Source organism: Paenibacillus sp. SSG-1 (assembly GCF_002224835.1).
In the GTDB taxonomy this organism is placed as follows: Bacteria; Bacillota; Bacilli; order Paenibacillales; family Paenibacillaceae; genus Paenibacillus_AQ; species Paenibacillus_AQ favisporus.
This window is the reverse complement of sequence record NZ_MBRK01000001.1, coordinates 1288825-1404167: the sequence shown is the minus strand read 5'-3', so window position 1 is coordinate 1404167 and position 115343 is coordinate 1288825. Positions and strand designations below refer to the sequence as shown.

The window sequence follows — 115343 nt, the reverse complement described above, 5'->3', positions numbered from 1 at the left end:
TGATCCACACATAAAACCAGGCGACCCGCTGGAGAATGCTCCAGCGCGACAATCGGGCCAGCGCGGTAAGGAACGCCAGCACGAAACCGAGAATGAAGGAAATGATCGTCAGGGGAATCGTGAACTTGATCCCCGCCATAAGCAGCGGCACAAAGGAGTCGATAAAAATATCGGTGAGATGGGCGGTTCTGTCATTCATCGGTTAACCCCCTTTTGCCGCTTATTTCGATACATCCGTACCAAAGTATTTTTTGGAGATGGCGAGGTACGTTCCATCCTTCTTCATGTCGGCCAGCGCCTGGTTAATCGCATCCCGCAGCTCGTTGCTGTTTTTGTTCATCAGTACGGCGCTGGTGCTGCCCGTATCGGTTTCGTCCACCACCTTGATCGGCGCGTCGGGACGTCTTGTTTTGAAGTCGAGATAGGACAGTTTGTCGTTCACCGTAGCATCGATGCGCCCGGACAGCAGCAAGTCGATCGCTTGGTTGAATCCGTCGACCTGCACGATCGTGGCACCGTTGTCTTTAGCAATTTGATTCAGATTGCTCGTCAGCGACTGACCTGCTTTTTTGCCTTTGAGGTCGGCCAGCTTTTTAATGTCCTGATTATTGTCCTTCACAATCAATACCGCCTTGGAGGCGATGTAGGGGTCCGAAAAGTCGTATTTAGCCTTCCTCTCCGCGTTAATGGAAACTTCGTTCATCACCACGTCGAAACGCTTGGCGTCCAAGCCGGCGATCATGCCGTCCCATTTCGTTTCGATAAACTCCGGCTTCACGCCGAGCCTTTTGGCAATCTCCCGGCCCAGATCAACGTCAAAACCGGTCAGCGTTCCTTTATCATCATGATAGGTAAAAGGTGCATACGTTCCTTCCGTGCCGATGCGCAGCTTGCCGCTTTGCTTGATCGTCTCAAGCAGGTTTTTCCCCGTCTGGGCGCCCCCGGTTTGCCCTTCCTGCGGCTTCGTTCCCGTATTTCCGCCGCACGCCGTCGTCACGGCCAGCATCAACGTCATCACGATTGCCCAATAAATCCGCCAGCTTCTCACATTTTTCCTCCTCTAACCGTTTTCACCTATTTTGCCACGATGCTGTATTTTCATGCGCGGCCGCCCTACTTACGCTTGATCCCGACAAAAAAAGCCCATGACCCCAGGTCACGAGCTTTCCTCTTCTCTATTATAAGTCTATTTTCTGCTGCGACACTATTTCGATATGTCGATAAATCCTTCCCCAAACACGTCCCGAACGTCATGGATCGTAATAAACGCCTGCTTGTCCGCCACCTTGACGATCTTTTTCAGGACAGGCACCTCCTGCTTGCTGATGACGATATACAGCACTTCCTTGGCCGACTTGCTGTAATAGCCGTACCCTTTAAACACGGTGACTCCCCGGTCCATAACCCGGTTAACCTTCTCGGCGATCTCCGCATGCTGCTCCGATACGATCATCACCGCCTTCTTCGGGTTCAGGCCCTCGATGATGAATTCCATCACCTTCGTACCGACGAACAGCATAATGATCGTCAGCATCAGGCTTTCCGCGCCAATGATAAAGTAGGAAGAGAACGCGACGATCAGATCAAAGAACAGCAGGGCGTAACTGATGTTCCAGTCCCAGTATTTATGGGCAATCCGCGCCAAAATGACCGTACCGGCGGTGGTGCCTCCGGCCCTCACGATCAGCCCGATGCCGACACCGGCCAATACACCGCCAAAAATCGCATTGACGATCGGTTCGTTCGATGTTAGTGTCCAATTTTCGGTCAAATGGAGGAACAAAGAGTTAAACACGACGGCAACGATGGTGTACACCGTCGTCATTTTGTCCAAAAACTTATAACCCACGATCAGCAGGATGGCGTTCAAAATCAGGTTAACCAATCCCGGCGACCATGCAAACAGGTAGTACAGGATGATCGTAATCCCGGTCACACCGCCTTCACCCAGGTCGTGGGGAATGACAAACAGATTGATATCGAGCGCAAAAATAAACGCCCCCGCGATGATCGTCATGATTTCCATCATTCTTTTTTTCATATGACGGCCTTCCTCTCCCATAAATCAACACGCAAAAAAAGCCCAGTACCTATAACGGAACTGGGCTTGTTCGTTCACTATGATACTGTACATCTCGCTTTGATACACGCTGGACACATGGATCGTATCCGGCGTTCTTTTCCGATTAATAAGGGGCTTCCATCGAGAACCGGCCCATTTTGCCGGCGCGCAGCTCCCGCAGCAGCGTCTTCGACGCTTTCTCAAGATCCACCCGTCCGCCGCTCATCAAGCAGCCGCGCTTACGCCCCACCGCTTCCATGATAGCGACGATTTCGTCACTCTCGTCCGGGTTATGCGGCATGTCCGCATCGATCTCGAAGCGCTCCCGGAAGGCGTCCCAGTAATACTGGACCAGGTATTTGACCGCAAAAAAGGCGACATCCTCCACGTTCAGGATCTCTTCCTTGATCGCGCCGGTTACCGCGAGGCGGTAGCCAACGTTCTCGTCCTCAAATTTGGGCCACAAAATCCCCGGAGTATCCAGAAGCTCGATTTCTCCGCCTACCTTAATCCACTGCTGGCCTTTCGTCACGCCCGGCCGGTCCCCCGTTGCAGCAATGCTGCGCCCGGCGAGCCGATTGATCAGCGTCGATTTGCCTACGTTCGGGATGCCGACGATCAGCGCACGGATCGCCCGCGGGTTCATCCCCTTGGCGATTTGGCGATCGATCTTCTCCTTCAGGAGCAGCTTCAGCTGTCCAGGAATTTCTTTCACGCCCGTGCCTGTAGCCGCATCGACCGGAAATGCCGTATGGCCTTCCTCTTTAAAGTAATCCTGCCACTGCTTCGTTACCGAAGGGTCTGCCAAATCCGCCTTGTTCATAATGATCAGCCGGGGCTTCCCCTGCAAAATCTCGTCAATCATCGGATTTCGGCTGGACAGCGGAAGACGCGAATCGATCAGCTCGATCACGACGTCAATCAGCTTTAACTTATCCTGTATTTGGCGGCGCGCTTTGGTCATATGACCAGGAAACCATTGAATCGTCACCGTCATCACCTCATTCTCTTGTCCGCAAACAGCCTCATTCCACGTTCATTAATGGTTGATCAAATGGATGTCCTTCACCGGCCAGAAGATGAGGTCAGCCCGTCCGACGATATCCCCGAGCGGCACATAACCGATCATCCGGCTGTCCGTACTGTCGGACCGGTTATCCCCCATCACGAACACATGACCTTCGGGAACCTTGCCATCCGGAAACGCGCTGTTTGGAAAATCTTTGTCATTATACATCTGGCCCGCTTTATGGCTTGCATCGATGGCACCCTGTATGTAGGTTTCATTGACTTTTTTGCCGTTCACGGTCACCGTGTCGCCTTCCACCTTGACGGTATCGCCTGCGACGGCAATCACGCGTTTGATAAAATCCTTGCCTTCGGACGGAACATGGAACACGATAACCTCTCCACGATGCGGAGCCCGGATGTCGTACAATATTTCATTGACGATCAACCGCTCGCCTGTATGAAAGTTTGGCTGCATGGAGGGTCCGTCCACAATAAACGGTTTGAAGAGAAGCCAGCGGATCAGTGCCACCAAAATCAGGGCAATGATGATCGCTTTCAGCCATTCTACGACTTCATTTTTCCCTTTTTTAGGTGGTTTATGATCTTCTTCCTTCAGTTCCACCGCATCGCTCTGAATGTCCTGCTGCATATATCCACCGCCCTCTCCTAGTTTTGCCGAAAAGAAAAGCTCCCATTACGGAGCCGTGTATGCTTTCTTTGGACCAGCGAAGCGAAAAGGCATTCGTGATCGCCAGAAAAATCTCCGCTTCTCGCGGTCTGTCAATTTGGTTCGTTCATCTATTGACGCCTTTTTTATCCTAAAACGAAAAGGGCTTGAAATCAAGCCCTTTAGCGTTGTTCGCTGATTAACGGCGAATCTCTTTAATTCTTGCTGCTTTACCGCGCAGTTCACGAAGATAGTACAGTTTGGCGCGACGTACTTTACCGTAACGAGCCACTTCGATCTTCTCGATTTTTGGCGAGTTGATTGGGAAAGTTCTTTCTACCCCAACACCGTAAGAGATTTTACGCACTGTAAAAGTCTCAGCGATGCCGCCTCCGCGACGCTTAATCACAACACCTTCGAACAACTGGATACGCTCGCGGGATCCCTCGATAACCTTAACGTGCACTTTCAAAGTGTCGCCAGGACGAAAGCTAGGGATGTCGGTGCGAAGCTGTTCTTTGGTAATCTCTTGTAGGATGTTCATTTAGGACTCCTCCTTCCGTACAGGTGTTCTTGCCTCTTCCGGAAAACCCTCTGTTTTCCTTCATCATCCGCAGCGGACCACCGTATTCCACACAACAGCATTTATTGTAGCATATTTGTTTCATCCTTTGCAACTATAAATCTTTCAGTTGTTGCGCCGCCCCTCGGTTGAAAAAATAGCAAAGTCTCGCTCTCCCAAAGACAGATACTGCACACCGAAAAATAGGCTGACCCAATTGTAAGAAAAACGTCTATCGACGTACCTTCAAAGAAGACAGACCGCATTTAAAAGGAAGTTTTTCTTGCGATTATAGAATGGTTCAGCTTCGCTGAAATTTATTAATTCTATAATCTTAAAAAACTTCTTGCCAAAATCGGAATTGACGTTAAAATAAATTTATCATTAAAATAATTTTAACGTTAATAAAAATTGAATGGGGATGTCCTTTCATGAGCGAAACCGTATTGCTTCAGCAGAATCAAGGTGTGCGCAGGCTGGCGAAACACAAGTTGTATCTAATAATGATCACCGCCAAAATCATTTCACGATTCGGGGATTCCGTGGATTCCATCGCCTACAGCTGGATGGTCTACCTGCTTACCGGCTCCGAGCTGCTAATGGGAACACTGTACGCCATCAACTTCGTTCCAGGCATTGCTTTCAGTATGTTTACCGGCGTCCTGGTCGACCGCTGGTCCAAGAAAAAGGTCGTGATCGTGACGAATGCCGGCCGGGGTATCACGGTAACCGTGACGGCGCTACTCTATTTCATAGGAGACTTGCAGCCGTGGCACCTGTTTATTTTTACGTTCATCAACTCTACGCTCGAATGCTTCTCCACGCCGGCGGAGATGTCCCTCGTTCCCCGCATTTTGCCCAAGGAGCTGCTGCTCAGCGGCAATTCGCTGACGTCGTCTGCCTCCCGCACCGCAGAGCTTGCCGGTCTGGCCGCAGCTGGCGGCCTGATCGCCATGCTCGGCATTTCCGGAGCGATGCTGATCGACGCCTTGTCTTTTCTGCTGGCCGCCCTGTTGTACGTCTGGATCCGTATCGACCGGGATCGTGGGCAGGAAAACGATGACGACGCAGATCTGATACAGGAAGAGGAAAGCCCGTCCTACTGGAGCCAGTTTAAAACCGGCCTGAAGTTCGTTAAAGGCCACAAGCTGATGATGATGACCATGCTTTCGGCCGCATTCGTGAATCTTTGCCTCACGCCCAAAAACGTGCTTGAGCCCGTTTATGTCAAACAAATACTCCACTCGGGCCCATACGGCCTCAGTTTGATCGGCATCGCCCTGATTACCGGCATGATTATCAGCGGCCTTTGGATCAGCCAGAAGGGTTCCGCTTACCGCAAAAGCAGTCTGATCGTGTTCGGATTTTTGCTGCTCGGGGTTACGTACAGCCTACTCTACGTCCCCGCCCTTCTAAGGGAATATCCTCTCTATGCCGCGGCCGCCTTTTGCTTTGGCATGGGATTCGCCATTTCGTTTATCAACACGCCGGTATCCACCTATATGATGGAAGTCACCCCCAAAGCGATGCTTGGCCGGGTTGGGGCACTGTCGAGCACGATCTGCACCTGCGCCATTCCCGTCGGAAGCCTGTTGGCCGGTTGGGCCGGAGCATTCGTCGGGGTCCACGTGCTGTACCTCGTTTTTGGGCTGCTGATGCTGATACCGGGGGTCTATCTGTGGAGCCAGAAAGGATTTATGAAAATCTAAAGCGTTGGAAACATTTTGTGCTCGGAAGCCATCTCGGCTTATAATGGGGATAAACGATCCGGAAAACAAGATACGGGAAATGTAGAGGTGCACAACATTGGAGACCAAAGAACTGAGCACGATCGAGGAGATCCGGATTTATTCCGATCCATACCGTTTGAAAATATTAAGCTGCTTTCAGAAGGCCGACCAGCCAATGACGATCAAAGATATCGCTGACAAACTCGGGGAAGTTCCGGCCAAGGTCTACTATCACGCCAAAAAGCTGGAGAGCATCGGGTTAATTGTCCTCGTGCACACCAAGCAAATAAACGGAATCACGGCCAAATATTATCAAGCCTTCAAAGGATCCGTACGGATTAAGCGCAGCAAGGACATTGATGAGGCGGCCCAGAAAATTTTCCGGTCCGAAACGCAAAAGCTGCTGGAGGATTTGTATGAGGAGAGCAAGCGTAAGTTTCTGAAGGCTCAGAACCAGGAGGAGCCTGCCGGGAACCTGTCCCATTCCGAGGTCTATTTGACGGAAGATGAAGCCAAAGCGTTTTTTGAGAAATTGACAGAGTTTGTAGAAAAGCACACCGAGCGTCAGCACCCGGATCAGAAGCTGTACGACGTATTTACCACGATTGCCAAGTTGGACGAATAGCCGCCCATACGCCGCAGCCACAACCAGCCCCCGGCCATTTGCCGGGGGCTGGTTGTCTCCGAGCTGCGAAAATGGCAGTTACCGATTTTTCGCAGCTCGGATCATCCGCTTTGTGACTACAGGAGCTGCCTTGCGGCATGCTCATCCTCCTGGGCCACGTACAAGTCGTACTGCGTCATTCCGCGGCCCGTAAAGGTGTCCCGGCCGGTCGGCTGGCTCACGATGCGCGAGCGGTGGCGGATCCCTCCGCTCAGCAGTCTGGACTTGGCCCTTGCATAGCTGTCTGCGTCGAAAGATGTGAAGATCAGGATCCGCTCCTTGGGAAAAAAGAACCTCCAAATTGCTTTTGCCGGATTCATGCATCATCCTCCTTCTGAGAGCTACATCAGTGCTTTTTTGCCGATATTATATCCTTTCCACGTCCGAAAACCAAGTTTGGCATAAAAATCCACATATTCCGTCCAATCGATCACCAGGTGCTTCACGCCTCTGGCCGTCAGCTCCGCGACCCCGTCCTGAACGATCGCCAGCCCGTAGCCTTTCCCGCGGAACCGGTCGTCCACGCCGAGCGGCCCGATGCCGCCAAGCGGTTCACTGAACAGAGGCGCCCAATACGTATTCTGGGCAATCAGCGGGGACTCGCCGTCGTTCACGCGGCAAAAGCCGATCATTTCGTCCCCAAGGAACAGGCCGACGAATTCCCTTCCCTGCCCTCCCCGTTCCCAATAGCACTGCGCCTCGTAATACCAGCGTCCCGGAAAGCACCGCTTGAAGAATCGGAGCATCTCTTCCCGGTCTCCCGGGACAAGCAGGCGGGCCAAGGCTCCATCCCGATACTCGGGCCGCTCTAGGCCATCGTCCGAGGTTTCGTTCACCAGGTCGAACACCTCGTACAAGTATTCGTACCCGCGGCGCGCGAACCACGACTTAACCTCCGGCAGTGCGAGCGGCACCCCGGGAAAATAGTGCCACGGGTCACGCCCGATGCTGGCCGATACCGCTCCGGCTTCGCGCAAGGCGTTCTCGGCATGACGGAGCAGCCCTGACCCTATGCCCTGACCCTGAGCATCGCGGCGGACGACGATGGCCTGAATCCATCCCCCGCCGTCACCCAGCTGCATTTCGCGCGCCGGCTCCTGCCACTTCTTGGCGATCACGAACCCAAGCAGACGGCCCTCCCCGTCAACAGCCAGCCCGGAAGCGGGGCCATACACGTTCACATCTTCAAAAGTATTTTGCTTCATCAGTTCCCTGCGCATCGGAAAATGGCCGCCCAGTTCCCCGTTCCAAAGGTCAAACATCGCGTCAAGCCATTCGGCATCCATCGGAATGATCTTCAATATAACTCCTCCTTCTACAGTGGATCGTACGTGCAAACGAATTCTGCAAAAAATCTTTTCCATCGGGTTATTTCATGTCAGCTCGACCCGTCTTTAGCTGCTGCTCTTCAAGCGGATAAGAATTGTAGCAAAAAGACTCCTACGTCTCGCTATAAAATAATATTACAAAACAATTATATTGATTGTGTTATAAAATTTCAACGGAGAATAATTAGGTTTCACAGTCCGTAGTGATGTGGAATTACCATGGAATTCATCAGCATACGGTTCGAATCCAGGTCATTCCTTATTTAAGGCTAATATAAAAATCGCCAGATCCGAGCTGACAGCTCTCGATCCGGCGATTTCATTCATTTATGATCCTTTTCAGGACTCCTTATCCAGGAGATCGTTACACTCTTTTCAGGAAATCGACGATGGTCAGCAGGCCGAGATCGAAGTTTTCCAGGTTAAAGTGCTCGTTAGGTGCATGCAGGTTTTCGTCGGGAAGGCCAAAGCCCATGCATACGACCGGAGCGGCCAGTACACGGGAGAACGTCTCCACGATCGGGATGGAGCCTCCATCTCTCGTAAATACGGGACGCGTGCCGTATACTTCCTCGTAGGCTTCCGCCGCCTTTTGCAGAATCGGCGTGGACGGATCGATCGTAAATGCATTGCCCTTCTCGAACTGGATGACGGTTGCTTTGGCGCCCGTCGGTACGTGGCTGTAGATATGCTTTTCGATTTTGTTCAAGATGTCCTGCGGATCCTGATGTCCCACCAGACGGCATGTAATCTTCGCATGGGCTTCCTTCGGGATGACCGTTTTGCTGCCTTCGCCCTGGAATCCGCCGTAGACGCCGTTCAGCTCTAGGGTTGGGCGGGCGCCCGTTCTTTCAGCAAACGTGTACCCCTCTTCCCCGTACAGCTCGTCAAGGCCAAGGTCGCGCTTCAGCTTGTTCTCGTCTCCGGACTGCTTCGCAAACTCGGCATGATCCGCCTCCGTAAGCTCCGGAACGCCTTCGTAGAAGCCTTCCACCGTCACGCGGCCCTTGGCATCATGCAGGGAATCGAGCAGGCTGACCATCGCATGCAGCGCATTCGGCACGCCGCCGCCGTAGCTGCCGGAGTGCAGATCTGTATTGGCTGTATGGACATGAACTTCCAGTGAGCACAGACCGCGAAGACCGGTGCAGATCGCCGGTTTTCCTTTTTCCAGCAGGGACGTATCCGAGATCAGAACCGCATCGGCTTTCAGCAGCTCCTGCTGTGCCTCCAGGAACTTCGGAAGGTTCGGGCTTCCGACTTCCTCCTCGCCCTCCACGCAAAACTTGATGTTGACCGGAAGCTGCTTCTCCTGCTGAAGAATCGCTTCCACCGCCTTAATATGTAAAAAGATCTGCCCCTTATCGTCCGTTGCCCCTCTGGCGTACAGCTTGCCGTCGCGTTCGGCCGGCTCGAAGGGTGGTGTATCCCACAGGTTCAGCGGGTCTACCGGCTGCACGTCATAGTGCCCATAGACGAGAACCGTCGGCTGTCCCGGTGCATGCAGATGGTCCGCGTAGACGATCGGGTGGCCGTTTGTTTCGTGGATCTTCACGTTTTCAAGGCCGGCCTTTTTGAGTGTCTCCGCCAGCCATTCCGCCGCCCGCTTAACGTCCGGCTTATGCTCGGACAATGCGGAAATACTCGGAATGGACAACCATTCCTTCAGTTCGTTCAGATGCTGATCGCGATGGGTTTGAAAATATGCTTTATAATCCATAATATCCTCCTGTCATGACCAATTTTACTTTGGTGCTCGTGTTCTTGATGCTCAACAAATTCAGACAACCTTATATCCAGACTAACGCATCTGACGCTAAAAAACCACTCCCTGGCAGAACCCAGGGGCCGTGGTTTACAGCTTGGTTATTCAAGTCCGCCATCGGTATCTTTCAGCCTGCGGAGCTTTTCCAGTGTCTTGCGGTCCCGGTCGGTCAGCTCCACCTCATCCAGCAGGTCCGGGCGCCGCTCCAGCGTCCGCTTCAGCGCCTGCTCCCGGCGCCAAGCCTCGATGTTCGCGTGGTGGCCGCTCAGCAGCATGTCCGGCACTTTCCAGCCCCGGAACTCCACCGGGCGGGTATAGTGCGGGTACTCCAGCAGCCCGGTGCTGAAGGAATCCGTCACGGCCGACGTTTCGTTGCCCAGCACGCCGGGCAGCAGCCGGGAGACCGCATCGATTACGACCGCCGCCGGAAGCTCGCCTCCGGTCAAGACGTAGTCGCCGATCGACAGCTCATCGGTGATGAGGTGCTCGCGAATCCGCTCATCGTATCCCTCGTAGTGGCCGCAGATGAAGATCAAATGCTCTTCCTTCGCGAATTCCTCCGCTTTTTTCTGGGAAAAGGTTTCCCCCTGCGGACACATCAGGATGACTCTTGGCTTGGCCTGATGTCCCGCATTCTCCAGCAGGTCCTCGACAGCCGCAAAGATCGGCTCCGGCTTCAGAACCATCCCCCCGCCTCCGCCATAAGGCGTATCGTCGACCGTACCGTGCTTATTCCCGGAGTAATCCCGGAAATTGACGGTATGAAGCGAGATGATTCCTTTCTCCTGGGCCTTGCCGAGAATGCTTGTCCGGAAAACCCCATCCAGCATTTCCGGGAACAGGGTCAGCACATCCACTCTCATTAGTCCAGCAGTCCTTCCATAATATGAACGAGTATTTTTTGGTTCGGAATATCTACATCAAGGACGACATCATCAATGACGGGGATGAGGATGCTCTTGCCGCCCTTTGGCTGGACTACCCATACGTCGTTCGCGCCGGGCGTCAAAATTTCCGTTACAACTCCAAGCTCCTTGTCTTCATCGGTCACGACGCTGCAGCCGATAATTTCATGGAAGTAATACTCGTCTTCCGGCAGCTCCAAGAGATGCTCTTTGCCGACTTTCAGCATGCTGCCCTTAAATTTCTCTACATCATTAATATTGTCGTAGCCGTCCAATTTGATGATGTACATATTTTTATGAAGGCGGGAAGATTGGACGGTCACGTCGACCGGCTTGCCCCCGTCCTCCGGAACGATCATGAGCTCGCTCCCCTTGGCGAAACGGACCTCGGGAAAATCCGTGTACGACAACACTTTGATTTCTCCCTTGATGCCATGGGTGTTGACGATTTTGCCAACCTTATAAAGTGTTTCCGGCATGTTCTCCTCCTAGCTTCGTGGCGCCGGCGCTTCGGCGCGCCTTGTATTGCACGGATCTATTATATAATCTTCAGCATGTACGAAAAAGGGCTAGGACATGCATCCTAACCCCCTTTCGTATATCTTTAAGATATGATATCCACGGTCACGCGTTTATCCATTTTGACTGCTGCAGAAGTCACGACTGTTCGAAGCGCCTTGGCGATCCGGCCCTGCTTGCCGATGACCTTCCCCACATCCTCGGGATGCACGGTCAGTTCATAGACAATCAGGTGATCCTTCTCCACCGTCTTCACAGCCACCTCTTCAGGATGATCCACCAAAGCCTTAGCAATAACACCAACTAATTCTTCCATAGATAACCCTCACGATCAGTCATTATTTCTGCTGCTTGAGCTCATGGAACTTTTTAAGCACGCCTGCTTTGCTCAGCAGGTTGCGGACTGTGTCGGATGCTTGCGCACCGTTTTGCAGCCACGCCAGTGCTTTATCTTCATCGATTCTTACGTCAGCCGGTTGGTTGACCGGATTGTAGTAACCGATTTCTTCGATAAAACGGCCGTCACGTGGGGAACGGGAATCCGATACCACGATACGGTAGAAAGGAGCTTTATGAGCACCCATGCGTTTCAGACGAATACGTACTGCCACGAAATTCACCTCCTTCAACAAAATAAGAGTGGGGACAGCCTCCCGCCTTAGCGGAGGGAAAGCTGTCTATATAGAAATGCAGTGATTAACGGAAAGGAAACTTCATGCCGCCTTTGCCGGCCAATCCTTTCAGCTGCTTTAAAGCCTTGCCCTTCGGACCCTTCGGACCCATCATATCCGAGAACTGCTTCATCATCCGGCGCATCTCGTCAAACTGCTTGATCAGCCGGTTGACCTCGGCGAGCGATGTGCCGCTGCCGGTCGCAATCCGCTTGCGGCGGTTGTGGTTGATGATATCCGGATTCTGTTTCTCGGCCTTCGTCATCGAAAAGACGATCGCCTCAATGCGGCCCATCTGCTTCTCGTCGACCTTCAGATCCTTGGTCTGCTTCAGCTTGCCCATCCCCGGGATCATGTCCATGATCTGGTCGATCGGGCCAAGCTTCTTCACCTGCTCCATCTGCTCCAGGAAATCGTCGAACGTAAACTCGGCGTTGCGCATTTTACGTTCCATTTCCTTGGCTTTCTCCGTGTCGATATTCGACTGGGCTTTCTCGATCAGCGAGAGCATGTCGCCCATGCCGAGGATCCGGGAAGCCATCCGCTCCGGATGGAACGGCTCCAGCGCATCGATCTTCTCGCCGAGCGCCGCAAACTTGATCGGACAGCCGGTTACGGCCTTAACGGACAGCGCGGCACCGCCGCGGGTATCGCCGTCGAGCTTGGTCAGCACGACGCCCGTCAGATCCAGCTGCTTGTTGAAGTGATCCGCGACGTTGACGGCATCCTGGCCTGTCATCGCGTCCACAACCAGCAGCACCTCGTCCGGCTTCACCTCGCTGTGGATTTGGCGCAGCTCTTCCATCAGCTCTTCATCGATGTGCAGGCGTCCCGCCGTATCGATGATCAGATAATCGTTCCCGTTATCCTTGGCATGCTGATAAGCCTGCTTCGCGATTTCCACCGGGCTTGTCTTGTCGCCGAGTGTAAATACCGGTACGCCGATCTGGTCACCCAGCACCTGAAGCTGCTTGATCGCCGCAGGGCGGTAAATATCGCCCGCCGCCATCAGCGGACGGTGGTTCTGCTTCTGCAGCATCTTCGCCAGCTTGCCTGATGTCGTCGTCTTACCGGCCCCTTGCAAACCTACCATCATAATGACGGTCGGAGGCTTGTTCGCCTTCGCCAGCTTCGCCTGGCTTCCGCCCATCAGCTCGGTCAGTTCTTTATTAACGATGTCGATGATGACCATGCCCGGCGTGAAGCTCTCCATCACTTCGGTGCCGATGGCCTTCTCTTTCACCTTGGCGACGAAATCCTTGACGACCTTAAAGTTAACGTCAGCTTCCAGGAGCGCAAGACGCACCTCGCGCATCGCTTCGTTAACGTCATCCTCGGACACCTTGCCTTTGCCGCGCAGCTTGCTGAATACGTTCTGCAGCCGGCTCGTCAATCCTTCAAATGCCATGAACCGCCACCTCCTTCTAACGCTTTATTCCAATTGCTGCAATTGATTTATGATTTGATATATTCTCGTTTTATCGGATTCAGACATGCTGCTGGACTCCGTAATGCTCTGCAGCCGCTCAAGTTCTTGGCTGCGCTGCTCATGCTTCTGCAGCAGTCCCAGCTTCTCTTCATACATGTCCAGCACCTGCTCAGCCCGCTTGATATGCTCATAGACGGCCTGACGGCTGATGTCGAACTCGGCTGCAATCTCCCCGAGGGAGAAATCGTCATGAAAGTAATATTTAAGGAACGTCTGCTGCTTCTCTGTCAGCAGCTGTTCATAGAAATCAAACAAAAGGTTGATTCGATTCGTCTTCTCGAGCCGATTCTCCTGACTCACTGAGGGACACTCCCTTCGTCAAGGAAAAACACTTTACAGTTCTTTAACGTTCCTTATCATACAGAAAACAAAGAAAGATGTCAAGCAAATATCCTTGTCATCTTGAAAAGTTTCTTGTTTCTATCTTTACGACCAAGGAAGCAGATAGATCAGCACCGCAAAAAAATGCATCACGCTCCCGCCAAGCACAAACAAATGCCAAATCGCATGGTGATACGGAAAGCCCCTCCACACGTAAAAAACGGTACCAAGCGTGTACAGGATCCCGCCGGCAGCCAGCAGCCAGATGCCTCCCGAAGCCACGGCAGCCGTCAGAGGCCCCCAGGCAACCACGACCATCCACCCCATAATAATGTAGAAAATCGTGGACATAAACAGAAATCGCTTCGTAAAAAATGCCTTGAACACGCAGCCGAGCAGTGCAATCCCCCATACGGTAGCGAACAGCGACCACCCCAGCGGTCCCCGGATCGCAACCAGCATAAACGGCGTATACGAGCCCGCAATGAACAAGTAAATCGAGGAATGGTCAAAAATTTCGAACAGATCCTTGACCCTGCCCTCCTTAAAGCTGTGTACCAAGGTGGAGTTGATGTACAAAATCAGCATCGTCGTCCCGTAGATCGAAAAGCTGGCGATATGCCATGCCGTCCCCTTCATGGTGGAAAATACGATCAGCACCACCAATGCGGCAACGCTGAGCAGTGCCCCGATGCCGTGGGTAATGGCGTTCGCCACTTCTTCCTTCCGGGTATAAGTGTGTGTATTAGCCATAAACAACCCCTTCATCAATCCTTTTATTTTCACCATTATAACCTCCAAGCCGCCCGCATTTCCACTTTCCCTGGGCTTATCCCATGGCGGGGCTCATGATGGACTGACATGCTATCCGTGTCGGCCGGGCTCTTTCCCCATTTCGGCTGTAATTGGTCCTTTCATCCAATTCTATAAAGCTATCAAAGCATATATTGTAAGCGGCTGGTTGAAAGGAGGTATGTAAACTATGGCAATCATTATTTATCCGAAAACGATGAACTGGAAGTACATGAAGCAGCGGCCGCAGCAGCTCATGACTCAGCTAGGGGCCAGGGGCCACCTCGTATTCTTTGAAAACCTGGCGCCGCTGGACCGTGAATTCATAGAAGTGGAGCCGAACGTGTTTTTGTTCACCGACCATCACGCATTTATGAAGAAGCTGAAGAAGCTTCGCGAAGACCATGCGGTCGTGGGCTGGACCACCTGGGCCAAACAGCGCACACGTCTGACTTCCCTCTACCGTCCGGATGCCATCATCTATGATTGCTGTGATGAGTTTCCGCACTGGGCCAAGTATGAAGTCAAGATGGTGGATGCTTCCGACCATTTGGTTTGCACAGCCGAATCCATCCGGATGCGCCTGGAGCTGGCCTATCCTGATAAACCGGTAACGCTGATCCCGAACGGAGCTGATGCTTCCTTCTTCGATCCCGCCCCGTCCCAGCGCCCTCAAGACCTGCCGCAGGGGAAAGTCGCCGCCTATATCGGCGCCTGGGCCTACTGGCTCGATCACGATCTTTTCGCGAAGATGGCGTCGCACTATCCGGACGTGCATTTCGTGTCCATCGGTGCCGCCTACGGCGATATCCCCGACTATGCCAGGCTTCCGAATGTTCATGTGCTGGGCGAGAAGCCTCACACCGAGCTCAAAAAATATCTTCAGCATATCGACGTCGCGTTAATCCCTTTTCAGTATCACCCCATTACCCTGGCAACCAATCCTGTAAAAGCTTATGAATATATGGCATCAGGTGTGCCTGTACTGTCGACGGCGCTTCCGGAATGCATCCGTATGGAACCCCATGTCACGACGGCGACAACACACGACGATTTTATCGCCAAGCTGGGCCGGATGCTTGAAGAGCCCGACTCCCGTGAACAGCGGCTGGCTCGGATCGAATATGCGCGAAGCAACCGCTGGGAAGACCGGGGCGAAGCCGCGCACCAGGTCATTATGGACACGCTGCGGCGCAAGAGCGAGCTGAGGTCTGAATGAAAGGAGGCGTTTATCGTTGAACATTGGAGTATGCGGTTATTACGGCATGGGCAACTTCGGTGACGATCTTTTTCTGAGAACGCTGCAGCAGGTATTCGATGGCCATGTGGTATATCCGTGGACCAGCCGTCTCGATCCGGCGCAAACCGACCACGTCATTATCGGGGGCGGAGACTTGATCACGCCGTATTCGTTTAACCCTTATTATTTTCCGGATGCGCTCAAGAACCACCCCAAATGGCTGTACGGCGTCGGCATCGTGGACAACTACCCGGAGTCCAGCTGGCCAGCGGACCAGGTTGCGAAATACAGGAATTATATCCGCACGGCGCAAATGGCCGTATTCCGGGACAGCCGTTCGGCCGATATCGCACAAAGAGCCGGATTCCATCAGCATGTTCAGCAGGCCCACGATATCGTATTTGCGTACAGGCAGCCTGACTACCCAGTCAAACGATTCTCCAGCCGGCCGACCATCGGCCTGTGCCTGTTTGCTTACCCTTCGTTCCCTTTTGAAAATATGCTGCAGCTGTCGCTCCACCTGATCCGGCAGGGTTACCACCTTGTTTTTATCCCCGTGATCAACCACCCCACTAATATTTACTCGGACCTTACGGTCTGCCAGCAAATGCTCTCCCGGATCAAGGAGGCCCTCCCGGGGGCATCCGCCGAAACGCTGCCTATGCTGATGGAATTAGACCTGACGTACAGCTATATCCAGTCGGTCGATTATTTGATCACCTACAAGCTCCACCCCGCCCTGGTCGCCCTGCGCGCCGGGAAACCGGTATTCGCCCTGAGCCAGATGCGCAAGGTTGAGAGCCTGCTGGATGCGTTCGGGATGAAAAAATACTACTGCGATTACAAGCTGCCTTACGAAGATCTGCAAAACAGGGTCGACGCGTTTCTGGAGGAAAGTCCCAAAGAAATAAAGCTGCAGGAAAAGGCGATCCGCCGCGCGGAGCGTGAAAGCCTGCATCAGCTGCGTCGGCTTAAGGAAGAAATCGAGTCTTACCGATCATAGTCCCTTTCGGGAAAGCAACTGCCAATGAATTAAAGGAGGAGAATAAGAGCCATGACGTTTTTCTGGAATCATAAGCATTGGAAAATCCGGATCCGACAGCTGCATGATCAGATCCTGCATCTGAGCCATGAGCTTCATCATGTGAAGGATGACGTGCGTCAGATTGAAACAAAGCTGAATGAGCACTTGTGGGAATGGAAGGAGCTTAAGGAGGAAATCAGACGGCTGGCCCGACGGATCGAGGAGTTGGAGTCGCTGGCGGATCGCGTTGCAAGACTGGAAGAAGAAGTTATGACGGGCATTACGGACAATCCCGAGCTGCACGCCTACTTTGCAGGCAAGATCGGCAGCGAGGTCCGGGTGGATACGGCCAGTGCTACCCTGCAGGGCGTCGTGCTGACGGTAGCCGAAGACGCGGTCGAACTCCGCGAGAGCGGCGGTGACCTGCTGATCATTCCGTTCAGCCGGATTACTTCGGTTCAGTAACCAATGACAATCAATCCCACTCGAAAGGAGAACAACCATGGATTTCAAAGAATTGGTTCGCGGCTTCATAAACTCGGAAGTCGAAGTCATGACGCCAGGCGATATGATCACCGGCACGCTCATCTCGGTTAACGACGCTTCATTGATGCTGAAGGTTCCGCCGGTTATGTACGGCCCACCGGGGGATGTGGCCATCGTGCCGCTCCGGTCGGTCGAGTTTGTCAGAGTGCTGACGGATTAACGGATATGACAGGTTTGACGGGTTTGACGGGTTTGACGGGTTTGACGGGTTCGACGGGTTCGAAACACGACCCGCAGCTCGTCGATTCACTTCACGGTCAGACCTCAAGGATGTCTGATTGCTTCTGTTTGAAGCCAAAAATGCGGCGAGGCTGGAGGCATTTTGCTCGGCCCAACGCAAAAAAGAAGGGTGGCTGCATGCCATCCTTCTTTTTTTATGTCCTATTGTTATGCGTACATCCGCGCAATACGGATCAGTGCTGCGTTTCATCCTGCGCTGCGCCTTCCGCCTCCTGCTCCTGGATCAGTCCGGCGAACAGGGCATGAACAAACTGCTGGGAATCAAACGGCTGCAAATCCTCCATTTTCTCACCAAGGCCTACGAGCTTCACCGGAAGGTTGAGCTCCTGGCGGATCGCCACGACGATACCGCCCTTCGCCGTGCCGTCAAGCTTCGTCAGGACAAGACCGGTGACCCCGCTCTTCTCCCCGAACAGCTTGGCCTGGCTGAGGGCGTTCTGTCCCGTCGTTGCGTCAAGCACCATCAGCACCTCATGCGGAGCACCCGGAATTTCCCGCTGAATGACGCGGAAAATTTTGTTCAGCTCCTCCATAAGGTTCGTTTTGTTCTGCAGGCGTCCCGCCGTGTCGCAGATCAGCACATCCGCCTGGCGCTGCTTGGCAGCCTGAACCGCGTCAAACATGACCGCGGCCGGATCGGAGCCGGCATGCTGCTTGATGACCTCTACGCCTGCGCGTTCGCCCCACACTTCGAGCTGCTCGATCGCCCCGGCACGGAACGTATCGCCGGCGGCAAGAAGCACCTTTTTGCCTTCCTGCTTGAAGCGGTGGGCGAGCTTGCCGATCGTCGTCGTCTTGCCGACGCCGTTGACTCCAACAAATAGAATGACGGTAATGCCGTCTTCATTCATGCGGAGCGCGTTGTCGTCATCGCCGCGCAGCAGCTCCATCAATTTCTGCGAAAGGATCGGCTGCAGCTCCACCGCATCCTCAATCCGCTGCTTCTTCACTTCGGTACGCAGATCGTCGATCAGCTCCATGACCGTGTTCACGCCCACGTCCGCGCCGATCAGAATTTCCTCGAGCTCCTCATAGAACTCCTCGTCGATCTTTTTGCGGCGCGTCATCAGGTCGGTGACCCGTTCCACGAATCCTTTGCGCGTTTTTTCCAATCCGTCCCGGAACTGCTTCGTTACGGATTCAGTCTTGCTTGAAATGCTCTCTTTCAGCTTTCTGAAAAAGCTCATAGGTCTCCTCCATCTCTAAGGTTGAATATGCTTAAGCAATTTCCGCTTCGTCGTCTTCCAGCCGCACAGACACCAGCTTCGATACGCCGCCCTCTTCCATCGTAACCCCGTACAGGACGTCGGCTTCTTCCATCGTTCCCTTGCGGTGGGTCACAACGATAAACTGGGTCTGCTCGGAAAACTCACGGAGATACTGCGCGAACCGTGTCACGTTCGCTTCGTCGAGCGCGGCTTCGACCTCGTCCAGCACGCAGAACGGCACCGGCTTGACCTGCAAAATCGCAAACAGCAGCGCCATCGCCGTCAACGCCCTTTCCCCGCCGGAGAGCAGCTGCAGGTTCTGCAGCTTTTTGCCCGGGGGCTGGGCCACGATGTCGATGCCGGTCTCGAGCAGATGCTCCGGATCCAGCAGCACCAGATCCGCCCGGCCGCCGCCAAACAGCTTCACGAAGACCGTACCGAACTCGCGGCGGATGGCGTCAAAGGTATGCTTGAACCGCTTCGACATTTCGTCGTCCATCTCGCGGATGACCTCATAGAGCGTCGTCTTCGCTTCCACCAGGTCCTGCTTCTGCTCATTCAGGAATTCGTACCGCTCGTTGACCCGCTGGTATTCCTCGATCGCACCGAGGTTGACGTCGCCCAGCGCGGTGATGCCCCGCTTGAGCTCGCGCACCTCGGTCTGAACTGCAGGCACGTCATCCGGAATCGGATAGCGCTGCTTGGCCAGCTCGTAGCTCAGCTCATAATCGTCGCTGAGCTTCTTCAGAATGTTCTCCAGCTCCACGTCAAGCCGGTTCACGCCGATTTCGGTCTGGCGCAGCTGATCCTCCACCGCCTTGAGGCGCGTCCGCTGCTCTTTCGTTTCGCTCTCTTCCAGCTCCAGCTTCTTCGACAGCTGCGTCCGGGCCGCCCGCTTGAAGTCCAGCTGCTCGGATGCCTGCTCCTTCTTGAGCCGATACCGGTTCAAATCTTCGATCTGCTGAATGGATTCCTTCGCGTTGGTCTCCAGATCCGCCTCGATCGAAGCGAGCAGCGTCTTCGTCTGGCGCAGCTCTTTATCATGCGAATTGAATTCGCTCTGCATTCGTTTTAACTGCTCCTCCAAGGAGAAGCATTCCTGATCCAGCTTGCCTTCCCTGACTTTAAGCTGGGTAAGCTGGCTCTGCAGCTCCTCCTTCGCCGATTCGCTCGCTTTGCGGGCAAATTCGGCAGCTTGGATGGCTTGATGCGTCGCCTTTTCTTCTTCCTCCAGCTCGGCCAGCTTCTTGACAGCATTCGCCCGGGCTTCCTCAAGCTCCTTGTTCTCCTCGTTAAAGCCGGTCTTCTCCTGATCGGCCACTTCCACCTGCTCCAGCACATGCCGCAGCTCATGCTCCAGCTGCTTCAGGTCGCTGGACAAGCGCTGTTCCTCGATGCGCTTCTCGTCGCCGGACTGGCGCAGCTCGTCCAGCTTGGCCTGCGTTTCGGTCAGCTGAACCTTGACCTCCTGAATGCTCTGGCGGAGCTTGCGCAGCTGAACCTCCGTATCGTTGATCTCCTGATCGAGCTGGTCCAGCTGGCGCTTGCGGCCGAGCAGGCTGCTGTTTTTCTTATGCTGGCTGCCGCCTGTCATCGAACCGCCGGCATTGACGACGTCGCCTTCCAGCGTGACGACCCGGTAGCGGTATTGGCATCTGGCGGCAATCCGGTTCGCCACTTCCAGGCTTTCCGCGATGATAACGTTGCCGAGCAGGCTGCCGACGACCGGCGCATACCGGCCGTCGAACTGCACCAGGTCGGCCCCGATGCCGACGAAGCCTTCCACGCCTTCCACCATCGAGCGGTCACCCGCCGAAATGTTGCGGGGCCGGATGACATCGAGCGGCAGGAAGGTCGCGCGGCCGAGCTGCCGCTGCTTCAGGAAGGAGATCGCCTGGCGCGAGACCGCTTCATTATCCATGACGATATGCTGAAGGGATGCGCCGAGCGCAGTTTCCATCGCCAGCTCCAGCTTCTCAGGCACGCGGATCAGCTCGGCCACAGCCCCGTGCACGCCGGACAGGATGGAGCGCCGGGACGCTTTCAGCACTTCCTTGACGCCCAGCATAAAGCCGTCAAAATCATCGGCCATCTCTTTCATCGTATCCCGGCGGGATACCTGAGCTTCGCGCTTCTGCTCCCATTTGCGGAGCGTGCCCTGGCTCTCGTCCAGAAGCCGCTGCAGCGATTGATACCGCTCGCTCTCGCTTATGTACCCGCCGCGCAGCTCGCGGATTTCCCCGCCCAGCTTCTCGATGGCCGAATCCAGCTGCTGCTTGCGCTTCAGCAGCTCCTCCTTCTGGGTTTCCCACTTGCCGGTTTCCTCCGCGGCGCGGTTCATCCGGCGGGAGAGCGCCTCCTGCTGCTGATCCGCATAGCGGATCTCGTTGCGGGTCTGCGCCATCTGGTTCATCAGCTCCAGCAGCGTACCCTTTAACGTTTCTTCCTGCTGCTGGCTGATGCCTCCAGTCACGCCGGCCAGCTTCGATTCTTCGGCCGACAGCTGATCCCTAAGCGCCTTCAGCTCGTCCCGCGAAGCATCCAGCTTGGACTTCAGCAGGTCGATTTCCGCTTTGCGGTCTTCGAATCTCTCGTCCCCTGCCGTCAGCGACCCGGCCAGCTGCTCCCGGTTCGCTTCCAGGTTCCGCTTGCGTTCGCGGAGCACCTCTGCATAGCCTTCGCTTTTCTCATAAGCTTCGCTGTACTGAAGCAGCTCACCCTGCAGCGTCTCCACTTCTTCCTCCAGCTTGCGGAGCTGGGCGCGGTCGCTCTCGAGCTTGGCATCATGCGCCGACACGACGGTGGACAGCTGAAGCTGTTCTTCCTGCAGCACGGCGAGCTTGGCATTCGCTTCGCTCCAGGCGGCGTGAATCTGCTCGATCTGGTACACGTAGAGCGAAATTTCTTTATGCTTCAGCTGCTCCCGCAGCTGTTTATAGTGGATCGCCTTCTCGGACTGCTCCTTCAGCGGACCGATCTGATCCTCCAGCTCAACGACCAGGTCGTGGATCCGAACCAGATTCTGCTCGGTCTCATCCAACTTGCGGACGGCGTCCTTTTTACGGGATTTATATTTAACGATGCCCGATGCCTCTTCAAAAATACCTCTGCGGTCTTCGGACCGGGTGCTCAAAATCTCCTCGATCCGGCCCTGACCGATAATGGAATATGCCTCTTTGCCGATGCCTGTGTCCATGAACAGCTCCGTGATGTCCTTCAGGCGGCAGGACTGCTTGTTGATAAAATATTCGCTGTCTCCGCTGCGGTGCACACGGCGCGTCACAGTCACCTCGTTGAAATCGAGGGACAGGGCATGATCCTCATTATCCAGGGTCAGCGACACCTCGCCGAAATTGACGGCTTTGCGCGCATCGCTTCCCGCAAAGATAATATCCTCCATCTTGCCCCCGCGCAGCGACTTGGCACTCTGTTCCCCGAGCACCCAGCGGATGCCGTCGGAAATGTTGCTCTTGCCGCTGCCGTTGGGACCGACGACAGCCGTAATTCCGCGGACAAATTCCATTTCCGTTTTGTCGGCAAACGATTTGAAACCGGCTAATTCGATCCGTTTTAAAAACATATTCCCTCAATCACCTCTAAACCTAATAATACCACAACATTGCAGCTTGCGAGGACAAGCATATTCCCAATGAATAAAGAGCAAAAAGCAGTCTGAAGGCTCTTCCTGCCATCCATCCGAAAGGCGACTGCTCTTTGCTCTTTGTTTGTCCATGCTTTACAGGGAGCCGTTACCGGCCAGCTTCAGCTGCTTCAGCGCTTCGGCCGCAGCCTGCTGCTCCGCCTCTTTCTTCGAGCGGCCCGATCCTCTTCCCACACGCTCATTCCCCATATACACCTCGGAGACAAACTCGCGTTCATGCGCCGGACCGCGTTCCTCCACAATCCGGTACTCCAGAACGCCCATGTTATGGTGCTGCGTCAGCTCCTGCAGCTCTGTCTTGAAATCGCTCATGTGCACTTTGCCGCCCTCTTCCAGCAGCGGGAACACGTAGCGGTCCAGAAACGCCCGCGCCGCTTCCAGGCCTTGGTCAAGATACAGCGCTCCTACAAACGATTCAAACACATCCGCAAGCAGGGCCGGGCGGGTTCTCCCGCCGGTCAGCTCTTCACCTTTTCCCAGCAGAACGTACTGCCCGAACTCCAGCTGCTCGGCAAATTTCACCAGCGAGGGTTCGCAGACGATCGCCGCACGCAGCTTGGTCAGCTCTCCTTCGGGCCGGTTCGGAAACAGGTTGTACAAATACTCGGAAACCGTCAGCTCCAGCACGGCGTCGCCCAGAAATTCCAGGCGCTCGTTATCCTGCTGCTGGCTGAAACGGTGCTCATTGACGTAGGAAGCGTGGGTAAAAGCCTGCTTCAACAGCAGCCGATTGTGAAATTGGATTTGAAGTTTCTGTTGTAACTGCTTCAGATCTCCACTCAACAAATCGTCCCCTTACTGCTCGAATTTCTTCAGGATTACAGTGGCGTTGTGGCCGCCGAATCCAAAAGAGTTAGACATGACAACGTCCAAATCAGCCTTTCGTGCAACGTTCGGAACATAATCCAGATCGCATTCCGGATCCGGGTTGTCCAAGTTAATGGTTGGCGCCAGCATCTGGTTCTGCAGCGACAGGCCGCAAATGACCGCTTCAACGCCGCCAGCGGCTCCCAGCAGGTGGCCCGTCATCGATTTCGTCGAGCTGACCGCAACCTTGTACGCATGGTCTCCCAGCGCTTTCTTGATCGCGATCGTCTCGGAACGGTCTCCAACCGGCGTCGACGTGCCATGCGCGTTGATGTAGTCCACGTCCTCCGGCTGAATGCCCGCATCGCGCATCGCCATAGACATACAGCGCGCCGGTCCGTCCGGATCGGGCTCGGTCATGTGGTGAGCGTCGCCGCTCAGCCCATAGCCGATCACTTCGGCGATAATGTTGGCCCCGCGTTTTTGCGCGTGCTCCAGCGATTCCAGAACGAGAATCCCTGCACCTTCACCCATGACGAATCCGTCACGGCCGGTGTCAAACGGACGGCTCGCTTTCTCCGGTTCGTCATTGCGGGTGGACATGGCGCGCATAGCGCAAAAGCCGGCCATTCCCGTCGGCCGGATGGTCGCTTCAGCTCCGCCGCAGATCATCACGTCGGCATCGCCGCGCTGGATCAGCTTGTACGAGTCGCCGATAGCGTGCGATCCGGTCGCACATGCCGTCACAGGCGTCGTGTTCGGGCCTTTGGCGCCCAGCATAATCGACAATTGGCCGGAGGCCATGTTCGCAATCATCATCGGGATGAAGAACGGGCTGACCCGCTTCGGTCCCTTCTCCAGCAAAACGTTATGCTGGTCTTCCCATGTTCCGAGGCCGCCGATGCCGGAACCGATGGATACGCCCACCCGGTTCGGATCGGAGTGCTTCTGAATATCCAGCCCACTGTGCTCAAGGGCCGCTTTGCCGGCGACAACGGCAAACTGGACGAATCGGTCCATCTTGCGCGCATCCTTCCGGTCCATAAACGCCTCGGGATTAAAGTCTTTCACCGAAGCGGCAATCTGTGTAGGGTAGTCGCTGACATCAAAGGATTCGATCTGGGACACACCGGATTTGCCTTCCATCAGGTTATTCCAGAAAGTGTCCAAATCGTGGCCCAGTGACGTAACAACACCCATCCCGGTAACAACCACTCTGTGCATCAATAAGTTCACCTCTATATAAACAGCATCTGCAAAATCAATTATCCTATTTGTAAAGCCGATTCACTTGGAAAATGAGGAGAAGTCCCGCCTGTAAGAGCAGTACGGGACTTATCAAATGACTTAGGTATGAGATTGTATGTAGTTTACAACTTCACCTACGGTCGTAATTTTCTCTGCATCTTCATCAGAGATTTCCAGATCGAATTCATCTTCCAATTCCATCACCAGTTCAACAACGTCGAGAGAATCAGCACCAAGATCATCTTTAAAAGATGCTTCCAGTGTAACCTCGGCTTCGTCAGCACCCAAGCGATCGACGACAATGCGTTTTACACGCTCCAATACATCGGACATCCGGTTCACCTCCTCTTTGGTATTATACGAGAAAAGTTTTCAAAATGCCATAGACGCAATGAAAACGGTTATCTCGCTGTTTTTCCTAGATTTCCGGTATTACATGTACATACCGCCATCCACATGAAGCGTCTGCCCTGTCATGTAGGATGCCCCTTCCGTCGCTAGGAAAACCACGACTTTGGCAATTTCTTCAGGCTGTCCGAGGCGGGCGAGCGGAATGTCTTCCAGCATCTTCGCCCGGAGATCCTCAGGCAGCTCTCGTGTCATATCGGTATCAATAAAACCTGGTGCGACACAGTTAACGGTGATGCCACGCGAGGCGAGCTCACGCGCAGACGATTTGGTTAGGCCAATTACCCCCGCTTTGGCGGCGACATAATTGGCCTGCCCGGCGTTGCCCAGAACACCGACGACCGATGAAATGTTGATGATCCGGCCGTAGCGCTGCTTCATCATCGGACGGCTGACCGCCTTCAGGCAGTTGAACACGCCCTTCAGATTCGTTTCGATCACCTGATCGAATTCTTCCTCTTTCATGCGCATCAGCAAGTTATCCCGGGTAATCCCCGCATTGTTGACCAAAATATCGATTTTGCCCCACGCTGCAACGACCTCTTTAACGAGATCTTCGGCCTGTTCGCTTTTACCGACATTGCCTTGAACGGTGATCGCCTCCACGCCAAGCGCACGGATCTGCTCCGCGACCTCCTTGGCGGCGGCTTCGCTGCCTGAATAGTTGACGGCTACGTTAGCCCCGGCTTCGGCCAGCGCAAGCGCGATGCTGCGGCCGATCCCGCGGGAGCCGCCGGTAACGAGTGCTGTCTGTCCCTGTAAAGGCTTAGACATGCCCATTCCTCCTTTCCTAGAGTATACCCAAAGATTCCTGCGTAATCATTGTTCAAGACTGGCCTTGAGCGTCTCCAGGCTGTCCAGGCTGCTTACGTTAATCAGCTTGACGGATTTATCCGTCTTTTTGATCAAGCCGGTCAGCACGTTTCCGGGACCGATCTCGACAAACGTATCCACCCCTTGGGAGATGAGATAGGTCACCGTATCCTCCCACAGCACGGGAGAGTATACCTGCTCCACCAGCAATCCGCGGATTTCCTCCGCAGACGCGGCCGGACGGGCCGTCACGTTCGCAATCACGGGAATAGCCGGTTCATCGAAGTGAAGCGGCTGCAGCTTCCCGCCCAGCTTCTCGGCAGCCGATTTCATCAGCGAGGAATGGAAAGGTCCGCTTACCTCAAGCGGGATCGCTCTTTTTCCTCCGGCTTCTTTCACGCGCTCGCCCACAAGAGCGACGCCCTCCTTAGAGCCGGAGACGACGATCTGCCCCGGGCAGTTCAGGTTGGCCAGCTCCACGAGATGTCCTTCGGCCGTGATGCTGCGGCACAGCTCGGCCAGCGCTTCGCGTTCGGCACCGAGCACGGCGGCCATGGCCCCTTGTCCGCCCGGAACCGCCTGCTCCATAAATTCGCCGCGCGCACGGACCGTTCCTACCGCATCCTCAAAGCTCAGCACGCCGGAAGCCACCAGGGCGCTGTATTCGCCCAGGCTGTGTCCGGCGACAAAGTCAGGAGTAACGCCTTGTTCGCGAACCGCCTCGAATGCCGCAACGCTGGCCGTCAGGAGCGCAGGCTGCGTATTGAAGGTCTTCTTCAGCTCACTGTCCGGACCTTCAAAAATCATATTCGTCATCGGAAATCCCAGCACCTCGTCCGCACTTTCGAAAATGCGGCGGGAAGCGGAAACCGCATCATAGAAATCTTTACCCATTCCGACGGATTGGGCCCCTTGTCCGGGAAACACAAACGCAACTTTCCCCATTGCTCAGGCTCCTCTCGTATACTTCTTGATGCAAAGCTTCTATTGTATTGCTTGAATAAGCCAATTCACTTCGTAAGCTATCGATTGATCATTCACATAAGATGAATCATATGATTACCAGATCAGCACCGATGCGCCCCAGGTCAATCCTCCGCCGAAGCCGACCATCAGCACGCAGTCGCCTTCCTTCATCCGGCCTTCCTCCGCCGCTTCCACCAGCGCGAGCGGAATGGAAGCCGCCGACGTATTGGCGTACTTATCCACGTTGATGACGCATTTATCCGGCGAAAGGTCCAGGCGCTCCATGGCGGACTGAATGATACGGATGTTCGCCTGGTGCGGCACGAACAGGTCGATATCGGCCTTCGTTTTGCCTGCCTTGCGCAGGACGTCTTCCGTGGCCGTATTCATGACGCGGACCGCAAATTTGAATACTTCGCGCCCGTTCATATAAATGTAGTGCTTCTTGCCTTCGAGCGTTTCCTGGGACGCCGGCAGTCTGGAACCGCCAGCTTCCAGTTTCAGCAGCGTACCGCCGGCCCCCTCGGCTCCGAGGTCAAAGGACTGAAATCCCCGGCCTTCGGGAACTTTGCCCAGGATGACGGCTCCCGCGCCGTCACCGAACAGCACGCAGGTGTTGCGGTCGGTATAATCCGTAATCCGCGACAGCGTGTCGGCGCCGATGACCAAAGCGTTGTTGTACATGCCGGTCTTGATAAAATTGCTCGCCGTCGCAAGGCCGTAGACGAAGCCGGAGCAGGCAGCAGACAGGTCGAACGCTGCGGCTTGCTTGGCGCCGAGCTTGTCCTGCAGAATGCAGGCCGTTGACGGAAAGAACGTATCCGGGGTGATGGTTGCGACAACGATCAGGTCCAGCTCTTCAGCCGACATCCCGGCGGACTCGAGCGCCTTCAGGGCCGCTTCATAACACAGGTCCGAAGTCGCTTGTTCCGGAGAAGCGATATGCCGCTCGCGGATCCCGGTGCGGGAGACGATCCATTCGTCGTTCGTCTCTACCATCTTTTCCAGATCGCTGTTGGTTAATATTTTCTCAGGAACGTATTTGCCTGTGCCGATGATGCCTACTGAACGTAATTTTTCCATTCTCTTGTCACTCACTTCCCGCTGATTTCCTTGGATATACTCTCAACCAGTTGATTCTGCAGTGCAACGCGGGCCTGCCGGACCGCGTTCTTGATGGCGTTGCCGTCCGCCGAGCCGTGACTTTTGACGACAAGTCCGCTCAGGCCGAGCAGAGGAGCGCCACCGTGCTCCTTGTAGTCCAGCTTGCCTTTCAAATTACGCATCTGAGGCATAAGCAGGGCGGCCCCAAGCTTGCTGCGCATATTCTGGGTGAACTGCTCCTTCAGCAGCTTGAACATCGCGCCAGCCGTTCCTTCCACGGCCTTCAGCAAGATGTTGCCGGCAAATCCGTCGCACACGAGGACGTCGCAGTTCCCGAGCATAATATCCCGGGCTTCCACGTTGCCGATGAAGTTGATCGGAAGCTCCTGAAGGAGCGGGAACGCCAGCTTGGTGAGCTCGTTCCCCTTCCCTGGCTCGGTGCCCACGTTCAGCAGGCCGACCCGGGGATTCTTCACGCCCATCACCTTCTCGCGATAAAGGCTGCCCATCAGCGCATACTGCGCCAAATGCTCGGGCTTTGCGTCCATATTCGCGCCCAGATCCAGGGCCAGCACGCCAGCTTCGTCAAGCGTCGGGATCATGGGAGCCAGAGCCGGACGCTCAATCCCTTCCATCCGTCCGACAACCAGCAATCCGGTCGTCATCAGCGCTCCCGTGTTGCCTGCCGAAATCATGGCTTCCGCCTGCTTCTCCTTCAGCATCCGTCCCGCCACGACCATGGAAGCATCCTTTTTGCGCCGGACGGCTTTGACCGGTTCATCCTCGGCTTCGATTACTTCACCCGCATGATGGACCGTCAGATTGGAGGGAACCGTCCCTCCGCCTTGCTTCAGGAGCGGCAGCAACCGCTGCTCGTCCCCGACCAGAACGATCTGCGTATCTTTCCATTCGGCGGCGGCAGCCAAAGCTCCTTCCACGTTGCACTCCGGCGCATGGTCACCGCCCATGGCATCAATGGCGATCCGCATACTGTACTCCTCCTTCGCTGTTATCCTCGCCCGTCGATCTGTATATCAGAAAGTTCCCCTGGAACACCATTTCCTCGCCCACATACGTGAACACCTCAACCTTGGCCTTCCCCTTCTGGCCGGCCATAGACCGGACATAGGCTTTGGCGATGCACTTCTCTCCCAGATGAACCTGCCGCAGAAACCGGATGTCTGCCGATGCGGTCAAGGCAATCTCGTCGTTAATGAGAGCAACTGCCAGCGAGTTGGCCTGGGCGAACACATAATGTCCGCGGGCGATATGGTTTCGGGTGAACACATGCTCTTCCCGTATTTCAAAAATGGAAATGCCGCTCTTGTCCAGCTGCAGATCCACGACATCCCCGACAACCTCATCAAGCTGCAAGGAGCGAACTTGATCATAGGAGTGCTCTGCCATCTGCTTCATTCGTTCCCGCAGTTCCGGGATGCCTAGCTCCATCCGGTCAAGCCGGATCGTCTGAATGCTGACCTTCAGCTCCCGCGTCAGTTCGCGGTCGGTCACAAACGGATTTTGTTCGATAATCTTCAAAAGCTGCTGATGCCGCTGCTTCTTGGGCAACCGTTCGATGTGAGGCACCTCCCTGTCATGTCTTGTCCGTCCATGAATGTGGAACACAAACAGTCTATGAAGTTCGTCAATAGAATTCACAGGAAAAAAGAATCAATCCGGACAGTTTTCATTAGAACCTGGTACTAATGTAGTATAAAGCATGACGGGTCAAAAAGAAAGTGACAAAAAAAATAGCACCTCACCAAAGATGAAGTACTACTTGATTGTTTTTGGCATTACTGCGAAATGATTTCTCTTGATTTATACGTTCCGCACACTTTGCATACGTGGTGAGCAAGCTTCAATTCTCCGCATTGTTCACATTTCACCATGCCCGGCACTGCCAGTTTAAAGTGAGTACGACGCTTGTCACGACGTGTCTTGGACGTTCTCCGTTGAGGTACTGCCATGTTCCCACCTCCTTATTTCAATCAACCGGGGTCCCGAAGGGCCCGGAGGAATGCATTCATGCTCATTTGAAAAAGTCTTTTAGCGCTGCAAGCCGTGGATCTACCACTTCATTGTTACAGCCGCAGGCACCTTCGTTCAAGTCTCTTCCGCACGTAGGGCACAGGCCTTTGCAGGATTCCTTGCACACGACGGTCATCGGAAGATTCAGGATAAAGGATTCCTCCACGTAAGGGACGAGCTCCACAGTCTCGTTGTCCACATATATGGTTTCATCTTCTTCGTCCTCGGCTTCCTCAGGCTGCTTCTTAAGCTTGAACTGCTCGTGGAATGGAATATCCAAATGCTCATGCACCGGTGTCAGACAGCGTGAACAGGACATGTCCAGCTGTACGGATAACTCGCCTTGAACATCCACTGTATCGGGACCGACATACGAGGCTGTAAGTTCCGCTGTGAGCGGTCCGTCGGCCTTGATGTCACCCAGTCCTTTAAGCAGCGGACTTACATCCACTTGCTGACGGAGCTGCAGCGGCTCGCTGCTGGCTGCCATTTTCCTGAATTGAAAGTGCATATACATCACTCCAAACAAACAAAAATTATTATACCGATTTCCGGGGAACTTTGTCAATAGTTTCACCTTGACCTCACGTTCCCCCTTATTGTGACTGGATGCCATTCGTTTTATGATATATTTTATAACAGCCGTTAACCACGGGTGCCCAAAATGAAACGATGGAGCTGAAGACCATGTCCGCAGTCGGCCTGATTGTCGAATATAATCCTTTACATAACGGCCATGTCCACCATTATACCAGAGCCAAGGAAGTGACGGGTGCCGAGCATGCCGTCGCGGTGCTGAGCGGGCCGTTCCTACAGCGGGGCGAGCCGGGGCTTGTCAGCAAATACGCCCGCGCCGAAATGGCGCTGGCCATGGGTGCCGACCTGGTAATCGAGCTGCCGGCCGCATATGCCGTTCAGCCTGCCGAATGGTTTGCCTACGGCGCCGTCGCGCTGCTGAACGCCACCGGTGTCGTCGACAGCGTCTGCTTCGGAACCGAAAGCGGGACGCTGGAAGTGCTGCAACCGCTGGCCCGCATGCTGGCTCATGAAAGCGAAGAGCTTCAAGGCCATATCGGGCACTATTTGGGCCAGGGGATGAGCTACCCTTCCGCCTACGCGGCAGCCGCCGAGGCTCTGGCGGGAAGCGGCGGCTGGAAGGAGGATATTCTCCAGCTGCTCCATAAGCCGAACCATACGCTCGGCCTGCATTATTTGATCGCGCTCGAGCGCCTTGGCAGCCGTATGCGCCCCTACACCATCCCGCGCATCCACGCGGGATATCACGATGAAGTGCCTGGGCATACGAATATAGCCAGCGCCACCGCGGTGCGCCGCATGCTGCTCGGCCCGGCCCCTGACGAGGCCGCTCCGTATGTGCCGGCCACAACGCTCGCGATTTTGAAGCGGGAATTTGCCGCCGGACGCGGGCCGATCACCTGGGAATCGTTCCGGCAGCCGCTTCTGCACCTGCTGCTCACCACACCTCCCGAGCAGCTCGCGGCCCTGCACGAAGTGACGGAAGGGCTCGAGCATCGCCTGGGCAAGCTGCTGCCGGCCCTGACGGGAGCCGATGTGGCCGGCCTGCTCGCCGCCTTAAAGACAAAGCGCTATACCCATACGAAGCTGCAGCGGATGCTGGTGCATATTTTGCTTCGGCACTCGAAGGAGCAGCTCGCTCCTGCACGTCTTGCGGAAGGCCCCGGCTATTTAAGGATCCTGGGATTCAACAAGACGGGACAGGCTCTGCTCAAGCAGATGAAAAAGACGGCCTCCCTACCGGTGGTAATGAAGCCGTCCGCCTTCTCCCATGACCAGCTGGACCTGGACCTCCGGGCGGCGGCGGCATATGCGAACGCGTACGACGCGCCGTCGCCGGACGATTGGTACCGCGACTATAGGCAGCCGCCGGTCATGATTTAGCCTGCAGCTGGTTCATATAGTCCATCGCCTGCTCGAGGGTGCTGACCTGAACCAGCTTCATTTTCGTTTTAATCTGATCCGCTTTGGCTTTCGCCTCGTTATAGTTATCTTTCGGAACGAAGAAAATATCAGCATTCTCCCGATCCGCCGCCACAATCTTATGCTGGACGCCTCCGATCGCCCCGACCGTACCGTTCTTGTCGATCGTGCCTGTGCCTGCGACCCGGTAGCCCTTGGTCAGATCCCCGGGCGTCAGCTGGTTGACGATTTCCATCGAGAACATAAGGCCGGCGGAAGGCCCTCCGATCCGCGTATCCTTGAACTGGACCTGATGGCCCGGATCCTTCGTCTTGACCGCCTGCATCGTCGCTATGGTGACCCCGAGGCCGGCCCGGGTACTTCCCGTTTTCTGATCCTTGATCGGAATCAGCTTCAGCTTCTGCTCCAGCGTTTTGCCGCTCCGAAGCAGCTTGACGGTGACCTCATCGCCCACGTTCATCGGTTTCAGAATGCCGGCGAGCGCCGTATTGTCCGGGACCGGCTTGCCGTTGACTTCCTCAATGCGGTCGCCGGGCTTGAAGTATTTGTTGTTCACCGAATCGTCCGGCGTCGAGAACACAAACAAATACTCAGGAACGATGCTGAACGGCACCTTGGCTTCCCGGTAAGCCGCCTCCATCGCGGAGGACTGGGAGTCGCTCATCATGTAGACCTGCTCCGCCGCATACTCATCCTCGCTCATATCCCCGAGTCTCGCCTGCTTCTTGGCGACCTCATCGTTCGGGTTGAACACTGACATGACGAGCATGGCGATATTGGCGTAACTTGCCGCCACCGTCGTCATCATGAAGGTTCCGCGCTCCTCCGTATCCCCTTTGGCAATCGACAGCATCGGCTTCACCTCGTTGGCGCTGCCCGGCTGATAAATAATGTATGGTGTCGGCATATAAACGCACACGTACACCATGACTGCCACCACGAAAATGTACAGCAGAAGGCGCAAGCCCTCTCTTCTGCGCGGCCGTCTCATATTGTTGCCATCTTTCATTCCCATCCCTGCTCCCTGGTCTTATGGTTGTCTTCCCCGCATAGATTGGGTACTAGCTATGTTTACTCTTAAGAGGTGAAAATCATGAAAAAAACGACGCAGCGTCCTTCTCCCAAAGCCATGACGCTTATGCTGGGAGCGTGCGCAGCAGCTCTCGTGGCCGGTATCGTCAGTTCCCCTGCCCCCGCTTTTCAGGCTTCCCTTCAAGGCCTGAACCTATGGTGGAAAATCGTGTTTCCCGGGCTTTTGCCTTTTCTCGTCCTGTCGGAAATTCTGATCGCGTACGGATGGGTGAGCGCCCTGGGCGCTTTTCTGGAGCCGCTGATGAAGAAGCTGTTCCGTCTGCCCGGCACCGGCGGATGGGTCATGGCCATGGGGCTGACCACCGGTTTTCCGGGCGGTGCCCAGGCGGTTCAGCAGCTTCACGCCCAGGGCAGTCTTCAGGCCGAAGAAGCGGGCAAGCTCGCGGCCTTATCCCACTTCTGCAACCCGGTGATGATTCTCGTCGTGGTAGCCACCGGTCTGATGCACGATCCGGCCCTGGGCTACGGCTTGATCGCCGTTCATTGGATCGCCGGCATCCTGGCCTATCTGACCGTCCACCGGCGCATCAGACCGAAAGGAGCCGCCCCTGCGTCAGACAAGCCCCTGCAGCAGCGGCTGGAGGGCAAGCCTGCCCCGCTGCCTGCCCGCGTTCTTCAAGCGGCGGAGGAAGCGCGCGCCAAAGACGGACGCAGCTTCGGCCGGCTGCTTGGCGACTCCGTCACGCATGCCGTCCAGGTGCTGATGATGATCGGCGGCTACATCATTATTTTCTCCGTTGTCATCCAAATTGCCGGCCGGGTGACGACCGCCCGGCTTCCGATTCCGGATTACGCATTATCAAGCCTCTTCGAGGTTCATTTGGGCGCCCGGGACATCAGTGCCGCCGCGTTTGCTTCCGGTGGGCTGCAGTGGTCCGTTCTGTCTGCTCTCCTCGGATTCAGCGGCATCAGCGCCCTGCTGCAGTCCATGTCCCTGATCCGCAAAACCGGGGCTCCGTTTATGCCCATGGTCTGGACCCGGATTCTTCATGGGGCGTATGCCTTTGCCCTGACATGGTTGACCTGGACTCCGCTCGCCGCGTTGTTGGGCCGTATTCATCCCGTTTATTCCGAGAACGGCCGGTTCAGCGGCAGCCGCGGCCCGATAGAGGATCTGTGGGTACTGATGCCCCAGGTGCTGAAGTGGCAGGGACTCCTGCTCGCCTCCATCCTCGGCGCCTTGATCGTCCTTCTGATTGTGGTTCCCCGTCGCGCCAAAACGGTCCGGCGTTAAAATTTACTGCGCAGCGCCTTCTCCACTTCCGGCGGAACCAGGTCTGTCACATCTCCGTGATAGGCGGCGATCTCCTTGACGATGCTTGAGCTGAGATAGGAGTACTTCGGATTCGTCATCATAAAGACGGTCTCCGCCTCCGGGTTCAGCTTATGATTGGTCGACGCCATCTGCATCTCGTATTCAAAATCGGTGACGGAGCGAATGCCGCGCATGATAGCCTGGGCATTTTTCTGCCGCACATAGTTGGCCGTCAGGTCGCGGAAGCTGTCCACTTCGATATTCGGGATATGCCCGGTTACCTGCCGGATCAAATCCATCCGCTCTTCTACCGTAAACAGCGGGTTTTTGCTCCGGTTGTTGAGTACAGCAACGATCAGCACGTCAAACTGCTTCGCAGCCCGCTGGATGATGTCGAGATGCCCCATGGTTACCGGATCGAAGCTGCCCGGATATACGGCAATGCGCTGCTTGCTATTCGTTTCGCTCATCTTGCCCTCCTGCCCGCGGATCGTCGTCTGACGAATCCGCTGTATGTTCTTCGTATCTATAGATCGATACGGCCGTTTCACCGTACACCGCATGCCGGACGCAGGTAAATGAGCCGAACTCGGCGGGGTATTCGTAGCCTGACTCATGCTCCAGAACAATGACCGCGCCTTGCCGCAGCATATGCTTGTCCTGCATAAGGAGCATGAGCTCGTCACCGTTCTTCATCCGGTACGGCGGATCCAGAAAAACAGCGTCCAGGACCAGCCCCCGCTTTTCCAACGCCTTCAGCGCCCGGACCGCATCGTTCCGGTACACTTCCGCTTGTCCCTCCATCTTGGTCGCCTTGAGATTCGCCCGAATCGTCTCAATGCTCTTCGGGTCCATGTCGACGAGCACCGCCCGTTCCATGCCCCGGCTGAGCGCCTCGATCGCCAGTCCCCCGGTTCCCGCAAATAAATCGAGAACGGTCCCTCCGTCAAAATAAGGCCCGATCATGCTGAAAATCGCTTCCTTGACCTTGTCGGTCGTCGGGCGGGTACCCATGCCCGGCACCGCCTTCAGCGGTCTGCCCTTTGCGCTTCCCGAAACAACTCTCACTTGCTTTTCACCCATTCTATCGATGAAACCGCAGTTTCACTTGATCTGTCCGTATTCCGTTATTCTTCATCCTATGGCGTCATATCATGCCCGAATTTCGCGAGGGATATCGAATTTTGCGGAATACGAAATTATGACGATATCGTACCACAATCCCCGCAAGTTTGAAAAATGGCCCTTGAGGGATTTTTCATCTTTTTTGGAAAAGCAATGTATAAAACATCTCTGCCTGGGAATGCTTAAATTATCGACATCAAACGAATGTCGTAGACAACCGCGGAGTAAGCTTACGTTTCCCCATAAGCTCTTCGTCCGGTTTCTCCTCTCCCATGAGGGCGTCCCGCAAGGGGCGCCCAATTTTATTTCGTTATCATCCGATTGTATTTGTATCAGAACGCGCTGCACTTGTACGGTTTGTTCCTAATCATAAAAAAAGCACCCTTCAGATCACAGAATCCGAAAGGGTGCTTTTGCTTGATTATGGGATACCGAGTCGCTTAGGAGTGCTCGCGGTTTCTTCCGCGGAGTCCAATCAATCCAAGCAGGCCAAGAAGTCCAAGCCATCCCCAGTCCACGTCGTTGTTGTCATTTGCTGCGTTGGTACGGATCGTGTTGTTATATCCGTTGTTGGTACCGTAGGTGCCGTAAGTATTGTTCATACCGTTGGTGCCATAGGTTCCGTTCGTGTTGTTGGTGTTGTATGTTCCTGTAGTTCCCGTAGTGCCGGTACCAGTACCATTGCCATACGCAAATGCAGGTACGGCAACACTCATGGAAATGCAGGCTGTGAGCAGGGCTGCAGCGATACGCTTCTTCATCATTTTCACCTCCAGGTATAAGACTTCAATCGTAAGTTTCCCAAATGAGATATCACCTATGCAGTCCGCAGCCCGTATCTATTTCATCCCATGGAATATTTTTGTATTTCCCGTTTTACGCAAAAAAATGACCCTGTCACAGCGCCAAGGCCGTCAGGGTCCATTCCGTACTATATATATCAAAGGGGGTTATATATATAAATATACAAACCAATTGTGAATGAAACATTAAAACAGCATTATGCCAGTATTAATTTTTGATGTCTGTTTGGTTACGGGGCATGCGCCCATTTTTACAGGGCACTTATCACGATTTTCGCCTTCCGGCATACGCTGTTTCCATAGTTGAAAATGGGAGGCGTTAGAATGTCTTTAACTACTGGATCCCCTTATTCCTATTATCCTTATCCCTATCCTTATCCCTATCCCTATTATCCTTATTATCCTTATCCATACTACTCTCCTTATCCATATCCCTATCCTTATGCCGGATATCCCTATTTTGGCGGATACGGGGGATACGGCGGATACGGGCATGGCGGCCATGGAGGCTACCCGGGTATTGGAGGTCATGGAGGTTATCACGGTGGCGGAGGCTATGGTGGCCCTGGTGGAGGACACGGCGGGGGACCTGGCGGCCATCGCGAACCATTCGGCAGTGTGCAGGATGACGGCGAATACTTCATCCCGCCTTTCAGCCAATGAAGGAGTCCGGGGCAAGGATACGCTTTTCTAGGATCCAACTGACTCCAGATGTTAATTTGTGCAGCAGGTCATGAACTGGAATTATTTGCATATGATTTTTACGTATCCTGATGTTGGCAATTTATAACCGGAGGTGTGTGTATGAAGCTCAGAAGCGTAGACAACACGATTGTCGCTCTGATTGGCATTTGGTTTATTATCGCTCCCTGGATTTTCGGGTTCTCTGACGATAACGGCGCATTGTGGACCAGCGTCATTATCGGTGCCGTTCAGCTGATCGTCTCATTGTGGGCGTTCTCCAGTTCGGGATGGGGCTCCTGGCAAAATTGGATTTCGCTAATTGCCGGAGTTTGGTTCATCGTATTCCCTTTCGTTTATTCCGTAGATACAAGCGCATTATGGACCAGCATTATTCTTGGTGCCGTAACGGTGCTTCTCAATTTGATCACGATGGGCGCCAAAGATTAAACCCGAGGCAGAAAAGCCGCGGATCAGCGTACCTTAGAACAGCCCTTGTTACAATCAACTTAAGTTCTTGTTTCTTCTTACTAAAATATAAAAGCCAGATCAGCCAACACCAGGCACCATGAGCAAATGACTGCAGCCGAGAGCATAGCAAAGCGCAGGCTTGTCCCATATAGGGAGAAACCTGCGCTTTTTCTTTTCCTGATCCTGTCCGTAAGGAAAGCCGGGCTGTTACGGTCGATATTTCTTTTCGCTGGAGGAGGAATCTTTGGTGTGCTCTTTATTCTGCTCGTCCTTCATATTTTCGGTTAAATCCTCCACGGGGATCGGATCCACGTTGCGTTCGCTTTCATAGCGGTCGAACAGGCTTTCGCGCTCGGTGGCATACTGTTCCGGATGATCCATGCTTGCATGTTTTTCGTTTTCATCACGATTCACGGGCTCCTGCCGGTCCTTGTACTCCTTGGCCATGTTTCATCACCTCTTGGAGTACAAATACCCGGCTGCTCAAAAATGAATCACGCCCGAAAGTATGTACAGGCTATAGCATCCAAAGAAAGCCACCTGTCCCCGGCAGGACGCCGAAAACAGGTGAGCAAACTATATTTCTGTAGTCGTTATATCCAGAAAGAACGGGTAATGATGACCAACAAAATAAAGAGGACCAAAATTGCACCTGTCGATGCGAAAGGATTTACGTGGCAGCCATAACCTCCAACGACTCCGCTCATTTCATTCCCTCCCTCCGGGTTCATACTCTTATGGTATGAAAGCCCGCTCCTCATGGTCTGGTCAAAGACCCAATTTTCATGGCGAGAGCACAGCCTATTTTGCGCGAAAGGTACGTTAAGCCAATCAGGATTGCTTCTTGCCCAGGACATTCTGGGTATACTTGAGCAAAATGCTGCCCAGCGTCCCGATATCAACCGGATCTTCGGCCTTCCAGTCGGGACTGATTCCCACCTGGTCGATCAGCCATTGTCTTCCCGACTCCTTCCACTGCGGAGCAGTTTCGCTGGTGTTCGGCGCTGGATTGCTGTATGCTGCCATTAATTCCGCCTCGCTTCCTTTATACTCGTTCAGGTCAACGTCGCCGCTGATCCCCGGCACTTTGCCCTTGTTGGTATACTGGATAAATTCCCAAGCTTTCCAGCCTGCCTTGTTGGCCGGCGTACCGCTGGCGTAATAGGCATACCACAGCGGGTAAGAGCCGAGCGACGAATCCAGGTAAGAATCGATAAAGCTTGGAAACGTATAGATCATCACGGTACGACCAGTCCGCTGCTTGAACTGGGTTCCCCACGTATTCACGATCTGGCTGATCCGCGCCTTGGTCTGGCCTTCCTTCGTTTCGATATCCAGCACAAACGGCAGCTTGAACGCGGACAGCCCCCCGGCGCTTTCGATCACCTGAAGGAAATGATCCACTTCGTTCTTGACATCATCCGTTGAGGCCGCACGGGTAAAATGGTATGCCCCGACGAGAAGCCCCGCGTTTTTGGCGTCCTGCGCGTTGGCCCGGAAGCGGTCGTCTACGATCCGGGATCCCTCTGTCGCTTTAAGAAAGGCAAACGAATATCCCGCGCCGCGGACCTTCTTCCAATCGATGATGCCCTGCCAATGCGACACATCGATGCCTTTGGCGTGGGTTGCGCTCCGGCTTTGCACTGACAACACCTCCATTCGGATTACCTTTGCGGCATATAGTGCTGATTGTAAGGTTATTTTATCCATATGTCATAAATGCACAAACGGTTGGACAATCCAGACCCATTTGCAAAATGTGCTCCGGCCCGGTCTCTTCCCGCGAAAAAAAAGAAGAAGCCCGTCAAATCAGAGCTTCTTCCCCGAAATTTAATGCTGAACCGGTTCCGCCAAGGGCCGATCGATCGTCAGCGATTCCCTTGAGCGGCCTCGTTGATCCATGAGCCCGGATTCCCCGTGCTCGCGGTATTTCCTCATCCATACCTTTAACCGGCCGATGTCGGCGATGCCTAAAGCGGCAGCCACTTCTTTTTTGGTCATCCCCTGAAGACGCATATGTACGGCCTTCCGTTTGGTATCCAGGCTGTATGAGCTAAAAACTTGCCCCTTCTTGGCCATCCGTATCACCTCAACCTATATATCGGAAGGCAGGGCAACTTTTTCAATATTAACTTACCAGCTGAAGCCGACCGCTTTCAAAAATTCCCTCGCCAGCGTCATATGTCCGCGGGATCCCGGGTGGACACGGTCCCAGTTCGTAGCCAGCGAAGACAGGTAGACATGCTCCGACAACGCGTCGAAAGCAGCCTGCGTATCGACAAAGATAGCGTCGAATTCCTCGGCGACCTTTTTGACGACGGCCCCATAGACGTCCATCGTTGCCCGCATCGGGTCATTCACGTTCGGATCGAGGTAATATGGAGTCATCAAAACGAGCCCCTTAAGCCTCGGCCGTGTCGCTTGTACCAGTTCCCGCAGCGTCGCTTCATATTCGTCCAAATACACATGCTGATCCGGATTCTGCGGGCGGTCGAATTGGCGCCACACATCGTTGGTTCCGATCATGATCGAAAGCCAGTCCGGCTTCAGGTCGAGCACGTCGCTCTCCCAGCGCTCCTTCAAATGGCGGACGGTATTTCCGCTGATTCCCGTATTCAGCACCCGGATGTTAAGCTGCGGGTATACCGCGCTCAGCAGCGCGTCGACTTGTGCGACGTAACCGCTGCCCAGCTGGCCGAAGCCGCCTTCCCCGACCGGCCGGACGCGGCCGCAATCCGTAATGGAATCCCCAATAAAGAGTAATGTATCATTTTGGCTCAGCTTCATCGCTTTAGTCCCTCTCCTTTTTGCGTTCAGGCAAGTAATATGTAGATCGCAGTTCGCTTAGCAGTTACTATCATTCTATCACATTGGCGAGGACCGTCTATACTGAAAAGTCCCTGATTCTGTTCGGTATCAGGGGCGGAGATACCCCTGTTTGACCGCGTCGTCGATCAAGTGCTGAACCAGCGAATACAGGTCCGGGAGGTCCTCCTGCAAAAAAACGATCCGTGCCCGGACGCGGTCTGCCGCAACTCCGTGTTCCTGCCACGCTTTTCCCCCGGTAAAATAATTGTGAAGCAGCGGCTGAATCCGGTCCATGGCCGCCGCATAGCGCGATTCCAAGGTTTCCCGCTGCTCGAATTCGAGCCACAGGGCCAGCATTTCATCACGCTGATCGACGGGCAGAAGCCCGAAAATCCGCTTGGCCGCGACCATTTCCCGCTCGAATTTCCCCTCCTGGCCCTGCTCATCATAAGCGAAGGTGTCACCTGCATCGATTTCAACCAAATCGTGCACCAGGAGCATTTTCATGACGCGAAGCAGATTTACCTTCCGCTGATCCAGATGTTCCTCGAGCAGCCAGGCCATGAGCGTAATATGCCAGGTGTGCTCCGCATCATTTTCGTGCCGGGATTTGTCCATCAGGTACGACTGGCGGTAGATCGTCTTCAGCTTGTCGATTTCCCTGATAAACTCGATCTGCCGGTTCAAACGTTCATTCATGAATAACAACCTCCTATACGTTAGGACGAACATATCATATCCATCAGCCCATGACAAAACGGACACAATTCGGGCATCCCCGGCATTTCTTTTCTCCCCTAAACAAAAAAGTTCCCGGCCATGGCCGGGACGCTTTCCTTCATCGCGAGAGTACGTTCTGAGAAGTCTGTTCTTTGAGAAGTCTGTTCTTTGAGCAGCCGGACATTACGTGAACATCCGGTAGACTCTTGCCTCATAAGGGCGCAGCCGCTCGGGTTCCATTCCGTCCTCGGGATAGTTGCCGATGATCAGCTCCCGTTTCATGCCGCTGTACCTGTCGTCAAGTTCAAGGATCGCAGCCGATTCCGAAAAATTCAAAGCGATAAGCCATATCACCTCGCCCAAAGTACGGGTATACGCATAAATCTGCTCGTGATCCTGCAGCAGGAGCTGGTAATCCCCGTATACCATCACGGGATTCCGCTTGCGCAAAGCGATCAGCCGCTGATAATAGCGGAAGACCGAATCCGGATCGCTCATCGACGCTTCCGCGTTGATTTCCTTGTAATTGGGATTGATCCGGATCCAAGGCATACCTGTCGTAAACCCGGCATTGGGCCCGGCGTTCCACTGCATCGGCGTTCTCGCATTGTCCCTTCCCTTGACATGGATCGCCTCCATGATCGTTCCCGGATCCGCATTCCCCTGCGTGACCCGCTCCTCGTACATGTTCAAAATTTCAATATCCCGGTAGTCTTCAATGCTGGAAAATTGGATGTTCGTCATGCCGAGCTCCTCACCCTGATAAATGTAAGGCGTGCCTTTAAGGGTGTGCAGCAGCGTAGCGAGCATTTTAGCCGATGGAACCCGGTATTCACCGTCATTGCCGAATCTCGACACCATCCGCGGCTGGTCATGATTGTTGAGATACAAGCTGTTCCACCCGTCCTCCGCCAGCCCGGTCTGCCATTTATGCAGCACGCCGCGCAGCTTCTGCAGCGTCCATGGGACCACGGTCCATTTGTCGCCATCGCCCGCATCGACGTCCATATGCTCAAATTGAAACACCATTTGCAGCTCTTTCCTGTCCGCTCCGGTATATTTCAGAGCTTCTCCCACCGATACGCCCGGTGTCTCTCCAACCGTCATCACATCGTATTTTGACAGCACCTGCTCGTTCATCTCCCGCAAATAGTCATGCACATGCGGGCCGTTCATAAAATAAGGGCTGCCGTCTCCAAGTCCGTCCTCCCCGTCGTCTGGAAGTCCCGGAACTTTGGAAATCAGGTTGATGACGTCCATGCGGAAGCCATCCACGCCTTTATCCAGCCAAAAGGTCATCATCTCGTACACCGACTGCCTGAGCTTCGGATTGTCCCAGTTCAGGTCGGGCTGTTTCTTTGAAAAAAGGTGCAAATAGTATTCTCCGGTCGTGTCATCATATTTCCAGGCCGACCCGCTGAAAAAGGACCTCCAGTTGTTCGGCGGCATATTCCCGCCTTTACCTGGGCGCCAGATATAATAGTCGCGGTATGGGTTGTCCCGGGATGAGCGGGACTCCGCAAACCAGGCATGCTCATCCGAGGTATGATTGACGACCAGATCCATAAGCAGCTTCATTCCGCGTTCGTGCAAGCCGTCCAGCAGCTGCGTCCAATCCTGCATCGTGCCGAATTCGTCCATGATCTCGAAGTAATCGCTGATATCGTAACCGTTATCGTCATTCGGCGACTTGTAGACCGGAGAGAGCCAGATGACGTCTACCCCGAGCTCCTGCAAATAGTCCAGCTTCGACACGATCCCTTGAATATCGCCGACCCCGTCGCCGTCACTGTCTTTAAAGCTGCGGGGATAGATCTGATACACGACGGCTTCTTTCCACCACGTGCGTTCCATATTCGACATTCCTCCCATTTTGCATATACACCGCCAATGCCATACTCGCGGCAGCAGAATTCCATCCTTTTATGCTTACCCCAACCAGGGCGGCCTATAACGAAACAGCGTGTAAACCGTTATCCGCTGATTTCCCAAATTGCATATGGAACAATTTAACAAAAGGGGTTATAGTACGATAGGGGTCTACCTTATTAAAAGAAGTTCTATATGGACTAGAGCGAAAGGCGGTACACAATGGATTCATTCATCAAAAAATTAGGCTTATGGATCACTGCCGTTCTGTTGATCGTGGTTGCCGGCGCTACACCTGCCTTGGCTGCATCCGCTTCCGGCTGGAATGTCAAACTGGTGAGCGTTCAGTTGGTTAAGAACGAGCATGTTGGCAATGAGTGGTATTACACGGCTTCTGTGAATGGTAAGGAAGTGGAGGAGGGCAGTTCCGTCACCGTCAAAAACGTGAGTTCGATCAACCTGTACGCCTACGCCGAAGAACAGGACAAGATCCCGGACGAAGGCAAAGCTCAGAAATCGATTAAAGTCAGCACGCTGACAAAGAAAACCCAGCTGGTGGAGATGAAAGTGACGGTCACGGAGAACCGGGGCCGATATTCGGGAAACCAGGCCGTATGGAAATTCACCTTTCAACTCTCGAAAAAATAAAACGTTTTGCAATCTTTCGGAGTCCTTGAATTCGCGCGAAAAGGGCTGCGGATCGTTCCTCCATGCTATAATAGAGTCACTATAATCCGAAGCATACGGGGTGGCATCAGCGCTATGACGACCAAAGAAACGAGAAACATCGGCATTTTTGCCCATATCGACGCAGGTAAAACGACCACGACCGAGCATATGCTCTTTGAGAGCGGCACGATACGCACATTGGGCAGCGTGGATCAAGGAACGGCGCTGACCGATTCGCTCGAAGTCGAGCGGGAGCGGGGCATCTCCGTCCGTGCCGCCGCGACCACGCTCCATTGGAAAGGCATACATATCAACGTCATCGACACGCCGGGCCACGTCGATTTTCTATCCGAGGTGGAGCGGTCGATGCGCGTTATGGATGGGGCCATCCTCATCGTATCCGCGGCCGAGGGCGTTCAATCCCAGACGGAAACGGTGTGGCATGCGCTCCGATCCTTAAACATCCCGACGTTAATTTACGTGAACAAAATGGACCGGACCGGCGTGTCCGCCGCTTCCGTCCTGGATGAAATCAAACGGCTCCTCTCTCCTCACGCCGCCCCGCTTCAAATTCCGATAGGTGAAGCAGAGGACTTTGCCGGCATGCATTCCATTCTGGACCCCGCCAAGGATGGGGAGCTTGAACGTCCGGAGTACGTACAGTTGGTGGAGGCCTGCGCAGATGTGGATGAAGAGCTGCTTTTGCGGGTTATCGAAGGGGAGCCGGTTGCACCGGAAGAGCTGCGGAGCATGCTCGCCCGGCTGACCCGTCAAGGCCGGTTATTCCCCGTCCTCTTCGGCTCATCACAGAGGGGCATCGGCATCCGGGAGCTGCTTGATCATGCCGCAGCATATTTGCCCGGGCCAACCGGCGATAATGAAGGCGAGCTGTCGGGCGTCGTGTTCAAAATCGAACGGGACAAAACGATGGGACGCGCCGCCTACGTCCGGCTCTATAACGGCACTCTGAAAAACAGAGACGCCGTCCGTAATCTGACGCAGGACGTTCAGGAAAAGGTAACCCAAATCCGGAAAATGGACGGGCGCAAATTCGCAGATTTGGGAGAGCTTCATGCCGGAGATATCGCCGCGGTATACGGCCTGTCCCAATCCAAGATCGGCGATATACTGGGCAGCAGCGAGCTCATCCCCCCTTCCCCTTCCATCGCCGTACCGCTGCTAACCGTTCAGGTGCAGCCCGAGGAAGAAGCGCGCTATCAGGACTTGGTAGAGGCGCTACAGGAGCTCACCGACGAGGATCCGCTGCTTGATCTGCAGTGGCTTCCGAGCGAGCGGGAGCTCCATCTTAAAGTGATGGGCTCCATCCAGCTCGAAATTTTGTCCAGCCAGCTGGAGAGCCGTTTCGGCCTGAAGGTCCGGTTTGGCCAGCCTTCCGTAATTTATAAGGAAACGCCGAGCCAATCCGGTGAAGGCTTTATCGCCTATACGATGCCCAAGCCGTGCTGGGCCGTGCTCCGGTTCACGATCGAACCGCTCCCCCGCGGGAGCGGCCTCGTATACAGCGCCCAGGTACGGAGCGAAGATTTGCTGACGAGCTACCAGAACGAGGTGGAGCGGCGCGTGCCGGAGGCCCTGCAGCAAGGGCTGCTGGGTTGGGAGGTCACCGACCTCAGGGTAACCCTCGTTGAAGGAGAGCACCATGTATGGCATACGCACCCGCTCGATTTTGTCGTCGCCACGCCGATGGGCATCATGAACGGCTTGGCCGCGACGGGCACGACCCTGCTGGAGCCGATGCTTCGGTTCCGCATCACCACCCCTGAGGAATACGGGGGCAAAATTCTCAGCGACCTGGTGCAGATGCGCGCGGAATTTGAGCCGCCTTCCATCCTGCACGGACGCTTTATGGTCGAAGGCATCATTCCGGCGGCGACTTCGCTCGAATTTCCGGTGAAGCTGCGGTCCATGACCGGCGGCCGCGGCGTGATGGCCTCCTCTTTTGCCGGATATCAGGAAGCCCCGCCGGAAACCAATGCCGCCCGCCAGAGACGGGGCGTCAATCCGCTGGATCAATCGAAATACATTTTAAGCGTACGAAGCGCACTGTCGAGCCAATAGGCTGCTCGCTGCAGCCTGGCCCGGCGTTTTTCATAAGGAGGCTTTATGTTTATTAAAATCGCCCTGTTTTTCATACTGGCCCGGCTGCTCGGAAACCCCTTCCTGGCCATCCTTGTCCTGCTGATCATCGTCTACTTGCTGGACAGAAAATTTGTGGGCATTTTTCCGAGCGTGACCAAGCCCTTTAAACGGATGAACCGGATATCCAAGCTGAGAGCCCACGTGACGATGAGCCCCAGCGATGTCTCCTCCAAGCACGAGCTCGCCCGCCTGCTGATCGAACGGAAAAAGTATCCTGAGGCGCTACGCCTGCTGGAATCCATCGAAACCCAGTCCGAGGATTCCGCCGAATATTGGGATGACATCGGTACCGTCAAGCTCAAGCTTGGGCGTATCCAGGAGGGTGAGCAGCACATCTTGCGCGCGCTTGAGCTGAACCCCCGCGTCAAATACGGCCGCCCTTATCTGAGGCTGGCGGATATTTATAAGAGCACCGACCAGGCCAAGGCCGTGAGCTACGTGCAGGAATTCCAGCAGATCCAGTCCTCCTCCTGTGAGGGCTACTACCTGCTCGGGATGATGTACAAATCCCTTGGCCGGACCCAGGAAGCCAAAGCGGCGTTCCAGGAATCGATCGATCTGTACCGGGCGCTGCCCAAGTACAAAAAGCGCCAGGAACGCAAGTGGGCCGTCCTCAGCATGCTTCGCAAGTGAGTGCGGGGCCGGAGCAGCAAAAAAACAGACCCGATTGCCGGGTCTGTTTTTTTGTGCCGGGCTGCTTTAGGCCAAAGGCCGGTACCCCAACCCGTTAAGCTGTTCCGCAATCACCCGGTAACCCCTGCCGTTGGGATGCAGATGGTCAAGCGACAGCAGTTCCCTTTCCCTTCCCTGAAAGGAACCGTAAATGTTGGCCACCCCCAGGTTTCCGCCGGCGTATCCGTTTAAAAAACGGTTATACTGCTGTACCCAGTAACCCGCCTCTTCAACCTGCGGGTACGGGTTGTACAAGCCTACGGCGCGAATAATGTAAGGGCCCTGGCCCCCGCCTTTTAATTGGTTGATCGTGCGAAGAATTCCCGACACATTCGTTTTGCACTGGCTCAGCGCTTGGTTGAAATGCTGGGAAGCCTTCGAGCCGAACGGTGCGCTTTTGGCCGCCCGGATCAGATCGTTGCCGCCAATTGAAATCGTAATGATCTCCGCCTGCTTGATCGCCTGCCGCATCGCCCCATTTCTGGAGATGTGCTCATACAAGCCTGACGTCGTCAACCCGTTTACACCAAAATTTTCATAAGCTACAAAAGCTCTTACATGCTGTTCCGCCATCCCCCGATACACTGGAACAAAACCGTTTCCCGGCAAGGCTCCAAAACCGACGGTCAATGAATCCCCTATCGCAGTGTATGAATACACCAAAGCCTTCGCCCCCCTTCTGACTCATAAGCTGCTTACTGCAGTATATGTATCCGGGCCCGGGAGCGAAACGGGACCATGCGCGGGATTTTTGATTTTCAGGGAGAAGGGACCCCGAATATTTCACTCGCTGTTCTGAAGGGCTTGAATAAATGCCCTCAAAGCCAGGTACGATGGATCCCTTTTTCGCAGCCATGCGTCCAACAGTTCCTGCTGATCCTGAAGGTACCATCCAAGATACTTGTGTATAGCTTTGTCATAATCAGCATTGGAAGCTGCCTCTTCTTCCATACTTTCCACCATGCGCTCCCAATCTTTTGACTCGTTTGAAGCTAGGTCAGGGTACGAACCGGCTAGCTGCCTAGCCGTTTTAAAGGAACATTCCCGGTACAGAACCAAGGAAAGGTACTGTCCGACCCTTCGATGCGAGGGATCATCCTCCATCGATTGAATCAATAATGCCTCCGCTTCCTTCAGCTTCCCCTGTCTCATCATGGCCATCGCATGGGTCGACAGATCAGCATCCCATGAGTCTCCCGCTGCCACTTTTTCATAAAGTTTGAAATAGGCATTGTAGGCCTGCCAATCCTTTTTCTTATAGTAATAGTCTGTCAGTCTCGACAAATATCCGGAGGTCGGATGAAGCAGAACCATTTCCTTCAAATAAGTCTCTTGCTGTTTTTCGGCGTTTTCTCGGTTGAAGGAATCCGATCCGTTGGATCGGTGTTCGGATATTTGTGCATCAATCATCACGATCAGCATATGAAGGCTGTGCGTATCGGCCGGATCGTCCTTGTATGCCTGCTCATATTGTTTCATGGCCTGATCCAGATTCCCTGCCAGGAGCGTGCGGTCCGCCTGTGTCAATTCTCTCTCCTTCAGATAAAAGAATGGCAGGTTTCCGATTTTGTCGTTTCCGACGCGATACCCGTCACTTCGGGTGAGCAGATGGCCATCTTTGTCATACGCATTCACGGTCCAGAAGAAGCGGTTTTCCGGATTGGAGAACCCGAGCAGGGACAGCGGATCCGTGACCATCTTCCCGTCCTGATCTGAATAGGATGAAATACCGCTTAGCAGATGATAGAGTTCCTCGGTCTTTATCGTTATTCGGGTTGTGTCAACCTTCGTCTTCACCGGCTGGCTGAACGAACCTGAATGAATCTGCACTCCGAGGTATACATCGTAATAAGCGGCCCTCGGTACAGGCTCCCATGCAAAGGTGATCCGATCCTCGCGGACCGTCGTCTGGTTAACAGGAAAATCCAATTCCAGCAGCGGCTGTAAAACGGCATCCCGGGTTACATCCTGAAGTCCAACACGAATCCATTCATTGGATTCCGCAGGCCAAGTCCACCCGCTGATCTGGTCCAATTCAAGCCCCAAATACAGCTGGTAGCTTCCTGGAAGCACCCCTTTGATCGTATATTCTCCCTTCCCGTTGGTCATCGTTTGGTAAGGTTCGTCCGACTGGAGGCTTCCATGCACGCTATCCTTCGTCCGCAAATAAACGCCAGCATAGGCGATCGGTGAACCGTCGCTTCTCTTCAGCGTACCGGATACTTCAGGCAGCCGATCCGATCTTGAGTCAGCAAGCTTTTGCAATCCCTGTTTCAGCAGAGCGGGCTGCTCCAAGATCAACGTTGGTTGTTTTCCGCTTCCATCGACCGGGGATCCTTCCCATTTTTTTAGTGCTTTCAAATATTGCTGAATGTTTTCGTTTCCGCCCAGATATCTGGTCTGAAGCCAGCTGAACTTCTCCACGATACGAGTGTCTGGATTTTGTTTAAGCTCGCGGGATAAATCGGCGCTGATCTGCCGAAAAAGATCCATGTCTCCATGGTTTCCCGCGACCTCGGCCATTCTTATTTTCAACTTCTGAGCAGCATACATCTGTGAAGCAGGCAGCCGTTCTTCGGTACGTTCCAGCAGCTCGATCGTTTTTTTCCATTGCCCCGCTCCTTCGTAATAGTACGAAAGAAGCAACGCCGCTCCAGCCAAATGAAAATCTGCGGGCCCCGATTCTACATAAGCCTCCAAATAGGGGAATTTTTCCTTCAACGTGATGGTGGGCAGCTGCCCCTGTCCCTCATCCGTTACCGAGCTCCATTCCGAAGTTCCCGGCCCGACATATATGTCGTAGCTGTTTGTCAGCTCGGCTCCCTCCCTGCCGATCAGGTAATTGCGAATATATGTCCACTTCTGTTCATCCTCCGATTCCCGAATCCGCTTGAAAACCTCCTGCTTGCTCAAGCTGCTCCCCACCGCCTGATCAGTGTTTTGAGACGGCGGGCTTTGACGGGAAAGGGCGACCAGAGATCCAGATACGAGCAGGAGAAAGACAGCAGCGGACAAAATCAAATGCTTAACTTTGATGGTCACCTTCAAGCCTATTCACCTTCCGCTCATATTCGTCTTTCCAATAATAGCTTCCGCCTTCTTCAATCAATTCACGAAGATGCTGCTGTGGCCCGCCGGGATGAGTTTTCGGCTGCTCGGCCAAATGGTATACGAACAACACAGCCAGAAAGAACAATGAGGCTGTCCCCAGCGGCACAAGCGGCAGTTCCAGTTCTTTGTTCAAAAAAGCCCGCACCCGGTCTCTCCAGTTCCGTGGATGGGTTGCTCTCAGTACTTCCGCAGCTTGGGTAAACCGAATTTCGGATAGCTCCTGCTCCAAAGTCCGTTTAATCAAAAGCTGTTCTGTTTCTCGCATCAAGCTCCTCCTGTTCCAGCATCTGCTGCAATTGTTGGCGTCCGCGGGCCAATCGAGCCTTGACGGTGTTCTCGCTAAGCTGTAGGTAACCGGCAATGTCGGACACGCTCATCTCATTAAAATAGTAAAGCGTAATGCTTTCGCGGTAGATGTATTTCAGCCTATGAATGGCTTGGCTCAGACCCTCGTTCCTCCACTTCGTCAGGAGCTTCTCTTCCGGGCCGGGGGTAGGAAATCCTCCCATCATTTCCTCCATCCGCGGCGAGGGCAAGAACCGTCTCCACGACCAGGCACGCTGCTTCATTCTGCATCTGTTTACGACAATGCGGATCAGCCAGTTCCTAAGCTTGCTCTCATCCTGAAGCTGTTCGATATGCCGAAAGGCTTGAATAAAACTGTCCTGGACCGCTTCCTCGGCATCATACCTGTCACGGAGCAGAAGAAACGCCGTTCGCAACAGCTCGTCACCGAATTGACGCATAATCCATTGAAGTGCCGCCTCATCTTTTTGCTTCAGTCTCCCGATTACGTCCAGTACGGCTACCTCCCCTCTACTATAAAGATGCACCCAAACCCGTTCAGGTTGCAAAAAAAGGAAAAACGCCAAAAAACCGGTCCCTTTCCGGAACCGGCTCTCGTTATTTTCATCTGATATGCCGTTTTATTCCTCATCCTCTTCGGCTTCGTAAACGCAGCGGAAACGCTCCACACCCGGGAACAGTTCGCCCAGGCTGTGCACCTCAAATCCGATGCTGCGGTAAAAGTCGACCGCCTCCTCATCCGTCTCCGCTACGACCCTGGCGGGCTTTTCCTGCGTCAGCACTTCCAGGATCATGCCCCTTCCGTATCCGAGCCCGCGGTTTTCCGGAATGACCGAAATATGGCGGATCAGCAAGGTATCATCCATCTTTTCAAAACCGATCAACCCGACTAGAAGTTCCCCGTCTTCAAAACCGTACAGCTGCCAGGCGTCGTTGGCCTCGTACTGCTGGATCGCCTGCTCAATCGACCGGTCATCGGGAAAAACCGCATAGGAGATGAGCTCCATCGTCTCCGGCTTGCGTATGTAATTTTTGATATTTAACAGCATAGGTTCTGCCTCCTGTAAATTCACATTCACTGCTCTGCCCTATCATGGCAAAAAGAATTCTGTTTCGTTACTGTACCTTGTCTGCGCATAAATTTCAACCGGACCAAATCTGCAGGGTGGCTCTGGAGCAAGCAGAACTCCTCCTGACGTCTCGCATGTCATCGCGTTTCCAACCCCAGCGTATTTGAGCGAAAAAAAACCCCGTCAGCCGCTGGCTGCCATGGGGCAAAGGTTGGATAGACCTCGTATCTTGATCAAACAGTTAAGCGGCGTAGGAGGGCTGCAGCTGCACGCACATCGGTTTTATCGGATCTTCTGTGCGGCAAACGTAATCAGGGAACAGCGAAAATCGATGCTGCGCCCATCCTTCACTTCCTCGATGCTCTGCGGTACCGCCCGTTCGATCAGGATGTTCCAATCCCGGTAATGCTGCTGAAGCAGGGCCATAGCGTCCTGCTGCGCCAAATTGGTCTCGATTAATCCCTTCCGAACTTCTCCGGTTACCCGGTCGACTTCCTCTACGTCCGTGCTCATGGTGATACAGTGGATTCCGCCGGTCCGCGTCCCGCGCTTCATCCGGTCCAGCACCCGTTCCAAGGCGTCACGCGATGACGTATGCTCCAGTGCCGAGCACGCAATGATGTAATCGTAGGCATTCGCCTTGATCGCGTAATGCTCCACATCGGCGGCCTCAGATTCAACCAGCTCCTGTACACCGAATTCCACTGCGTTTTCCTTAAGCTTGGCAGCGGCATCCTCCAATAGATCCACCCCGACCACCCGGCTCCGGGTTCCGCGCAACCGCTCGGCGACCGGAATCGTGTTGCGGCCGACGCCGCAGCCGAGATCCAGCACCTGCGCATCCTCGCGATGCTGGAGCAGCCGCTCCAGCATTTCCATGACGACCGGTCCCGGTTGAGCCATCCAGGTACCCTGTTCAAACAGATCGTTATCTTCGTAAAAGCGCTGATGGTACTCCGCTTCCGAAGCCCTTGCTGCTTCAAAATGTTCTTTGTTCATCGGCCAGCCTCCTAAGTTAACAAGCTTCTACTTAAGATATACCCAAGGTAGGAGCCCCCGACCAGGCTGGCAGCCGAATTTCTTCTAGAAAATGCTGGCGACTCATTAAAAAAAGTACTTCACCGCAATCACGATCAGCCCGAGAACCATCAACAGCTGCCCGGCAATCCGTTTATCCGGATCGCCGAGAAGGACGGCTACCCCGCCTATGATGAGACCAGCCGGAGGAAACACCACCGTCGCCAGAATCAGCAAAATGATCGACACCGCGCTTGGTCTAAACGGATCTTCATCCGGTTCATCATAAATCGGTGCAGCGGGCTTCTTATAGATCGTCGTCCCGCAAAACTTGCACTTTCTCGCCCCCGGCTCGAGCTGTTCACCGCATGCAGGGCAGATGTTCTCATCGCGTCCGAGCGATATGCCCGCCCTTTTGTCGGCATCCGGAGTTCCGGCCACTTCGGCATTCTGCAGGGAACTGCCGCAGCGTACGCAGGTCCACGCCTGCTCCGGATTGGATTCACCGCACTTCGGACAAATTTTGACGGCCAATTCTGATCCCCTCCAGTTATGGGTTTCTGACTATGGATAGATATCCCCATCATACCATATCGGTCCAGGGGACCGGGACTCGAGGGATTGGCCGCCAAAGAGAAACCCGGGAAGGGATACGCCCTTGGTTACGCTTCGAATCGCTTCAAAACGATGACGGCGTTATGACCGCCAAAACCGAAGGAATTGGATATGCCGATCTTGACTTCAGCGGTGCGCGCGGTATTCGGAACATAATCCAGATCGCAATCCGGGTCCGCTTCCCGCAGATTGATCGTCGGCGGAATCACGCCTTCCAGCAGCATCTGTACCAAAGCGATGGCCTGAGCACCGCCGGAAGCCCCAAACATATGCCCGAGCATCGATTTGTTCGCCGTCACCGGCACACGGTAAGCCGCCTCGCCGAACAAGCGCTTGATGGCCTGCGTCTCGGACTTGTCCCCGACTTCCGTACTCGTGGCATGAGCGCTGACCACATCGATGTCCTCCGGACGGACGGCGGCTTCCTGAAGAGCAAGCCTCATCGCGTTGTAGGCTCCGATGCCTTCCGGATGGGAAGCGACAATATGATAGGCATCCGAAGTCGCCCCATATCCGGCTACCTCCGCATATATGCGGGCGTTCCGGCTGCGGGCGTGGGATAGCGACTCCAGCACCAGGATGCCCGCGCCTTCGCCCATGACGAACCCGTCGCGGCCGGCATCGAACGGGCGGCTTGCCAGCTTCGGATCCCCGTCCCATGCCGAAAGGGCCGTAGCATTGCCGAAGCTCGCCATCGAAATTTCGGAAATGGCCGCTTCCGTTCCGCCGACGATCATGACGTCCGCACCGCCCGAGCGGATCAGCCGGAACGCCTCTCCGATGCTTGTATTGCCGATTGAGCATGCCGTAACCGGCGACATCGTAGGTCCGGTGAAGCCGAACCGGATGCTGATCGTCGCCGCGGCCATATTCGAGATGATCATCGGGACGAGCAGCGGGCTGACCCGTTCCGGTCCCCGGGAACGAAGAACGTCCCCCTGCTCCATCAATGTCCCAATGCCTCCGATACCGGAGCCGACGTACACACCCGTCCGCTCCTTATCCAGGCGGTCCATGTCCAGTTCCGCATCCTTGAGCGCGTCTTCGGCCGCCGCCAGCGCAAACTGGGTGAAGCGGTCCATCCGTCGGGCTTCTTTGCGGCCGAATCTTGCCTCCGCATCAAAATCCCGCACGATGCCGGCGACGGAAGCCTTCATGTGCGATGTATCAAACGCATCGATCCGGGATATTCCCGACTCGCCTCGAATCATGGCATTCCAAAAGCCGGGCACCGTGCTGCCCAACGGTGAAACAAGCCCCATTCCTGTAACGACAACCTTTTCCATCTGGTATTCCTCCCAAACTCAAATTATGATATCATTTTTCCATAGCATTTATCCTATTACAAGTTATAGTTTATCCTAGTATAAGCAACACCATCATAAGAAACACCCGGATGGCAGCGGAACCTACGATGGAGCTTATCATTGGATGTGCAAATAGATCTGCAAATGGGTCTTAACTTTGAAAGAGGTGCAAGAACAGATGAATCAGCAGGCACGGCTTAATGCGCTTTCCGCTTTTCTGAAAAACCAGCGGGCCAAGCTGCAGCCGGAAACGGTCGGACTTCCGCAGGGCACCCGCCGGCGGACGCCCGGACTCCGGCGGGAAGAAGTGGCACAGCTCGCCGGGGTCAGCAGCACCTGGTATACTTGGCTTGAACAGGGACGGGACATCAAAGTGTCCGCCTCAGTGCTTGACTGCGTCGCGTCCGCGCTCCGGCTGACAGCGGACGAGCGGAAATATTTGTTTTCGCTCGCCCTGGAGAGCGGCTCCGCTGCCGCCCCGATTCAGCAGGAGCACCCGCAGATCAGCCCGGCGCTGCAAAAAATCGTGGATGAGCTCCACTACTGTCCAACGATCATCTCCGACCGGCGTTTCCAGATTGTCGGCTGGAATGAAGCGGCCGCCCACGTGTTTCTCGACTTTACCCAGATTCCGCCCGAGGAGCGGAACCTGATCCGCCTTCTGTTTACCCGCAAGGAGATGCGGAGGCTGGCGGTTAACTGGGAGCATTTTATTATGGGGTTTTTGTCGATTTTTCGCGCGTATTACGGGCAGTACGTCGATGACGAATGGTATGAGCAGTTTCTGCGGGAAATGGAGAATACCGATCCCGAATTCCTGACGCTGTGGAAACAGAGCCAGGTCAGCTCGGCGCCGGAGGTGCTGATTGAGTTCAGGCATGCCAAAGCCGGAAAGATGCTGTTCGATTTAACGTCGCTGCAGGTACAGGGCGGAAGCGATTTGCGCTGCAGCATCTATACGCCATGCGCCGGATCTCCGACCGAAACCAAGCTGAAGCGTCTGATGCAGCGTACGGCAGACGCTTAATCGGCAAGCAGGAATTTGCCAGGCGGAATAACTGGAAATGTGCGAAGACGTACGAATCATATCCGAAGACGAATGACGAAATAGATGGGGATGAATACAGGATGGCTTTTGGAATTAACCGCATTGAACTGAACCGGTGGAAGGAGGCGGTCAGCCGGGGAGAAATCGCGTATTTGACGCACTACTGGCTGGACCCGCGTTTTCCCGGGATGACGACGGTGACCAAGGTCGGCTGCTCGGATTTGGACCGGCTCGCCGGCTGGTGCGTCAGCTACGGACTTTCACCGAAATATATACACAACCGCTCTCCTTTTCCCCATTTTGACCTGATCGGGCCAAAACAGCGCGAAATTTTGCGCAAAGAAAAGCAGTGGGATCAGGTTGAACGGTTTCATCTGTGACCGCCCGAGGAATAACGGTCACCAATACAAAAAGAAAAACAGCCGCTCCCGCCCTTCCGGCGGGCAGCGGCTGTTTTTCATGCTTCAGCACGACTGCCAAGATGGTTCCGTTTCTAACACTTATGGCGTGATGATTTCCTGCACCCGGCCGACCTGCCCGTCCGTCAGCCTGACCTTAATGCCGTGTGGATGCTGGGCGGAATTGGTCAGGATATCCTTCACGATGCCGCGTGTCCTTTTGCCTGTACGCTGGTCCTGCTTCAGTACGATATCGACCTCGAGTCCGGGCCTGATGTTTGCGCGAAGCTGTCCGTTCATATAGCCCCACTCTCCTTGAATTTCCGCTCTGCCGACAATCCGAGCTTGCGCAGAAGCTGAATCGCCTGCATCTTCTCTTCGCTGTCCAGATCTTCCACCGCGCGGACCAGAACCTGCTGATGCTGAGGAAAAATACTTTGGAAGAATGCTCTCCCCTCATCCGTCAGATCAGCAAATATGACCCGTCGGTCATCCGGTGACGCCTTGCGGACAAGCAGATTCTTTTTCTGCAGCTTATCCGCCACGTACGTAATGTTCCCGCTGGATATCAATACCTTCTCCCCGATTTTTTGCAGTGGTTGGGGCCCTTTGTGATACAGCAGATCCAGGACTCCAAATTCCGTTGAATTCAAACCGTGGCTTTGAATATCACGAATGGAGTGGGCAACTACTGAATTATAGGCGCGGGCAAGGACAATAAATAAATCCAGGGACAATTCATCGTTGCTAGTTTTACCAGCCATGTAAAAACCTCCAAACGCGCTATCTTAATGCTAAGATAATCGAAAGACGCGATGATGTCAAACCTTTGTTCCTCTTTTTATGCCGATCCGTTCCCGCCAAATGCTGGAGATCAACCATCCGATCCACACGCCCGCCGTATTCAGGATCACGTCATCCACGTCAAAGCTGCCGACCCGCAGCAGCATCTGCGCCCATTCCACGACCAGGATGGACGGAACGAAGACGGCCGTAAGCACGAGCCACGACTGCAGCTTCTGGATCAGCAGCGGCAGCAGGAGGCCGAAAGGGACGAACACCGCCATATTGCCGAACAAATTGATGATCCATATTTTCGGGGACATGGTCCAGCCATACTGAATGTACAGCCGAATCGTCCGCAAAGGAATCACATTATAATGAAAGGATGAACCCGGGCTCCGTCCAAACCCCAGGAACATCCAATAGAGGAGAAGAAGTGTATAAGCGACGATCAACACGGTCAGCAGATTTCGCCGTGCAGCGGACAATACCGGTTGTTTCATGAAATGCGCCTGACCTACCGGTTTAACGGACGCTCCATGATTTTCACCGTTCCGTCGCTGCCGGCGATGACCGCCCGGTCCGCCATTCCAATGAACAACCCGTTGTCCACCACGCCCGGAATGTATAACAGCTGCTGATGCAGCTTCGCAGGGTCGGTAATCTCCCCGAAGCGGCAATCGGCGATATAGTTCCCGTTGTCGGTGACGTACAGCTGGTCGTTATCGGTGCGCAGCTGCGGGCTGCATCCGAGCTTCTCCAGCGATCCCAGCGTCCATTCATGCGCAAACGGGATGATCTCCACCGGGAGGGGAAATGCGCCCAGCGTATTCACTACTTTGTGCTCATCGGCAATAATGATCAGCTGCTTGCTGTGGTAGGCAACGATTTTTTCCCGCAGCAGCGCTCCGCCCCCGCCTTTAATCAGGCTCAGTTCCGGATTGACTTCGTCTGCACCGTCAATAGTCAGGTCCAGCCCGTCCAATTGGTGAAAAGGCACCAGCGGAATCCCTTCCTCGGCCGCCAGCTTCTCCGAAGCCTTGGAGGTCGCCACGGCCTGTATCGTCATCCCTTCCCTGACGCGTTCACCGATTCTCTTGATCGCCCAGTAAGCGGTGGAGCCTGTCCCCAGACCGACACGCATGCCGTCCTCAACGTATTCAACCGCTTTTTCCGCAGCCATTTTCTTCAGATTCATCTTCCTCATCATCTCCTTGGTATAGTGGACGGGCCGATTCGGTTATGGACCTGCCCTTCAAGACTGGTATAATCATCATGGTACCGCAACAACTGCACATGGAGGTATAACAATGAGAACCGAAAACCAGGTTAAATCCAAAATGAACGAACTGCTGATGCAAAAAAAGTCGCTGCTCTCCCGCATCGAATCGGCTGAACCGGACACGCCGGTCCACGCTTCGCTGTCTGCCCAGCTGCTCCGCATCGAAGACATGCTGACCATGCTGGAATGGGTCTTAAACGAACCCACAGGCAGCTATCATATGTAACTATTCGCCCGTCCGGTCGAATACATACACGATGGAATCCGCCGCCGGCTCGTAGCCGATATTCATGTAAATATGGTTGGACACCGGATTGCTGAGATCCGTGTACAGGCAGGTGAACTCGTAATCACTGCTTAGGAGCCGCCGGGTCAGTTCGGCTACGGATGAGCTTGCATAACCCCTGCCGCGCAGCTCAGGAGGCGTGTAAACCAGCGTGACCACGATACCGCGTTGGGTCGGGCGCGATTTTTGGACCATGGAGACCGGTCCCCCATCATCCCAAATATAGAGGGAAGACAAGCTGACTCCCCTTCTGGCAATCCGCTCGGCGTCCTCCTGCGGGATCGGCTCCAGCGCTTCGCGGCTGAAGTCCAGCACCCATTTCGTGATGAGCGGTATATCGTCAGGTCCGGCTTCCCTCAAATGTCCTCCGCTTTCAGAAATAGGGTTAACATTCGTACAGCGGTATATCCGCTGATTCATTCCGACATGGTAGGAAATGCCGGTCTTGTCGCGCCACACCTCCGCAAACATTTGAGCGGTTGACGTTAACCCGATAATGCTGGGGATCTGGGGTACCTCTCCCTGACGGATGATATAGTCCACCGCCTCGCAGCAGCAAGCCCGAAGCTGTTCCGGGCCGCCGACTTCACCGCTTGCGTACAGAATCAGATGCGACTGCGTCTGGATGAGTATGAGCAGGGGCTGCTCTCCGCTTTGAACCGTCGCCAGAAACAGCCGGCTGCTTCCCTCCCCATGCCGCGGAATGCCGCCTTCTTCTTTCATCGTGTTTACCAACCGGTACAGAATGCCAAGCGGAAGATTGTTCAGCAGTTCATTCTCAAGCAGCACCGGCTCCGTATGCTCCAAAAATGCTTCCGGATCCTGAAATTGAACGACGTGCATTCGCCTTCCCTCCTTCGCCACTTGATTTTATCCTTTTCCCTGATTTAACCTGCCGATCAGCTCCGCCACTTGAAGCGGTGAGGTGAACCGATAATCGGGAGCCGGAAGAAGATTGCTGCTCTGAATCGTTTCAAACCACATTGCACCGCCGATCCGGGTGCCTGCCGCCCGCCCGGCTGCCATATCGGCGTTGCTGTCCCCGATAAACAGTGTATCTTCCGGCATTACGCCGAGCACGGCCATCGCCCGGTCGATGCCTTCCCGATCCGGCTTGGGGCGGGTAAGCTCATCCCCGGCAAAGCCTACGGTGAAATAAGACCCCATAGCAAGCTTCGCTGAGGAAATGTCGAGCGACCTTCGGCTTTTGCCTGTGATGATGCCCATCGGAATGGACATGTCCTGCAGCCGGTTCAGCATGCCGCGGATTTCTTCCGAAAGCGAGAGCATCCGGTCGTGATATGCGTCGTAGATCCGATAGTAGTCGTCAATAGCTTCCGGCAGTGACTCGTGAGATTTCAAAACCTGGCTGATAATGCCTTCCTCTGTCGGTCCAAACCAGGCCATGATCTCTTCGTTGCTGTACTCCTTCGCGGTATACTTGCGGAATACTTCCTGAAACGCGTAAAAAGACAAGGGCAGCGTATCCGCCAGCGTGCCGTCGAAATCAAACAACACCGCCCGAATCGGCCGCTTTGTCAAGTCATCCACTGATCAGCCCCCCTGACACATTTAACTTGTGGTCCAAACGGGCGACAGCCTCCTTCTCCTCTTCGCCGATGACCGCTTCCATGACAGGAGACGCCGCCTTGAGCCGGCCCTTCGTGAGCACGTCCGCCAGCTTAGTCTCCATGATGCCGGTTGCTTCGGACAGCTTCAGCTCCCTTTCCCCGGTTACCCTGCTTAAGTACGCATACATCGTTCCTTGAGGATCCTCATACGAAATTCGATAAATCGGGGTGAAGCGGCTGTTCTCCTCTTCATCTAAGCGGCTTGTCACCTGCACCGTATAGGTGTAGTGAATCGGTCTGGGGCCAGGCTGCTTCTTCTGTTCCGCGATGATTTTGGAATTTTTCCAAGCGAGCACACCCGCCCCGATCATGATGAGAATACCTATTCCGAATGCAAAATACACGAACACAGCCCGTTCACCTCTATTTCCTCTGTCTTACAGCTTCTTGAGCATATGAATGTCTTCCGGCTCCTGCTGATACAGCTCCTCATCCACTTCCTCGGTGAGGTTTCCGCCGTTGGCACGGTAGAAGCCGACCGCCGATTCCGTTTCCGTCGAGGATATGTATAAATAGCTCGCTCCGCGCTCCTTGGCCACGCGGCTCAGCTCGTTCATGATCCGGGTAGCCAGCCCTTGTCTCCGGTATGGCCGGCTGACATACATCAGATCCACCTGCAGCTGGTCTTGGTTGCGGCCTCTAAACCGGTGTCCGAGCACGCCAAAGCCGGCGAGCACTTCGCCGTCGAACGCCCCGTATGCCGTGCCTCCCTGTTCCAGCTCATGCCGGAATCGGTTGACCATTTCATCTGTGTGTTCCTCATCCCAGGTCGGACATTCATGTCCCATCGGAACGGTTTCAAGCTGCCCGCCGTTCATTTTGTAAATCCGGTCGATCTGTTCGGACCGGTCGATTTGGCGGATCTTGTCCGCCTCGTTCACATGCATTTGTCTGATAATCATAAGAAATGACCTCCATATTTTTAATGAAATCGAAGCTTTCTTTGATTACCCTAAACAGAAAATGCAGTCATTGCATGAATAATTGCAAATCAACCCCCTTCTCACTGATTCCATTATACAAAAAAAACAGCCTGCGGCTACGCGCCGAGGCTAAAATAAGAAGAGATGTCTACATGTTTACATTACCCTGTACCGTAATGCTTAATCTCTCGGCCCGTCAAAAAGCTAAAGATGTGCGGCGCTTTCCGGTCGTTCATACATCGGCGGGCTTTGCTTCCTTGAAAAGCGGATTTGCGGGATGGCAATGCCGATGAAAATAAGCACGATCCCGAGCCACTGCAGACTGCTCACATGCTCGTGAACCAGCAGGACGGAAGCGACGACCGCCGCAGGCAATTCGGCAGCTCCCAGGATCGCCCCCGTGCCGGATCCCACCTTCGGCATACCGATCGCGAAAAAGAGCACCGGGATCAAGATGCCTAGAATGCCAAGAATCAGACCGTATTTCCATAATCCGGCGACTAAAGCCCCATCCCACAAAAAGGCGGGAGAAAAGACGGACAATACGATGACGCCCGAGCCCGTGGTCATGAAGAAGCTTTTATTAAAGGCAGGAACCGTCGTTCCGACGCGTCCGCTGACAAACATATATAGCGCAAACGTAAAAGCGGACAGCAGACCGTATATGACGCCTCTAGTGTCCAACGGTCCGGTACTTTCGCCGATGACGCCTCCAGCGAGCAGGGTCCCCAGGATCAAAATCACGATCGAAATGATCTTGCTGCGGCTTGGAATGCGACGATCCGCGGCAGCTTCCATTAATACGCCGATCCATGTGAACTGGAACAGCAGCACAACGGCAATCGATGCGGGCAGCCGCTCAACGGCCTTGCCGTAAAAGACCGACGTGCCGCTCATGGTAATTCCGACCGCCAGCAATGCAAGCCACTGCTTCGGCGCAATCTTTTTCCGGGAAAAAATAAGCATCAGCACCAGCAGCAATGACCAACCGAAAATATATTGGCCGCCAAGCATTTGGCTGACTGTAAAACCTTCCTTCATGCCGACCTTCATAATGGAGGAAAGCACGCCGTAGCTGCATGCACCGATCAGTATGAGCAGCGAGTATTTGAGCTTGTTCAAATGGATAACCTCCTGATGCCAGTACCCGCGCAACAACCAAAAGCCCCCTGTCGGTTAGGACAGGGGGCGAACGAAACCGATGACACTACGAAGTCTTCGTTAAAATTTCGCCACTCGCGAACGAATCGGAGTTTAAAAGCGGATGCTGCACGAACTTGATGTAGAAATGTTGAACTGAACCTTTCGAAAAGAAATTCTAAATCATTATGCTGTGAGCGTCAATGAGTTACGGTAGCAGGATAAAGCAGATGGCCCGATCAAGTTATGGAAAATATGCCGGACGCTCCTTCCCAGTTCCCCATGCTTTGCTTCCAGATGCGCTGGTTGCGGCTTCTCAACCATACATGGTCATGGTCGAAATAAACAGAGGACCAGGCATAAATCCAAGTTGAAAGCACAAGGACTCATGGGGGTGTCCATGCATGGCACGAATCCGCAGCAGCGGCAGCCCCTGTTTTTTTAACATCGTCAGCGCTTTTTGCACCATCTGGGTCGCCAGCCCACGGCCTCTGTAAGCCTTCATGACGGTGAGCTCCTGAATCGTGGGACAGCCCGCCAGCATCCCAATGATACAGACACCGATCAATGCGCGGGTCGACGTATCATACAACAGGCTTGAAGCCGTTGTTGTTTCCTCTGTCATATGCGCAGCAACGAGCCTGAGCTTGGACAGCACGTCAGCAAAAGAAGCTTCCTCCAGCTTACTGCCCTCTTCATGCCATGCATGCTTGAACAAAAACAATCCGATCTCCCGTTCAAGCACGAGCCTGCGTTCTCCGCCCTCATGTTGGATTTCTACGGATTGAAAAGCTGATCCGCCGTTTCCGTGGGAATCATATTCGGCCGTTGGCCGCTGCATCCAGCGATGCCTATGGGGTGCCGGGAAAAAGCCTGCCCGCATATAGGCATCTTCCTGATCCGCAAAGACTTCATAGGCGCGGATCGTACGCGTTCCCCCTCCTGCTTCCGTCTCCCGGATCGCCTCGACGACAGCAAGGATGAATCGGTGATCCACCTGATGGGGAGGAATCGTGAACAAATCCCGGATCGCACTGCCCGAAAGAGCAGCACCGCCGATCACCTTTCCGTTTTTTTTCAGCCAATAAGGCATGAAGCCCGCAGGCAGAAGTGAATCGGTATGAAGCGGCAGCTTGATCCCTGCAGCCATCTGTTTATCATATATGCGCAGGTACCACTCCCATTCTGCCGGCTCGGCTTCGCAAATGCTTACGGATTCAGGCGTTCCCCCATGTGGGCCTGCTTCCAGCCGGTCCTCTCTGTTCATGCCAGACCTCCTTGGGCTCAGACAGATAGATTTTCTATTAGTCTACGGTCCGGTCATCCGATTTCATGCCAGATCAGCCCGGAGAAATTCCCCGGAGCTTAAACGTTACCCCATGCTGTATTTTTAGACCTTCTCATTCATGATGCTGCTCATCACGTTTCTCCCTCCTACCCAATATAGGTTGATTAAAAAAAGACCGCCCGAAGTAATTTTTACCTCGTTACGGTCCTCTTGTTAGGAGAGCTGTTCTATTTGTGTCCGTTTGCTATGTAATGGTGGATCTGATTCATATGATGGCGGTCATGCCAGTAAAAATCGGCCAGATACTCGTCTACGGACAGCTTGCCGCTTCCGGTACTGCATTCGGTGGCATACTCTTCTTCAGGTATCCGCTTCAGCTCTCCGATGATCTGCTCCCGCCAGTGCACCGTCTGATCGATCAGCTCCTGGCGCCCTTGGCTGCGCGCATACGCGGCCGCTTTCCGGTTGAATTCGTCAAGCTCCACCTTTGGCATATCCATCGGTTCTTTGGCCGCCATCGGCCGGATCGCGTGCTCCAGGAAATGCTTGTCCCACAGCATCATGTGCCCGATGATTTCCTGCGGCGACCACTTGCCTTCGGCAATCGCTCCCGTCCACTGATCTTCCGGAATATCCGCCAGTGCCTTCACCTCATCGATCAGTTCGCACATCGGCGCAAGTTTCTCCGGCATGTCGTTCATCCTCATCTCTCCCAATCCAAGTCAATCTGTCATGGCGCTGGCCATGCCACTCTATGATACCCGGGAATGGCATTTGAAACAAGAACAAACATTCGCCCAATTCCATTATTTAAGCACTCTGTACCAATAGGAATAAACATGGCGATAACCAAGCTTGTCGTATAACCGGCATGCCGCCTCATTGGCCTGAACGACCTGAAGAAACGACGAATGCGCGCCCTGCTCCCGGCCCCATGCCAGCATGCGCTGGATCAGCTGGAATCCAAACCCCCGCTCCCGGAAATCAGGATGTGTCACGATATCGTACAGGCCCAGCCATCCCTCTTGAATGACGCCGAGTCCGGCGGCTACCGTCTCACTCCCTTGCTGTAACAGGAAAAATCCCTGCTTGAGCGGAGTGGAGGCCAGCGTGTGCGCCAGGACCGATTGTCCGTTGCCCGGTATTCCGTTCATGAGGGACATTTGCTCGAGCCAGCCGGTATCCAGCCGGTCCCGGAACACGACATGAAGCCCGGGGTCAGCCGCCGGTGCCGTTTCTCGCTGAAGATCCAGAATCCGCACGCTGGATAGGTCCACCTGAACATATCCCCGCCCGGCGAGACGTTCATCCAGATCGGACGGCATAACATAAGGAGTCATCTTGAAAATGACCGGCTGACCGGCATCCCTGTAAAACCGTTCGGCGGCGGCGATGCTGCCTTCCACATCGCAGCCCGGGTCCAGGTAAATCGGACTGACCGAATTCGCCCGCTTCGTGTATCCCTCTGCATAGCGGACCAGCCAACCGTTCATCTGAGCGGAATACTTGGCCGGCCACGTGTTGATCGTGATTTCCTCCAAAAATTTATACATGTATATCGCTCCTTCAGCATCATGAGAATAAATATACATATATACACATAAATATTCAATTCCCAAACAAAGCTGTATAGTTCTCCGTCACCTCTCGGTAAGCCTCCGGCGTCCCGATGTCATAACTCGTTCCCCGTGCCCGGTATGCGGCCATCTCCTTGCGCTGGCACAGCCACTCAGGGAAATATCCCGGGGCATCCGGCTGATTCCCTTCATTCAGATATTCGCCAATGAGAGGAAGCGTGTCTTTGCGGTAAATGTACACGGCGAGCACGCCGAGATTCGTCCGGGGATGCGCCGGCTTTTCCTCGAAAGACAGGACGGTGTCCCCCTCATCAAGCTGGACGACGCCGACCCGCTGCAAGTCCTCCTTGCGCTCCATCGGCTGAACGAGGATGCAGTCGCGCTGCCGTTTGTAATAAAAGTCAACATACTCCTGCAGATCGAACGTAAACACGTTGTCCCCGGCCATAACCAGAAGGTCTTCTTCCAATCCCATTTCCTTTACGGCAAACGCCATGTCGCCGACCGCTCCGAGCCGGTTCCCTTCATGTGTGGAACCATCGTCGAGCACGCGCACCGGTACGCTACATTCGCGCGACTCAGCCCATCCCCGAAACGCGGAGGCAAACCTGTGGTTGCTGACCAGTACGATTTCCGAAATGCCGCTGACCCGCTCCACTTTGCGGACGATATGGTCGAGAATGGTGCCGGGCCCGAGGGGGAGCAGGGCTTTGGGCACATCCCGTGTCAGCGGGTACAGCCTCGTGGCGTAGCCAGCCGCCAATATGAGTGCTTTCATCGTGACCTCCTTGATCGGTCTCCTTAATCGGTGTACCTGCTCCCCCTAGTATAGCTTGATTTACAGCGGCAGGCTTCTTTTCCGGAAAATAATCATGCCGGCGGCAAAGGCTACCGCGCCCAGGCCGGCCAGAACCGCGATAGACACCGGCCAATCCGCCGTTTTGCCGACGATCTCGCCGGGATCAAATAAGGAAAAGACCGAAATATGCCGCATCCAGCTGAGCTGCCCGCTGATTTTGCCGATCAGGTTCAGGCTGAAAAATCCGATGATGATCACGCCCGAGAGCGTCAGCGCCCGCTTCTCGTCATTGCAGCAGGCGGAAATCAAGTAAGAAATGCCTCCGATGCAAAAGAACAGCAGCAGGGCGCCTGCATTCAGCAGCACAAAGCCGGTGCCGTCGAAATCCCCCAGATCCCCGATAAACCAGGCGTACCCGGCAAACCCGGCCAGTGTCGTGACCGCGCAAATCAGCACCAGCCCGGAGAGCAGCACGGCCGCCTGGGTCAGGGCTACCTTCGTGCGGGTGGTGGGCGCCGACAACAGGTACGCCATCGAGCCCTGGTCGACAAGCTTGGCGATCAGCTGCGTGGATACGAGAATGCAGAAGATGGACAGAATCAGCAGATACAACAGGCCGTAATACTCACCGGATATAAACGCGCCGATGCTGCTGAAGCCGTTTTCCAGGCCGAACGCCTTGCCCAAGCCCTCCGGCATCCCATCGATCAGCGAATTCAAGCTGCTGCTGTTTTTGGCGATTCCCGGATAAATCCAAAACATCAACAATATATAAAAGGCCGATCCGACGGCATAATTCATGAACATTTTGAGGTTAATCGCAAGCATTTGTCTGTACAGCGGCATATTCATGGCGTTTGACCCTCCCGATCGTAATAATCCATAAAAATGTCCTCCAGGTTCTGCGTGAACACATCGATATTGCGGACGTGAAAGCGGGCGGTTTCGCGGATAAACCGGTCCACGTCGCCCTGAACGGCCACCCGCACGCGGTTTCCTTCCCGGGAATCGATCATCAGGCCGCATTTTATGAAATCGTCCAGCTCCTGCTCCGTCTCAAACGTCACTTCGAACAGCTTGCGCTGCATCGACTGCAGCTCATGGATATCCTTGACCGCAATAATCACGCCGTCCTTGATGATCGCTGCCCTGTCGCAGGTCCGTTCGATTTCCGGAAAATTATGCGAGGACATCAGGAAGGTCGTCCCCCTTGCCTTCTCCTCCAGCACGAGCTCGATGAACACTTTTTGCATGAGCGGATCCAGCCCTGACGTCGGCTCATCCAGGATAATGACCTCCGGCCGGTGCATGAAGGCGGCAACGATCCCGACCTTCTGCTTCATTCCCTTGGACATTTTCCGGATCGGCGTCCGGACGTCAAACTGCAGCCGGCGGATGAGCTCGTCGCGCCAAGCCGGATCGACGCCGCCCTGCATGCCTGCCATAAAATCCAGAAACGCTTTGCCGGTCATCCCCTCGATAAACGCGATTTCGCCGGGAAGGTAGCCGATATATTTTTGAAACCGTCCCTGTTCCTTCCACGTGTCGTAGCCGCATACCTTTACGGATCCTTGATCCGGCTTCAAAAAGCCCATGATATGCCGGATCGTCGTCGATTTGCCGGCTCCATTCGGTCCCAGAAAACCGAACACCTCGCCGCGGCGGACCGAAAAGGTCACGTCCCGGATGCCTCTCCTGTTCGGAAAAATTTTAGTTACATGTTCAACGCTCAGCATGCCAGCGCCTCCAATGCATATTTAAATTTATGAAATATTCTTGTTCCAATATTTCATAATCGGATCATACGCCTGCCGCTTTCCATCGTCAATACATTTTATGAAATATTTTTGTGGTATAATTTCATTAATTGGATCGAACCGGCGAGAACCGATATTCTTCGTTCATTCGATCAAGCCGATGACCTATTTTACAATAGTTAGGATGGTTCGTAAGAAATGAATGGATTTGAGAAGCGGGCAGTGCAGATTAAACAAAAGATCAAACAAACCGTATTGGAAATGCTGGGCGAATGGGAACCCCGGCAAATCCGCATCAAGGATATCGCAGCCAAGGCGGAAGTGTCGCAGGTCACCATATACAACTATTTTGGCAGCAAAGAAGCGCTGCTCCGCGAAGTGTTTAAGGAATTTGTCGCCATGCTGATGGAGGAGTATGAGCGCGTGCTGACGGGCGATGCGCCGCTGAAGGAAAAAATCGAATACATTATTTTTCAAAAAAGCCGGTTAAAACTGCCCTTCACCCCATCCGCGCTCAAGCAGCTGATCGAAGCCGACCCGGAAATCAACCGGTTTATCCAGCAGCAGTATGAAGAACGTGCCATTCCCTTGATCACCAATTTTGTGCAGAAGGGCAAGCAGCGCGGAGAAATTTCAGAGAAAGTGTCCGTCCAAATGGTGCTTCTTTATGTAGGCATGATGACAGAGCACTACGAAAAAATGCTGGATCTGGTCAATCAGAGTGAGGATCCCGAGGCGTTTACAGAGGATATGATTCATGTGTTCTTTTATGGCATTTGTGGTCCGCAATACCAAAAATGATTAACAGCGCGCCCTTTTTGTGTTAATTTAGTGTTCGCGGTATGTAAAATCGGGTTTAACATGACTATACTTGTAAATACCAACGAACACTGTAATGAAACAGAAAGGAGCAGGTATGATCGACTTCCGTTCCACTTATTCCAGACCGAAGACGCCCTTTATCGCCGTTTTCGTCGTCCTGCTGCTCAAGCTGCTGCTCCTCCGGTACTTTTTCTTCCATGATATTCTGTGGAGCCGGATCACCGCTGACGCCGCTGCGCTGCTGGTGCTGCTGTGCATCATTGAGCTGGTTACCCCCGCGAAAGCGAAGGGATGGGTCTATTGGATTTTTAACGCCATTTTCTCGATTCTCATGTTTGCGTCGGCGCTGTATTTTCAGCATTTCAATTCGGTGCCGACCTATACGGCGCTGTCCGAGCTGAAGCAGGTGCTGCAGATCAAGGAAAGCGTTCAGTCAACGATCGAAACGGAGAACTATTTATTTTTTGCCGACGTCGTGATCGTCGCGCTCTTGTGGCTGATCGGCCGCTGGGTACCGCTCCGGATTTTGCTGCGCACGCGGCTTCGTAAAATTTGGCCGGCAGCCCTCGGCGTCATCGGCCTGATCGTCTCGGCGCTGTACATTCATGCGGACCGCTCCATCACCAATGAGCTGATGCAGGCGGAGCATCTCGGCTTCCTGGATTACCAGGTCGCTGCCGGGATCCGCGCCAGCGAGGAGAACAGCATGATCGCCTCCGGCAATCTGGACGAGACCGTGCAAAAGGTCAGCCAGGCCGAGCAGTCATACCCGTACGCAAGTGGGACTGCACAAGACAAACCGGCGATGTTTGGAGCTGCCAAAGGCAAAAACGTCATCGTCATTCAAATGGAGGCGTTCCAGAACTTCCCGATCCATTTGTCGACGGGCGGCCAGGAACTGACCCCCGTGCTGAACCAACTGGCTGACGGCGGCCTGTACTTTCCGCATGTCTTCCAGCAGATCGGGCAAGGCAATACGTCGGACGCCGAATTTATGAGCAATACGTCGATCTACCCGACCGGCACCGTTGCAATGTCGAGCGGCTTCGGCGACCGGGAGCTCCCGAGTATGCCACGTCTGCTCGGGCAGCTCGGTTACACGGCCGATACGTTTCACGTTAACGACGTGAAATTCTGGGACCGGGACCAGCTTTACCCGGCGCTGAACTTTACGAATTATTACGACAAAAAGTCGTACAAAAACGATCACTTCAACGATTTTGGCGCTTCGGATGAGGAGCTGTATCGGGTCGGTCTGGACAAGCTGTCCGAGCTGCATGAGCAGGGCAAGCCGTTTTACGCCCAGTTCGTCACGGCTTCCAGCCATTTTCCGTTCAAGGTGCCGGAGGACCGCAAAAAAATCAAGGTCCCCGATTCCATCCAGGGAACCCAGTTGGGGGACTACCTGACGGCTGTGAATTACACCGACTATGCGATCGGCACCCTGATCGACGGTCTGAAAGCAAAAGGCATGTGGGACGACACCGTGCTTGTCATTTACGGCGACCATTTCGGGCTTCAGCCGCAGGACAACGATCCGGCGGTCATCAAGCAGGCGCTCGGTATCTCCTATGACCAGCGGATTACCCGCTTCAACATCCCGCTGATCATGCATATTCCTGGCAAGCAGGGCAAGGTCGTCGACCAGGTCGGCGGTCAGCTCGACATCATGCCGACGCTGGCGAACCTGCTGGGCATTTCGCTCAAGGACAAGCACTTTACCGCATTTGGCCACGACCTGCTCAACATCGACAAGAACGTCGTCGGTATGCGGTATTATCTGCCGACAGGATCCTTCTTCAACAATGACATTTTGTTTGTGCCGGGCAAAGGCTTTGAGGATGGCACCGCCATCTCCCTGAAGACGATGCAGCCTGTCGCTGACTTCTCGAAATACCGGAAGGATTACGACTATATTTTGAACCTGATGAAGCTGTCGGACGAATATGTAAGGCTGCTTCCAAGACGGTAACGGCCCATGGCAAAAGCCGGCTGCTTCCATTCCATACGGGATGGGAGCAGCCGGCTTTTTCAGTTGCTGTGTCTTGTAGTTATGTGTTCGAGAGACCCGTTAATTCGGGGCGGGCGAACCGCCTTTACCCGCGAGATCGATCAATACGCGCAAAATATCCGTTTTGGTGACCCGGCCGACCATCATGCTGTCTCCCTCGCCGGAAACGACCGGCAGGCAGTTCACCTGATGCTTCACCAGCTTGTCGGCCGCATCCAGCACGGTCTCCTCAGGCGTCAGGGCCGCCATGTGCGCCCGGCGGGTCATCGCCAGACCGACGGGAATCGTACTCAAATCCGCATGCCCCATCGTCAGCTTCAGCACGTCCTTGCGGGAGACGACCCCTTTCAGCTCACCGGACTCTCCGGTCACCATCAGCGTGCCCGTATTCTCACACAGCAGCTGCACTACGGCATCATAGGCCGTCGCATGCTCGGAGATGGTCACGGGAGTGCTGTATATATCCTTCACGTATATTTGCTGCAATCTTTGTTCAAACTCACCTTGGGAGCTTGGCGTTTCGGCGGGAAAATACCCCACCTTCGGCTTGGCGCTGATCAAGCCCAGCATCGTGAGCAGGGACAGGTCCGCGCGCAGGGTCGGGCGGCTGAGGCCGATCATCTCAGCGATCTGATCGCCTGTAACGGGCGCATGCTCCCGCACAAGTTCCACGATATCCAGCTGTCTCGGAGTTAGTTGAATGGGAATCCTCTCCTTTGAGAAAAATCACCTGAAGCTGCAATTTCATTGTTATATCACGGGCAGCATGGTTTAAATAATTATTGTGTCATAAATCAGTTATGATACACACTATTATAAATTTTATTTTAACCGATAGCCATATCTTTTCATAACCGAAGGAGGAATCAGTGATATGAAGTTTTTCCTGGATACGGGCAACATCGACGAAATCAAACGGATCTCCCGCCTGGGACTGGTGGACGGGATAACGACCAACCCTTCCCTGATCGCCAAAGAAGGCCGGGACTTCAAAGAGGTCATTCAGGAGATTTGCAGCATCGTCTCCGGCCCGGTCAGCGCCGAAGTCATCGGCACCAAAGCCGAGGACATGCTGAAGGAAGCGTACGAGATTGCTGAATGGGCGCCAAACGTCGTCATCAAAGTGCCGATGACCGAAGACGGCTTGTATGCATGTCATGAGCTGACCAAAAAGGGCATTAAAACGAATGTGACGCTGATCTTTTCCGCCGCACAGGGCCTGATGGCCGCCAAGGCCGGGGCTACGTACGTCAGCCCGTTCGTCGGACGCCTGGACGATATCGGGGTCGAGGGCATGAAGCTGATTCGCGAGCTGAAGCAAATCCTCGAAAACTACGGCATGACGTCCGAAATCATCGCGGCCAGCATCCGCAACATCAAGCATGTGGAGGACGCGGCCATCGCCGGCGCCCACATCGCGACCATTCCGGGCTCGCTGCTGCCGTCTCTGTGGAAGCATCCGCTGACCGACAGCGGGATCGAGCGTTTCCTGGCCGACTGGGAGAAAGTGCCGCAAGCAGCCAAAAGCAAGGCGAAGGCCGGCGAGTAAGTGAGCAAGCAGCCCACGAATCATCTGCAAACAACCCGGCTGGGGCTTCCCGGCCGGGTTGTTTTTTAATAGATAGGCCACGTTATCAATAGCAATGATGCAGTTGGACTGAGCCGCTGGGCGTCATCTTCTATAACTTATGCTGCGGACGACTTCACTATAAAAACCTTCACCTATCCCGTATTCGTCCGACAGGATATTCTGTGTGTCTCCCCCTGTTTCACCAGGACGGTAACAAAAGCGATTTCCCGGCCGTCCGCGGTGATTTCTCTTCTCGGGGCGATCCGTTCGCCATTGTGATAAAAAGCCTCTGCGTTTTCTTGAAACGCCGCTTTCCAGGTAAAAGCCTGTCCTTCTTGAAGCGTGACGCAGGTCACGTCTCCCCGCTCATGCCGAACCCGGATCGTACGTCCAAGGATCGGAAGGTCCTCGATTTCCGCCCAAGCGAGCGAATCGTCCAGCTGCGGCAGAGTGGAGATCGTGTGGGCTCCGTCAGCGGCAATGCCCATCAATCCCGTCGCAACGGCACCTACGATGCAGAAGGAAACCTCCGGGTATTCCCGGCGCTCGAGAGCAGGATCCACCAATTCCTTCAGTTCACGGAATGCTTGCCGGGCAAAGCCGTACCGGTAATAAATATCCGGAAGGTAGGTTTTGCCTTCCACATTCGGAGCGCCGTTGGCGTCCAAATCGTTCAGCGCTTTTTGAAGCTGGTCGGAGCGGGTGACTGCCCCGTAGTACAGCGGGAGAAAATTGCCTTCTGCACAGTACGGTTCGGCAAAGGAGCGGTCCTGCAGCATCATGCCGTAAAAGCGCTGCCGGTTCTCGTTCCACCATGTGCTCCCATACATCCGCTCAAGCGAGTGTGCTTTCGCCGCGTAAGTTTCGGAAGCCTGCGGGTTCCCCGTCAGCTCCGACATTCGTGCGGCTGCCCGGTAGGCGGCGATTTGCACGCCGACCATATCACCGCCCGCCAAAGGATGCTGGCCGGCTTCATTATACGTCGCCAGTCCCCGGCGCCCGTATTCGGGATAATACTCCAAAACGCCGTCTCTGTCCCTGTCCCACGTGTCAACATACTCCGTCAGGGTTACATCATAAAAATGGCGCAGCACCGGATCCTCGATATAATCCCGGTCGCCCGTCCACAAAAACTGCCGCCAGGCCGTTTCGATCAGGTCGAAATTGGCGGGAAGGTTATACCAAAAGTCCTGATCATTGTCATAATCCACCTCAGCAGGCAGATTGTCTTTCGTGATTTCCCAAAAGGTACACCAATCCCGTGATGCCGCAATATTCTCGGCAAAACGTTTCATCGTGTTTTTCGTATGGGGACTGAGCCCCAGAGCAGCAGCACCGGCACTGTGGTGCATCACGTCCCGCATGCAGAACGCTTCCCTTTCGGGCAGGGCTGCCTCATACCATAATCCGACGGCATCCCCGCCAAAATGGGTATAGGCCAATGCCTGGCGCTTCGCCCAACCAAATCCCTCATTCAACGCATCGTCGTCAGACCTAAACGTCACCGTTCCTGCCTTGGCGCGGATATTATGCACGTCATTCATCCTGCTTCACTCCTTCTTCTAACTCTCTTTTGATCCGGAGAACGTCAGCCCTTCCATGAACGCCTTTTGCGCGCTAAAGAACAAAATAATGCACGGCAGCGTAATCACGATGGATGCGGCCATCAACAGATTCGTATCCGTGGAGTACGTCCCCTGAAAACCGGCCAGTCCCAGCGTCAGCGTCTTCCAACGGTCGCTGTTGATATAGATCAACGGGCCCATGAAGTTGTTCCAGGCACCCATAAACATCATGACCCCGACTCCCGTCAGAGCCGGCTTGGACAGCGGCAAGAAGATCGTCCGCCAAATTTTGAAATAACCGCAGCCGTCAATGACTGCCGCTTCCTCTAGACCCACCGGTAACCGCGAGTAAAACTGGCGGAACAAAAAGATGTAGAACGGCGAGCCGAAGAACGCCGGCACGATAAGCGGATACAAGCTATCCAGCATGCCGAGCTTTTTAAACAAAATGAACTGCGGAATCATCGTAACTTCACCCGGCAGCAGCATGGTTGATAATACAAGCAGGAACAGAAAGCCGCTTCCTTTAACCCTTAAACGGGCAAATGCATAACCGACCAAGGAACAGGAAAAGACGGTACCAATGATGGGAAGTACGGTGGTGATCAGCGTATTGACCAAATAGCGGCCAAAGGGGAACGCCGTCAACGCTTTCGCGTAATTTTCCCAGCGCCAGTGCTGCGGCCAGATGTTCATGCCGGAAACCGCGATTTCCTCCAGATTGCGGAGCGAAGCGGAAATCATCCACACAAACGGATACAGGAACGCCGCTGCGCCCGCCAGCAGCACCAGGTAAGCCAGCCACCGGGTTCCGGGGGATTTACGCTTCTTTGTTACGGACACGGCGCTTCCTCCCTCCCACTTCATTTTCGTAATACACCCATATTGCGCTGCTGCGGAACACCAGCAAGGTAAACAGCAAAATGATCACGAACAGCACCCAGGCCAACGCAGAGCCGTAGCCCATCTTGAACCACATGAACGCGTTTTGATACAAGTAATACGCATAGAACAGCAGCGAATTGTCCGGCCCTCCGTTAACAAGGAAGCCTTGCGTGAAGGTCTGGAACGCCCCAATCATGCTCGTGACGGCATTAAAGAACAGGATGGGCGAAATTTGCGGAAGCGTCACATGCCACATCCTGCGAAGAACGGTTGCTCCGTCGATTTCGGCCTGCTCGTAGAGCGATTGCGGGATATCCGACAATCCGGCCAAGTAAATGATCATATTGCCTCCGACCGTCCACAGGCTCATCAAGATGATGGCCGGCATCGACCAGTGCGGATCGGACAGCCAGGCTGGACCATGAATGCCTGCGAAACGCAGCACCGAATTGATCAGACCAACGTTTGGGTTGAAAATCCAGATGAACAGCACCATTTGGGCAACCCCCTGCACGAGCGTGGGCAAATAATAAATGGTACGGAATAAGTAAATACCGCGCAGCTTCAAATTCATCAACAGGGCAATCCCGAATGACAGCACCACCTGGAGCGGGACACTAACCAACGTGTAGTAGAACGTCACGGCAAGCGATTTATAAAACATCGTATCTTTAAACAGCATTCGATAATTGTCCGCGCCTGCCCATACCGGGTCGCTGACCACCTCCCACTGGGTAAAGCTGATATAGAAGGAGAAGACCATCGGCCCCAGCGTAAAAAGCAGGAAACCAATGATCCATACCGACACGAACATGTAAAAGCTGGCTGTCTCCATATGGATCACTTTTTTGCGTACCAGTAATCGCGTGAATAGAAAAAGTAGGGCATACACCACGGCCATGACGGTCAGGAACGGGAGGAGCGGCAGCAGCGCCGCCGGAACCCCCTTCCCCTGAAAGAAGTTATATATGAGTTCAATAAGTCCGTTCATAGGCTATCTCCCGTTATTTCTGTTTCAAAATATTGTTGATTTTCTCCGCTACCTGAGGGAACACTTCCTTCACGTCCTTGCTGCCGATTCCGATGGGGGTTTGGTCGTCGATCGCTTTCATTTCATTGCCGATCTCATTCGTCCGTTTTTGCGCTTCCTGCGGATGCTGTTTCTCCGACGCCAAAACAAAAGCTTTCAGGTTTTTGCCGGGATAAATTTTCTCGAACGCCCCGGTTGCGCTTACCAAAACCGGTACTCCATACGCGCTTTTGTTGCCCCCAATAATTTTTTGCGCCTCCTCATCCTGGGTCAGATGCCGAATGAAGATCTTGGCCGCCTCAGCGTTTTTGCTGTCTTTGCTCAGAGCCAGGCCATTCACTTCTTTGGAGCCACCGCCACCCGGGAAAGGAACGATATCCCAGTCAAAGCCTTTGACATCCGCCAGCTGCGGGATATACCATGGGCCAAAATCGGTGTACATGGCGATGCGCCCGCTCAGGAACCAGTTCATCATGTTCTGTCCCTGCTTCTCGTTGTCGCTCGGTACGATGCCTTCCTGCTTGGCGGCGACGATATATTCTCCGGCCTTAATCGCTTCCGGGGATCCAAGAAGGGATTGGGCGTGATCGTCGGAGTAAAAGGTACCGCCGAACGAATAGATCAGATTCGGCAAATACAACGGCTCCGAGCCGAAAACTTTGGTGCTGCCCTCGCCGGTGGCCAGCTTCTTGGCCATTTCGTCGAACTGGTCCATCGTCATGGGCTCAGTTGGGCTGGGAAGAGGAATATTGTTTTTCTTGAAAAGATCGAGATTGATGGCCATGACCTTAGGTTTGATAATAAACGGCACGGCATAGGCCTTGCCGTCGACTGACAGCGAATCTACCAGAGACGGCGAGCTGAAGGCCGACGGATCCACCTGCTGTTCATCGAAAGCGCTTGCAAATCCAGGTAAATCCCCTCCCGAAATCAACATCACGTCAGGAGCCGTTCCTCCGGCAATCATCGTCTGCAGTTTCGTGAGGTAATCCTGCTGAATCCATTGGCTCTCGACCTTAATATCAGGGTAGGATTTTTCAAAAACGGCAATCACTTGTTTGATGGCGTCGGCTTCCGTCTGCGCGCCCCAGTAAGCGAACGTAATCTTTCCTTTGGCGCCCGAGCCGGCGCTTTCGCCCGCGGCGCCGCCCTCGCTTGGCGTCGAGTCCGCAGTTCCGGAGTTTCCGGAACATGCGGTCATTCCGATGACAACAAATAAAGACACTACGAACAACAGCCATTTTTTCATCGTTTATTGCCCCCTAACGATTGTTTGCGCGGCTGTGGCTCTTTTCGCTCCACCGGTCTGTCCTATTCCTGGACAGCCGTTTTGGGAAATCGGCCAGCACCGCATGAGCTTCTTACGATTAATTTCGACGGAAGTACCACTTTGAGCGGAACCTCCCTGCCGCCAATCCGTTCCAGCAGCATTTTAACGGCGGTTTGACCCATCTGTTCGGTATAAATTTTGACCGTAGTCAGCGGCGGGTCCATATAAGCGGCCATCTCGATATCATCAATCCCGACGAGCGCTACGTCCGTCGGCACTTTCACGCCCGCCTCCTTTAACGCTCTGCTTGCCGCGATGGCCATGGGATCCGATCCGATCAAGAAAGCTTCCGGAAGTTTCCCCTTTTTAATGGCGTCCTTCATCAGCTGATATCCGGTCGACATGGAGAAATTGCTGCCGATATGGACATGCTCCGGCATGTATAAATTTTTATTTTTCATGTAAGCTTCAAAACTGCTTTGGCGCTGGTCGATGGAATCGATCCCCGTGCTGGAACCGAACCGGTTGATAAAATCGCGGGAGCCGATCAGCCCGATTTTGGTATATCCAAGGCCTGTCAAGTGATCCAGCGCCGTCGTGGTCACTTTATTGAAATCGACAACGACGGAATCAAATCGGTCCTCGTCCGGAGAATAATCCACGAACACGATATTGGGGATCCGGTTAAAGAACAAATTGTATGGGTCAAATTCAAATTTGCCGATCACAATCAGGCCGTCGAGGCCGGACAGGCTTTCATAAGATTCATGGTTGACCCAGCGGATCGTCCGGGTAATATGCAGCCCCATCTGGTTGAATTCCTTCTCGATTTGCATCCGGATGGACAAATAGTATGGATCTTCACTTTCGAATTGTTCGGAACAAAACGTAACCAGACCGATTTTGTAATCTTTTAACGGCATGGACTTGCTGACCGTACGTTTGGAAGCCATGTTATACTGCAGCTGTTCCGCGGCGGAAATGATTTTTCTTCTCGTTTCTTCCAGTACCGATAAAGACGGATCACCGTTTAACACTCGGGAAACCGTGGAAGGAGACACCCCTGCCAAGCTTGCAACATCACGAATATTTGCCAACACCAATCACCTTTTCCGTCACATTTTTTGGGAAACACCCCTTACTGTTATTTTAGTACCTTACGGATCATTTGCCAAACAAAACGTCTTTTGTTTACTAAACATAAATCTGAGATGTTTTTCGGTTTTCAATATAACAGAGAACATCAGCCTTGACAATACTCTAATAAAAAAACAAAAGAACATAATATCCACACTGGTTCAGCGCATATACGCATTCCACATGATACTATTTGAATTTTATTGTTTACTGTATGTTTCGTAAATATTATATTATTGTTAGACTGAACAAGACCAAATTCAGCTTGAAGCGCAGGAGAAGTTTATGAAAAATTTGATGAACGATACACCCCCGATCGTCACGTTTCATGATACGAAGCAATTTTTCGATGTCTCGCAGCATATCCAAATCGTGGAAGACGGCTTATGGCTGATTCATTTGAAGCTGCGGGCAGCAGCAGGAACACAGCCTCCCGCCTGTCGGTTGGAGTGGTCCCTGCCTGCCATAGATATCCACTCGATGTGGCACCCGGGAACCGACCGGAACAAAGCATTCCAGATCGACTGGGGCGAGGGATTTGCATCAAGAAGCACCTCATTGGCTCCCGTTGCCTCCCTCTTTAATGTGGAAGGAAGAAACCGGCTAACCTTTGCGTTTACCGATGCGCTGAATCATTTGACGATCAAGGCAGGGATTCACGAAGAGGATTCGACATTCCTCTGCTCGATCACGCTCTTCGAAGAACCGGTATTGATGAAGGATGAGTATGAAGCCACCCTCCGGATTGATCGGCGTGACGTTCCTTATTACGAGGCTCTGGAGGAGGTTGTCCAGTGGTGGGCTCGTCAGCCTGGAATGACGCCTTCCCCGCCTCCGGCGGAGGCGATGAATCCTGTTTACTCCACCTGGTATTCCTATCATCAGGACATCACGGCAGATGCGCTGGAGCAGCAGGCCAGGCTGGCCAAAGAACTCGGATGCGATACGATCATCGTGGACGACGGCTGGCAAACCGAAGATAACAACCGCGGGTATGCTTATACCGGCGACTGGGAGGTTTGCACGGATAAATTTCCGGATATGGGGGCGCATGTCGCCGCCATTCAGGACCTGGGTATGAAGTACATGTTGTGGTACTCCGTCCCGTTTGTCGGAAAGCACAGCAAAGTATGGGACGAATTTGCGGACAAGCTCCTCGGTATCGACGACAATCTGAATGCCGGGATTCTGGACCCCCGTATTCCGGAAGTGCGGGAGTATTTGATCCGGGTATACGAGCAAGCGGTAACCGACTGGAACATTGACGGGCTCAAGCTCGATTTCGTGGACAGTTTCCGCCTCACTGCGGGCTCGCCAGTTGTGTTCGCTCACGGAAACGGCGGGGATTACGCGTCCGTTCCCGAGGCCGTCGACCGCCTGCTGTCCGACGTCATGGGCCGGCTCAAAGCGCTCAAGCCCGATATTCTGATCGAATTCCGTCAAACGTATATCGGGCCGCTTATGCGAACATACGGAAATATGTTCCGAGCGAATGATTGCCCGAACGATTTCATTCAAAACCGGGTCCGTACGCTGGATCTGCGTCTTCTTTCGGGCCACACCGCGGTCCATTCCGACATGATCATGTTTAATCCCCAGGATACGGCGGAAAATGCGGCGATGCAGATGATCCATGTCATGTTTGCCGTGCCGCAGATTTCGGTCCGCTTGGACCGGATCGGAGACCGGCATCTGGCCATGCTCCGGTTTTGGGTCGGCTTTTGCCGCGATCACCAGGATGTGCTGCTGCATGGAAAACTCCAGCCCTTTCATCCGGAAATGCTGTATCCTATAGTCAAGGCCAGCAGCAGGAACAAAACGATCATCGCCGTATACTCCGAGACCATCGTAGAGATGGATCACCCTTCCGAACGCCTCATCATAGTCAATGGCAGGCCAGGGGATCGGCTGTACCTCCGCTTCTCCCGTGCATTCCCGGGAAGCTATGAGATGAAAATCAAAGACTGCTGCGGGCAAACAATGCGTTCACAAACCGTAGAGCTAAATGAAGGTTTGCAAGCGTTGGTCGTCCCGTCGGCAGGAGTGGTCGATTGGGTGTTGAATCCACTGCATATCGAGCTGGCCTGATGAACAAAAAAGCCGGGGAGTCCAGGCTTGCTCCCAACTAAAAAAACCTCCCGCGAAAGCTGTTTTCCAGCCTTCGCGGGAGGTTCGTCATATGCCAGGCTTTGAAATCTTCCCGCATACTTAGATGGGCGTCTGACCTGCAATGATCAGCTCGATCGATTTCTCCCGGAGCAGTGAAGCGTCCTTCTCGACAACATGGCCGTCGGTGATCAGCACGTCCACCTCGGCCCAATCGGCCAGATGGGTGAACGCCTGCACACCGATTTTGCTCGCGTCGGCCAGGATGTACACCGTCTTCGCCTGCCGGATCATCCGATGCTTGACCATCGCCTGCAGCTCATTGGATTCGCTGATTCCGCGGTCCAAGTGCACGCCTTTGCAGGAAATAAATGCCTTATCCACATAATAGGATTCCAGGCCGCGTTCGGCGAGCGGACCGACGTAAGACAAGGAATGGGCTGCCAGCATGCCGCCCGTCGATATGACCTCGATCTTCTCCTTGGAGGACAGCTCCAGGGCAACCTTGATGGAATTGGTAACCACGGTCAAAGGAATGTCCGGCAGGATCGAAGCCATATACCACGCTGTCGAGCTGGCATCCAGGGCGATGCGGTCCCGCGGCTCGATCCGCCGCACCGCCTCTTCAGCAATCCGCCTCTTCTCGTCCTGATGGATGACCTCCCGCTCGAAATACGGGGTCTCCGCCTGGGTCTCCTTGACGCTGACGGCGCCGCCGTGGCTCCGCCGCAGCTTGCCCTGCTGCTCCAGCCGGTCCAGATCGCGGCGGATCGTCTCTTCGGTCACGCCGCACAGCTCGCTCAGCTCCGACACCCGGATGCTGCCGCGCTCATTAACCAGCCGCACGATGGTATCATAACGTTCCGCAACTAACATAGCTTCCCTCTTTCGTTCTATCGTACACCCATTATATAGATTTGCCCGTTCCCGGACAACGTGTCATCCCCATGCCCTTATGAGCGGGGACATTCCCGAATCGGATTATCCGACAATCAAAGCGTAGGCGATCCCCGGCCCGTGAACGCCGATGGTCAGGTCGTTCTCGATGTCCGAGGAGCGGCTCGGCCCCGAGATAAAGTGCACCCCTGCCGGCAGCCCCTCCCCGGCGCTGCGGGATAGGCGGCCCATAACCTCGCCGAGCCGCGTCTTCATGCTCTCCGCCGGGACGATGGCGATCAGCAGATTAGGCAGGAGGGACACCGACCGTCCCTTCTCCGCCGATGATGTGACCACGAGTGAGCCGGTATACGCCACGGCGTCATCAACAAGCGCGATCCCGGCATCCGTATAGGCCGCGGCGGCCAGGGAGGCGTCCGGATCCTGCCCGTTCCACACCCGGTGTGCAAGCTCCGGTAAATGCTGTTCCAGCCGGAGCCCGGCCAGCTCCGGAAGGTCCTGGCGAATCGTTGACTGTGCCCCGTGCTCCTGCAGGATGCGGGTCACGACGCCGGACAGCTCCTCCCAGCCGGCCACCCGCTCGGTATGGCCACCGGCGGCACGCCAGTTCCCCATAAAGCGCTCGATCCGCTCTTCATGCGTCAGCTCGTAGCGGTTCCAAAAATCCGGTGCGCCCCGATACGGATGCTCCGGCTTGCGGGATTCAGAAGCGCCCCCACGACCGAGACGGCTGGCGATATGGCCGATGAACCGCTTCTGCTGCTCCCGGGATTGCTGCTCCATTTTCTCCAAAAATGCCGGATCGGATGTGCTCATCGTTTCATCCCCCTTTCCTTCCGGCCGGCGACGATGCTCTCCATGCGGGACTTCATCGCTTCCGGCATCGGCGGGAGGCTGGCCCCGACCTCGGCGTCCAGCTGCGGCCAGCGTTCCCGGAACGATTTGCTAGGCAGCGCCGGAATGTGCCGGTACGCCGTCCAGCCCTTGAGCGGGCCGAATTGAGAACGGATATATCCGTCCCGGACCAGCAGCTTTTGGCCCGTCTGCCCGAGCTTCACCGCCTGCTTAAAGCGGCCCGAGCTTTTCATCAGCATCTTGAAGCCTTTCATCGCCAGCTTTTCGCCGGCTGCGGTATAACCCCTCTCGACCTTCCGGTTGCGCAAATAGACAAGCATGTCGTGCAGCGGAATTTTGACCGGACAGGCTTCATAGCAGGCGCCGCATAGACTGGAGGCGTTAGCGATGTCCTGCCACTCCTCGGTATTCTTGTTCAGCGCCGGCGTCAGTACCGCACCGATCGGCCCGCTGTACGTTCCGGGGTACGAATGCCCCCCGATATGGCGGTACACCGGGCAGGCGTTCAGGCATGCTCCGCACCGGATGCAGTTCAAGAGCTCCTGGAAATCCGGATCCCCAAGCTGCAGTGAGCGGCCGTTGTCGACGATGATGATATGCATCTCCTCCGGGCCGTCTCCATCCGCCGTCCGGCGCGGCCCCGTGATGCCCGACATGTATACGGTCAGCTTCTGGCCGGTCGCCGAGCGCGGCAGAAGCGTCGCCATCACTTCGAGGTCATCCCAGGTCGGAATAAGCCGCTCCATCCCCATCAGCGTAATTTGCGTTTTCGGCACCGTGCTCACCATGCGGGCGTTGCCCTCGTTTTCAAAAATGACGATCGATCCGCTTTCGGCAATGCCGAAGTTGGCCCCGGTTAGCCCGATGTCGGCTTCCAGAAACTTGTCGCGGAGCTTTCTCCGCGCAAATCCCGCCAAAATTTTCGTGTCCGGTGCCAGCGTCTCTCCCGCTTCCTTCGACAGCAGCTCGGCGATTTGATACCGGTTTTTGTGTATGGCCGGGATAATGATATGGGAAGGCGGTTCATTCGCCAGCTGGATGATGTACTCGCCTAGGTCGCTTTCAATCGATTCGATGCCGATGTCCTCAAACGCTTCGTTGATATGCACTTCCTCGGACACCATCGATTTGGACTTGACGACTGACTTGGCCTGCTTGTGCTTGGCAATCTCCACCGCGATTCGGGCGGCGTCCTTCGCCTCGGGAGCAAAATGCACATGCACGCCCTGCTCCCTGGCATTATTCACAAACTCGTTCAAATAGTAGTCGAGGTGAGCGATCGTATGGGCCCGGATCTGCCGCCCCCGCTCCCTCCATTCCTCCCAGTTGCCGTGTTCCGCCGTCGCCGCCTTCTTGCCGTTTTTCAGCTTTTCGGTCGTAAACTTGACGGCGTTAACGAGAAATTCGTCCTTCAGTGCGGTCTCCGCCCGCTCCTTTACGCTAGACCCCTGCGGTTTGCTCACGGTGCTTCACTCCCTCATACAGCAGTTCCGCCAGATGCATGACCCGGACCGGCTTGCCCTGATAATGCAGATTGCCGCCGATGTTCAGCAGGCAGCCCATGTCCAGCCCGACCAGCACCTCGGCCTCCGTCTCCAGCACGTGCTGGGTTTTCTCTTCGACCATCGCGCCCGAGATGTCGCTCATCTTGATGGCGAACGTTCCGCCGAAGCCGCAGCAGTCTTCCGCATAAGGGAGCGGAATCAGCTCCATGCCCTGGACGCTGGCCATCAGCTGCATCGGTTCGTCTTTGATGCCGAGCAGCCGGGAGCCGTGGCAGGACGGGTGATAAGTGACTCTATGGGGAAAAACAGCCCCCACATCCGTCACGCCCAGCACCTGGACGAGAAATTGGGTGAACTCGTACGTCTTCTCCTTCAGCGCCAGCGCTTTTTCCTGAAGCTGAGGCTCATGTTCAAACAGCTTAGGGTAATAATGATGGATCATACCGGTGCAGGAGCCCGAAGGGGCGATCACAAAATCGCTGTCGTCAAACGCTTCCAAAATCGTCCGCGCCGAAGCTCTGGCTTCATCCCAATAGCCGCTGTTAAAGGCCGGCTGGCCGCAGCAGGTCTGCACCTGCGGAAAATCGAGCCGGACGCCGTACCGCGCCAGCAGGCGGGCCATCGCTTCGCCGATGGGCGGAAACAGCGCGTCGCTGATGCAGGTAATGAATAGCGAAACCTTCACGGTGTAATACCTCCTTTGCGGTTAACCTTCAAAGTCTGGCAGAGCGCCGGCAGCGAGCCGGTGTCTGCCGTGTGTTATGGCAAGAGAGGGAGCGGCTCCCGCCAAACATGCCTGTTCAGCTGGTACCTGCTCCCTTCTATCAGACGTGCAATCTGCGCCAGATTCCCCTGTAAGACCGACTGCCTACCGGGTAAACGCCGCCGGTACGCCGCCGTCGATCGTCAGCATGCAGCCGGTCGTCTTCTCCGACTTGGAGGAAGCGAAGTAGGCAATCCCTTCGGCCACGTCCTTCGGATAAATGTTGACCAGCAGCGTCGTTCTCTTGCGGTAATGCTCTTCCAGCTGATCCGGCTCGATGCCGTAGGCCGCAGCCCGCTCGTTCCGCCAGTTGGAGTTCCAGATGGCCGATCCCTGCAGGATCGCATCCGGCAAAATCGTGTTGACACGGATGCCGTATTCTCCACCCTCAGCCGCGATGCAGCGGGCCAAGTGGGCTTCCAGCGCCTTGACGGAGCTGTAGGCCGTCACATTCTTGCCGGCATACACCGAATTTTTCGAGCCGACAAACACCATGCTGCCGCCGATCCCCTGCTCCTTCATCTGCTTGAACGCTTCTCTGGCTACCAGGAAGTAGCCCGTGCCGAGGACGTTCATGTTCAGATTCCATTCCTTCAGGGAAGTTTCGTCAAACGGACTCGAAGTGGCAAGCCCGGCATTGTTGACGATGATGTCCACGCCGCCGTAGGTCAAAGCCGTTTCGGCCAATGCGTCCCTGACCATGTCCTCCTGGGTTACGTCCATCTTGACAGCCTTGGCCCGGCCTTCGCCGTATTTGGCATTGATCTCGGAGGCCACTTTTTCGGCGCCTTCCAGGTTCAGGTCGGCCAGGACGACGTGAGCTCCCTCCGACACGAAGCGGCGCGCCGTTTCGCTGCCGATGCCGCCTGCGCCGCCGGTAATAAAGGCGACCTTCCGGGAGAATTCCGCTTCCGCCGGAGCCAGGGACAGCTTGTAAAGCTCAAGCGGCCAATATTCCACGTTGTAGGATTCGTTCTCGCTTAAGGATACGAATTGTCCCAAGGCCGTAGAACCTTTCATGACCGCGATCGCCCGGTGGTACAGAGCGCCGCTGACCCCCGCCATATCCAAGCTCTTTCCGGTGTTGACCATGCCGATCCCCGGAATGAGGATGACGCGCGGAGCCGCCTCGGACATAACATCGCCCTCATTTTTGTTCCGTTCAAAATAGGCCTTGTACTCTTCCTTATAGGCTTCGACGCCTTGACGCACAGCCGCTTTGAGGGAATCGGCATCGCCGTTAGCCGGATCCCAGTCGATATACAGCGGAACCCGCTTCGTGTGCACCAGGTGATCCGGGCAGGCCGCTCCCACCTGGGAGAGCTCCTTCGCATCACGGCTGTTGACGAACTGCAGCACGTCTTCGGCATCGTCGTAGGTGACGATCATTTTTTTGCTGTCGCTGACCGCGCCGCGGATCACAGGCAGCACTTCGGCCAGAAGGGCTTTGCGCTTCTCAGGCGCCAGCGCCGCCGTCTTTTGCCCGCCAAACACCTTCTCTTCCTGTACTTTTGCGGCAATATACGCTTCCGCTTTTTGGATCATGGCGATCGTCTGGTTGTAGGATTCCTCGGACGTCTGGCCCCATGTCACCAGACCGTGCTTCTCCATCAGCACCAGCTGGGCATTCGGATTGTTCCGGACGCCTTCGGCGATCATTTTGGACAGCGTAAACCCGGGACGGATATACGGCACCCATACGAACGTATCGCCGTAGATTTCTTGGGCGATTTCTTTGCCGTTATCCGCGCAGCACAAGCTGATAATCGCATCCGGGTGGGTATGGTCGACGTGCGGATACGGAAGAAATGCATGCAGCAGCGTCTCGATCGACGCTCTCGGATGCTTGCTGTCGATCATGCAGTGGGACAGGTAAGCCACCATCTCCTCATCCGACATTTCATCACGCTCCATCAGCGGACGAATATCCTCAAGCCGCAGACCGGTAAAATGCTGCGCTTTCATCGTCGCCAGGTCCGAACCGCTCCCTTTTACCCACATGACCTCTACATCACGGCCGCGAAAGTCCTGCTCCACCGTCTTTAGCGACGTGTTGCCACCGCCCCAGTTGCAGACACTGCGGTCGCTGCCGATCAGGTTGGACCGGTACACCAGCTGGTCGACGCCGGCTTTCTGCCGGGAAGCTTCATCGGAATTCCATCGATTTTGTACCATGATAAGGATAACCTCCAATAAGTTCTTTTGTTTTTGTTTGTTTGTATTTGTATTGGTTTGATTATAGCAGACCTTGTTTTGTTTTTATACCCCTTTTTCATCAAAAAACAAATAAAAACGCAGCAGATCCGAAAAATGCAAACATTTTCCGAACCTGCCGCGTTCATTGGGCCAGGCATCATCCATATTCATTTGTTATTCCAAGATCTCCCTCAGCGGGCACCAACCCGTCTGCTCAACCCGATTCCGCGCCGCCCCTTGCTTCGGGAGCTGCGGCCCGAATCCTCCGGCTTGCTGCTGTTTTCCTTCGGCTTCACGGCAAGCAGGGTCAGCAGAACGCCAATCGCCGCTACCACAGCCATCGTACCAAACAGGATCCAGTGGGTACTCTTCATGAGCAGGGATACTACCGGAGGGCCGAGAGATACCCCGATATATCTCATGCTGCTGTATAGAGAAGTGATCGTTCCCCGCTGCTTTTCCTCAATCCCTTCGGTGATCAGTGCGTCCATGCAGGGAAGGGTGGTGCCGATGCCTGCTCCGCAGACCGAGAAAAAGATCAGGAGAAACGTAATCTGGCTGCTGAATCCGGCAATAACGAGTCCGGCCGTCAGCAGCACCATGCCTGCAAAGCCAGTCCATTTCATACGCTTTTTGTTTTTGCCGATGACTTTCCCGGCGATAAACGAGCACAGACACAACACTGCGAGCGGAATCGCCAGCACGAGGCCTTTAACGATTCCGTGCATGCCGTACTTGGTTTCCAGCGTCTCCGATAAAAAAAACAGCACGCCGAACGTAATAAACATGCTGATCCCGCCAATGGCGAAGATGGCGTACAGCCAGCGCCCTTTTTCACGCAAAATGTCCTTCGAGTCAGACAGAAATTCCTTGATTGACGTTTTGTTTTCGTTTTTCTTCTTAGGCGTTTTGACTAAAAAAGCGACCATGATCAGCGAAATGATGCAGAGAACGGGGATCGCGAGAAAAGGCAAAAACCAAACCAGCAGAGCCAGTGCGGATCCGAGAATCGGACTGACCACTTTACCGAACGTATTCGAAGTTTCGATGATCCCCAAGCTTTTGCTGACATCGTCTTCATCATCAAACATATCGCCTACAAGCGGAAGCACGATCGGGAAAGCGCCCGCTGCACCGATACCCTGCAGGAATCTGCCACCAAGAATGATCCAGTAAGCGGTGGCTCCGTCCGTCCACCAGGCGGCTGCCCCCGATATCGCTCCTCCCGCCGCGGCAATCATCAAGCTGGGGATAATGACGGTTTTGCGTCCGAACCGGTCTGATAAATAACCCGCAATCGGAATCAGCACGATCGCCACAACGCCAAACACTGTGATCAGCATGCTGACCTGAAAGGCGCTGACGTGCAGCTTTTGCGATATCTCGGGCAAAATGGGAATTAACATGGAGTTGCCAAGCGTCATAATGAGCGGTATCGAGGCAAGTGCCACCAGATCCCATTTTTTGTCTTCCATGACAAAACCACCTTTACGTTCGATGATAAATCATGTTTTATTGTGGTTCTTTTCAGTCACGGATATGCATGCGCTCCCAGTTCAGGCTTGGTAATTACATCTCCTCGATTCGGCTTAAAACACGGCTATTGCTCTGATCTCTAAAAAACCGGACCGCAGCCATCTGCGGTCCGGTCCTATCCCTAAGCTGCCTCAGCAGCCCGTTACTTTAATGTGATTGTGATGGAAGAAGCGCCGGCCGCAGGTGTAATGACTGCGCCGTCTTCGCCGCTTGCCGCCGTGCCCTGATCTACGGACGCCACACCGCCGATACCGCGGAGCACGAGCGTCCAAGGCTTGCCGGCCCCGGAGGCCTTCACTTCGATGACATTGCCGCTGCGGGATGCGGTTAGGCTGAGCTCTTGTTCGGCCAGCGTATTCACGATGTCGGCCTGCGCTGAAGCGCCGTCGCCGAGCTCGAACAGATGCAGCGAGACGCCGTCGGCATAGTCGTAGTCCGGTCTGCTGTCTTCTTTACCCACCGCAAGGAGGGTGTTCGGCTTAATCATCATCGGCAAGGTCATGTATCCGTGGTTCTCGCTGTACCACCGGTTACCTTCCAGCACCTCGCCTGTCAGGTAGTTCGTCCACTTGCCTTCCGGCAGGTAGTATTGAACGTCGCCTTCTTTATTGAAGATCGGAGCCACCAGAATCGAATCGCCCAGCATGTACTGCGTATCCAGCGTGAAGCAGGTCGGATCCTGCGGATACTCCAGCACCATGGCTCTCATCATCGGCAGGCCGCGTTCCGTGGATTCCACCGCCGAGTTGTAGAGGTAAGGCATGATGCTGCATTTCAACTTCGTGAACTTGCGCACCACGTCGACCGCCTCTTCGTCAAACAGCCAAGGCACCCGGTACGATGTGCTGCCGTGCAGGCGGCTGTGGGACGAGAGCAGGCCGAACTGCACCCAGCGCTTGTAGATATCCGGCGGAGCCGTATTTTCGAAGCCGCTGATGTCATGGCTCCAGAAGCCGAAGCCGGACAGGCCGAGCGACAGGCCGCCGCGGACCGTCTCCGCCATCGACTCGTACGTCGCGGAGCAGTCGCCGCCCCAGTGAACCGGGAACTGCTGGCCGCCGACCGTGGCCGAACGGGCGAACAAAGCGGCTTCCCCTTTACCCAGCTTGTCCTCCAGCACTTCAAATACCGCCTTGTTGTACAGGAAGGTATAGTAGTTGTGCATTTTCACCGGATCGGATCCGTCGAAATAAACGACATTGGTCGGAATTCTTTCGCCGAAGTCGGTTTTGAAGCAGTCGACACCCTGGTCGATCAGCACTTCGAGCTTGCTCTTGTACCATTTCACCGCATCGGGATTCGTGAAGTCCACCAGGCCCATGCCGGCCTGCCACAAATCCCACTGCCATACGGAACCGTCCGGCGTTTTCACCAGGTAACCGTTCTCCATGCCTTCATCGAACAGGTACGATTTTTCCGCGATGTACGGGTTGATCCAGGCGCAGATCTTCAGCCCCTTGTCTTTCAGCCGTCTCAGCATGCCTTCCGGATCCGGGAACATATCCTTGTCCCACTCAAAGTCGCACCACTGGTATTCCTTCATCCAGAAGCAGTCGAAGTGGAAGACAGAGAGTGGCAGATCGCGCTCGGCCATGCCGTCCACGAAATGGTTGACGGTCGCTTCATCGTAATCCGTCGTAAAGGATGTCGTCAGCCATAATCCGAACGTCCAGGCCGGCGGAAGCGCAGGCTTGCCCGTCAGCTTCGTGTAGTTGTCCAGCACGTCCTTCGGCGTGGCGCCGCCGATGATGAAGTATTCCAGATATTCGCCTTCGACGCTGAACTGCACTCTGGATACGTTTTCAGAAGCAATCTCATAAGATACCTTTTCCGGATGGTTGACGAACACGCCGTAGCCTTTGCTCGACAGGTAAAAAGGAATGTTCTTGTACGACTGCTCGCTGCTCGTGCCGCCGTCCTCGTTCCAGATTTCCACCACTTGGCCGTTCTTTACAAACGGGGTGAAGCGTTCGCCGAGGCCGTAAATGTACTCACCGACGCCCAGGTCAAGCTGCTCGCGGTAGTATGCTTTTTTATCCGGATCCTGGATATACGCAGGCGCTCTCCAGCCGCTGCCGGTAATCCGCTTGCCGGCATAGTTGAAATCGATGTTCCAGCCCTGCTTGCGGTTGACCTGCACGCTCAGCTGGCCGCTGGTCAGCACCGCGGTCTCTTCATCCACCGAAATTTGCACATCGGTATCGCTTGGGAACAATTCGAACGCAGGTCCTTTGTTTACTTTTCCTTTATGGTGAAACAGCTTGACGCGGATCACATCCGGCATCGGGGAGCTGAAGTCGGCCTTGAGCAGCGTACCGTTCAGCGTGTCGCCCTTGGTCGCAATGATTTTCGTCGCCGCGAAAACCGTCATGGAGTCGCTTGTATGGGTAATATCGCGGATATCCGCAGGGTTTTGTACGTTATAGCCTTCCCGGGTCAACCAGTAACCGTCCGTGAATTTCATGTTTCGTCCCTCCTAGAGTTTATACTATAATAATATTGATCTAATGAAGAGATTTCTTACGTTATTTTGACCAAATATATTAATATATTGATATTTGCTAGGAATGGAAGTGACATCATATGAATCGAGAAACGCTCAGGGAGAACCGCGTGCACGGACACCCTCTGTATCCCGTCAGCATCTACCCCAGAGTCGAGCAGCTCAACGGGCAGAGCATTCTGGACTGCCATTGGCATGACGAAATGGAATTTATCGTGCTGCATCAAGGCAGCGCCGTCTTTCAGCTCGATATGACGTATGTGGAGGTCCGCGCAGGCGAAGCCTTATTCGTCAACAGCGGGGAAATTCACTCCGGGATGCTGGCCTCGCAAGAACCGTGCATCTTTTCAGCGGTCGTGTTCAGCGCCGATCTGCTCAGCAGCCCGGACTTTGACATCATTCAGGAGAAATATATCGACCCCTTGTTAAAAAAAAGCTTTATGCCGCGCCAGCACATCACCGGAAACTCGGAATGGGAAAAGGATATTTTGGACTCGCTGCATCGGATTATCTGCGAAAACGAAGCCAAAGTGCCGGCTTACGAGCTGTCGACGAAAGCGCACCTGCTCCGGATCTTCGCCCTGCTGTCGGCCCAGGCGCCGCTGGGCGAAAACAGCAAAAGCCGCCCCACCGGAAGCCATGACAAGGTGGAGCGGCTGAAGACCGCGCTTCATTATATACATGATCATTACGCCGAGCCGCTTAAGCTCAAAGAGCTGGCGGGACAGATCAACATGAGCGAAGGGCATTTCTGCCGCTTTTTCAAACAGATGACCCAGAAGAGCCCGGTGGAATACGTCAACCATTACCGGGTGCTCAAGGCATGTAAGCTGCTGGAGAACACCGACAAAAAAATCGTCGAGGTCGCCATGGATGTCGGCTTTGACAACCTCAGCTACTTCATTACCGTCTTCAAGCATCATAAAGGCTGTACCCCGTCCAAATACCGCAAGCCGTTCGAGGAACAGGCTTACGTGCTGACGGAACCCGTGTGAACCCGCCGGATTTGCCGGGACTACCGGTCCACGCCTGACTCTAGGCCAAAACGTATTTATCTTCCGCCACATCCGTGATGAAGCGGCTGGGCTCGCCCAGGCTATATACATGGAGCTGGTGCATCGCCCGGGTACAGGCCGTATAGAACAGCTTCCGTTCGGACTCCCGGCTGTATTCGCCTTCCGACGCGTCATAGATGATGACCGCATCAAACTCGACCCCTTTTGCCAAGTAGGATGGAATGACCAGCGTCCCGTTAGCGAAGGAAGGGGTCGTTTTCGTGATCTTTTTCAGCGGCAGGCGGTTCTTCAGCGCTTCGTAGACCGACTCGGACTCCTCCGCCGTTTTGCAGATGATAGCCGTGTGCTCATAGCCTTTGGCGTTCAGCTCCATAATGTCCGTGACGATCCGGTCATGAAGCTCTTCCCGGTCCTGCTGAACCCGTACGAGTGGCTTCTCCCCGTTCCGGTTAAACGGCACGATCGCTTCCCCGCCCGGCATCATGCTCCGGGTAAAATCCACGATCTCATACGTCGAACGGTAGCTGCGGGTCAGCGAAATGACCTCCGTCTCTTCCGGGCCGTACAGCTCCTGCAGAGAGGCTAGACTGCCGCCAAGAACCCCGGTGTGCGGGTAGATTCCCTGGTTCAGGTCGCCCAGCGCCGTCATGCGCGCCCGCGGGAACAGCCGCTTGAGGTATTCCAGCTGGAACGGTGAATAATCCTGAACTTCGTCGATGAACACGTGCCGGATCATGCTGTTGACCTGAAAGCCTTTCATCAGCTCCTGCATGTACAGATATGGCGTCGCATCCTCGTAGGACAGCCTTCCTTCCATGAGATCCTGAACCGTCTGGGCGCCGATCTCATGATACCGCTCCGGCAAATCGCCTGTACCGCTGACCCGGGCAAACAGCTCCTCATTGACGAACAGCTCTCGGTACAGCGCCTTGACGTCGACGAACCGCTTGCGCTTGATCCATTTGCGGACCGGCTTCAGCCACTCGTTGACGATCATTTTGGCGAGCAGGTTCCGTTCGCGCTCGTGATCGTCGAAGGTGTCTTTCTTGGACGCAAGCTTTCTGCGGACATGGGTGTACGCCTTTTGGTATTCCTCCGCGCTGAGCAGCTCAATCTGGTCATCGACCCAAGCCGCCTTCCGCTCCTGCTTTGCAAAAGCGGCAAGCTCCTTCTGCAGCCACTCCCGCATCAGCTCGATCCGGTTGGCCAGGCGGACCGCAGGGTCATAGTTGTAAAATTTCTCTTTCATCGCTTCAGCCGAAACGATAAGATGCCCCTTGAAGCGGATCGGCTTAAAGATCATGCCGTCATGCTCCAAATAATCCTTGTAGCTGCGGATGATGCTCAGGAACGCCGGCGAGGCCTTGAAGGCGATCGACGCCTTTTTATTCTCCAGCCATTCCCCTTCCTCCGCATTCAGAATCGACTCCATTTGCGAAAACACGTCTTCCAGGTCGAATTCCTTGCTGAGCCGGTGTTCCAGGTACGCCTGGAACGTCGTCTGCATCATGTTCTCCTCGCCCAGCTCCGGCAGGACGGTGGAGACATAGCTGTTAAACAGCGGGTTGGGGGAAAACAGAAGCACCTGGTCGGCCTTCAGAATTTCCCTGTATTTATAGAGCAGATAGGCAACGCGCTGCAGAGCTGCAGACGTCTTGCCGCTCCCGGCCGCCCCCTGCACGACCAGCATCCTGCTCTTGTCGTTGCGGATCACGGCGTTCTGCTCCTTCTGAATCGTCGCCACGATGCTTTTCATCTGGCTGTCGGAGCTGTGGCTGAGCACTTGCTGCAGCAGCTCGTCGCCGATTGTGACGCCGGTGTCGAACATGACGTCGATCCTGCCGTCCTTAATGACGAACTGACGCTTCAGCTCCATCGTCCCTTCAATTTCGCCGCCAGGTGTCAGGTAGGAAGCCTGCCCGGGTGCGCCGTCGTAATACAGGCTGGAGACGGGAGCCCGCCAGTCGTACACGAGGAAGGTCTCCTGGTCATCATCCAGGAACGAAGCGATGCCAAGGTAAATCTGTTCCGTCTGCTTCTGTCCCTTTTCCGTAAAATCAATCCGGCCGAAATACGGCGATTTCTCCAGCAGCCGCAGCTTCTTCAAGGATTCAAAAGCCTGCAGATGGCTGCGCTCGCGCTCCGACAGCACCTGGGACTGCTGCCGCAAGCTGGTCGAGGTCTCTCCGAGGTCGTCGGCGCTGCTGAAGTTGACGCGGACCTCATCCCAGAAATCCTTTCTCAGCTCCACGACATCTTCCCGGACCGTTCCGACCTCCGCTTCAAGCGCTTTTTTGCGGCGGGCAATTTTCCCGGTGACCTGAGTTACCCGCTCCTGCTCCTGCTGCCAGTCCTGATCGTTTAAATCCATGCCGATATCCATCCCCTTTTTAATATTTGACAAACCTATCCCAATGTGATAAAATCCGTATAGGATTATTATTTTTATTTGTTTCGTTTTAGAGTCACAAGTTCTATATTACCAACTTTTGAATTGTAAATCAATGCAGGTTAAGGGGAGCCTCCGGCTCCCCTTTTTGGCGTACTTCGTTCTTCCAGGAGGGCTGTGGCATCGCCCCGATTTCCTTCGTGACTCAACCTGTATCTTATTATAATTCGCGGACGGCCCGTCCGTTTCCTTTTACTTCACCCAATCTTTGCCCACTAAAAAGACCGGCGGGGCCATTTATGGCGCCCGCCGGTTCGGATGTTGTCGGCCCTCTTCAAATTTCTTGCTCAGCTCCGGAACAGCGGCACGATCTCAATGCCATCCGCCGAAATTCGGACCAGCCCTTTATCCGACAGCCGCAGCTCCGGAATGACGACCAGCGCCAGAAGCGACAGCGTCATGAACGCGTTGTTCAGCAGGCAGCCGGACTGAATCAGCGCCTGGCTGATCGCTTCGGACTGGCTCGCGACCGTTTCAAACGGCTGATCGGACATCAGGCCGCCGACCGGCAGCGGGAACTCCGTCCGGCCCGTGCGCGTGAGCATCACGACGCCGCCCTGCATCTCGGCCACGCGTTTTCCCGCCTGCGCCATCAGCCGGTCATCATTGCCGATGACCGTTACGTTATGGCTGTCATGGGCCACGGTCATTGCGATAGCTGCCGGTTCTTCAAAGCCGATCCCCGCCACGATGCCGAGCGCATGGCCTCCGCCTTGACCGTGGCGTTCAAATACCGCCATTTTGCACAGGCCGCTCTCCGGCGTAACGCGAAGCGCCGAATCTTCCACCGGTACGTTCACCCACGTTTCCTTCGTCTCCACATGATTCTCCACGACCCCAATCGCCCGGACCTCAACCGTTCCGCCCGTCTGCGGCGCGGCGATGACCAAATCCTGTTCTTCAATCGGACGCCCCAATTTGACGGTGCCGTACGCCTCGGCCGGTATGGCATAGGGCTCCCACTCGGCGGTCATCCGGCCTTCCTCCGCCACAACCTGCCCGGCCGCGATCGTCATCGTGACGTTCACATCGGCCAAATTCCCGTCCAGCAAAATGATATCCGCGCAGAGCCCGGGAGCGATCGCTCCGATGTCCCTGGCCACCCCGAACCGTTCTGCCGTATTGATCGTGGCCATCTGGAAGGCCGTTACCGGCTTGACGCCCTGCGCAATGGCGTGGCGGACGACAAAATTCATATGCCCTTCGTTCATCAGCGACTCGGAGCTTCGGTCGTCCGTGACCAGAATCATACGCCGGGTATCCAGCCCGCCTTCGGTATGCGCCTTGATGGTGGCCGCAACGTCATGCCAGGCCGAGCCCTGCCGCATCTTGGCGTACATGCCGAGCCGGACGCGTTCGATGACATCCTCCGCGCTCACGCATTCATGGTCTCCATCAATGCCGCTTGCTGCATACACCGGAAGCCTCCAATCCCCGGAGCTCCATGTAAAATGGCCGTCCGCGTATTTCCCGGCCCGCAGCGTCGCCTCGATCTCCCCGATCATTTTGTCGTCGCCGTATACGACGCCGGGAAAGTTCATCACTTCGCCCAATCCGATCATATCCGGCCCCCAGCTGAGCGCTTCCGCTACTTCTTCAGGACCGATGTAAGCCCCGGTGGTTTCCAGCCCGGGGTGGGTCGACGGCACGCAGGATGCGACCTGCATATAGGCGGCCAGAGGCGTCGTTCTGGCTTCCTCCAGCATGAAGCGAAGGCCCGGCAGTCCGAGGACGTTCGAAATTTCATGCGCATCGAAAAACCCGCCGGTCGTGCCCAGCGGAAGCACCGCTCTGGCGAATTCGGTTGCCGTAAGCTGCGTGCTCTCAATATGACAATGTCCGTCCAGCAGTCCGGGCGCTGCATATTTGCCTCCGGCATCAATGACAACGGTCCCTTCGCCGATGGTATGGCTCACGTCCTTGCCGACATAAGCGATCCGCGGCCCCTGTACCGCAATGGACATCTCCGGCACGATTTCGCCTGACAAGACGTTGACCAGTCTCACGTTCAGGATGACGAGGCTTGCTTTGCGGTCCCCGCGGGCGGTGGCGACCAAATCCCGGACACAGTCGGCCATCGGGAGTCTTTTCCAAGTGTTGTTGTGCATTGTAAACCCTCCAGTCTCTCTATCTCTCGATTGATGTCTGTAACTTTATCCATGCTGCCGGACGGCATTAGGTTAGTCATATTATATATCCGAACAGGGACGAAAACTTTACATTTCTTAAGATTTTCTTGTAGGGCAATTAAAGTTTGATGGTTAGACTGGTAAAAGAATGAAAGGTATTCAAAACGGATAAACGAGGTATAGTGCCATGAAATCAAAGCAAAAGCAAAAAAGAAAACTGATTGCGCTGGCGCTGCTGTCGAGCTTGACGGTGGCCGCGGCCGTCAGCCTGATCCGGTTTCCCATGATTACGATCAAGGCGCAGGCAGCCGTTCTTATGGATGCGGAGAGCGGAAAGGTATATTATGAGCATAACGGGTCTCAATCACTCCCCCCGGCCAGCATGTCCAAAATGATGACGGAGCTGCTCGTGCTGGACAGCATCCATCAGGGGCGAAGCTCCTGGGATGAGCCCGTCACCGCCAGCCGGTATGCCGCGAACGTGACGGGTTCCGAGATCGGACTCCGCGAAGGCGAGACGCTGACGCTGCGCCAGCTGTTTGAAGCGATGGTCGTGCACTCCGCCAACGATGCGGCGGTGGCCATTTCCGAACATATCGGCGGCAGCGAGAAAGAATTCGTCAAACGGATGAACGCCAGGGCCAAGGACATCGGCCTGTCCCCCCAAGCCGTTTTCGCCAATGCGACCGGACTGACCTCAAGCGATCTGCGGCAGTTCAAGTCGGCGTCTTCGCGGGGAGAGACGATGCTGAGCGCGCAGGATGTGGCCAAACTGGCAAAGTGCCTCATTGATTCCTACCCCGAAATTTTAAATATTACGCAGAAGGCCGATGTCAGCATCCCCGAGAAGCGAATTACGCTGCATACGACCAACGCGATGCTCCCCGGCGAGCCTTACGCCTATCCGGGCAACGACGGCTTCAAAACCGGGTATACGGAGCGGGCCGGGTACTGCTTTACCGGAACGACCGAAAAGGACGGCAAGCGGGTCATTGCCGTTGTTATGGGAGCGCCCGACACCGAGACCCGGTTCCAGGACGCCGCGGCCATGTTCGATTACGCCTTTGAGCATGCGGACAATCCTGCCCGCAGCTGGCTGACCCGAACGGTCCGCTCCGTCTCGAACTTATAGACAAGCACTGATGGAGGTTTATGCATGCGCAACATTATGGTCGTCGACGACGACAAGGAAATCGCCAATCTGATTTCGATTTATTTGCAAAATGAAGGTTTTCACGTCATCTGCGCCTATCATGGCGAGGAGGCGCTCCAGCTGCTGAACGAGCATCCGGTCGACCTCATCGTGCTGGACGTGATGATGCCCAAACTGAACGGCCTTGAGGTGTGCCGCCAGGTTCGGGAGAACGAGTCGACCATTCCGATTCTGATGCTCAGCGCCAAGACCGAGGATATGGACAAAATTCTCGGCCTGATGACGGGTGCCGACGATTATATGATCAAGCCGTTTAATCCGCTGGAACTGACCGTGAGGGTCAAAACGCTCCTCCGGCGTTCTTTTCAATATAATGAACCGAAAGAACAGACGGATTCCACCCTTCGGATTCACGATGTGGAGATCAACCGGACTTCCCATAAGGTGACCGCCCGCGGGACCGACGTACAGCTCACCGGCCGTGAATTCGATATTCTCCACCTGCTCGCCTCCCATCCGGGAAGAGTGTTCAGCGCCGAGGAAATTTTCCAGCGGGTCTGGAAGGAAAAGTATTATGTCTCCAACAATACGGTCATGGTTCACATCAGCAACCTCCGGGACAAGCTGGAGAAAGAACTGGGCTACAAGCTGATCCAAACCATGTGGGGAGTTGGTTATAAAATCGATGCGTAGCATATTTAACAAGCTGCAGTGGAAAATCGTCACGTTATTTTTCCTCAGCGTCGCCCTGACGTTCGCTACGCTGGTGATCGTCAAGCCGATTCTGCAGGCGGTGTACGACAATCATTTCAAAGCGCTGTACCCATTTGTGGAAGCGATCATCCGGGTCAACCGGATTTTTGGGTTTTCCGTGTGGCAGGCCGTCGTCGTCATTATGCTGTTCATTTTTTACTGCATGATTCTAAGCTGGGGCACGACCCGGAATTTGACCAATATCATACGCGGAGTTCAGCGCATGTCTTCCGGCAATACGGATGTCCAGATTCCGGTTCGCTCCAAGGATGAGCTCGGGCTGCTCGCCGGGCAGATCAACGCGCTGGTCTCCCAGCTGGAAGCCTCCAGGGAGGAGGAGCGTCTGGCGACCCAGGCCAAAAACGATCTGATCACCAACGTTTCCCACGATCTCCGCACGCCCCTGACGTCGATCATCGGCTATCTCCGGCTGATCGAGGAAGACAAATACAAGGACGAGGTGGAGCTGCGGTACTATGTCAATATCGCCTATGAAAAATCCAAACGGATGAATCGGCTCGTGAACGATCTGTTTGACTATACCCGGATGGGCTTCGGCCAAATTCCGCTGCACCGCACCCCTATCGATCTCGTGCAGCTGATCGGTCAGCTGACCGCGGAATTTTCGCTCCAACTGCGCAACCAGGACATGGAGATCGTCTTCTCGCCGCCGCAGGAGAAGCTGATGATCCAGGCCGATGGCGACAAGATCATGCAGGCGTTTGAGAACCTCATTACCAATGCGATGCGCTATGGTAATGACGGGAAGCAGATCCGGCTCGAGGCCAAGAAGTCGGAGCAGGAGGCCGAGGTCCGGGTCATCAACTACGGACCGCCGATCCCGCCGATGGACCTCCCTTATATTTTCGAACGCTTCTACCGCGTCGAGAAATCGCGTTCCCTGGACACCGGCGGCGCCGGTTTGGGGCTGGCCATCGTCAAGAGCATCATCGAGCTTCATGACGGACAGATTTATGCTTCGAGCAACACGGCGGAAACGGCGTTTATCGTGAAGCTGCCGCTGATCGATCTGAAGGCTTAGCAACTGAAAACCCCGGTCAACTGCTTCTCTGCCGCAGATGACCGGGGTTTATGCATTTCTTTATTTTTTAATCCACGATGCCCAAAATCCGGATTCATCGTCATCGGTTTTGTGATAATGCTCGACCAATCGGTTAAGCCGCTCCAGCTGATACCCGTAATCGTACATCGTGGCCCCCACGATGGATAAGCGCAGCCTGCCTTCGGGCTCCTCGATAGCCAGGCTCAGCACGCCCTGGATAAACGCGGTGTTTTCCTGGTCCAGCTGTGAAGCCTCCAGGCAGTTCGGCTTGAGCTTCTCCTCGAATTTGAGCAAGATGTGCTCGTGAAACTTGATCAGCCGCTCCAGCTGTTCGTCAAAGATCCGGTCGGTGCCGGCTTCCCGGTCCGACTGGAAATAATGCTCCTCCACCGCGTCCAGCACTTCGCGCCCTTTCCGCAGAGCATTCAGCATCTGCTTATAGACGACCAGCAGCCGGGTCTGGCTGAAGGAGGCCCGCTTCATCTTCTTCTGCTCCTCTTCAAACAGCTGATATTTGCTCGACAGCGATTTGATGGCATCCTCCAGCTCACGCTTTTTGTCACGGAACACATTTTCCTTGATTTCGTCCGAAATGGCCGTCCGCATAAGCAGCGACATCCGGTCGAACGTATTTTGGATCTGCCCGATAAACTGCTGCTTGGGCTTCGGCGGAAACAGTAAAATATTAATCAAAAAGGCCGAAACGATGCCGATCAAGCTGAGTGAAAACCGGGTCAGCGCAAACTGCCATTGCCCGGAGGCCTCCATCACGGCAATGACCGTAACCAGCGTCAGGCCGATCGTGTCGCCCATCTTCAGCTTAAGGCATATCATGATGACCAGGATGCACACCAGGCCGACCGCAATCGGCTCGTTCGAGAACACCTGGCCTGCCAGCAGTGCCAGTACGGCTCCCAGTGTATTGGTCTGAAGCTGGTCCAGAAAGTACCGCCATGAGCGATAAATCGACGGCTGCATGGCAAAGATGGCCGCCACAGCCGCCATCACCGGCGAAGACAAGTTAAGCCAGATGCTGATATATAAAGCGAGGGTAACCGCGATTCCCGTCTTTAACATCCTCGCGCCAAAAGTCACGCTCACCCCTCCTAATTCCATCGTTGTATAGATTGAACTAACGTTTTCTTTTTTCTATATAGTACATATTGTATCGTCTTCCCGAATTAATTACCCGGTGAAGCCCTTTGTGATACCAAACCAAATATTACAGCCAGGGCCGAGGGCCTGCATCTTTGAATATACATGTATGTTTTTCCAAATCAGGCGCATAATAGGACAGAAAAAATAAGCATGACCCAATTCAACCAAGAGGTGAACTGACATGAATCCAATCAAAAATGCGCTGCTGGCCGGTACGCTGGCCTGCATCGTGTTCGCCGGATCCCACGGCATCGCTTTCGCCGACCCGGTGCCGGTTACTCCCCAAACGGACGACTCCCCATCTGCCCATATAGCTACGCCGGATCAGGACCGGAAGGAGAATGGCCATCACATCCGCCATGGACATCACGGCCGCAAGTACATTCTGCTTAAAGACGCTGCGGATCTACTCGGCATGAGCGTCCAGGATCTCAGCAAGGAATGGAAGCAGGGCAAAACGCTGCAGCAGATCGCCAAGGAGAAAAAAGGCTGGAGCGGCGACGAGCTCGTCAAGAGGATGACAGCCGTCCAAAGCTCCAAAATCGATGCCGCCGTCAAAGCCGGCAAAATGACCCAGGAGCGTGCCGATCAGCTCAAGCAGAAGCTGCCTGCTTCCTTGAAGCGGTTTACCGAACGGACGTACCGCCCGCACTCGGACCGCACTCAGCCGGGTTCCTATTCGCACATCTAACGCAAGGATATCCGCACAATAAAATCCTAACATCAACCGTTAGGATTTTTTGTGCGGTATTTTTTTGTTCTTCTTGGCGGCTCCAGCGGGTTCATCTTTCGGCCCGTTGACCGGCACCTCGAGCAGATCCAGCAGGAACATGAACACCGGCACGCCGAGAATAAGCCCCCACACCCCGAAGAAGTGCTCGGAGATGATCAATACAGCAAACGTATAAAATATCGGCAGATGCGTTTTATCCGACATAAACTTCGGATTCATGACGTACGCCTCGAACGCGTGCAGGACGGCCACCATGATCAGGACGTAAACGACCTTCATCACTCCGCCGATGCTGAACGCGATGGCACACAGCGGCACCAGTGAGACGATCACCCCCATGACCGGCACGAGGCCGAGCAGGAAGATCATCAGCCCGAGGGCGAACAGGTTGGGAAATCCGAGGATCCACAGAAACAGCGTGGAAGCCGCTGCGTTAATAATGGAAATCAAAAACTGGACCTCGATCACTTTTCCGAAAGAAAACGTAAATTTTTTCCCGAAGTAAGCTAATTCATCATAAAAGTAGGCGAATTTGCTGCTTCTGAACTTATCCGTGAAATGGGTCACTTTCTCTTTCTCCAGCATAAAGAACAAGCTCATGATGATCGCGATGGCAAAATTGATGCCGAACTTGCCGATGTTGGAGATCGTTCCGGTCAGCAGGTTGTAGCCCTGCTTGACGTACTGCGAAATATCAATCTTATGGATGTATTCCAGCACGTAGTCCATGACTTTATTGTCGGTAAGCTCCAGCGGCTTGCTGTAAAACGAAATAACCTGGTTGATCAGCACGTTCAGTTCACCCAGCAGCTTCGGAGCATATTGATAGGTTCCGATCGACAGGGCTCCAAGAAAGATGGCATAAATAATTAGTACGGCGATCTTCTTGCTGATTCCCATTCGGTTCGTAAACCGCCGGGTGAGCGACGAATGAATCCGGTTCACCAGGTACGTAATGATGAAGGTAATCAGAATGAGGTTCATCATGCTCCGGAAGACATACAAAAACAGCACGAGCAAAATGAGGACCATCACTTTTTTAACGGCAGGCAGTTGAATAAAATCTCTTAGCGACGTCATCGGACCGAAGCCATACACCCTTTCCTTTAAAAGATCTTTATGCAATCATATTACGCGAGCGAGGCGTTTTCATGCAAGTTTCTGCCGCCTAATGTACGGTTTTCATTTCCTGGCGCCTATGGCCTCGGCTTCCAGTACTTTTCAAAGATATAAATGGACAGCATCAGCCACGTTGCGCTCGCCAAATACCCGCCGAAGACGTCGCTCGGATAATGCACCCCGAGATAGATCCGGCTGATCCCGATCAACAGGGTCAGGGCCACCCCGATAACGATCATCGCAATTCTTCCGGCCAGCGCGGGAATATGCCTCCACAGCAAATAGGTCAGCGTCCCGTACAGGGCGAACGCAGCCATCGAGTGCCCGCTCGGAAAGCTGAATCCGCTGATTTCGATCAGCCGGTGCGTGGTGGGGCGCTGCCGCTGCATCCAATTTTTGATGATGATATTCCAAATTTCCGATCCCCCCACGGACAAGAGAAACATCAGCAGCTCCTTGCGGTGCCGCAAAACCAGCCACAGAAACAGGAACGCGATCACGCTCAGCAGCGTCGCTACAAGCGATGACCCAAGAAAGGTGAAGCCCTTCATGATCCGGGTCAACCCCTCATTCTCCATCCCCTGAACTGCATCGATGATCGATTGGTCAAACCAGGCGATCCGGTCCGCTCCGACCAGGACCATCATGATCACGAACAGCACGCCCAGCACCAGGCTCATAACTAACAGCTTATTCAGCCGTCCTTGATTTGCTCTCATATCTATATGTACTCCTCTCTCTATAAACCCCCGCTTCTGCCATGCGGTATGACTTTAATATTATCCATGAAGACCCGGCCTTTGTCACGCTTATCCGGAAGCAGAATTTGCCAGCTGCAGTATAAGCAAAAAGCACCGGCAAAGCCGGTGCTTAAGGCAAAACGTTATTGGACTGGAGCGGTATGGCCTGATGTGGGGAATCAATTAAAGAATTAGAATCCTTTATATTGAGGCTCCTCGTTTTCAAGCTGTTGTACCCGGCTTTCCACCTGCTGCACGATTTGCTGGGTTTGCTGGGCAGCTTGAGAGAACAGGTTTTTAGCTTCCTGGTTTTGCGTGCTGAGAGCAAACGTCTCCAAGCTGGCTTGGGCGCTTTTCAGGGATGCAAGTGTCGTTTTGACTTGGGATGCAACGGTCATTGTTACTTTCACCTCCTTTACAGGATAAGTACGAAACATAATCTAACCTGCCTGAAATCAAAAAATTCATAAAACGAGAAGATGCTGCAAATAATTTTGTTATCCGCGTTTAAAGCAAAGATCTGGAATGGAGGAATTTATAGATATGCCGGATTGGATAGAGGTTATCGTTCGGACTTTGGCTTCTGTGGTCTTTCTGTTTGCCTTGACCCGTCTTTTGGGCAAAAGACAAATCTCCCAGCTGTCCTTCTTCGAGTACATTACGGGGATCACGATCGGTGATCTGGCGGCCTCCATCTCGCTTGATTTGAAAGCCACCTGGTACCTTGGCGTCATTTCCCTCGCCGTGTGGGTAGCCGTTTCGCTCATGATTGAATTTTTGCAGTTAAAGAGCAAGAAAGCCCGGGATTTCATTGACAGCACCAGTACCGTGCTGATCAAGGACGGCAAGATCATGGAGGACAATCTGAAGAAGGAGCGGCTGACGAACGAAGAGCTTATGGAGCAGCTCCGCGGGAAAAACGCCTTTAAAACGGCGGAGGTCGAGTTTGCGATCATGGAGCCGAACGGACAGATCAACGTGCTGATGAAAAAAGAAAATCAACCGCTGACCCCCACCCATCTCGGCATCAAGGTCGGGCCGGAGAGCGAGCCGCAGACGGTCATTCTGGACGGAAAAATCATGGACGAGCCGCTGGCTACAAGGGGCCTGAACCGGCGCTGGATCCATACCGAGCTCGAAAAGCTGGGCGTATCGCTGGACAACGTCTTTATCGGGCAGGTGGATGCGTACGGACAGCTGTACGTCGACCTCTTCGACGATCAGATCAAGGTTCCCGAGCCGCAGCAGAAAGCGATGCTGTATGCAGATCTCAAAAAATGCCAGGCGGACCTGGAGATGTACGGACTTTCGACCAAAAACGAGCAGAACAAGGCGATGTACGAGCAGGTGTCGGCCCAGCTGGAGCAGGTTATCTCGGACGTCAAGCCATTATTAACCCGTTAGGAGTGAAGCATCATGGTCAGCAAAAAGAAAAAGAAACTGACGCCTGTCCAGCAGGAATACCAGGAATTGGCCAAAAAGCGCGAGCCCAGCAAGTTTACGTTCAAAAATTTATACAGGGCCTTTCTCGTCGGCGGCCTGATCTGCCTGCTCGGACAGGCGGTGCAGCAGATGTTTATCCACTGGTGGGGCTTTGAGGAAAAGGCGGCCTCGAGTCCGACCGTAGGCGTCATGATCATCATCTCCGTCATTCTCACCAGCTTGGGGGTATATGACAAAATTGCCCAGTGGGCGGGCGCTGGAACCGCCGTCCCGGTCACCGGCTTCGCCAACGCCATGGCTTCGGCGGCGATCGAGTACCGCCGGGAAGGGCTCGTGCTCGGCATCGGCGGCAGCATCTTCAAGGTTGCCGGACCCGTCATCGTGTTCGGTTCGGTCGCAGCCTTTTGCGTCGGCATCGCCTACATCATTTTTGATCCTAATATTGTAGGGGGGTAAGGATTCATATGCTGAAAGGCCATCAAAGCTGGGTGTTCGAGAACAAGCCTTCCATCAAGTCGAAAGCGGCGATCGTCGGCCCGTTTGAGGGTCAGGGTCCGCTGGCCGACGACTTCGATATCATCCACGGCGACATGTATTTGGGACAGGACAGCTGGGAGAAAGCCGAAAAGGCTTTAATGGAGGAAGCGGCCAAAATGGCGGTGCAGCACGCCGGACTGACCGAGGGGCAAATCCAGTTTTTTCTCGCCGGCGACCTGATGAACCAGATTATCAGCAGCAGCTTTTCCGCGAGAACGCTGGCCATTCCATATCTCGGCCTGTTCGGCGCATGCTCCACGTCGATGGAGAGCCTCGCGCTGGCCTCTTATATCGTCAACTCGGGCGGGGCAAAATACGTGCTCTCCGGAACGTGCAGCCATAATGCCAGCGTGGAGAAGCAGTTCCGGTATCCGACCGAGTACGGCTCCCAAAAGCCCCCCACGGCTCAGTTTACGGTGACCGGGGCCGGCGCGGTCGTCCTGTCGCAGGACGGGGACGGGCCATACGTCACTTCCGCCACGATCGGCCGGGTGGTCGACATGGGCATCAGCGACCCGTTCAATATGGGCGCGGCGATGGCGCCGGCAGCGGTAGACACAATGGAAGCGCATTTCCGCGACCTGCAGATCGAGCCGGGTTACTACGACCTGATCGTTACCGGCGACCTGTCCAAGGTCGGGTATCAAATCGCCAACGATCTGCTGAAGAAACATAACATTCCGATTCATCAGACGACCTATTCGGACTGCGGCATGATGATTTACGATTACGGTAAACAGAATGTTCAGGCCGGGGCCAGCGGCTGCGGATGCTCGGCGGTCGTGACTTACGGCCACCTGCTGAACCGGATGCAGCGCGGCGAGCTGAACCGCATCCTCGTCGTAGCGACAGGCGCCCTGCTCTCCCCCCTCTCCTATCAGCAGAAGGAGAGCATTCCTTGTATTGCGCACGCTGTATCAATTGAACGGCAAAGATAAGGCATATAGCTATGGCCGCTCCCGGGGCATTTCCGTCCGGAGCGGTCTTTTATTTGGCCACATCGTCTGCTTCCTGATTAAAACCGCCGCAAACAGCCGAATCTTAAAACAGGATTAAAAAAAATCTGTCACAATTTATGTCTTCTTAAGGATTATTTACGGCAAATCTGGTAAAGTGAACCCATAAGCGTTTTGCATATATTAAAGGAGGACAAGATTTAATGACAGACAAAGAAAGAGAATCGTTAAACAACGAAGAGCTGAACAATACCGAAACAACGGGGGAATCATCTGAACGGACCAGCAAACCGGCAGCCCCTTCCGAGAGCGGCGCACCGGTCCTCAGCGAAATGAAACGCGACGGCGAGACGCCGGCGAAGCCGAATAAAGAGAAGACGCCTGCTCCCAAAGCGTCTGCTGCGGCGTCCGGTCCTGCTCCGAAAGCATGGTCCGGCGGAACTGGCAAGGTATGGATGGCCGTATCGCTCGTGCTTGCCGTCATTCTCGTCATTGTGCTGATCAAGCCTCCTTTTAATTCGGGTAGCAACCCGACGGTAGCGACGGTCAACGGCACGGACATTAAAAAGGACAAGCTCTATGACGCACTGGTGGACGCTGGCGGCAAACAGACGCTGGACAGCCTCATTACGGAAGAGCTGGTCAACCAGGAAGCCAGCAAAAAAGGCATTAAAGTAACCGATGCCGACGTCACTAAGGAAATGGACGATATCAAGAAGGGCTTCAGCAGCGACGAGGAATTCCAGATGGCTCTGCAGCAGTCGGGCATGTCGGTGGAAGACCTGAAGAAGCAAATGAACATGCAAGTGCAACTCCGCAAGCTGCTCGAACCGGAAGTCAAAGTGACCGACGACGATATCAAGAAATATTTTGATGAAAATAAAGCATCCTTCAACACGCCGGAAGAAGTCAAAGCTTCCCACATTCTGGTGAAAACGAAGGAAGAAGCCGAAGGCATCCTGAAGCAGCTCAAGGGAGGCGCCGATTTCGCCACGCTGGCAAAAGAGAAATCGATCGACCCAGGCTCCAAGGACAACGGCGGCGACCTAGGCTTCTTTGCCAAAGGTGTGATGGAAGCACCGTTTGAAGAAGCGGCGTTCAAGCTGCAAAAGGGCGAAATGAGCGGCATCGTGCAGTCCAGCAACGGCTACCATATCATCAAGGTTACCGACCGCAAAGCGGCTCACACGGCAACGCTCGACGAGAAGAAGGCTGACATCAAGGAAACGCTGATCACGCAAGGCATTTCTTCCAAAGCGTCGACTTGGATTGCCGACCTCAAGTCTAAAGCCAAAATCACCAACTCGCTGGACGATTCGGCTAACGCGGCAACCGATACGGCTGCAAACGCAGGCGCAGCCGATACAGCGGCAAATACAACGAAATAACAGCTTTGTTAGAGAAGAAGCCCGAGGATCATCACCTCGGGCTTCTTCTTGGTTTTTGATTGGCGGCTTGCATGAGATTTTGGCCGGAGCTCTGCCTGGTGCATTTCCCGGATGCTGGGGCAGCGCCCAGTCACCGCGCGTTTTCGGCAGCTCCTCCGGTTAGAGCCGGAGCGATACATATTTGACCTCGAGGTATTCCTCGATGCCGAAATGGCCGCCTTCCCGTCCGAGTCCGCTCTGCTTGAATCCGCCAAACGGAGCCTGCGCCGTGGAAGGCAGCGGATCGTTTACGCCGACGATTCCGTATTCGAGTGCTTCGGCGGCGTACAGCGCCTCCTGGATCCGCTCCGTGAAGACGTAAGCGGCCAGCCCGTAAGGACTGCGGTTGGCCCGCTGCACGGCTTCCTCCAGCGTACGGAAGGTCGTAATCGGAGCAAGCGGTCCGAATGTTTCGTGTACCATGCATTCCATGTCGTCGGTCGCCTGTTCAATCACGGTTGGCTGCACGAAGTGTCCGCCGGAATGCTGCAGCGCCTCGCCGCCCGTCACGATGATCCCGCCCTTAGCTTTGGCGTCCTCAATTTGACGCAGCACTTTGTCCACCGCTTTGGCATTGATGAGCGGACCGATATCCACGCCTTCCTCCATGCCGTTGCCTACCTGAAGCGCGGCCGTCCGTTCCGCCGCTCTGCGGGTGAACTCGCCGGCGATCCGCTCTTCCACATACACCCGGTTGGTGCAGACGCAGGTCTGGCCGCCGTTGCGGAACTTGGACTTGATCAGCCCGTCCACCGCTTTGTCCAGATCCGCCGCGGCGGTCACGATAAACGGGGCGTGTCCGCCAAGCTCCAAGGAAATCTTCTTGACGGTTTCGGCCGCCCCCTTCATCAGCTCCTTGCCTACGGCGGTCGAGCCGGTGAAGGAAATTTTGCGCACCCGCTCGTCCTGCTGCCAGCGGCCGGCGATCGCTGCCGCCTCGCCGGTCACCACGTTGATTACGCCTGCCGGAAGTCCGGCCTGGTGTGCGAGCTCAGCGAGCTTCAAGGCCGTATACGGCGTCTCCTCGGACGGCTTGATCACGACGGTGCAGCCGGCGGCCAGCGCTGGCGCAACCTTGCGGGTAATCATCGACGCCGGGAAGTTCCATGGCGTGATCGCCGCCACGACGCCGACCGGCTGCTTCTGCACCCAGATCCGCTGCGAAGCGGACGAGGCCGGTATGCTCTGCCCGTAGACGCGCTTGCCCTCCTCCGCGTACCAGGAAATAAAGCTGTTCGCGTAGCCGATTTCCCCCGCGGCTTCCTTCAGCGGCTTGCCCTGCTCCGTCGTCATAATCCGGGCGAGCTCGTCCGTATGCTCGGCGATCAGTCCGTGCCATTTCATCAGCAGCGCCCCCCGCTCGTCCGCCGTCAGCGCGGACCATGCCGGGAACGCTTCATAAGCCGCATCCGCGGCTTCGCCAGCCTCTTTCGCTCCGCCGTTCGGTACGGTGCCGATCACGTCACCGGTGGCCGGGTTCAGAACGTCAATGTGCTCCGCGGCATCCTTCCAGGCCCCATTTATATACATTTGGTTGATAAACATAAATGATTCCTCCCTGCTCCTAAATTCACCTCTACTTATTCATTATACCCCCGAATGGAAGGTTCACGCGAAAAGCCGGCTTTGGTTTGGGCTTGAAGTGCCTGCTCGGCAGGTGTGAGGCGTTTACTCGTAGCGCTGTGTTTGGCGGTTGTGAGGACGCTCCGAGCTCGAATCCTTCCTCCAATCGCTGTTGCCCCCGAATATCCTTGAATCTATTTCAATGGTGGATATTCGGGGACAAAGGCGACCGCTTCGCTTTTCCGGCAGTGGCTTCGATCTCTCCGCTGCTGAATGCGTCCGCATAACTTAAAAGCCACAAAAAACCTCCCTCAAGAAGACGGAAGCTCAATTTGCCGTCTTCTTATGGGAGGTACCCTCAACATTCGCATTCGATTAGGATGAACATTGACCTCTTTTTCTCGAGCCCTCACGAATTCCGCAGAATCTTCCGGCCAAGACTGACCGTCAGCAGCAGCATGCTCAGGCCGACGACGATCTGCACGCCATAGATCCGGGTCCATTCCGGCCAGTGGCCGATGAGCTCGTAAAGATTGCCACCGATCAGTGGGCCAAAGAATGCTGCGACACCCGTAATCGCCGCGTACATCGCCATATACATCGGACGCTCCGCCTTCGGCGTGTCGCCGATCATGAAATTGAACGCCAGCTGGTTGAATCCGCCGACACCGATGCCAAAAATCATGTGTGCCGCAATCAGCACAGGCAGCATCGGCAGCACCGACAGCAGCCCCCAGCATAGGCAGGATAATGCGATGATCGGCAGCGTCCAGAACAGCAGCCTGCGGTTGCTGTGCCGAACGTTCAGATTACCCCACACATAGAAGCTGGCCATCATGGACACCGTTTGCAGCACGTTCAGCAGCGACAGCGTCTGGTAGTTGATGTGCAGCATTTCCAGCATGACGTACGAATACAGCGGCACAACCAGGTTTTGCAGAAACAGGAATCCGGCCAGGAAGAGCGTCGCCTTCAGAAAAGAAGCGTCGCGCAGCGGTTTTTTCAGCATCGGGATAAAACGCTTCTCCGAGGACCGCTCAAACGGAATGTCCGGATAGAAGAAGAACACGGCGATATTGGCCGCAATGCAGACCCAGACGATGATATAGAGCAGCAGAAATCCCTTTCCGCCCGGCTCATGATCGAGGATGACTCCACCCCCGTACATCACCAGCGTTCCGAGCGCATTCAGAATCGTGTTCCGGATGCCGAAGTACCTTCCTCTGACTTTGGGGTGGACCATATCGCTGATAAGCGAGTTCCACAGAATGCCTCCCAGCGTATTGAACATGAAGGCCACCGTGTACAATACGATAAATGCGGGCACCCAGTAAGGCTTCGGGACAATAAACGGCACGAGACCGGTGCTCCCCCAAATGACCCGGTGCACGGCTACGAACAGCACCAGCGTCCACTTCCGGCTGCGCAGCCTCTGGATCAGATACGCGGCAAAAATTTGGACGATATTGACAAAAGTCGTGATCGCCAGCACGAATCCAATCTCACCTGAGCTTGCGCCAAGGTACAGCAGATAACCGGTCAAAAACTGCCCGCCGAGCAGGGTCATAAACATCACGGCCGGGATGCCTTCCAGGCTGGCTACCCTCAGGTTTCTGCGCTGCATGGAAGTCTTGCGGCGGTGCTGCGGCCGCGTCTTGAATGATATCATCGGGTACTCTCCTCCGGTGCCTTCAAACCGAATCATTTTGTTGTTTTCACTTCGTCTTTGCTCCCATTCTACTCGGAAGGAAGGGCAAGTCAATATGCGCCAGACCGCCTCTGATTACAAAAATAATTGTGGGAAATCACGTGGTAAAACCGGCAAGAAAGCGTTATAGTGGAATGTCATGACGCTGCATGCGCATGGCAGCAGACAAGGATGTATCCGCCTCCGGCCGAAAACTTTTCCTTGTACCGCCATCCTATTTTTGGTATGATGGAAATCCTTCTCACTCACCCGCCTTGACTGAAGTTGACGGTTCTCGTCGCCACAAAACTTATCGGAGGTGTGTAATGCTTTATTTCTCACTTGCTTCAAAAGCGTATGCGCGCAACCTGCAGTACCGCGGGGCCCATATGCTGCACAACGTTGCAAGCGCCCTGTTCGGCTACCTGTATGCCTGCATCTGGATCGGCATCGGCCAGGACAGGCCGCTCGGCGAATACGGCGTGCACGGGATGATCGGCTACATCGCTTTTACCCAGGCGTCGCTGTGGATTTCGGGATTTACGACCAATGGGCTGGGCATTCCCCAATCGGTCAGGACAGGCCAGATCTCGCTGGATCTGATGCGCCCGGTTCATCTGTTCGTTCATTTGATGTGCCGGGAATGGGGTCAAATCGCGTACCAGTTTGTGTACAAGTCCGTTCCGATCTATCTGCTGTACGTCCTCGTATTCTCCCTGTCGCTTCCGCAGCAAGTCACCACCCTGCTTCTGGCACTGGCCGGTTTGGCCGCGGCCGCCTATTTATCGATCTGCATGAATTACATCATCGGGGCTACGGCCTTGTGGACCACGGAATCCAGCTGGCTGTATTGGATGAACCATGCCCTGATCAACCTGCTGGCTGGCTTCTTCATTCCGGTGGAATGGCTGCCGCGCTGGCTGCAAACGGTTTCCTGGATCTCCCCCTACCCTTACCTGCTGTACGTACCGACCCGGATTTACCTCGGGTTTGAGGATGCCTCCCGGCTGCTGGGCTCTCTCGTATGGTGCGTACTGATGACTTTGGCTTGTCTTGGCGTAACGGCGGTCGTTCGCCGCAAGGTGGAGGTGCAGGGCGGATGAACATTCGGTATTGGCTTCATCTGTATTTCGTATTGATCCGATCCAGTATCCGCAGCGGGATGCAGTATAAGATGAACTTTCTGCTTGGGACGTTTCTGGCCGCCGGGATCCAGATCGCCGAGTTTCTCATGATTGCCATCGTGCTGAACAAGTTCGGCGCGGTGAAAGGCTGGTCGCTCTATGAAGTCGGCTACCTGTTTGCCGTCATGACGCTGTCCAAGGCGCTGTACCGCAGCTTTGCCAATGATGTTCATCATCTCGAGAACTACCTGACGTCAGGCGACCTGGATCAGCTCCTGACCCGGCCGGTCCCCGTTCTGCTTGCCCTGATGTCGCAAAACTTCCGGATGATGCCGGGGGAACTGCTTCAGGGCGGGTTTATTCTGACCTGGGCGCTGCACGGGATGATGCAGGCCGGGCAAATTACCTGGATTGCGGTTCCCTTCACGTTTCTGGTGATCCTTACGGGAGCAGCCATCCTGTTCTCCATCGGCCTCGCCACCGCTACTGCCGGGTTCTGGCTGACCCGAATCAATGAGCTGCAGACGCTGACGGAGGACGCCTCCCAGACCGCGGTCCGTTACCCGCTGGTCTTGTATCCTGTCTGGCTCCGGTCCGTCCTGCTCGTCGTCATTCCCGTCGGTTTTGTCAATTATGTACCTTCGCTGTTTATTCTGCGCGGGGAGCTGGGCGCCTGGGTCCTGCTTGGCATCGTCCTGGTAGCGGCAGTCTGCCTCTTCGCCAGCATGAAATTGTGGACATTCGGCATGTCCCGTTACCAAAGTACCGGAAGCTAGAAAGGAGAAGATCGATATGGGAATCATGACAGAAGCAGCCGTACGAACGGAGTTGGAACGGTCGGCGGATAAGGATCGGCCCCAGCCGATGATTGAAGCCAGGGGGCTGCACAAGCAGTTTAAAACGCCTGTGGTCAAGGAGGGGAGCTTCGCGGGCATCCGCACCTTGTTTACACGGGAATACCGCGTCAAGGAAGCGGTTAAAGATATCAGCTTTACGATCAACCAGGGGGATTTTATCGGCTATATCGGGCCGAACGGTGCGGGCAAATCGACGACGATCAAAATGCTGACCGGCATTCTCCATCCGTCATCCGGGGAAGTCCGCATCGCCGGGGTCGATCCGCATCGGCACAGGCGACGCGTCGTCAGCCGGCTTGGCGTCGTTTTTGGGCAGCGAAGCCAGCTGTGGTGGGATCTGCCGGTCAAAGACTCATACGAAATATTGGCCCATATGTACAAAGTTGGGGACAAGGAGCGGGACCTGCGTCTCGGACAGCTGTCCGAGCTGCTCGGCCTGGGGGAATTTTGGACGACGCCGGTGCGCAAGCTGTCCCTAGGACAGCGGATGCGGGCCGACATCGCAGCCTCGATGCTGCATGATCCGGACGTCCTGTTCATGGATGAACCGACGATCGGCCTCGATGTCACCGCCAAGCGCAGCATCCGCGATTTTCTGAAGACGCTGAATACCGAGTTCGGCAAGACGATCCTGCTGACCACCCATGATATGGACGACATCGAGCAGCTCTGCGAGCGCGTGATGGTCATTAATCACGGGCAGCTCAGCTATGACGGGACGATCGATGAACTCCGGGAGAAAATCGGTCTTCCGACGACGATCCGGGTAACTTTCGCTGGTGCTTGGTCCATCCCCTTACCGCCAGGAGAGAGCCTCCAGCTCCCGCTGGAAGTTCGCCTCCCCACCGGGGAAGCGTTCCGCGTCGTCGAGACCGGACCCGATTACGTCCGGGTTGAAGCGAACCGCCAGCAGATCCGTGCGGTGGACATTCTGCGCGAGATGTCCGCATGGGGCGAAGCAGCCGACATCCATACGGAAGAGCCGGCGTTCGAGGATGTGATCCATAAAGTTTACTGAGGACAATTCACGAGACAAGTGTTATTAAGGCATGCGCCTAATCAAGCCGGTCCCCAAAATAGGGGCCGGCTTGATTAGTTATAGCGGCAATTCCTGATATACATCTCGGCTGGCGTTACCCCCCATCTCCCCCCGGCTCACGAAATCATGGAGGAAAATGATTTTGCCACACCGTCCCTGCCGCATCAGCTCAAACGCCTCTTCATAGCGGTCCAGGGTGAATGTATGGGTCACCAGGCGCTCCAAATGCAGCGCCCCGCTGTCCAGTAGACCCTTCAGCTGATACCATGTCTGATACATGCGCCGTCCTGTTATACCTTCCAGCCGAAGGCCTTTGAAAATAATTTGGCCCATATCGAGCGGCACCTCACGGGTCGGAATGCCGAGCAGCGATATCCTGCCCGCATGGGCTGCGGCGATCATACTTTCCCGGATTGCTTCCGGATGTCCGGACATTTCCAGCACGACCTCTGCCCCCTCGCCTGCGGTATGATTCCGGATTGCTTCGGACAGCTTCACCACAGAGCTGTCAATTACAACATCGGCTCCCATCTGGCGGGCCATGTCGAGCCGGTATGGGTTCACGTCAACCGCAATGACCCTGCTCGCGCCGCAAGCTTTGGCTACCGCAATCGACATGAGGCCGATGAGTCCGGCGCCGATCACTGCCACCGATTTGCCAACGATATCCCCGGAGAGGACGGTTTGAACCGCGTTGCCAAGCGGATCCTGAAGGCAAGCCAGTTCAAAGGGGAGATCCAGACGGTTATGGATCACATTGTCCGCCTTTACCAAGGCGTATTCGGCGAAGCAACCCGGTGCGGTAATGCCGAAGCTGCGTGTATTGAGGCAAACATGGGAATTGCCCGTCCGGCAGGGGCGGCATTTCCCGCACACCATGTGACCCTCAGCCGATACGTGATCCCCGATGCTGACATCTGTTACCGCGCTTCCGATCTCCACCACGATGCCGGCAAATTCATGTCCAAACACGTAGCCGGCTGTAACGGATTTTTGCGCCCATGCATCCCAGTTATATATATGTACGTCTGTACCGCAGATCGAACTGGTCATCACTTTGACCAGTACCTCATCGGGGCCAACGGCAGGAACCGGAACCTCTTTCAACACGGCTCCCGGTCCGCGGTTTTCTTTTACTAGTCCAATCATTGTTTTATGCACGAGTGCTCCCACCTTCATTTACGCCGACTAGGCGGAATATCTGAAACTTAACGCTGATGTTTGCTTCGGAAAATCACATATAAACTGGCTTGACGCTGCCCTGGGCCACTTTAATCAAGTAACTGCCATAAGCGTTGTTCATTCCTGTACCAAGCGACATCAGCTGCTCGCTGTTTATATAACCCCTGCTGAACGAAATCTCCTCCAGACACGCAACCTTCAGGCTCTGTCTCTTCTCGATGGCTTCAATATATTGGGAAGCCTCCAGCAGCGACTCATGCGTGCCCGAATCGAACCACGAGAACCCCCTTCCCAAAATTTCAACGTTCAGTTGATCCCGGTTCAAATAAGCACGGTTGACATCGGTGATTTCCAACTCCCCTCTCGCCGAAGGGGTGATCCTTTTGGCGATATCCACGACCTCCCGGTCATAGAAGTACAGGCCGGTCACCGCATAATGCGACTTCGGAAACTGTGGCTTCTCCTCGATGGAAACAGCCCTGCCCCCTTCGTTGAACTCAACGACACCAAAACGGCCCGGGTCCTGGACATAATAGCCGAAGATCGTCGCTCCCTCCTCGCGGTTCCCGGCTTGCTCCAACATCTCTGTAAGTCCATGTCCATAAAATAAATTATCGCCGAGGATGAGGGCTACCCGGTCCGCGCCAATGAAGTCCTCGCCGATAATAAAGGATTCGGCCAGTCCATTCGGCTTCTCCTGTACCGCATAGGTCAGTCGAATCCCCAGCTGTTCTCCCGTTCCGAGCAGTTCCTCGAAACGCGGCGTATCCTTCGGTGTCGAAATAATCAGAATTTCCCGTATACCGGCTAACATCAGCACGGATAGTGGGTAATAAATCATCGGCTTGTCATAGACCGGTAGCAACTGCTTGGAGATGATCCGGGTCAGCGGATAAAGCCGGGTGCCGTTGCCTCCTGCCAAAATAATTCCCTTCAAGCGACAAACATCCCCTCTCTTTTAACAGCCTTTGAATAACAGCAGACCTTGACCTTTTATTTGCTCTGTCCGGTTTGGGCAGCCTTCTCCACTTCAGTCGTTCCGGCGGTTCGCCGTGCTGGGCGGAATGCCCGGCTGGGACTGTGACTATAGCTGTATTGATGGAATAACCGCTCATAGGCATCCACAATGTGCTCCCAGCTGTATTCCATTTTGATCCGGTTTTTGGCCCTTGCTTCCCATTCCTCCACATTAGCTCCTTCATACTGATCCACTTCTTGAATCAGCGCGGTAAGCGACCCGGGATCGGATGAAAAATAAAGAGCTCCTTCCCCGCCGACCTCCCGGTTAAATATAACGTCGTACAGCAAATTAAGCTTCGTTGAAGCCAGAGCCTCGAGCAGTGACGGATTCGTTCCGCCTACTTCGTGCCCGTGGAAATATGCATATGCAAGTTCTCTGATCTTTTTTAATAGAGGGGCGTTGTACACCGTTCCAACAAATTTGATGCGGGGATCCAAATCGAACCGGCATTTCTTCAGAAGCTCGTTATAAAACGGATTCTGTTCTGCTCCGGTAATCATCACTAGATCCTTGTCGCTGCCTGAAGCCATAAACTCTCGAATGATCATTTCGTAATTGTTCTCGGGCACAAAGCGCCCGATCATTAAATAATACTGATTCGGCGTGATATGAAATTGTTCCATCCATCGAACCAGCTCCTCGTCCCCTTCACTCATGACGGAAGGAGCAACGTCCGCTCCGTACGCAATGAATGTAGTCTTCGGCTGGTACATGGCGTAATCTTCCAGAATATATTGCTCGATGCCCCGGGAATCACATACCAGCAGGTCGGAGTGCTTGACCATCAGCCTTTCAGATATTTTCCAATAGGTTTTGACTGGTAAGCTCCACTTTCCCCGCTTCCATTCATGCCCATCGGGGTTAACGAGCACAGTGACTCCCATATGCTCCAGTCTTCGTTTATAAAACGCGAACATCGGTCCAATCCGGCAGGCCAGGATATAAACGATGCTGCCCGTCAGTCGGTGCTTCCGGATGTACTCCACGCATCTCCCCAGGCTCAGCAGGTCATACAGCACAGCCCTCGCACTGCCGATGCTCGGTACTTTGACCTGAAAGCACCGTGCCTGATTATATATGAATTCCCCTTCCCGATCGGAAAGGCATGATACGTGATAGCGGATGTCCTGCGCCGTTTT

At 54.6% G+C, this 115343-nt stretch carries 118 protein-coding genes (1 of these 118 running past the window's edge); 32 read left to right on the top strand and 86 right to left on the bottom strand.

All coding sequences use genetic code 11. From position 1 onward, the window contains the following. The 6 genes from BCV73_RS06560 to rplS form a co-directional block, all read right to left on the bottom strand. Positions 1-199, bottom strand: partial view of an amino acid ABC transporter permease gene (locus BCV73_RS06560; RefSeq protein ID WP_076168201.1) — the 5' portion only. The gene continues 479 nt to the left of window position 1, outside the view; only the first 199 of its 678 coding nucleotides appear in the window; the start codon lies at positions 197-199; the stop codon falls past the left edge of the window. 21 nt (positions 200-220) lie between these two features. Beyond that, entirely contained in the window at positions 221-1015 is a 795-nt protein-coding gene (locus tag BCV73_RS06555) for an amino acid ABC transporter substrate-binding protein (RefSeq protein WP_089550127.1), read from the bottom strand. A gap of 189 nt (positions 1016-1204) precedes the next feature. Continuing rightward, positions 1205-2041 carry a YitT family protein gene (locus BCV73_RS06550; protein ID WP_076168205.1) on the bottom strand — a complete coding sequence of 279 codons (837 nt, stop codon included), beginning with the start codon at positions 2039-2041 and terminating at the stop codon, positions 1205-1207. A 145-nt stretch (positions 2042-2186) separates the two neighbouring features. Continuing rightward, positions 2187-3053: a ribosome biogenesis GTPase YlqF gene (ylqF, locus tag BCV73_RS06545; protein WP_076169548.1), complete on the bottom strand. Its 867-nt coding sequence runs from the start codon at positions 3051-3053 to the stop codon at positions 2187-2189. A 48-nt stretch (positions 3054-3101) separates the two neighbouring features. Next, the gene (lepB, locus tag BCV73_RS06540; protein WP_076168207.1) at positions 3102-3722 is read right to left on the bottom strand and encodes a signal peptidase I; all 621 of its coding nucleotides are present in this window, start codon (positions 3720-3722) and stop codon (positions 3102-3104) included. A gap of 217 nt (positions 3723-3939) precedes the next feature. Further along, entirely contained in the window at positions 3940-4284 is a 345-nt protein-coding gene (gene rplS, locus BCV73_RS06535) for a 50S ribosomal protein L19 (protein WP_076168209.1), read from the bottom strand. Between the two features lie 449 nt (positions 4285-4733). Between rplS and BCV73_RS06530 the strand changes: the two genes are divergently transcribed. Then, positions 4734-6011, top strand: coding sequence for an MFS transporter (locus BCV73_RS06530; protein WP_089546533.1), 1278 nt, complete (start codon positions 4734-4736; stop codon positions 6009-6011). Positions 6012-6108: 97 nt separating this feature from the next. Then, the gene (locus BCV73_RS06525) at positions 6109-6657 is read left to right on the top strand and encodes a helix-turn-helix domain-containing protein (protein WP_089546532.1); all 549 of its coding nucleotides are present in this window, start codon (positions 6109-6111) and stop codon (positions 6655-6657) included. Between the two features lie 116 nt (positions 6658-6773). On the opposite strand, the gene BCV73_RS06520 is transcribed toward BCV73_RS06525, so the two are convergent. The 10 genes from BCV73_RS06520 to trhA all read right to left on the bottom strand — a co-directional run bounded on the left by BCV73_RS06520 (position 6774) and on the right by trhA (position 14447). Then, on the bottom strand, positions 6774-7016 hold the full coding sequence (locus tag BCV73_RS06520; RefSeq protein WP_076168215.1) for a hypothetical protein: 243 nt from the start codon (positions 7014-7016) through the stop codon (positions 6774-6776). Between the two features lie 21 nt (positions 7017-7037). Continuing rightward, positions 7038-7997, bottom strand: coding sequence for a GNAT family N-acetyltransferase (locus BCV73_RS06515; protein WP_089546531.1), 960 nt, complete (start codon positions 7995-7997; stop codon positions 7038-7040). 391 nt (positions 7998-8388) lie between these two features. Continuing rightward, positions 8389-9744: a dipeptidase gene (locus BCV73_RS06510; protein ID WP_089546530.1), complete on the bottom strand. Its 1356-nt coding sequence runs from the start codon at positions 9742-9744 to the stop codon at positions 8389-8391. A 146-nt stretch (positions 9745-9890) separates the two neighbouring features. Next, positions 9891-10652 (bottom strand): tRNA (guanosine(37)-N1)-methyltransferase TrmD, encoded by a 762-nt coding sequence (gene trmD, locus BCV73_RS06505; protein ID WP_089546529.1) that lies wholly within the window; start codon positions 10650-10652, stop codon positions 9891-9893. After that, positions 10652-11173 (bottom strand): ribosome maturation factor RimM, encoded by a 522-nt coding sequence (gene rimM / locus BCV73_RS06500; protein ID WP_089546528.1) that lies wholly within the window; start codon positions 11171-11173, stop codon positions 10652-10654. The genes trmD and rimM overlap by 1 nt, the downstream gene beginning before the upstream one ends. Positions 11174-11298: 125 nt before the next feature. Next, positions 11299-11529, bottom strand: coding sequence for a KH domain-containing protein (locus BCV73_RS06495; RefSeq protein ID WP_076168224.1), 231 nt, complete (start codon positions 11527-11529; stop codon positions 11299-11301). A gap of 22 nt (positions 11530-11551) precedes the next feature. Beyond that, positions 11552-11824 (bottom strand): 30S ribosomal protein S16, encoded by a 273-nt coding sequence (gene rpsP / locus BCV73_RS06490; protein ID WP_076168226.1) that lies wholly within the window; start codon positions 11822-11824, stop codon positions 11552-11554. An 85-nt stretch (positions 11825-11909) separates the two neighbouring features. Further along, complete coding sequence (gene ffh / locus BCV73_RS06485; RefSeq protein ID WP_076168228.1) at positions 11910-13292, bottom strand: signal recognition particle protein; 1383 nt, start codon at positions 13290-13292, stop codon at positions 11910-11912. A gap of 24 nt (positions 13293-13316) precedes the next feature. Continuing rightward, a complete protein-coding gene (locus tag BCV73_RS06480; RefSeq protein ID WP_089546527.1) occupies positions 13317-13673 on the bottom strand; it encodes a putative DNA-binding protein in 357 nt (118 codons plus the stop codon). A 126-nt stretch (positions 13674-13799) separates the two neighbouring features. Beyond that, complete coding sequence (gene trhA / locus BCV73_RS06475; protein ID WP_076169553.1) at positions 13800-14447, bottom strand: PAQR family membrane homeostasis protein TrhA; 648 nt, start codon at positions 14445-14447, stop codon at positions 13800-13802. A gap of 229 nt (positions 14448-14676) precedes the next feature. On the opposite strand from trhA, the gene BCV73_RS06470 reads away from it, so the two are divergent. Genes BCV73_RS06470 through BCV73_RS34945 form a run of 4 tightly spaced genes read left to right on the top strand, consistent with a single transcriptional unit; the run spans position 14677 to position 17456 of the window. After that, positions 14677-15705: a glycosyltransferase gene (locus BCV73_RS06470; RefSeq protein ID WP_089546526.1), complete on the top strand. Its 1029-nt coding sequence runs from the start codon at positions 14677-14679 to the stop codon at positions 15703-15705. A 16-nt stretch (positions 15706-15721) separates the two neighbouring features. Then, positions 15722-16729, top strand: a complete 1008-nt coding sequence (locus BCV73_RS06465; protein WP_089546525.1) for a polysaccharide pyruvyl transferase family protein — start codon at positions 15722-15724, stop codon at positions 16727-16729. A gap of 51 nt (positions 16730-16780) precedes the next feature. Continuing rightward, the gene (locus BCV73_RS06460; protein ID WP_244867304.1) at positions 16781-17215 is read left to right on the top strand and encodes a hypothetical protein; all 435 of its coding nucleotides are present in this window, start codon (positions 16781-16783) and stop codon (positions 17213-17215) included. Positions 17216-17252: 37 nt separating this feature from the next. Continuing rightward, positions 17253-17456 carry a hypothetical protein gene (locus BCV73_RS34945; protein ID WP_076168236.1) on the top strand — a complete coding sequence of 68 codons (204 nt, stop codon included), beginning with the start codon at positions 17253-17255 and terminating at the stop codon, positions 17454-17456. Positions 17457-17709: 253 nt separating this feature from the next. Here BCV73_RS34945 and ftsY read toward each other — a convergent pair whose 3' ends face one another. The 12 genes from ftsY to BCV73_RS06395 form a co-directional block, all read right to left on the bottom strand. Beyond that, positions 17710-18723 (bottom strand): signal recognition particle-docking protein FtsY, encoded by a 1014-nt coding sequence (gene ftsY / locus BCV73_RS06450; protein ID WP_089546524.1) that lies wholly within the window; start codon positions 18721-18723, stop codon positions 17710-17712. Positions 18724-18754: 31 nt separating this feature from the next. Then, positions 18755-22324 (bottom strand): chromosome segregation protein SMC, encoded by a 3570-nt coding sequence (smc, locus tag BCV73_RS06445; RefSeq protein ID WP_089546523.1) that lies wholly within the window; start codon positions 22322-22324, stop codon positions 18755-18757. A 156-nt stretch (positions 22325-22480) separates the two neighbouring features. Beyond that, a complete protein-coding gene (gene rnc / locus BCV73_RS06440) occupies positions 22481-23188 on the bottom strand; it encodes a ribonuclease III (protein ID WP_076168242.1) in 708 nt (235 codons plus the stop codon). 12 nt (positions 23189-23200) lie between these two features. Continuing rightward, entirely contained in the window at positions 23201-24439 is a 1239-nt protein-coding gene (gene fabF, locus BCV73_RS06435; RefSeq protein ID WP_089546522.1) for a beta-ketoacyl-ACP synthase II, read from the bottom strand. Between the two features lie 120 nt (positions 24440-24559). After that, on the bottom strand, positions 24560-24793 hold the full coding sequence (gene acpP / locus BCV73_RS06430) for an acyl carrier protein (RefSeq protein WP_019638123.1): 234 nt from the start codon (positions 24791-24793) through the stop codon (positions 24560-24562). A 99-nt stretch (positions 24794-24892) separates the two neighbouring features. Next, entirely contained in the window at positions 24893-25642 is a 750-nt protein-coding gene (fabG, locus tag BCV73_RS06425; RefSeq protein WP_076168247.1) for a 3-oxoacyl-[acyl-carrier-protein] reductase, read from the bottom strand. 45 nt (positions 25643-25687) lie between these two features. Then, on the bottom strand, positions 25688-26626 hold the full coding sequence (fabD, locus tag BCV73_RS06420; protein WP_089546521.1) for an ACP S-malonyltransferase: 939 nt from the start codon (positions 26624-26626) through the stop codon (positions 25688-25690). 114 nt (positions 26627-26740) lie between these two features. Continuing rightward, a complete protein-coding gene (locus BCV73_RS06415; RefSeq protein ID WP_143811832.1) occupies positions 26741-27730 on the bottom strand; it encodes a beta-ketoacyl-ACP synthase III in 990 nt (329 codons plus the stop codon). 11 nt (positions 27731-27741) lie between these two features. Next, positions 27742-28740, bottom strand: a complete 999-nt coding sequence (gene plsX, locus BCV73_RS06410; RefSeq protein WP_089546519.1) for a phosphate acyltransferase PlsX — start codon at positions 28738-28740, stop codon at positions 27742-27744. Beyond that, positions 28724-29320 (bottom strand): transcription factor FapR, encoded by a 597-nt coding sequence (gene fapR, locus BCV73_RS06405; RefSeq protein WP_076168257.1) that lies wholly within the window; start codon positions 29318-29320, stop codon positions 28724-28726. Before fapR ends, plsX begins: the two co-directional genes overlap by 17 nt. A gap of 227 nt (positions 29321-29547) precedes the next feature. Beyond that, positions 29548-29721, bottom strand: a complete 174-nt coding sequence (rpmF, locus tag BCV73_RS06400) for a 50S ribosomal protein L32 (RefSeq protein ID WP_036645943.1) — start codon at positions 29719-29721, stop codon at positions 29548-29550. Between the two features lie 62 nt (positions 29722-29783). After that, positions 29784-30293 carry a YceD family protein gene (locus tag BCV73_RS06395; RefSeq protein ID WP_076168259.1) on the bottom strand — a complete coding sequence of 170 codons (510 nt, stop codon included), beginning with the start codon at positions 30291-30293 and terminating at the stop codon, positions 29784-29786. 176 nt (positions 30294-30469) lie between these two features. On the opposite strand from BCV73_RS06395, the gene BCV73_RS06390 reads away from it, so the two are divergent. Beyond that, positions 30470-31702, top strand: coding sequence for a nucleotidyltransferase (locus BCV73_RS06390; protein WP_089546518.1), 1233 nt, complete (start codon positions 30470-30472; stop codon positions 31700-31702). Here the strand turns inward: BCV73_RS06390 and BCV73_RS06385 are convergent. Further along, positions 31692-32732: a SepM family pheromone-processing serine protease gene (locus BCV73_RS06385; RefSeq protein ID WP_089550126.1), complete on the bottom strand. Its 1041-nt coding sequence runs from the start codon at positions 32730-32732 to the stop codon at positions 31692-31694. The two genes, BCV73_RS06390 and BCV73_RS06385, sit on opposite strands and share 11 nt — an antisense overlap. A 102-nt stretch (positions 32733-32834) precedes the next feature. Here BCV73_RS06385 and BCV73_RS06380 point away from each other — a divergent pair, with 102 nt between their 5' ends. Next, the gene (locus BCV73_RS06380) at positions 32835-34067 is read left to right on the top strand and encodes a nucleoside recognition domain-containing protein (RefSeq protein WP_089546517.1); all 1233 of its coding nucleotides are present in this window, start codon (positions 32835-32837) and stop codon (positions 34065-34067) included. On the opposite strand, the gene coaD is transcribed toward BCV73_RS06380, so the two are convergent. From coaD to BCV73_RS06365, 3 genes are all read right to left on the bottom strand, one after another. After that, positions 34064-34558, bottom strand: coding sequence for a pantetheine-phosphate adenylyltransferase (coaD, locus tag BCV73_RS06375; protein WP_076168267.1), 495 nt, complete (start codon positions 34556-34558; stop codon positions 34064-34066). The genes BCV73_RS06380 and coaD overlap by 4 nt on opposite strands. Further along, a complete protein-coding gene (gene rsmD, locus BCV73_RS06370; RefSeq protein ID WP_089546516.1) occupies positions 34542-35156 on the bottom strand; it encodes a 16S rRNA (guanine(966)-N(2))-methyltransferase RsmD in 615 nt (204 codons plus the stop codon). The genes coaD and rsmD overlap by 17 nt, the downstream gene beginning before the upstream one ends. A 497-nt stretch (positions 35157-35653) precedes the next feature. Then, positions 35654-35974, bottom strand: coding sequence for a WGxxGxxG family protein (locus tag BCV73_RS06365; RefSeq protein WP_076168336.1), 321 nt, complete (start codon positions 35972-35974; stop codon positions 35654-35656). A gap of 502 nt (positions 35975-36476) precedes the next feature. Between BCV73_RS06365 and BCV73_RS34940 the strand changes: the two genes are divergently transcribed. Next, entirely contained in the window at positions 36477-36710 is a 234-nt protein-coding gene (locus tag BCV73_RS34940) for a hypothetical protein (protein WP_179231916.1), read from the top strand. A gap of 110 nt (positions 36711-36820) precedes the next feature. Continuing rightward, positions 36821-37147, top strand: a complete 327-nt coding sequence (locus tag BCV73_RS06355) for an SPW repeat protein (protein WP_089546514.1) — start codon at positions 36821-36823, stop codon at positions 37145-37147. Between the two features lie 228 nt (positions 37148-37375). Here BCV73_RS06355 and BCV73_RS06350 read toward each other — a convergent pair whose 3' ends face one another. The 7 genes from BCV73_RS06350 to BCV73_RS06325 all read right to left on the bottom strand — a co-directional run bounded on the left by BCV73_RS06350 (position 37376) and on the right by BCV73_RS06325 (position 42550). Then, positions 37376-37615 (bottom strand): hypothetical protein, encoded by a 240-nt coding sequence (locus BCV73_RS06350; RefSeq protein ID WP_089546513.1) that lies wholly within the window; start codon positions 37613-37615, stop codon positions 37376-37378. A gap of 146 nt (positions 37616-37761) precedes the next feature. Beyond that, a complete protein-coding gene (locus BCV73_RS35690) occupies positions 37762-37875 on the bottom strand; it encodes a YjcZ family sporulation protein (protein ID WP_256992759.1) in 114 nt (37 codons plus the stop codon). 124 nt (positions 37876-37999) lie between these two features. Further along, positions 38000-38812, bottom strand: a complete 813-nt coding sequence (locus BCV73_RS06345; protein ID WP_179231915.1) for a glycoside hydrolase family 25 protein — start codon at positions 38810-38812, stop codon at positions 38000-38002. 186 nt (positions 38813-38998) lie between these two features. Continuing rightward, entirely contained in the window at positions 38999-39247 is a 249-nt protein-coding gene (locus tag BCV73_RS06340) for a helix-turn-helix domain-containing protein (RefSeq protein WP_089546511.1), read from the bottom strand. A 54-nt stretch (positions 39248-39301) separates the two neighbouring features. Further along, a complete protein-coding gene (locus tag BCV73_RS06335) occupies positions 39302-39955 on the bottom strand; it encodes an SGNH/GDSL hydrolase family protein (protein WP_076168351.1) in 654 nt (217 codons plus the stop codon). Positions 39956-40084: 129 nt separating this feature from the next. After that, a complete protein-coding gene (locus tag BCV73_RS06330; RefSeq protein WP_089546510.1) occupies positions 40085-40675 on the bottom strand; it encodes an HD domain-containing protein in 591 nt (196 codons plus the stop codon). A gap of 204 nt (positions 40676-40879) precedes the next feature. Continuing rightward, a complete protein-coding gene (locus BCV73_RS06325; RefSeq protein ID WP_089546509.1) occupies positions 40880-42550 on the bottom strand; it encodes a glycoside hydrolase family 13 protein in 1671 nt (556 codons plus the stop codon). Positions 42551-42787: 237 nt separating this feature from the next. On the opposite strand from BCV73_RS06325, the gene BCV73_RS06320 reads away from it, so the two are divergent. From BCV73_RS06320 to BCV73_RS06310, 3 genes are all read left to right on the top strand, one after another. Further along, positions 42788-43213, top strand: a complete 426-nt coding sequence (locus BCV73_RS06320; RefSeq protein WP_076168358.1) for a hypothetical protein — start codon at positions 42788-42790, stop codon at positions 43211-43213. Positions 43214-43327: 114 nt separating this feature from the next. Continuing rightward, a complete protein-coding gene (locus tag BCV73_RS06315; protein WP_089546508.1) occupies positions 43328-45313 on the top strand; it encodes a GTP-binding protein in 1986 nt (661 codons plus the stop codon). Positions 45314-45358: 45 nt separating this feature from the next. Next, positions 45359-46027: a tetratricopeptide repeat protein gene (locus BCV73_RS06310; RefSeq protein ID WP_076168368.1), complete on the top strand. Its 669-nt coding sequence runs from the start codon at positions 45359-45361 to the stop codon at positions 46025-46027. 66 nt (positions 46028-46093) lie between these two features. Here BCV73_RS06310 and BCV73_RS06305 read toward each other — a convergent pair whose 3' ends face one another. The 8 genes from BCV73_RS06305 to fabF (BCV73_RS06270) all read right to left on the bottom strand — a co-directional run bounded on the left by BCV73_RS06305 (position 46094) and on the right by fabF (BCV73_RS06270) (position 53471). Continuing rightward, positions 46094-46729, bottom strand: a complete 636-nt coding sequence (locus tag BCV73_RS06305; RefSeq protein ID WP_076168370.1) for a GDSL-type esterase/lipase family protein — start codon at positions 46727-46729, stop codon at positions 46094-46096. 120 nt (positions 46730-46849) lie between these two features. Further along, the gene (locus BCV73_RS06300) at positions 46850-49108 is read right to left on the bottom strand and encodes a carboxypeptidase-like regulatory domain-containing protein (protein ID WP_143811831.1); all 2259 of its coding nucleotides are present in this window, start codon (positions 49106-49108) and stop codon (positions 46850-46852) included. Beyond that, entirely contained in the window at positions 49092-49442 is a 351-nt protein-coding gene (locus tag BCV73_RS06295) for a hypothetical protein (protein WP_089546506.1), read from the bottom strand. Before BCV73_RS06295 ends, BCV73_RS06300 begins: the two co-directional genes overlap by 17 nt. Further along, complete coding sequence (locus BCV73_RS06290; RefSeq protein WP_089550125.1) at positions 49414-49923, bottom strand: sigma-70 family RNA polymerase sigma factor; 510 nt, start codon at positions 49921-49923, stop codon at positions 49414-49416. The genes BCV73_RS06295 and BCV73_RS06290 overlap by 29 nt, the downstream gene beginning before the upstream one ends. Before the next feature lie 180 nt (positions 49924-50103). Next, on the bottom strand, positions 50104-50532 hold the full coding sequence (locus tag BCV73_RS06285) for a GNAT family N-acetyltransferase (RefSeq protein WP_089546505.1): 429 nt from the start codon (positions 50530-50532) through the stop codon (positions 50104-50106). 303 nt (positions 50533-50835) lie between these two features. Then, the gene (locus BCV73_RS06280; RefSeq protein WP_089546504.1) at positions 50836-51552 is read right to left on the bottom strand and encodes a class I SAM-dependent methyltransferase; all 717 of its coding nucleotides are present in this window, start codon (positions 51550-51552) and stop codon (positions 50836-50838) included. Between the two features lie 105 nt (positions 51553-51657). Further along, positions 51658-52104, bottom strand: a complete 447-nt coding sequence (locus BCV73_RS06275) for a zinc ribbon domain-containing protein (protein ID WP_089546503.1) — start codon at positions 52102-52104, stop codon at positions 51658-51660. A gap of 128 nt (positions 52105-52232) precedes the next feature. Further along, on the bottom strand, positions 52233-53471 hold the full coding sequence (gene fabF / locus BCV73_RS06270) for a beta-ketoacyl-ACP synthase II (protein ID WP_089546502.1): 1239 nt from the start codon (positions 53469-53471) through the stop codon (positions 52233-52235). A 199-nt stretch (positions 53472-53670) separates the two neighbouring features. On the opposite strand from fabF (BCV73_RS06270), the gene BCV73_RS06265 reads away from it, so the two are divergent. After that, positions 53671-54519, top strand: coding sequence for a helix-turn-helix transcriptional regulator (locus BCV73_RS06265; protein WP_076168387.1), 849 nt, complete (start codon positions 53671-53673; stop codon positions 54517-54519). 101 nt (positions 54520-54620) lie between these two features. Beyond that, positions 54621-54920 carry a hypothetical protein gene (locus BCV73_RS06260; RefSeq protein ID WP_089546501.1) on the top strand — a complete coding sequence of 100 codons (300 nt, stop codon included), beginning with the start codon at positions 54621-54623 and terminating at the stop codon, positions 54918-54920. Positions 54921-55040: 120 nt separating this feature from the next. On the opposite strand, the gene BCV73_RS06255 is transcribed toward BCV73_RS06260, so the two are convergent. From BCV73_RS06255 to rpiA, 4 genes are read right to left on the bottom strand one after another with little or no spacing between them, the layout of a single operon-like run. Beyond that, positions 55041-55238: a YwbE family protein gene (locus BCV73_RS06255; RefSeq protein WP_076168389.1), complete on the bottom strand. Its 198-nt coding sequence runs from the start codon at positions 55236-55238 to the stop codon at positions 55041-55043. After that, the gene (locus tag BCV73_RS06250; RefSeq protein ID WP_076168391.1) at positions 55235-55702 is read right to left on the bottom strand and encodes a MarR family winged helix-turn-helix transcriptional regulator; all 468 of its coding nucleotides are present in this window, start codon (positions 55700-55702) and stop codon (positions 55235-55237) included. Before BCV73_RS06250 ends, BCV73_RS06255 begins: the two co-directional genes overlap by 4 nt. A 57-nt stretch (positions 55703-55759) precedes the next feature. Beyond that, positions 55760-56224 carry a VanZ family protein gene (locus tag BCV73_RS06245; protein ID WP_089546500.1) on the bottom strand — a complete coding sequence of 155 codons (465 nt, stop codon included), beginning with the start codon at positions 56222-56224 and terminating at the stop codon, positions 55760-55762. Between the two features lie 14 nt (positions 56225-56238). Beyond that, the gene (gene rpiA / locus BCV73_RS06240; protein ID WP_179231914.1) at positions 56239-56919 is read right to left on the bottom strand and encodes a ribose-5-phosphate isomerase RpiA; all 681 of its coding nucleotides are present in this window, start codon (positions 56917-56919) and stop codon (positions 56239-56241) included. 112 nt (positions 56920-57031) lie between these two features. On the opposite strand from rpiA, the gene BCV73_RS06235 reads away from it, so the two are divergent. Continuing rightward, positions 57032-57229, top strand: coding sequence for a hypothetical protein (locus BCV73_RS06235; RefSeq protein WP_076168395.1), 198 nt, complete (start codon positions 57032-57034; stop codon positions 57227-57229). On the opposite strand, the gene BCV73_RS06230 is transcribed toward BCV73_RS06235, so the two are convergent. The 11 genes from BCV73_RS06230 to BCV73_RS06180 form a co-directional block, all read right to left on the bottom strand. Continuing rightward, positions 57230-58132: a GNAT family N-acetyltransferase gene (locus BCV73_RS06230; protein ID WP_089546498.1), complete on the bottom strand. Its 903-nt coding sequence runs from the start codon at positions 58130-58132 to the stop codon at positions 57230-57232. A 27-nt stretch (positions 58133-58159) separates the two neighbouring features. Beyond that, positions 58160-58840, bottom strand: coding sequence for an HAD family hydrolase (locus BCV73_RS06225; RefSeq protein ID WP_089546497.1), 681 nt, complete (start codon positions 58838-58840; stop codon positions 58160-58162). After that, positions 58833-59264 carry a hypothetical protein gene (locus BCV73_RS06220; RefSeq protein ID WP_218828111.1) on the bottom strand — a complete coding sequence of 144 codons (432 nt, stop codon included), beginning with the start codon at positions 59262-59264 and terminating at the stop codon, positions 58833-58835. The genes BCV73_RS06225 and BCV73_RS06220 overlap by 8 nt, the downstream gene beginning before the upstream one ends. 33 nt (positions 59265-59297) lie before the next feature. After that, positions 59298-59822 carry a GNAT family N-acetyltransferase gene (locus tag BCV73_RS06215; protein ID WP_089546495.1) on the bottom strand — a complete coding sequence of 175 codons (525 nt, stop codon included), beginning with the start codon at positions 59820-59822 and terminating at the stop codon, positions 59298-59300. 225 nt (positions 59823-60047) lie between these two features. Further along, the gene (locus tag BCV73_RS06210) at positions 60048-60965 is read right to left on the bottom strand and encodes an EamA family transporter (RefSeq protein WP_076169570.1); all 918 of its coding nucleotides are present in this window, start codon (positions 60963-60965) and stop codon (positions 60048-60050) included. Positions 60966-61299: 334 nt separating this feature from the next. Beyond that, on the bottom strand, positions 61300-62250 hold the full coding sequence (locus BCV73_RS06205) for a GNAT family N-acetyltransferase (protein ID WP_089546494.1): 951 nt from the start codon (positions 62248-62250) through the stop codon (positions 61300-61302). 248 nt (positions 62251-62498) lie between these two features. Continuing rightward, positions 62499-62972, bottom strand: a complete 474-nt coding sequence (locus BCV73_RS06200; RefSeq protein ID WP_179231913.1) for a DinB family protein — start codon at positions 62970-62972, stop codon at positions 62499-62501. A 105-nt stretch (positions 62973-63077) separates the two neighbouring features. Beyond that, positions 63078-63824 carry a GNAT family N-acetyltransferase gene (locus BCV73_RS06195; RefSeq protein ID WP_179231912.1) on the bottom strand — a complete coding sequence of 249 codons (747 nt, stop codon included), beginning with the start codon at positions 63822-63824 and terminating at the stop codon, positions 63078-63080. Positions 63825-63879: 55 nt separating this feature from the next. Next, complete coding sequence (locus BCV73_RS06190; RefSeq protein WP_089546491.1) at positions 63880-64626, bottom strand: nucleotidyltransferase family protein; 747 nt, start codon at positions 64624-64626, stop codon at positions 63880-63882. A 60-nt stretch (positions 64627-64686) separates the two neighbouring features. Continuing rightward, complete coding sequence (locus BCV73_RS06185; RefSeq protein ID WP_076168412.1) at positions 64687-65499, bottom strand: ABC transporter permease subunit; 813 nt, start codon at positions 65497-65499, stop codon at positions 64687-64689. Further along, the gene (locus BCV73_RS06180; RefSeq protein WP_089546490.1) at positions 65496-66383 is read right to left on the bottom strand and encodes an ABC transporter ATP-binding protein; all 888 of its coding nucleotides are present in this window, start codon (positions 66381-66383) and stop codon (positions 65496-65498) included. The genes BCV73_RS06185 and BCV73_RS06180 overlap by 4 nt, the downstream gene beginning before the upstream one ends. A 219-nt stretch (positions 66384-66602) precedes the next feature. Between BCV73_RS06180 and BCV73_RS06175 the strand changes: the two genes are divergently transcribed. Together BCV73_RS06175 and BCV73_RS06170 are read left to right on the top strand one after the other, a co-directional pair. Continuing rightward, positions 66603-67205, top strand: coding sequence for a TetR/AcrR family transcriptional regulator (locus tag BCV73_RS06175; RefSeq protein WP_089546489.1), 603 nt, complete (start codon positions 66603-66605; stop codon positions 67203-67205). 94 nt (positions 67206-67299) lie between these two features. Then, positions 67300-69198 (top strand): LTA synthase family protein, encoded by a 1899-nt coding sequence (locus tag BCV73_RS06170; RefSeq protein ID WP_481855780.1) that lies wholly within the window; start codon positions 67300-67302, stop codon positions 69196-69198. Between the two features lie 99 nt (positions 69199-69297). On the opposite strand, the gene BCV73_RS06165 is transcribed toward BCV73_RS06170, so the two are convergent. Further along, positions 69298-69945, bottom strand: coding sequence for a helix-turn-helix transcriptional regulator (locus tag BCV73_RS06165; protein WP_076168420.1), 648 nt, complete (start codon positions 69943-69945; stop codon positions 69298-69300). Positions 69946-70111: 166 nt separating this feature from the next. Here BCV73_RS06165 and fsa point away from each other — a divergent pair, with 166 nt between their 5' ends. Next, positions 70112-70786 (top strand): fructose-6-phosphate aldolase, encoded by a 675-nt coding sequence (fsa, locus tag BCV73_RS06160; RefSeq protein ID WP_089546487.1) that lies wholly within the window; start codon positions 70112-70114, stop codon positions 70784-70786. 173 nt (positions 70787-70959) lie between these two features. On the opposite strand, the gene BCV73_RS06155 is transcribed toward fsa, so the two are convergent. The 5 genes from BCV73_RS06155 to BCV73_RS06135 form a co-directional block, all read right to left on the bottom strand. After that, entirely contained in the window at positions 70960-72351 is a 1392-nt protein-coding gene (locus BCV73_RS06155; RefSeq protein ID WP_089546486.1) for an MGH1-like glycoside hydrolase domain-containing protein, read from the bottom strand. Between the two features lie 18 nt (positions 72352-72369). Beyond that, positions 72370-73215: a carbohydrate ABC transporter permease gene (locus BCV73_RS06150; RefSeq protein ID WP_179231911.1), complete on the bottom strand. Its 846-nt coding sequence runs from the start codon at positions 73213-73215 to the stop codon at positions 72370-72372. Then, positions 73193-74248 (bottom strand): carbohydrate ABC transporter permease, encoded by a 1056-nt coding sequence (locus tag BCV73_RS06145; protein WP_256992758.1) that lies wholly within the window; start codon positions 74246-74248, stop codon positions 73193-73195. The genes BCV73_RS06150 and BCV73_RS06145 overlap by 23 nt, the downstream gene beginning before the upstream one ends. A 13-nt stretch (positions 74249-74261) precedes the next feature. Then, a complete protein-coding gene (locus BCV73_RS06140) occupies positions 74262-75536 on the bottom strand; it encodes an ABC transporter substrate-binding protein (protein ID WP_089546484.1) in 1275 nt (424 codons plus the stop codon). A 62-nt stretch (positions 75537-75598) separates the two neighbouring features. Beyond that, a complete protein-coding gene (locus tag BCV73_RS06135) occupies positions 75599-76654 on the bottom strand; it encodes a LacI family DNA-binding transcriptional regulator (protein ID WP_179231910.1) in 1056 nt (351 codons plus the stop codon). A gap of 325 nt (positions 76655-76979) precedes the next feature. On the opposite strand from BCV73_RS06135, the gene BCV73_RS06130 reads away from it, so the two are divergent. Continuing rightward, positions 76980-78782 (top strand): glycoside hydrolase family 36 protein, encoded by a 1803-nt coding sequence (locus BCV73_RS06130; protein ID WP_089546482.1) that lies wholly within the window; start codon positions 76980-76982, stop codon positions 78780-78782. Positions 78783-78902: 120 nt separating this feature from the next. Here BCV73_RS06130 and BCV73_RS06125 read toward each other — a convergent pair whose 3' ends face one another. The 7 genes from BCV73_RS06125 to yicI form a co-directional block, all read right to left on the bottom strand. Then, positions 78903-79676 (bottom strand): DeoR/GlpR family DNA-binding transcription regulator, encoded by a 774-nt coding sequence (locus BCV73_RS06125; RefSeq protein WP_089546481.1) that lies wholly within the window; start codon positions 79674-79676, stop codon positions 78903-78905. Between the two features lie 105 nt (positions 79677-79781). After that, complete coding sequence (locus BCV73_RS06120; protein ID WP_089546480.1) at positions 79782-80513, bottom strand: LutC/YkgG family protein; 732 nt, start codon at positions 80511-80513, stop codon at positions 79782-79784. Further along, entirely contained in the window at positions 80510-82015 is a 1506-nt protein-coding gene (locus BCV73_RS06115; RefSeq protein ID WP_089546479.1) for a LutB/LldF family L-lactate oxidation iron-sulfur protein, read from the bottom strand. Before BCV73_RS06115 ends, BCV73_RS06120 begins: the two co-directional genes overlap by 4 nt. Further along, entirely contained in the window at positions 81993-82742 is a 750-nt protein-coding gene (locus tag BCV73_RS06110) for a (Fe-S)-binding protein (RefSeq protein WP_076168430.1), read from the bottom strand. Before BCV73_RS06110 ends, BCV73_RS06115 begins: the two co-directional genes overlap by 23 nt. Before the next feature lie 183 nt (positions 82743-82925). Then, positions 82926-84995, bottom strand: coding sequence for a bifunctional aldolase/short-chain dehydrogenase (locus BCV73_RS06105; protein WP_089546478.1), 2070 nt, complete (start codon positions 84993-84995; stop codon positions 82926-82928). A 212-nt stretch (positions 84996-85207) separates the two neighbouring features. Beyond that, entirely contained in the window at positions 85208-86491 is a 1284-nt protein-coding gene (gene bcbE, locus BCV73_RS06100; protein WP_089546477.1) for a bacillibactin exporter BcbE, read from the bottom strand. Positions 86492-86694: 203 nt separating this feature from the next. Next, complete coding sequence (gene yicI, locus BCV73_RS06095; RefSeq protein ID WP_089546476.1) at positions 86695-89016, bottom strand: alpha-xylosidase; 2322 nt, start codon at positions 89014-89016, stop codon at positions 86695-86697. A 119-nt stretch (positions 89017-89135) separates the two neighbouring features. Here yicI and BCV73_RS06090 point away from each other — a divergent pair, with 119 nt between their 5' ends. Continuing rightward, a complete protein-coding gene (locus BCV73_RS06090; protein ID WP_076168440.1) occupies positions 89136-90050 on the top strand; it encodes an AraC family transcriptional regulator in 915 nt (304 codons plus the stop codon). Between the two features lie 40 nt (positions 90051-90090). Here the strand turns inward: BCV73_RS06090 and helD are convergent, their stop codons facing one another. Together helD and BCV73_RS06080 are read right to left on the bottom strand one after the other, a co-directional pair. Further along, entirely contained in the window at positions 90091-92442 is a 2352-nt protein-coding gene (helD, locus tag BCV73_RS06085) for an RNA polymerase recycling motor HelD (RefSeq protein ID WP_089546475.1), read from the bottom strand. Between the two features lie 365 nt (positions 92443-92807). After that, the gene (locus BCV73_RS06080; protein ID WP_089546474.1) at positions 92808-94628 is read right to left on the bottom strand and encodes an adenine deaminase; all 1821 of its coding nucleotides are present in this window, start codon (positions 94626-94628) and stop codon (positions 92808-92810) included. Between the two features lie 208 nt (positions 94629-94836). Here BCV73_RS06080 and BCV73_RS06075 point away from each other — a divergent pair, with 208 nt between their 5' ends. Genes BCV73_RS06075 through BCV73_RS06065 form a run of 3 tightly spaced genes read left to right on the top strand, consistent with a single transcriptional unit; the run spans position 94837 to position 97597 of the window. Continuing rightward, positions 94837-95781 (top strand): D-alanyl-D-alanine carboxypeptidase family protein, encoded by a 945-nt coding sequence (locus BCV73_RS06075; RefSeq protein WP_076168448.1) that lies wholly within the window; start codon positions 94837-94839, stop codon positions 95779-95781. Positions 95782-95805: 24 nt separating this feature from the next. Continuing rightward, entirely contained in the window at positions 95806-96495 is a 690-nt protein-coding gene (locus tag BCV73_RS06070) for a response regulator transcription factor (RefSeq protein ID WP_076168451.1), read from the top strand. Next, positions 96488-97597 carry a sensor histidine kinase gene (locus tag BCV73_RS06065; RefSeq protein WP_076168453.1) on the top strand — a complete coding sequence of 370 codons (1110 nt, stop codon included), beginning with the start codon at positions 96488-96490 and terminating at the stop codon, positions 97595-97597. The genes BCV73_RS06070 and BCV73_RS06065 overlap by 8 nt, the downstream gene beginning before the upstream one ends. A gap of 60 nt (positions 97598-97657) precedes the next feature. Here BCV73_RS06065 and BCV73_RS06060 read toward each other — a convergent pair whose 3' ends face one another. Continuing rightward, complete coding sequence (locus tag BCV73_RS06060) at positions 97658-98713, bottom strand: aromatic acid exporter family protein (protein ID WP_076168456.1); 1056 nt, start codon at positions 98711-98713, stop codon at positions 97658-97660. A 244-nt stretch (positions 98714-98957) separates the two neighbouring features. Here BCV73_RS06060 and BCV73_RS06055 point away from each other — a divergent pair, with 244 nt between their 5' ends. Further along, positions 98958-99467, top strand: coding sequence for a hypothetical protein (locus tag BCV73_RS06055; protein ID WP_089546473.1), 510 nt, complete (start codon positions 98958-98960; stop codon positions 99465-99467). Between the two features lie 39 nt (positions 99468-99506). On the opposite strand, the gene BCV73_RS06050 is transcribed toward BCV73_RS06055, so the two are convergent. The 3 genes from BCV73_RS06050 to BCV73_RS06040 form a co-directional block, all read right to left on the bottom strand. After that, entirely contained in the window at positions 99507-100589 is a 1083-nt protein-coding gene (locus tag BCV73_RS06050; RefSeq protein WP_089550123.1) for an AI-2E family transporter, read from the bottom strand. 116 nt (positions 100590-100705) lie between these two features. Next, a complete protein-coding gene (locus BCV73_RS06045; protein WP_076168460.1) occupies positions 100706-101347 on the bottom strand; it encodes a phosphatase PAP2 family protein in 642 nt (213 codons plus the stop codon). A gap of 212 nt (positions 101348-101559) precedes the next feature. Continuing rightward, entirely contained in the window at positions 101560-101766 is a 207-nt protein-coding gene (locus tag BCV73_RS06040) for a DUF1657 domain-containing protein (RefSeq protein ID WP_076168463.1), read from the bottom strand. A 145-nt stretch (positions 101767-101911) separates the two neighbouring features. Between BCV73_RS06040 and BCV73_RS06035 the strand changes: the two genes are divergently transcribed. From BCV73_RS06035 to BCV73_RS06020, 4 genes are all read left to right on the top strand, one after another. After that, positions 101912-102772 carry a DUF421 domain-containing protein gene (locus BCV73_RS06035; protein WP_076168465.1) on the top strand — a complete coding sequence of 287 codons (861 nt, stop codon included), beginning with the start codon at positions 101912-101914 and terminating at the stop codon, positions 102770-102772. Between the two features lie 12 nt (positions 102773-102784). Beyond that, complete coding sequence (gene spoVAC, locus BCV73_RS06030; RefSeq protein WP_076168467.1) at positions 102785-103267, top strand: stage V sporulation protein AC; 483 nt, start codon at positions 102785-102787, stop codon at positions 103265-103267. Positions 103268-103275: 8 nt separating this feature from the next. Continuing rightward, positions 103276-104286: a stage V sporulation protein AD gene (gene spoVAD / locus BCV73_RS06025; protein ID WP_089546472.1), complete on the top strand. Its 1011-nt coding sequence runs from the start codon at positions 103276-103278 to the stop codon at positions 104284-104286. 221 nt (positions 104287-104507) lie between these two features. Then, positions 104508-105692, top strand: coding sequence for a foldase protein PrsA (locus tag BCV73_RS06020; RefSeq protein WP_089546471.1), 1185 nt, complete (start codon positions 104508-104510; stop codon positions 105690-105692). Positions 105693-105851: 159 nt separating this feature from the next. On the opposite strand, the gene BCV73_RS06015 is transcribed toward BCV73_RS06020, so the two are convergent. Then, positions 105852-107276, bottom strand: coding sequence for an NAD-dependent succinate-semialdehyde dehydrogenase (locus BCV73_RS06015; protein ID WP_089546470.1), 1425 nt, complete (start codon positions 107274-107276; stop codon positions 105852-105854). Positions 107277-107703: 427 nt separating this feature from the next. Then, entirely contained in the window at positions 107704-108963 is a 1260-nt protein-coding gene (locus BCV73_RS06010) for an MFS transporter (protein WP_076168479.1), read from the bottom strand. Between the two features lie 344 nt (positions 108964-109307). Here BCV73_RS06010 and BCV73_RS06005 point away from each other — a divergent pair, with 344 nt between their 5' ends. The 3 genes from BCV73_RS06005 (at position 109308) to BCV73_RS05995 (ending at position 111980) form a co-directional block, all read left to right on the top strand. Continuing rightward, a complete protein-coding gene (locus BCV73_RS06005; protein WP_089546469.1) occupies positions 109308-110084 on the top strand; it encodes an ABC transporter permease in 777 nt (258 codons plus the stop codon). After that, positions 110081-110881, top strand: coding sequence for an ABC transporter permease (locus BCV73_RS06000; RefSeq protein WP_089546468.1), 801 nt, complete (start codon positions 110081-110083; stop codon positions 110879-110881). The genes BCV73_RS06005 and BCV73_RS06000 overlap by 4 nt, the downstream gene beginning before the upstream one ends. Before the next feature lie 88 nt (positions 110882-110969). Next, a complete protein-coding gene (locus tag BCV73_RS05995) occupies positions 110970-111980 on the top strand; it encodes an ABC transporter ATP-binding protein (RefSeq protein ID WP_089550121.1) in 1011 nt (336 codons plus the stop codon). A 78-nt stretch (positions 111981-112058) separates the two neighbouring features. Here BCV73_RS05995 and tdh read toward each other — a convergent pair whose 3' ends face one another. The 3 genes from tdh to cps2T all read right to left on the bottom strand — a co-directional run. Next, positions 112059-113162 (bottom strand): L-threonine 3-dehydrogenase, encoded by a 1104-nt coding sequence (gene tdh, locus BCV73_RS05990; protein ID WP_089546467.1) that lies wholly within the window; start codon positions 113160-113162, stop codon positions 112059-112061. Between the two features lie 73 nt (positions 113163-113235). Beyond that, positions 113236-114120, bottom strand: a complete 885-nt coding sequence (gene rfbA / locus BCV73_RS05985; RefSeq protein ID WP_089546466.1) for a glucose-1-phosphate thymidylyltransferase RfbA — start codon at positions 114118-114120, stop codon at positions 113236-113238. A gap of 56 nt (positions 114121-114176) precedes the next feature. After that, positions 114177-115343: beta 1-4 rhamnosyltransferase Cps2T (cps2T, locus tag BCV73_RS05980; RefSeq protein WP_256992757.1), on the bottom strand; the 1167-nt coding region annotated here is incomplete at its 5' end.

Coding starts and splice junctions, on each gene's coding strand:
- BCV73_RS06330 (WP_089546510.1), bottom strand. CDS start 40,675: ATGAATGAACGTTTGAACCGGCAGATCGAGTTTATCAGGGAAATCGAC.
- plsX (WP_089546519.1), bottom strand. CDS start 28,740: ATGCGGATCGCCATTGATGCCATGGGCGGTGACCATGCGCCGGAGTGC.
- BCV73_RS06010 (WP_076168479.1), bottom strand. CDS start 108,963: ATGATATCATTCAAGACGCGGCCGCAGCACCGCCGCAAGACTTCCATG.
- BCV73_RS06235 (WP_076168395.1), top strand. CDS start 57,032: ATGAGAACCGAAAACCAGGTTAAATCCAAAATGAACGAACTGCTGATG.
- BCV73_RS06230 (WP_089546498.1), bottom strand. CDS start 58,132: ATGCACGTCGTTCAATTTCAGGATCCGGAAGCATTTTTGGAGCATACG.
- BCV73_RS06310 (WP_076168368.1), top strand. CDS start 45,359: ATGTTTATTAAAATCGCCCTGTTTTTCATACTGGCCCGGCTGCTCGGA.
- BCV73_RS06050 (WP_089550123.1), bottom strand. CDS start 100,589: ATGACGTCGCTAAGAGATTTTATTCAACTGCCTGCCGTTAAAAAAGTG.
- BCV73_RS06020 (WP_089546471.1), top strand. CDS start 104,508: ATGACAGACAAAGAAAGAGAATCGTTAAACAACGAAGAGCTGAACAAT.
- BCV73_RS06550 (WP_076168205.1), bottom strand. CDS start 2,041: ATGAAAAAAAGAATGATGGAAATCATGACGATCATCGCGGGGGCGTTT.
- BCV73_RS06175 (WP_089546489.1), top strand. CDS start 66,603: ATGAATGGATTTGAGAAGCGGGCAGTGCAGATTAAACAAAAGATCAAA.
- BCV73_RS06215 (WP_089546495.1), bottom strand. CDS start 59,822: ATGATTATCAGACAAATGCATGTGAACGAGGCGGACAAGATCCGCCAA.
- BCV73_RS06325 (WP_089546509.1), bottom strand. CDS start 42,550: ATGGAACGCACGTGGTGGAAAGAAGCCGTCGTGTATCAGATCTATCCC.
- BCV73_RS06390 (WP_089546518.1), top strand. CDS start 30,470: ATGTCCGCAGTCGGCCTGATTGTCGAATATAATCCTTTACATAACGGC.
- BCV73_RS06290 (WP_089550125.1), bottom strand. CDS start 49,923: ATGCGTCAATTCGGTGACGAGCTGTTGCGAACGGCGTTTCTTCTGCTC.
- BCV73_RS06380 (WP_089546517.1), top strand. CDS start 32,835: ATGAAAAAAACGACGCAGCGTCCTTCTCCCAAAGCCATGACGCTTATG.
- BCV73_RS06245 (WP_089546500.1), bottom strand. CDS start 56,224: ATGAAACAACCGGTATTGTCCGCTGCACGGCGAAATCTGCTGACCGTG.
- BCV73_RS06075 (WP_076168448.1), top strand. CDS start 94,837: ATGAAATCAAAGCAAAAGCAAAAAAGAAAACTGATTGCGCTGGCGCTG.
- ftsY (WP_089546524.1), bottom strand. CDS start 18,723: ATGAGCTTTTTCAGAAAGCTGAAAGAGAGCATTTCAAGCAAGACTGAA.
- BCV73_RS06070 (WP_076168451.1), top strand. CDS start 95,806: ATGCGCAACATTATGGTCGTCGACGACGACAAGGAAATCGCCAATCTG.
- BCV73_RS06000 (WP_089546468.1), top strand. CDS start 110,081: ATGAACATTCGGTATTGGCTTCATCTGTATTTCGTATTGATCCGATCC.
- rpiA (WP_179231914.1), bottom strand. CDS start 56,919: ATGAATCTGAAGAAAATGGCTGCGGAAAAAGCGGTTGAATACGTTGAG.
- BCV73_RS06520 (WP_076168215.1), bottom strand. CDS start 7,016: ATGAATCCGGCAAAAGCAATTTGGAGGTTCTTTTTTCCCAAGGAGCGG.
- BCV73_RS05995 (WP_089550121.1), top strand. CDS start 110,970: ATGATTGAAGCCAGGGGGCTGCACAAGCAGTTTAAAACGCCTGTGGTC.
- smc (WP_089546523.1), bottom strand. CDS start 22,324: ATGTTTTTAAAACGGATCGAATTAGCCGGTTTCAAATCGTTTGCCGAC.
- BCV73_RS06040 (WP_076168463.1), bottom strand. CDS start 101,766: ATGACCGTTGCATCCCAAGTCAAAACGACACTTGCATCCCTGAAAAGC.
- BCV73_RS06045 (WP_076168460.1), bottom strand. CDS start 101,347: ATGAGAGCAAATCAAGGACGGCTGAATAAGCTGTTAGTTATGAGCCTG.
- BCV73_RS06090 (WP_076168440.1), top strand. CDS start 89,136: ATGAATCGAGAAACGCTCAGGGAGAACCGCGTGCACGGACACCCTCTG.
- ffh (WP_076168228.1), bottom strand. CDS start 13,292: ATGGCATTTGAAGGATTGACGAGCCGGCTGCAGAACGTATTCAGCAAG.
- acpP (WP_019638123.1), bottom strand. CDS start 24,793: ATGTCCGATGTATTGGAGCGTGTAAAACGCATTGTCGTCGATCGCTTG.
- fsa (WP_089546487.1), top strand. CDS start 70,112: ATGAAGTTTTTCCTGGATACGGGCAACATCGACGAAATCAAACGGATC.
- BCV73_RS06080 (WP_089546474.1), bottom strand. CDS start 94,628: ATGCACAACAACACTTGGAAAAGACTCCCGATGGCCGACTGTGTCCGG.
- BCV73_RS06185 (WP_076168412.1), bottom strand. CDS start 65,499: ATGAATATGCCGCTGTACAGACAAATGCTTGCGATTAACCTCAAAATG.
- helD (WP_089546475.1), bottom strand. CDS start 92,442: ATGGATTTAAACGATCAGGACTGGCAGCAGGAGCAGGAGCGGGTAACT.
- BCV73_RS06155 (WP_089546486.1), bottom strand. CDS start 72,351: ATGAATGACGTGCATAATATCCGCGCCAAGGCAGGAACGGTGACGTTT.
- BCV73_RS06355 (WP_089546514.1), top strand. CDS start 36,821: ATGAAGCTCAGAAGCGTAGACAACACGATTGTCGCTCTGATTGGCATT.
- BCV73_RS06415 (WP_143811832.1), bottom strand. CDS start 27,730: ATGGAAAAATTACGTTCAGTAGGCATCATCGGCACAGGCAAATACGTT.
- BCV73_RS06255 (WP_076168389.1), bottom strand. CDS start 55,238: ATGAACGGACAGCTTCGCGCAAACATCAGGCCCGGACTCGAGGTCGAT.
- BCV73_RS06065 (WP_076168453.1), top strand. CDS start 96,488: ATGCGTAGCATATTTAACAAGCTGCAGTGGAAAATCGTCACGTTATTT.
- BCV73_RS06205 (WP_089546494.1), bottom strand. CDS start 62,250: ATGAACAGAGAGGACCGGCTGGAAGCAGGCCCACATGGGGGAACGCCT.
- BCV73_RS06200 (WP_179231913.1), bottom strand. CDS start 62,972: ATGAACGACATGCCGGAGAAACTTGCGCCGATGTGCGAACTGATCGAT.
- BCV73_RS06280 (WP_089546504.1), bottom strand. CDS start 51,552: ATGAACAAAGAACATTTTGAAGCAGCAAGGGCTTCGGAAGCGGAGTAC.
- yicI (WP_089546476.1), bottom strand. CDS start 89,016: ATGAAATTCACGGACGGTTACTGGTTGACCCGGGAAGGCTATAACGTA.
- BCV73_RS06315 (WP_089546508.1), top strand. CDS start 43,328: ATGACGACCAAAGAAACGAGAAACATCGGCATTTTTGCCCATATCGAC.
- rplS (WP_076168209.1), bottom strand. CDS start 4,284: ATGAACATCCTACAAGAGATTACCAAAGAACAGCTTCGCACCGACATC.
- BCV73_RS34945 (WP_076168236.1), top strand. CDS start 17,253: ATGGATTTCAAAGAATTGGTTCGCGGCTTCATAAACTCGGAAGTCGAA.
- BCV73_RS06125 (WP_089546481.1), bottom strand. CDS start 79,676: ATGTTAGTTGCGGAACGTTATGATACCATCGTGCGGCTGGTTAATGAG.
- BCV73_RS06385 (WP_089550126.1), bottom strand. CDS start 32,732: ATGAGACGGCCGCGCAGAAGAGAGGGCTTGCGCCTTCTGCTGTACATT.
- fabD (WP_089546521.1), bottom strand. CDS start 26,626: ATGGGGAAAGTTGCGTTTGTGTTTCCCGGACAAGGGGCCCAATCCGTC.
- spoVAC (WP_076168467.1), top strand. CDS start 102,785: ATGGTCAGCAAAAAGAAAAAGAAACTGACGCCTGTCCAGCAGGAATAC.
- trmD (WP_089546529.1), bottom strand. CDS start 10,652: ATGAGAGTGGATGTGCTGACCCTGTTCCCGGAAATGCTGGATGGGGTT.
- rimM (WP_089546528.1), bottom strand. CDS start 11,173: ATGCCGGAAACACTTTATAAGGTTGGCAAAATCGTCAACACCCATGGC.
- BCV73_RS06180 (WP_089546490.1), bottom strand. CDS start 66,383: ATGCTGAGCGTTGAACATGTAACTAAAATTTTTCCGAACAGGAGAGGC.
- lepB (WP_076168207.1), bottom strand. CDS start 3,722: ATGCAGCAGGACATTCAGAGCGATGCGGTGGAACTGAAGGAAGAAGAT.
- BCV73_RS06470 (WP_089546526.1), top strand. CDS start 14,677: ATGGCAATCATTATTTATCCGAAAACGATGAACTGGAAGTACATGAAG.
- BCV73_RS06190 (WP_089546491.1), bottom strand. CDS start 64,626: ATGAAAGCACTCATATTGGCGGCTGGCTACGCCACGAGGCTGTACCCG.
- BCV73_RS06320 (WP_076168358.1), top strand. CDS start 42,788: ATGGATTCATTCATCAAAAAATTAGGCTTATGGATCACTGCCGTTCTG.
- BCV73_RS06495 (WP_076168224.1), bottom strand. CDS start 11,529: ATGGAAGAATTAGTTGGTGTTATTGCTAAGGCTTTGGTGGATCATCCT.
- BCV73_RS06460 (WP_244867304.1), top strand. CDS start 16,781: ATGACGTTTTTCTGGAATCATAAGCATTGGAAAATCCGGATCCGACAG.
- BCV73_RS06105 (WP_089546478.1), bottom strand. CDS start 84,995: ATGGTACAAAATCGATGGAATTCCGATGAAGCTTCCCGGCAGAAAGCC.
- BCV73_RS06350 (WP_089546513.1), bottom strand. CDS start 37,615: ATGGCCAAGGAGTACAAGGACCGGCAGGAGCCCGTGAATCGTGATGAA.
- BCV73_RS06120 (WP_089546480.1), bottom strand. CDS start 80,513: ATGAGCACATCCGATCCGGCATTTTTGGAGAAAATGGAGCAGCAATCC.
- BCV73_RS06265 (WP_076168387.1), top strand. CDS start 53,671: ATGAATCAGCAGGCACGGCTTAATGCGCTTTCCGCTTTTCTGAAAAAC.
- BCV73_RS06130 (WP_089546482.1), top strand. CDS start 76,980: ATGAAAAATTTGATGAACGATACACCCCCGATCGTCACGTTTCATGAT.
- BCV73_RS06530 (WP_089546533.1), top strand. CDS start 4,734: ATGAGCGAAACCGTATTGCTTCAGCAGAATCAAGGTGTGCGCAGGCTG.
- BCV73_RS06005 (WP_089546469.1), top strand. CDS start 109,308: ATGCTTTATTTCTCACTTGCTTCAAAAGCGTATGCGCGCAACCTGCAG.
- fabG (WP_076168247.1), bottom strand. CDS start 25,642: ATGTCTAAGCCTTTACAGGGACAGACAGCACTCGTTACCGGCGGCTCC.
- BCV73_RS06145 (WP_256992758.1), bottom strand. CDS start 74,248: ATGAACGGACTTATTGAACTCATATATAACTTCTTTCAGGGGAAGGGG.
- BCV73_RS06195 (WP_179231912.1), bottom strand. CDS start 63,824: ATGTATAAATTTTTGGAGGAAATCACGATCAACACGTGGCCGGCCAAG.
- BCV73_RS06510 (WP_089546530.1), bottom strand. CDS start 9,744: ATGGATTATAAAGCATATTTTCAAACCCATCGCGATCAGCATCTGAAC.
- trhA (WP_076169553.1), bottom strand. CDS start 14,447: ATGGCTAATACACACACTTATACCCGGAAGGAAGAAGTGGCGAACGCC.
- BCV73_RS06250 (WP_076168391.1), bottom strand. CDS start 55,702: ATGGCTGGTAAAACTAGCAACGATGAATTGTCCCTGGATTTATTTATT.
- BCV73_RS35690 (WP_256992759.1), bottom strand. CDS start 37,875: ATGAGCGGAGTCGTTGGAGGTTATGGCTGCCACGTAAATCCTTTCGCA.
- BCV73_RS06170 (WP_481855780.1), top strand. CDS start 67,300: ATGAAACAGAAAGGAGCAGGTATGATCGACTTCCGTTCCACTTATTCC.
- spoVAD (WP_089546472.1), top strand. CDS start 103,276: ATGCTGAAAGGCCATCAAAGCTGGGTGTTCGAGAACAAGCCTTCCATC.
- BCV73_RS06285 (WP_089546505.1), bottom strand. CDS start 50,532: ATGCTGTTAAATATCAAAAATTACATACGCAAGCCGGAGACGATGGAG.
- coaD (WP_076168267.1), bottom strand. CDS start 34,558: ATGAGCGAAACGAATAGCAAGCAGCGCATTGCCGTATATCCGGGCAGC.
- BCV73_RS06365 (WP_076168336.1), bottom strand. CDS start 35,974: ATGAAGAAGCGTATCGCTGCAGCCCTGCTCACAGCCTGCATTTCCATG.
- bcbE (WP_089546477.1), bottom strand. CDS start 86,491: ATGGAAGACAAAAAATGGGATCTGGTGGCACTTGCCTCGATACCGCTC.
- BCV73_RS06555 (WP_089550127.1), bottom strand. CDS start 1,015: ATGACGTTGATGCTGGCCGTGACGACGGCGTGCGGCGGAAATACGGGA.
- BCV73_RS06295 (WP_089546506.1), bottom strand. CDS start 49,442: ATGCGAGAAACAGAACAGCTTTTGATTAAACGGACTTTGGAGCAGGAG.
- BCV73_RS06395 (WP_076168259.1), bottom strand. CDS start 30,293: ATGCACTTTCAATTCAGGAAAATGGCAGCCAGCAGCGAGCCGCTGCAG.
- BCV73_RS06340 (WP_089546511.1), bottom strand. CDS start 39,247: ATGGCCAAGAAGGGGCAAGTTTTTAGCTCATACAGCCTGGATACCAAA.
- fabF (WP_089546502.1), bottom strand. CDS start 53,471: ATGGAAAAGGTTGTCGTTACAGGAATGGGGCTTGTTTCACCGTTGGGC.
- BCV73_RS06035 (WP_076168465.1), top strand. CDS start 101,912: ATGCCGGATTGGATAGAGGTTATCGTTCGGACTTTGGCTTCTGTGGTC.
- BCV73_RS06055 (WP_089546473.1), top strand. CDS start 98,958: ATGAATCCAATCAAAAATGCGCTGCTGGCCGGTACGCTGGCCTGCATC.
- BCV73_RS06015 (WP_089546470.1), bottom strand. CDS start 107,276: ATGTTTATCAACCAAATGTATATAAATGGGGCCTGGAAGGATGCCGCG.
- BCV73_RS06335 (WP_076168351.1), bottom strand. CDS start 39,955: ATGAAGCTGAGCCAAAATGATACATTACTCTTTATTGGGGATTCCATT.
- rpmF (WP_036645943.1), bottom strand. CDS start 29,721: ATGGCAGTACCTCAACGGAGAACGTCCAAGACACGTCGTGACAAGCGT.
- BCV73_RS06260 (WP_089546501.1), top strand. CDS start 54,621: ATGGCTTTTGGAATTAACCGCATTGAACTGAACCGGTGGAAGGAGGCG.
- BCV73_RS06140 (WP_089546484.1), bottom strand. CDS start 75,536: ATGAAAAAATGGCTGTTGTTCGTAGTGTCTTTATTTGTTGTCATCGGA.